Consider the following 115,343-nt stretch of genomic DNA (forward strand, 5'->3'; position numbering starts at 1 on the left):
AAGATTAATTTTTAATGGAGTACCAACAGGAGTCGAAGTTTGCGCTTCAATGATTCATGGTGGCCCCTATCCTGCTTCATCAGATTCTCGTTTTACTGCTGTAGGAATCCATGCGGTTAAACGTTGGGTACGACCATTTAGTTATCAGAACTGGCCAGACGAATTATTGCCTGAAGCATTACAGAATAAAAATCCTTTAAATATTACCAGAACCATAAATGATATTATAACCAACAAACCTATTTAGTTTATGCCAAGAAAAACTTTTTTTTGTGTCGATGCACATACTTGTGGCAACCCAGTGAGAGTGGTTGCTGGAGGCGGTCCGAATTTGGTTGGCAACAACATGAGTGAGAAACGCCAACATTTCTTAAAAGAGTACGATTGGATTCGTAAAGGGCTAATGTTTGAGCCAAGAGGTCATGATATGATGAGCGGAAGCATACTTTATCCTCCTAGTGATCCAAACAATGATTTTGGTATCTTATTTATCGAAACTTCTGGTTGCTTGCCAATGTGTGGTCACGGAACTATTGGAACGATAACAATAGCTATCGAAGAAGGGTTGGTTACACCAAAAATCCCTGGAAAGATAAAAATGGAAGCTCCTGCAGGTTTGGTTCAAATTGAATACCAACAAACTGCTAAAAAAGTAGATTGGGTACGTTTAACCAATGTTAAATCATACCTAGCTGCTGAAGGTCTTACTATAGATTGTCCTGAACTAGGCGAAATAGTTTTTGATGTTGCTTATGGTGGTAATTATTATGCAATTGTAGATCCTCAAACCAATTTCTCAGGAGTGCAGGATTTTACAGCAGGGAAAATTGTACAATACAGTCAAGAAGTTCGTAAACGAATTAACGAAAAGTATCCAAATCTTTTCATTCATCCCGAAAACGATACTATTCGCGATGTAAGCCATATGTTATGGACTGGAACACCTATAGATCCAACGTCATCAGGAAGAAATGCTGTTTTTTATGGAGACAAAGCTATTGATCGTTCACCTTGTGGTACTGGAACATCAGCTAGACTTGCACAACTTCATGCGAAAGGCAAACTAAAGAAAGGCGAAGATTTTGTACACGAAAGTTTTATTGGGAGCAAATTTATAGGAAGAGTCGAAGAAGAAACTACTATTGGAGATATTAAAGCTATTGTTCCAAGCATACAAGGATGGGCAAAAGTATATGGATATAACAATATAATCATTGATGAAGATGAAGACCCGTATGCATTTGGTTTTCAAGTAATTTAATAAAAATATAATCCAAAATAAATCATTGATTCATAGAACATAATTCTTGCCAATGGTTTTTAAATCTATAAATTATAATGAAAAAAGTAAGTATTATTGGTGGAGGAATAATCGGACTATGTTCAGCTTATTATTTAGCAAAAGAAGGATATCAAGTGGTTGTTTTTGATAAGTCGGATATGACAGATGGTTGCTCTTATGGCAATGCAGGAATGATAGTTCCGTCACATATTATTCCGTTGGCACAACCAGGAATGATTACTCAAGGTATAAAATGGATGTTTGATAGTCAAAGTCCTTTTTATGTAAAGCCAAGATTAAGCATGGATTTGGCAAAATGGGGATTACAATTCTATAGACATGCTAATAAGAAACATGTAGAAAAAGCAATGCCTGCACTTTGCAATTTATCTCTTTTTAGTAAAGAATTATATCAAGATTTTATCAAAGAAAGCAACTCTTTCTTTTATGAAAACAAGGGTTTATTAATGCTTTATAAAACAGAGAAAACAGCTGAAGAGATTATACATGAAGGAAAATTAGCAGAGTGTTTTGGCTTAGAAGTAGATTACCTTTCTAAAGATCAGGTAACAAAACTCGAAACAGGGACTCGCACAGATGTCATGGGTGGTGTGCATTATAAGAGCGATGCACATATTTATCCACAAAAATTCATGCAATTTATAAAAGCAGAATTAAGTAGATTGAACGTAACAATTCATAATAGAACTTTGGTTGAAGATTTTGTCATAAAAAATAATACTGTTACTGAAATACTAACCGACATGGGACCTTTTATGACCGATGAAGTTGTTTTGGCAACTGGATCATGGAGTCCAAATATTGCTAAAAAACTAAATCGAGCTATTTCTATTTTACCAGGAAAGGGATACAGCTTTACTTTAAAAGACACAGCCAAAAAGCCTGCTATTCCAGCAATTCTGTGTGAAGGAAAAGTTGCTGTTACTCCTATGAACAATGATATTCGTTTTGGAGGTACAATGGAAATTACTCATACTAACGACACCAAAATTAATCAAAATAGAGTTCAGGGAATTGTTAACAGTATCAATGATTTTTATCCAGATCTAAAAATTGAAATGCCAAAAGAAAAAGAAACATGGTACGGATTTAGACCATGTACCCCTTCAGGAATGCCGATTATTACCCGAGATAAAAGAATAAAAAACTTAACTTTGGCTACTGGGCATGCCATGATGGGATTAAGCTTGGCACCTGCAACTGGTAAAATTGTTTCGGAGATTATTTCTGGAAAAAACACCTCTGTTAATACACAAATGTTTCAATTATAAAATTTATGAGATACGAATCGATTCCTTCTTCTTTATTTATCGAAAACAGAAAACGCTTTTCGAAAAAAATGAATCCAAATAGCTTAGCTATTTTAGTTTCTAATGATGTGATGCCTAATAATGCTGATGATGTGATGGGCTTTGCACAAAACAACGATTTATTCTACTTAACAGGAATCGATCAGGACGAAACTATTTTGGTTCTTTATCCAGATGCTTATAAAGAAGAAAATCGAGCTATTTTATTTGTAAAAGAAGTAAGTGAACATACTAAACTTTGGGATGGTGACTTCTTAACAAAAGAAGAAGTATCCGCTATTTCGGGTATAAAAAACGTAAAATGGGTTCATGAATTCGAAAAAACGTTGCAGCTTTTTGCTTTTGAGGCTGACACCTTTTATTTAGGTCACAACGAACATATTAAAAGGGTTACATCTGAGATGACTACACGCCAAGATCGAATGATACAATGGTGTAAAGAAAAATACCCACTACATCAATACGATCGAGCTGCAAAGATTACAAGAGAATTAAGACCTATAAAATCTGAAGAAGAAATAGAACTTATAAAAAAAGCGGTTGCGATTAGCATTAAAGGTTTCAAAGGGCTACTCACCGCTATTAAACCCAATATAAAAGAATTTGAACTCGAAGCAGAGCTTACGTATGAATTAATAAAAAATGGTGCTACACGCCATGCTTTTAAGCCAATTGTAGCCACTGGAAAAAATGCTTGTGCATTGCATTATAATTCAAATGATTCCGTTTGTAAAGACAACGAAATGGTCTTGGTTGACTTTGGTGTTTGCTATGCCAATTACAATTCAGATACCACCAGATGTGTACCTGTAAATGGTGTCTTTTCGCCACGCCAACGCGAAGTGTATTCATCCGTTTTACATTGTTTGAAAGAAGGTTCAAAATTATTAAAACCAGGTGTTAAGCATAGCGATTATGAAAAACAAATGGCTGATTTAATAGAAGTAGAATTAATTAAACTGGGGCTAATTACCAAGGAAGATATTGCGAATCAAAATCCCGATTCACCTGCTTATAAAAAATATTTTATGCATGGAACAGCACATCATTTAGGATTAGATGTCCATGATTTAGGATTATATTCTCGTGATTTAGAAAAAGGAATGGTTCTTACCTGCGAACCTGGGATTTATATACTAGAAGAAGGAATAGGCTGCCGATTAGAAAATGATTACTTAATTACTGACGATGGAAACATTAATCTCTCTGAAGCATTACCAATAGAGATTGAAGATATAGAAAAACTCATCCAAAAAAAATAGTTTTATACCCTCCTTTGAGACTATTAATTTTAACAGCTACAACAACAACTTTGTAGCTGTTTTTTTTTGTTTAAATTATTCCTTTTCAATTATTCTAGTTATTAAAAATTAGTTTTCATTATCCCTACTCGAACTCAAAACTGTGACTGAAAAATTAACCGCAAAATTCACAAAGACCTACGCAAGGAACGCAAGCTTTTGTTTTTAACTGAATACTGAGACTGAATACTGTGACTAAAAATTTAACCGCAAAGTTCACAAAGAGCTATGCAAAGAACGCAAGCTTTTATTATAAACTGAGACTAAATACAGTTACTAAAAAATTTAACCGCAAAGTTCACAAAGACTTACGCAAGGAACACAAGCTTTTGTTTTAAACTGAACACTGTGACTGAAACCTGAAACTAAATACTGTGACTCAAAACTGAACACTGTGGCTTGAAACTAAAACTGATAAATTGATAAAAAACGTACTAAAATACATTTCGGTAAAAAAATACTTGCAAATATCCAAAACACTGAGGTTTTAAAATAATAATTACTCAAAACAAGATAATATAATCTGAGTTTATGATAATATATTGGCATAAAAAAAGACATAAATGCAAAATATTTGCACTTATTAATAATAAAACCAGTATATGAAATTTAAATTTAATTTTAGAAAAGTTGCGATACTCTTTTTTGTATTTGCAACACAACTAATCCTTGCTCAAGAAAGATTAGTTACAGGAATTGTGACGGATGATACAGGAATGCCCTTACCAGGTGTGAGTGTATTAGTAAAAGGATCCAAAGCAGGAACACAAACAGATTTTGACGGAGCATACAGTATCAATGCTTCTTCTAGTCAGATTCTTACGTTTAGCTACATTGGAATGAAAACGCAAGAACTACCTGCAACTACCAATAAAGTAAATATTAAAATGTCTGGTGGTTCGACAGCACTTAATGAAATTGTAGTTACGGCATTGGGTGTGAAAAGAGAAAAAAAATCGCTTGGTTATGCTACTCAAGAAGTAAAGGGTGAGGATCTAACCAAAGTAAATAGCGGTAACGTAGCCAATTCAATCTCAGGTAAAATTGCTGGTATTGACATTAGAAGAAATAACAACATTGGAGGATCTACAAATGTTATCATTCGCGGAACCACTTCTTTAACCCAAAGTAATCAAGCATTATGGGTTGTTGATGGAGTGCCATTAAACAATGATAACACCAATACTAGTGATCAAAAAAGTGGTGGAAACACTGGAGGATATGATTACGGAAACGCTGCATCGGATATAAATCCAGATGACATTGAATCTATAAACGTTTTAAAAGGTGCTGCGGCATCTGCACTTTATGGCTCTAGAGCTGCTAATGGAGTTATTCTTGTAACTCTAAAAAAGGGAAGCAAATCTAAAGCTGGATTAGGTGTTTCGTTTAATTCAGGAATAACTATTGGTGTTGTAGATAAAAAAACTCTCCCTCAATACCAAAACGAATATGGTAGTGGTTACGGTGACTTTTATGGTACAGTTGATTTAGGAAGTGGTACACATCCTTATGCTGCTACTGATGACGCTTCATGGGGACCAAAATACGATCCTAGCCTATTGGTTTACAACTGGAACTCTTTTTACCCAGAATTGCCTACTTATGGTAAAGCAACTCCATGGGCTCCTGTAAAAAAGAACCCAAATAGCTTTTATAAAAACAGTCTTACTTATACAAACAACATTGCTATATCTTCTAGTAATGATAATGGTGAATTCAGATTTGGTTACACAAACTACAATCAAGCACAAGGAGTTTTACCAAATAGTAGTAACAGAAAAGATAATTTTAATTTTTCTGGGAGTTATAAAATTAGCCCAAAAACTAAAATCTCAGCTTCAGCTAATTACCTAAAAGCATATGCCAAAGGGATGAATGAAACTGGATATGGTGATGGTGGAAATAACTACTTAAGCAGTGTAAGACAATGGTATAATATGAGTGCTGATTTTCAAGATCTTGAAGATGCTTACAATATAACTGGCAAGAATACAACTTGGAGTGTTGGTGGACCGAACGACCTATCAATTCAATTTCATGATAATCCATATTTCCAACGTAACAACAATTATAACTCATTAAACAGAGATCGTTTCTTTGGTAATTTTGCGATAAGCACAGATGTAAACAATTGGCTAAATATTGTTGGAAAAGGGTCTATTGATTTTTATCAACAATTACAAGAAGAGCGTATTGCTGTAGGTTCAAAAAGAACTCCAAATACATTAGGGCAATACTCAAGATTCGACAAAACATTCCGTGAAATCAATTTAGATTTAATCTTAAACTTCAAAAAGGATATAACAGATAACATTAAATTTTACGGACTTGTAGGAGCTAACTCTAGACGATCTACAAATAGTAGTGTTTATTCTCAAACTAATGGTGGTTTAATTGTGCCTGGCAAATACATGTTAAGCAATACGTTAATGCCTATTAATTACCCTAGCGAAGGCTTAGCAACCTTAGGTACGAATAGTATCTATGCTAATGCAACTTTTAATTTTAACGAAACTTATTTTATTGAGGGTTCTTACAGAGTGGATCAATCATCTACTTTACCAACAAAAAATAATACCTATACTTACCCTTCTATCACTGGGACATATATTTTTAGCAATCATATTAAGGCTGATTGGTTATCATTTGGTAAAGTACGTTTAAATTATGCCGAAACTGGAAATGATGCACCATTTGCAGTAATACAAACAACTTATGATAAGAATAATAATTTTGGACCTGATGGAATACGTTTCTCTATAGAGAACAATAAAAGTAACTCAAACTTAAAAAGTGAGCTTACTAAAGGAACTGAGGCTGGTATAGAGCTTAAATTCTTGAAAAATAGAATTGGTTTGGATGTATCATATTACAAAACCAATACTACTAACCAAATCTTATCAATTGAAACACCTACGCAAACTGGGTATACCCGAGCATGGATTAATGGTGGAGATGTTCAAAATAAAGGATTTGAGGTTTCTATAAATGCAATTCCGTTTAAAACTAAAGACTTCTCTTGGGAAACTAGAATTAACTGGGCAGCTAATAAAAATGAAGTTATTGATCTAAATGGTGCCGATAGAATCTCACTTGGATCATTTCAAGGTGTTGGATATGTTGCTGAAGTTGGAAAACCAATTGGACAACTTGTCGGAAGAGGATATAAGTATCTAGATGGAGAAAAAGTAGTAAAAAGCAATGGTAGATATGAAGTTGTAGCCGGAGCAACAATTGGGGACGTAAACCCTGAATGGACTGGTGGTATCAACAACATCTTTAATTACAAAAACCTAACATTCAACTTCCTAATTGACATAAAAAAAGGTGGAGATGTGTATTCTCTTGATCAACAATATGGTCACACAACTGGTATATACCAAAGTACTGTAGGAAATAACCATTTAGGAAACCCTGTTAGAAATTCTATTGCAGACGGAGGAGGAATTATCCTTCCTGGTGTAAAAGCAGACGGTAGCCCTAACACAACAGTTGTTCTTGCAGATTATGATACTTATAATTCAATGCCTCAAGAAAGATACGTTTATGATGCTTCTTATGTAAAATTACGTGAAGTAGGTCTAAGCTATAGATTGCCTTCTAAATACTTAGAAAATACATTTATCAATAGTGTGATTTTTGCTGTAAATGGTAGCAACTTATGGATTATTAGCAAAAACCTTCCTTATGCAGATCCTGAAGCTGGAGCATCATCTGGTAACTTACAAGGGTTTCAAACTGGGGTAATGCCAACTTCAAAAGAGTATAACTTTAATTTAAAAGTTCAATTCTAAAAACATACAAAATGAAAAAATTAAAAATAATATTTTTTGCAAGTGCTTTTGTGCTTTCAGTTGCATCATGCGATGATATCGATAGCTTAAATGAAAATCAAAAGGCATATACAGATGCTTTATCAAATAGTTTAATGACCAATTCGCAAGTAAACTATTCGTATTTCTTGACCAATGCGTCTGTAAATGATAATAATTTTAGAGGATATGCTCAATACTGGAGCACATCGACTTATACTGATGAGGTTAATTACAATCAAGCTAAAAGAAACTTAGGAAACTCACACTCTGTAATATTATACAGAGACGTTTTACAAGATCTGATTGTTGCCAAAAATAAAATAAGCGACCAACAAGCTTTAGGACCTGTAGAGATTGCAGTTAAGAAAAATAAATTAGCGATTCTAGAAGTTCAAATTGTAATGGCTTATCAAACATTGGTAGATCTTTTTGGTAATATCGTTTACTCTGAGGCATTGGATATAACAAATCATCCAACACCAAAATACGATGATGCTAAAACAGTTTATTTTGATTTAGCAACTAGATTAGATGCTGCAATTGCAAACCTAGATAGCAGTTATGATAGTTTTGGATCAGCTGATCTTATCTTTAAAGGAAATGTTGGTAAATGGAAAAAATTAGCCAACAGTGTTAAACTAAAAATGGGATTGCATCTTGCTGATGTTGATGCTGCAAAGGCTCAAGCTATGGTGGAGAGTGCTTACAATTCAGGACTATTCACAAGCAATTCTGACAGCGCATTATTCCAATATTTCAAAACAACAATAGATGAAAATCCGTTATATAACAGTTTGGTAAATGAAAGTCAAATCAACCCTACTGAGTTTTTTGTAAATGAATTAAATGGAAAATCAGATCCAAGAAGAGATATCTTTTTTAATCCAGCTTCAAAAATTGGAGGTGTTTACAAAGGAGCTCCTTATGCACAACTAGTTAGTTATAAAAACTTCTCTAATGTAGGTCCAAAATTAAAAGATAGAACTAACCCTGGGGTAATTTTTGACTATGCAGAAACTAATTTCTTACTTGCCGATGCTGCAAACAGAGGTTTTAATGTAGGTGGTTCTGCTGCTGATTATTATGAAAAAGGAATTCGTTCAAGTATGGATTATTGGGGAGTTGCTCCTGCAGATGCAGATACCTATTTGCTAAGAGCTGATGTTGCTTTTGCTACTGCTTCTGGAACTGATAAACAAAAAATTGCATACCAACTTTGGATTGCATACTACAATCGTGGTTTTGAAGGTTGGACAGAATACAGAAGACTAGACTTCCCGATTTTGGTTGCTCCTACTACTGCTGTTAGCGAAGCAGAAGGAAAAGTACCAGTGAGAAATATATATTCTCTTTTTGATTCAACACTAAATAAAGATAACTACAACGCAGCAGCTACTGCAATTGGTGGTGATAAAATGACAACAAAATTATTCTGGGATAAATTTTAATTTGAATTAGTAACATTTAAATATTTAGCATTCCTTGAATTTAAACAGGCACTTAACGGTGCCTGTTTTTTTTATGTCATATTTTAAACCATGAAACAATCCTTTACTTATTACTTTATCTCAATATTCGCATATTGAGATATATTAATCAAATTATAAGAATAAAAGCACATAATGTAATTTTAAAGTTAATTTATAGATAATTTAACATCATAACAGAATAAAATAGTACAACTAAATAATTTAAGATAAAAATATCTTTGGTTCAACACTAACAAATACCTAAGATTATGAAAACAAAACTATTTTTATTTATGGCTTTCGTTTTCGTTCTAAAAATAAGTGCGCAAGGACTGCCTTGTCGTACTAGTGAAGAGAACGAAAAAATCTACAAGCAAAATCCACACGCATTAAAAGAAAAACAAGACTTTGACGCTTTTAGCAAAAAGTTCAGCGCAGAAAGAAAATCTAAAACATCAAAGAAACTAGAAACATCCTACGTCATTCCAGTTGTGTTTCACATATATGGTGATGTACAAAGCGGAAAAACAGTTACCTACCAAAAAATCGTAAACCACCTTAAAGAACTTAATGACGATTTTGATGGCCGTAATGCCGATTACGCTACAGTTGATCCTTTTTTTCAGGCAAGAAGAGGAACGCTTAAAATTGAATTTAAACTTGCCAAAATTGACCCAAATGGAGGCTGTTCATCAGGAGTTGTATTTCACCCTGCCAAAAATGGATACGGTAATGGTGGTGGATACGATGACCAGATTGCTGCTGATGCTTGGGATAACAAAAAATATATGAATGTTTACATTCAAAATGATTTATATGCCGATGGAACACTGAACAATTCAGGAGTTGCTTGGTATCCGAGTACAGGAATGACGGCTAGTAATACTGCAAGGGTTGTTTTTAATGGAGCTTACTTATATGACAACTCATACAGTAAAGAATTTTCGGCTACATTAACCCATGAGTTTGGGCATTTCTTGAATTTAATACACACTTTTGAAGGTGGTTGTACAGGTACTGATGAGGTAGATGATACTCCGCTTGAAGATGGGAAACACACTTTATCATGTACACAAGGAACAAATTGCAATGGCGATAGAGTAAACAATGAAAACTACATGGGATACAATGGTGCACAAGGATGCTATAAAATGTATACTCAAGGTCAAATTGATCGTATGCTAGCTGCCTTAGAGCATCCTGCTAGAAAAACCCTTTGGCAAGAAAGTAATCTAATTGCAACAGGAGTAAATACTACAGGAGCGCTATTAACCTCAAACTCAAATTTCTTTAAAGAAGCTATTATCAACGATGGTTCATTTGATACTGCTTCTACAATTACGCTCTCTGGAGCCGAAACTTTTGCTCTTTCTACAGGAACAATGGCAGCAGGAACACATTTTACTCATACTTTTCCAGCAGGAATTATTCCAATAATTACCGTTAATTCAAATTCACAATTAACTGTTACTTTGACTGGTAATGCTACAAACCATTTAAAAACCAATAATACCAAAGGTACAATTACATTTTTACCAGCTGCTTTCACTGGAGGAACTGCAAATATGACTTGTACGGCATTGTACTATGACTTTAAATTTGTAGATCCATACGGAATCTACTTTGTCGATATGCCAGATGCAACAGCAAATGCTGCTCTTGCGTGGAAAGCTTTTAAAATAGAAAAAGGTGATGATCCCGCTTTTGGAGCATGGAGATATGCTGCTAATGCGTTAAAAATAGAAACCTATGCAAAGAAACTAGTATGCGAAACTGGAACTAGAAATATTTCATTGCTTGCAGCAAATACACAAGTAGGACCTTCAAGTAATTTTAAAGCTCCAGGAGCATATCCTGACCAATTAGATTTACGCACAACAGCATACAAAGCTTGGGATGGTAAAACTGGATATGTTGGTTTTGACTACTTAATAGATGGCTTAACCTGCTATGGTTGGTTTAAAGTAACTGTTGATGCTGATGGAAATGGGTATACTATTTCTGAATATGCATACAATACACAACCAGGAATGCCTATTACTACAGGGGTAACTGCAAAAGTTGGGGTAACATTATCACCAAGCACATTATATGAATCTGATATTAATGATGGAGCAATTACATCTAATGCAGCGATTACACTGTCTACCAATAATGGAACTTTTACTAAAAGCACTGGAACATTAGCAGTAGGTACTGATTATAGCATTACAGGAATACCAGCAGGTTTGACTGCAATATTAACATTAGAAAACAGCTCTAAAGTTGTAGTAACTTTTACAGGAAAAGCAACCTCACATTTACCTAATAACAATTCTACTGTAATAGTAACTTTCAAAGATGCAGCAATAACCGGTGGAATAGCAATATTAGATAATCCTTCTAAATCTATAAAAATAGAATTTGAAGCCCCTTACGGAATCTATTATGTTGACAATCCTGATTATGAAACTTCTACTGCAACTCAATGGAAATATTTTGACTTGACTATAGGTGACAATACTGAATATGGAGCATGGCAATTTGCAGCCAATGCCTTAAAAATGGAAACCTATGGCAAGAGATTAGTTTGTGAAACAGGAACTAGAAATATTACTAAAATCGCTGCTGGTGCTACAATAGGTGCTTCAAGCAATTTTACAGCTCCTGGGGCATATCCAAATCAATTGGACTTACGTACAGCAACATATAACACTTGGGATAACCAAACAGGTTATGTAGGTTTTGAATATACAAGCCGAGGAAGAACGTGCTACGGATGGATGAGAGTAAAAGCAACAGCAAGTGGTGACGGATATACAGTAACAAACTTTGCTTATAACACTAAACCAAATGAGCCTATAACAACTCCGATTATTAATGCGCCGAGTAATCTAACAGCAACAGTTAATGTTACCGCTCTTGAAGTTGCTTTAACATGGGTTGATAATTCTGATAACGAAACAGGATTTACATTAGAAAGAGCTTTGGGAACAGGCGAATACAGCGTTATTAAAACCTTTGCTTCAAATGTAACTTCATATACAGATACAGGATTAACAAAAGGAAGTGCTTACTCATACAGAATGAGAGCAAACATAAATACTACAAACTCTGATTATTCAAATGTAGCAACTGTAACTATTGAAGATGTAAATCCAAATCCAACTTTGGCAAAACCTATAATTAATGATGGTGATACTGGAATTTATGCTACAGGATTTTATGTAACTTGGGGGTTAATCAATGGAGCTACAAGTTATGATATTCAAGTATACAACGAAACTACAGGATGGGAGGATCAAGGAACATCAACTGTGCATTTCTTATATATAAATAAGCAAGGAACTCAAACAAGTTATAGAGTGAGAATGAGAGCTGTAAATGCTACTGGAACAAGTGATTGGAGTACTCCTAGAGATTTTACACTTCCTGGAGCATTACTAGCACCTACAAACCTTACTGCAACAGCAAACTCAACTACTCTTGAAGTTGAATTAGCATGGACAGACAACTCTGATATTGAAACTGGATTCTCTATAGAAAGAGCTTTAGGAAATGGAACATACAGCGTAATTGCTACTCTTGGCGCTGATGAAACTTCATATACAGATACAGGATTAATAGCAGGTAATACTTATTCTTATCAAATAAGAACAAACAAAGATGCTACCTATTCTTCTTATTCGAATGTAGCAACGGTTACTATCGATAATGCAAATGCACCGTTAGAAATACCTGTATTTTATGATCCATCAAACGGAACTTATACTGAAGGATTTTATGCTACATGGGCATTGATTAACAAAGCAACTAGCTATGAAATACAATTGTATAATGAAACTACTGGATGGGCTACTTTTGGAACATCAACTGCACATTTCTTATATATTATTAAGCAAGGAACAGAAAGAAATTATAGAATAAGAATAAGAGCTGTGTATGCAAATGGCGAAAGTGATTGGAGTGCTCCTATGGATGTTATCCTTCCTCCTACGCTAGGAATTAATGAATCTGAAAAGAATACTAAATCTTTTGCAATTTTCCCTAATCCAGCTTCAGATGTTGTTAATTTCTCTTTTAAAAACATAGATACGACTACTCTAGTAATTACAATATATAATAATACTGGAGCATTAATAGATACTGTTCGTAATACATCTAGCTATAATGTTAAGAATTTACCAACTGGTATTTATTATGTCGTACTTACAGATGGTACGGTTAAACAAAGTAAAAAGTTAGTTATTAAATAAACCCAATTTGTATTTTTAGAATCCCAATTTTAAACAAAACCGCTGAAAGGATATCTTTCAGCGGTTTTTATTTTATAGTAACTTTGCAAAAATACCTTTAAAAATAATATGAGAAAACAATATAACCTACGTCCAAGTAAGGAAGGCTTAAAAGCTTGGGATGTGCATCGTTTGATAGAATTATCTAAAGACTTCCCTGTAAAACATATTTTACTCTCTGAAATTAATGAAGTAAATGAAGCGTACTGGTTTCAAGATCCGAATCAGCTACCTACTTGTGCTGAAATCCTAGAACATATAAAACTTATTCAAGAGGTAGACTTAGAGTACCCTATTATTTTGTGTGCAAATGGACGCTTAATGGATGGTATGCATCGAGTTATGAAAGCATTACAGCTAGGTCATACTGATATTAAAGTAGTACAATTTGAAATCACACCCGAGCCTGATTTTATTGGTATTCCAGCTGATGAATTACCATATTGAGTTTATTCTACAGGTTTTTTGAAATCCTGTAGCTATTAATAATTCCCATAGGAACTCAATATTCAATTTTGATAATAAACCTACAAGGTCAAAGGAAAGGCCTTGTAGGTTTATTTACTTATTTACAATTTAATATCCAAAAGGACTGTCTACGCTATTCATAGGTGTTGTAAACCATTTTGGTCCATTGGCAGTCATATAAAAATGATCCTCATGTCTAATACCGAATTTTCCGGGAATACAAATCATAGGTTCATTACTTACTACCATTCCTTCACGAAGTGCTATCTCACTACCTCTTACTAAATATGGGTATTCATGAATATCCAAACCTGTTCCGTGCCCTACTCTATGTGGCAATCCTGGCAAATTATAATCTGAACTTAATCCTGCTGCAGCCAATGTTACTCTAGCAGCATCATCTACAGAACCACAGCTAGCTCCTATTTGAGCAGCTTCAAAAGCAGCGTGTTGTGTTGCTTTTTCAAGATTCCAAATTGTTTTATATTCTTCAGATGGTGTTCCGTAACTATACGATCTAGTAATATCCGAAATATATCCCTCTAATCGGCAACCTGTATCTATAATAACAGCTCCATTTTCTTTTAAATCCTGAGGCACTGATACTCCATGAGGGTATTGCGTATCATCATCAAACAATACAATACAAAAATACGATCCTGAAGCAATTCCTGCTTTAATATGTGCGTCGTTAATAAAACTTGTAACCTCATTGGCACTAATTCCTGGTCGCAATATCTTAGCTGCTGCACGTTGTACTACCATAGTAATATCTTTAGCTGCTTGTATAATGGCAATTTCATTAACCGATTTATGCATTCGGCAACCCGAAGTAACTGGAAGTGCATTTACAATAGTGTATGTATGATTTGTTTTGGTTACTCCATCAACCAAGAAATAAGGAGCCGACTCGTCTATAGCAATCGTTTCGCCAACTATGTTTTTATTCTTTAATAACTCGCCCATCAACACGTATGGAGACTCATGCTCTTCCCAGCAATTAATTTTACCGTCTAATTGCATGTATTTTTTGAATGTACCTTCTTCAAATTTTGGAACAATATAATCCAACGTTCCGTCATCATACAATAAAGCCCCTACCATTCTCTCAGATGGGTTCCATTTTGTACCTGTAAAATAATAAAGGTTTGTTCCAGCATTTACATACGTTACTTTAACCTTTATTTCTTTCATAAGCGCAACCGCTTTTTTTATTCTGTCTTCATATTCTTCTAACTGGATTGGTTTTACATCCAGTGTCATATTTTCAATTTTTTGTAACTCAATAGCTGCTGTTGAGCCTCCTATTCCAATTGTCATTTTTTATATTTTTAATTATTTAATTTATTTAAAACTGCTAAGTATATTATTTATGCAACGAAAAATTAACTGCTAAGTTCGCAAAGATTTACGCTAAGTTCGCAAAGTTTTTATTGTTTTTAATCTATAGCAGAAATTTAACCGCACTAATTGTTGAGTTACTTAATAAGTCTCTTTGTTCCTTAAGGTGACAAGATTGTGGTTACGTCATGGTCAAAAAATATTCAGTCTCAGTTTCTTAGTCACTCTGAACCTTATAAATCCCTACCTAAGTATAAAACCATTTTTCATTGGATCATTAGGATCAATTATAAAATTGTTTACTCCAGTTACATGAGCTGTCCCTTCTACTTGTGGAATCACCGCCTTAAATGGACCAAAATCTTTTTCCTTGACTAACGAACCTTTAAATGTACTTCCTGTAATACTTTCTATTGTAATTTTCTCATTCAATTTTATGGCATTTCTTGCATTTTCAATAGCAATTCTACCAGAAACTCCCGAACCTGTAGGGGAACGATCGACTTCACCATCAGCAAAAACACATACATTTCTGCTGTGGTTTTCTATTTCCTGAGGTTCATCAATAAAAATAGTTCCATAAAGAAAACTCAAATCATCTTCGTAAGGATGCAAAATTTCTTTATCATGATCCATTACAGCATGTTTTATATCCACACCACTTTGAATGATTGTGCGATAATCAGCATCGGTTAATCCAAAATTTAAATTTGTGTTTTTTCTCAAATCTACATAGGCATAAAATGCTCCTCCATAAGCCAAATCATAAACGATGTTTCCTATTCCGGGAACATTTACCACACGATCTAATCCTACAACAAAGCTAGGCACGCAATGAAATCTCACTCCTGTTACTTCTCCATTTTTAATATTTACATAGGAATGAATGCGACCACATGGAGCGTCTATTTTTAATTCGTTTTCGCCTTCTTTTACAGCAATCCAATTCATTCTTGCTGCAAGAGTGCTTATTGCAATAATAGCATGACCACACATACTGCTATATCCTTCATTGTGCATAAAAAGAATACCGAAATCACCTTCTTCGTCATTTGGCGGAAGCAAAATACATCCATACATATCAGCATGACCGCGAGGTTCAAACATTAATGCGGTTCTTAAATAATCGTAATTTTCTTTTATATCTCTGCGATATTCTAATACACTATTCCCTTTAAGAGCTGGAAAACCCGAAACAATAACACGCAGAGGTTCTCCGCCTGTATGCATATCGATAGTTTTTATTTGCAGCACATCTGATGCTATTTTATAATCTGTATTTGAGCAAATGTTGTTATACGTTTTCGACATTTTTTGGTGATTTTAAATTAAATATTTCATAAAAATAAGCAGCTGCAACAAGGTCTTCTAAGGCATGCCCAACTGATTTAAAAAAGGTAATTTCAGTATCGGCAGTTCTCCCTACTCTATTATTACTGCATAATTCAAATAAATCTGCTTTGATAGATTCTTTAGTAATAATTCCGTTGGTTAGCGGAATCAATATATCTCCGCTTTCTTTTAATCCGCCTTGATAAGTATCTAGAAATACGTTCGATTTTAAGATTGCTTCATCATCAGCCTCACGCATGTCTTTTTTATATGCTCCAACTAGATCTAGATGTTGTCCTGCTTTTAGCCATTTTCCAAAAACAAGGGGTGTTGGCGATAATGTTGCTGAAGAGATAATAGCAACATCAGAAATAACTTCTTCAATAGTCAAAACGACTTCACAAGTAAAAGGAGAATCTTTTAATGCATCACAAACCATTTGTGCCTTTTCTGCGGTTCTTCCCCATACATATACTTGCTTTAGAGGACGTACACTGGCATGCGCCTTAATTAAATTTATTGCCAATGCGCCAGTTCCTATCATTAACATTGACGATGCATCTTTACGAGAAAGATAACTACTAGCCAGTGCTGATGTTGCTGCGGTTCTTTTGCCTGTTAGGGATTTAGCATCTAAAATTGCTTTGATATTCCCTTTATGTCCGTCAAGATAAATGTATGTTCCTTGTATAGAAGGCAAATTATATTTACCATTATTAGGACTTACAGTAACAATTTTTACTCCTAAATCTTTGCCGGGCTGAAATGCAGGCATTAGTAATAATGTTGAATCTTTTTTTTCTTCTGGATTAGAAAAATCATGATGATGTCGAAGTGGGACTTCTATTGATGAGGTCGAAAATCCTTCTCGAAGTCCTTCTATTAGTTTTCTAAAATCACAATTTTCTTCAATGAAATTGTCTGAAATAAGTTGAATAGGTTCCATATGTTTTGTTGAAATTTCACTAAAAATAGAAGATTATTTTTTCAAAATATTATTTCATAAAGAACTAGTTAACATAAGACAATTTAAGGTTAATATAGTACAAAAAACTAGATTTTAAAGCTGAATTTCATACCATTGACTCTACTGTTTTTAGTATAAAATAGATATCTTCATATCGTTTAAGAGCCATTATCAAACATAGAAAAAGCCGTAAACAAAATTGCTTACGGCTTTTTAAAAATTGTGGGATTCAGATAGGATTTTACTAAAAATTGATTGCCCTTTTAGCAGTGATATCTCCTCATACTAATTTTTGTTTTTTATATACTTTTTTACTTTCTGATTGATTTTACCAAACAAAGATTCTCCAAGTTCATTTTTCATTTCAATTTCGATTCTGTCACCAAATTTCATAAAAGGAGTCAAAGGTTTCCCATCTTTTATTGTTTCCAAGCATCTAACTTCTGCAATACAACTAGAACCAGTTGGACTTCCTTGGTTTGCAACCGTACCTGATCCTATAACTGTACCAGCCATTAGAGAACGGGTTTTGGCAGCATGAGAAATTAGTTGTCCAAAATTAAACGTCATATCAGTACCCGCATTTGGAGTTCCTATAACTTCGCCGTTTAATATTGACATTAAAGGCAAATTTAATTTTCCGTCAATAAATTCATTTTTAAGTTCATCTACCGAAACTATAACTGGCGCAAAAGATGTCCAAGGCTTTGATTGATAGAATCCAAACTGCTTAGAAAGCTCATTTGGAATTAAATTTCTTAAAGAAACATCATTTATAATTGTTACAAATTTTATATGATTCAAAGCTTCTGTAGGGCTTACTCCAGCTGGAACATCATCAGTAATTACAGCTACTTCTGATTCAAAATCAATTCCCCATTCTTCATCCTCTATTTCAATATCATCATTCGCACCAATAAAAGCATCTGAGGCTCCCATATACATCAATGGGTCTGTCCAAAATGATTCTGGAAGTTCAGCATTTCTTGCTTTTCTAACAAGTTCAACATGGGTAACATAAGCACTGCCGTCTGCCCAATGATAGGCTCTTGGAATAGGAGCTAAAACACGAACAGTTGTAAAATCAAAAGTATTTTCTGTTAACTTATTTGCATTTAAGAGTTCATAAATATTTTGAAGTTTGCTTGCTGTAGTAGCCCAATTATCGATTGCATTTTGCATTGTGGAAGCAATTTCAGGAACTCGAATGGCTTTTGTTAATTTTTTATTTACAACAACTAATTCTCCATCCCTTGTATTATTATCTATTGATGCTAATTTCATTAATTATTTTTTTAGTTTATTAATATTTAAAAACCACTTGTAAATCAGACAAATACCCAAAATCAAAGCTGTTTTTAGTGTTAAACGAATATAAGAAATAAAAAAATAAATACACAAGGAAACACTTTCAGAAGAATTTCATACCTACGTTTTTTATTTTTTAAGATTGCATTTTTAGCTCCTCGAAAAATCATTAGCTTATATAGTATTTTGTTATTTTTATACTTCTATTTTATCCCAAACTAGTTAAAATAGGTCAATTTTAAGTTAACATAGTATGAATTGATTTCTTTTGAAGGCAGTATTTTTATAAAAAATCTAATTAAAATAATGAAAAAGTTAAAACACACTTTATTACTTCTGGTTGTTTCCTTTATTTCATTTTTGAGTTTTGCTCAAACTGAAACTACCAGTAAAACCGATTTAGAGAATAAATTAGCACAATTGTTCCCTGGTTCCGAAATTACTAAAATGAAAGATCTTGATGGTTTTAAAGAATCATACCAACTGGTTCTTAATGAACCTTTGGATCATAAGAACCCTAAAAAAGGAACTTTCAAGCATTACATTTATTTGTCGCATGTAGATTTTAATAGTCCGATGGTGATTGAAACGGAAGGTTATGCTGCTAGATATACTAAAACCGAATTGAGTACGCTATTAAATGCCAATCAGGTTATTGTAGAATATCGTTTTTATGGAAAATCAAGACCTAATCCAATTCCTTGGGAATATTTAACCAATGATCAGGCAATAGCCGATTACCATGCTATCGTTACTAAATTAAAGCAATTGTATACTGGCAAATGGATTTCTACAGGAATCAGTAAGGGTGGAGAGACAACTTTAATTTACAAATCAAAATACCCAAAAGATGTTGATGTTGCCGTTCCTTACGTAGCGCCATTAATTAATACTCAAGAAGACCCTAGAATACAACAGCACCTTGCGACTGTAGGTAGTGCTGAGTGTCGTGAAAAAATAACTGAATTTCAACGTGCATTACTAGAAAACAGACCTGCTCTTCTTAACGAAATAAAAGGTTATGCTGAACTGAAAAAAATGACTTTTACCGAAGTTTCTATGGATGAAGCATTAGAATATAGCGCATTAGAATTTCCTTTTTCTTTCTGGCAGTGGGGAGGCAAATGCGAAGAGATTCCAAGTAAAAATGCTTCTTCTAAAGAATTGTTTGATTATATGAATAAAATCGTTGGCATTAGCTTTTACAACGATACTACATTTCATGATTTATTGCCTTCTTATTACCAGCACATGAGCGAATTGGGGTATTATGGTTTTGATTTTACTCCTGTAAAAGATTTGATTTCAAATGTAAAAGGCACTTCAAATTCTCGATTTGCACCCAAAGAGGTTCAAATAAGTTACAATCCTAAGTACATTAAAAAAGTTAGAGAATTTGTAGAAAATAAAGGCTCTAAAATACTTTATATATATGGTGGTTATGATACTTGGGGAGCTTGTTCTCCAACACCTAATCCTAAACTTGATGCCTTGAAAATGGTTTTACCCGGAGGAAGTCATGCTACAAGAATTAAAAATTTCCCTAAGCAGGATCAAGAAAAAATAATGAATACACTAACTAATTGGTTGGCTAAATAATATTATAAAATATATTTTCAATGAAAAGAGAAAAGCAATAACTGCTTTTCTCTTTTTTATTTTAGCTCATTGCTATTTGATGAAATCAAACCGGATTGCAATATTGAATTATCTTATGCTGACGTTAATTAATCAATTTTGCATTTTATTTTTTTATGTCTTACTGTCTTTACAAATGATTTTACAAGAGTACTATTCTTTTAACTTATTGTGATTCTGCGTATATCTATACAAGAAATACCGACAAGTCAAATTAAAAATAATCATAATTTTATTAAGTAAATTCAATGAAAAACATTTAATTTTATGTTCTAAAATATATCTTATGAAAAACTACGTATTACTCTTCGTTTCTGTTTTAACGCTATCTTTTAATTCTTGCACAACGATGAAAGACACTACTAAAACTGCCGATCTTTATAATACAACTTGGGAACTAGAATATATTACTGGTCCACGTATTGCTTTTGAAGGTTTATATCCTGATAGAAAACCATTTATTAAATTTGACGAAAGTACAGGTCAAGTTCAAGGAAATGCAGGATGTAATGGCTATAGTGCTCCATATACTTTAAAAGGCAAGAAACTTACTTTTGGAGAACAAGGGCCTGCTACACTAATGTTTTGTGAAGGTGGTGGAGAACAAACGTTTCTACAAACAATCAGAAAAATTGATGCCTATTCTATCGATAAAGATGGTAAGCTTAATTTATTGATGAACGATGTTCCGATGATGAGATTTAAAAAAGTAACTAAATAATTTAGATTGCTTATACTACTGCTAAATTATTCTAGCATATAAAAAATAAAATCCCTCAATACAGAGGGATTTTTTATTGAGAGTAAATACGCTATTCTTTTACTTCTTTGGAGCGTTTTGCATTAACCACAAAGATTTACACAAGGATTTATTGATAACCTGAATACTGCGACTGAATACTACTTAACTTCTTCAAATATAAACTCTGAATCGGTGTAGCTTATGGGCACATCTGGAATAAAACAAGGTATTCCTAGGTAGGTGCTTATTACTCCATTCCCTAAAAACAATTTATTCTCTTTTTTTAATAATGCTATCGGAATTATTTTTAGACCTCCTCCGTATGATAAATAATTATAATCTCCTTTAAACAATGTATCGCCTACAATATCGCCTTTTACACTTCCTGAATCTTTCATAGCCTTTCCATATTTTATTTCATACTGTCCATAAAAACGGTTTTTATTTATTGTTAATGATAAAAGAGCTGTGTCTTTGTTTGCATTTACTGCTTTATAGACGAAATGCTTTTCTTCTTGTTTTTCTTTTGAATTGCAACTGTATATCAATAACAATACTGTGATTATAAATAAAAGTGTTGATTGGCTTGCTATATGCTTTCTTATTATTTCTAAATTCATATCTGGGTTGTGCTATATTTCCTCAAAAATAAGAAATAGCAGGTTAATATTGTAGTATTATTTTTTTAGTAATCAACAAAAATTATAATTCTGATTTTAAACTAAATTAGAATTAAAAGAGTAGCATAGAAACTCTTAGGTAAACAAAAAATCCCTCTGTATTGAGGGATTTGTTTTTAGAATCATACAATCTGTAAAGAATAACATATTGAAAAATAAGCTTCAAAAAACTTAATCATTGTTAATATATAAGTAACCCGCTTTATCTTTAGAAGTTCCGTTAGACACTCTAAACTTTAGTATATAGAAATACGTTCCTGTTGGTAATCCTTCTCCTCTATTTATGGTAACTCTTCCTTCGGATATTCCTCTAAACCAATTACCATTGGCTCCATAATTTGAAGTTTCAAATACTTTAACTCCATAGCGATTGTATATCTCCAATGTATTGTCTGGGAATTTTTCTAATCCAGTAATATTGAAGTAATCATTATATCCATCATCATTAGGTGATACAGCGTTATAAACAACAACATCATCTACGTTTGGTATTTTAACTTTAGCTAGTGTGAAAATTCCTGATTTATCAACTGCAGCTGTAACCGTTTCGTTTTGCGCATCAACAGCCGATGCGTAAAGTTTCCACTTTGATTGTGTATCATCCCATCGCACAATTGCCAAAGAATGATTAGAGTCTGTTTTGGTTAATTCGCTTGGTGTTGTATTACTATTCCAAGTCAATGTTAATGCTACATCAACAGTAGATTGATTGCTTTCTAGTTCCCAATATTCATTGGCGTCTATTAATGCAATATTATCCTCTTTTTGAGCGTGAGGATAAGATACATTTGAATTTTCAAACACATACTTACTCTTAAAAAAATTCTTGATTGAGCTCGTTTGATTTATTGCTGATGGTCTGAAATATCCACCATCTCCTATAGGGAATTGAAACTCTTTACTGCCATTGCGTTCCACATAACCATCAACATAACTATCATTACTTGTATTATTATGGGTTGCATTAGTTTCAAAAACAATTGTTCCTCCTAAATTATTATTGGAAATTATTCCTTCATAAAAATCAGTAACTCCATAGATACTAATTGTAGATGATAATAAAAATGCAGGCTGAATCATTCTGTTTTCAAACTTGACATTATTAAACTCGCTTTGTTCAATACCAGAAATAATCTGAGCAACTGCTGAACCTTTAAAATAGGTTAATCCTGAAGTAGCTTTTGGACTAAAGGTTACTAATCCATCATTATTATAATTGGAATAAACAATAAATTGTCCATCATTAATAAAATCCCCAGTTTGTTTATTATTAAAATCTGCTACTGTTGCAAATTCTGTTCCGGGCAGAATCGATAATTCTCCTGTATTTACAGTTTGTGCGCTAAGTTTACCAATAAAAAGTATTGATAGAATTGCTTTTATATAAATTTTGGTCATCTTTTATTATTTAAAATGTTACCTCAGAATGCAACGAATTACATCCTTAATTTAAACGCTGAGTTATAAAACACCTCAATTATTACATTGATAAAAGAGGTGTTATTTACTTCTATCCTTTATTTAAGGAATCAAATAGCTCGAATTAGTATTTTCCTGTGCATATTTAATTGCCCAAGCCATTGTATTTGCATACAGCAGACTATTATAAACTATAATACCTCCATTATAAACTTTTGATTGAACAAGTCCTGTTGCAGTAATCTTAGCCGGCCAAGTAGTTGTTGATGTATTAGTAGCTGTACCCGCTGTCCATCCTGAATCTCCTATATACATATATCCTAAAGTGTTGTGCTTAAATGAAAATATTCGAGAAGCATTGCCCGTTTGAGTTGATAAAGCTGTTACGTTTGCAGATAGTCCAGTAACATAATAAGAGTTGTTTACATCACTACCCAAACTAAGGTTTTTTATGCTTCCAAAAGGACCATTTAAAAGCGGATCAGAAACATTCAATATTGGATTTGTATAAGTTGTTCCTGTTCCTGAAACTGATGCATTTGAACCAGTTATTGTGTTGATTAAGTTTGTAGTACTTGTAACATCATTTTCTTGAGAGTGAATTAATACTCCTTTTTTATTTTTTACAAAATCATTCAAAATTAAAATTGAGGCTGCATTAGGTCTGTAATTGTATCCTATCACTATAATATCAATATTATTTGTATTGATTAAATTTTTTAATGTGGTACCATCAGCATTAGATCCGTTAACAATCTGCAAGTTTTGTATCTGCACTGTACCTGTAGGTCCAAAATTAGATGTTGAAGCTAATATTGCTCTTGAAGCTTCTGCCGAACCTGCTGTTCCTGGTTGGTACATTCCTGATCCTAACCCTAAAACTTTCATGGTACGGAAAACAAATGCTATGCTTTTATTACAAGTTGTTCCTCCATTAGTACTATTTGCGGTAATTGCATAAGTAAATGAACCTCCTGATGTCGGAGTACCTGTAGCCCTCATTACTACATTCTGTGCTCCTTTTGTAGTAAACGTTCCTGATGCTGAAAAACTGATTCCGTTTACTGTATTTGTATTTATAGTATATGCTCCCACATAACTTACATTTACAGGAACCGTCATTGTATTTGTTCCACTCATGGCTACACCTGGTGCATAAGTTCCGCTTGTAGTAATTCCAGAACAATTTGTTGTATAAGCAACTGGTTGTCCAGCGATAACAACTTTAATTGTACATGTTCCTACCATTCCAGGATCTCCATACACTATAAGATCTGTTGTTCCTCCTGCAATTGGTGTTCCAGAACCTATAAGTGTTACATTTTGCTGTCCTAAGGTAGTTAAATTGATTAACCCTGAAGTAAATGAAATTCCATTTGCTGTACTAGTCCCAATTGCTGTTTGCCCTGTTGCAGTAACATTAATTGGCAATGTTATTGTGTTAGTAGCCATTAATGCTACATCTTGCATATATACTCCACTTTGTGTTATAGCAGTACAATCTGTTGTATAAGCTACTGGTGCTACTGTAATTGGAATACCACTACATGAAGCTCCGCCCACAGTCGTTGCATTAGACGATAAATTAAAATTATTTACACCAGAAGCAATTGGCGTTCCAGTTCCTAACAATTCTATTGTTTGATTACCTGTAGTCGCAAACGTTCCTGTAGCACTAAATGAATAACCGTTCACCATATTTGTTTTCATACTCCAAAAACCAACACTAGTTACATTTACAGTTACTGATAATTTATTTGAAGCTGTTAGTGGAATTCCTATAAAATAAGACCCTTCTGGCGTGACACTTGCACATGATATTGCAAAATCAACATTGGCATTCTCGACAAAAATATGTGGTGCACATGAAACGTCTATTCCATTTAATGCAATAGTTACTACATCTCCTAAACTTCCTACATCATACCCTATATTTGGCGTACCAACTCCTGGCAGGTTCAATACATACGAGCCTGCATTAGGAAAAGTTCCACTAGTATTAAAATAATACCCATTGGCTGTTATTGCCGAAATCGTATAGGTTCCTGGTTGTGTAACAGTTACTGGAATAGTCAAATAATTTGTTAATGTTAAGATTTCACCTTGCTTAAAAGTGCCGTTGGCTTTAATTTGATCACATTGCACAGTAGAAACATTGAATACGGCTGGTGGTGGTGTACCACAGATACTTAACCATACCCCTTGTCCCTTACTCCAATAATCAAAACATCCAGTTGTTGTATTGAAAATCAATAACCCATCAGTTAAATTTGCTGCCGATATCCCATCACGCTGTGCCGTTGTCAATCTTGAAGTCAGCATTCCTTTGTTACTACTCTCTAATTCAAGCAAAGCACCCGGAAAAGCTTTTTCTGCCCCAGCACTTATTGATCCATCTTTTATTTTTGTACTTTCTACCTGAGCAAAAAGAGAACAAAAACTAAGTAAACTGAAGATCATTGTCAGAACAAAATTTTGCATTTTATATATTCCTATTTTCATAATTTTATATTTAAACATTAGAACTATGTTAGCCAAAGGGCTACTATTTAGTACTTATTATTAAATAGCTTATATGCCCCATACTAACTTTTATTCACTTATTTAATTAAATTTTTCTTCTATGATTTTTTCTAAGATTCCTAAACGTTTATTCATTGCGTCTGAAGCTTCTTTTAATTCTTTAATCATTTTATCTTTTGCTTCGATTTCTTCGCTTTGAAATTCATTTATCTTATTTTGTTCTATAATATGCAAGTAAATTTCTTCTGTCTTTTCTAATAACTGTATTGATAGTTCAGACATATTAAATGAGTATCCTTCTTTTGTCTTTTCTAATTCATTAATTGGTGTTATTCCCGGAAGGTGTTTATGCTTTTTAATATATTCTTCTATTTCTGCAAGTTGCTTAAATTTATAATCTGCTTTTATTTCAGAAAATCCTTGGAAATAGTCTTCAAACACATAATCGGCATAGTAGCTATTTACTGTGGTTATTGTACCATTTACTCTCAATTTTTCATTAACTGCACTAGATGGTTTTTTATAACCAATTCCTACCCATCCATTTGTATAGATATCTTCGGTATTTAATGTAGCTCCAACATTAGTTGTTGAACTAAACCAAGGTTCTTTTACAGCTACTCCAAGATCTAATTGTGTTGTTTTTTTGTTTTCATCTGTATAATCTAAAGTTCCTGTTGTCTCATTTACATCAAGAGTTGTTAGCGTTTCCGCTTCACCAACTAAATCAACCATTTTAAACTCTGTAGAATGCCCCTTTTCGTCTTTATAGACTAAAGAATGATCTGCACCATCATAAGCCAATGAAGTTAATGTTTCCACTCCTTTAACTAAAACCGACAAATCGATTGAATTAGGGGTGTTTGTTTCATCTGTATAAGTCAATGTATGTTTATCAAATAATTGCCCATCAACATCTATTTCTTGCGTTATTACATCTGTCAAAGACGTCACTGTTTCTTTTATTGCTTCTGGATTACCTAATGCATTTGTGTAAGTTGCAATTGTATTTCCTACAGTTACAACTGGCAATAGTGTAGTAACGCCATCATCTCCTTTATCTCCTTTTAAAGTGTCTTTATCCTCTTGGGTTAAATCAGCAAAAGTTAATTTATCACCTTTATCACCTTTCAATCCGTCAAGTTGCTCCTGAGTAAAGTCTGTAAATGTAAACGACTTCCCATCTGCTCCTTTTAGACCATCAAGTTCTGTTTGAGTGAAGTCTGAAAATTTAAATGAATCTCCTTTCTCACCTTTCAGTCCGTCAAGTTGCTCCTGAGTAAAGTCTGTAAATGTAAATGACTCCCCATCAGCTCCTTTTAGACCATCAAGCTCTGTTTGAGTAAAATCTGAAAACTTAAATGAGTCTCCTTTTTCGCCTTTTAGACCGTCAAGCTCTGTCTGAGTGAAATCTGTATATTTAAATGAATCTCCTTTTTCACCTTTCAATCCATCAAGTTGCTCCTGAGTAAAGTCAGTAAATGTAAATGACTTCCCATCGGCTCCTTTTAGACCATCAAGCTCTGTTTGAGTAAAATCTGAAAACTTAAATGAGTCTCCTTTTTCACCTTTCAATCCGTCAAGTTGTTCTTGTGTAAAGTCAGTAAATGTGAATGACTTCCCATCTGCTCCTTTTAGACCATCAAGCTCTGTTTGAGTGAAATCTGAAAACTTAAATGAGTCTCCTTTTTCGCCTTTTAGACCGTCAAGCTCTGTCTGAGTGAAATCTGTATATTTAAATGAATCTCCTTTTTCACCTTTCAATCCATCAAGTTGTTCTTGAGTAAAATCAGTAAATGTAAATGACTCTCCATCTGTTCCTTTTTCGCCTTTTTCACCTTTCAATCCGTCAAGTTGCTCCTGAGTAAAATCAGTAAATGTGAATGACTCTCCATTTAATCCTTTTTCGCCTTTCAATCCATCAAGTTGCTCCTGAGTAAAGTCTGTAAATGTAAATGACTTCCCATCTGCTCCTTTTAGACCATCAAGCTCTGCTTGAGTGAAATCTGAAAACTTAAATGAGTCTCCTTTTTCACCTTTCAATCCGTCAAGTTGTTCTTGTGTAAAGTCTGTAAATGTGAATGACTTCCCATCTGCACCTTTTTCACCCTTCAAGCCATCAAGTTGTTCTTGAGTAAAATCAGTAAATGTAAATGACTCTCCATCTAATCCTTTTTCTCCTTTTTCACCCTTTAGTCCGTCAAGTTGTTCTTGAGTAAAGTCTGTAAATGTGAATGACTCACCATTTAATCCTTTTTCTCCTTTTTCACCCTTAAGTCCATCAAGTTGCTCTTGTGTAAAGTCTGTAAATGTGAATGACTCACCATTTAATCCTTTTTCTCCTTTTTCACCCTTAAGTCCATCAAGTTGCTCTTGTGTAAAGTCAGTAAATGTAAATGACTTCCCATCAGCTCCTTTTAAACCGTCAAGTTCTGTTTGAGTGAAGTCTGAAAACTTAAATGAGTCTCCTTTTTCACCTTTCAATCCATCAAGTTGTTCTTGAGTAAAATCAGTAAATGTGAATGACTCTCCATCTATTCCTTTCTCACCTTTTTCACCCTTTAGACCGTCAAGTTGCTCCTGAGTGAAGTCAGTAAATGTGAATGACTCTCCATCTGTTCCTTTCTCTCCTTTTTCACCCTTCAATCCGTCAAGTTGTTCCTGAGTAAAATCTGTAAATGTGAATGACTTCCCATCTGCTCCTTTTAGACCATCAAGCTCTGTTTGAGTGAAGTCTGAAAACTTAAATGAGTCTCCTTTTTCACCTTTTAATCCGTCAAGTTGTTCTTGAGTAAAATCAGTAAATGTGAATGACTCTCCATCTAATCCTTTTTCTCCTTTTTCACCTTTTAAACCGTCAAGTTGTTCTTGAGTAAAATCTGTAAATGTGAATGACTCCCCATCTGTTCCTTTCTCACCTTTTTCCCCCTTTAGTCCATCAAGTTGTTCTTGTGTAAAGTCAGTAAATGTGAATGACTCCCCGTCTGTTCCTTTCTCACCTTTTTCCCCCTTTAGTCCATCAAGTTGTTCTTGAGTGAAATCAGTGAATGTAAATGACTTCCCATCAGCTCCTTTTAAACCGTCAAGCTCTGTTTGAGTGAAGTCTGAAAACTTAAATGAGTCTCCTTTTTCACCTTTCAATCCATCAAGTTGCTCCTGAGTAAAGTCAGTAAATATGAATGACTCTCCATCTAATCCTTTTTCTCCTTTTTCACCCTTAAGTCCATCAAGTTGCTCTTGTGTAAAGTCAGTAAATGTAAATGACTTCCCATCTGCTCCTTTTAAACCATCAAGTTCTGTTTGAGTAAAATCTGAAAACTTAAATGAGTCTCCTTTTTCACCTTTCAATCCATCAAGTTGTTCTTGAGTAAAATCAGTAAATGTGAATGACTCTCCATCTAATCCTTTTTCACCCTTTAGTCCATCAAGTTGCTCTTGTGTAAAGTCAGTAAATGTGAATGACTTCCCATCTGCTCCTTTTAGACCATCAAGCTCTGTTTGAGTGAAATCTGTATATTTAAATGAATCTCCTTTTTCTCCTTTTAAACCGTCAAGTTGTTCTTGAGTAAAATCAGTAAATACGAATGACTCTCCATCTGTTCCTTTCTCACCTTTTTCACCCTTTAGACCGTCAAGTTGTTCTTGAGTAAAATCAGTAAATGTGAATGACTCTCCATCTGTTCCTTTCTCACCTTTTTCTCCTTTTAGTCCATCAAGTTGCTCCTGAGTAAAGTCTGTAAATGAAAATGACTCTCCATCTGCTCCTTTTTCCCCTTTTTCACCCTTTAAACCGTCAAGTTGTTCTTGAGTAAAATCAGTAAATGTGAATGACTCTCCATTTAATCCTTTTTCTCCTTTTTCACCCTTTAGACCATCAAGTTGCTCTTGAGTAAAGTCTGTGAATGAAAATGACTCTCCATCTGTTCCTTTCTCACCTTTTTCACCCTTTAGACCGTCAAGTTGTTCTTGAGTAAAATCAGTAAATGAAAATGACTTTCCATCAGCTCCTTTTAAACCGTCAAGCTCTGTTTGAGTGAAGTCTGAAAACTTAAATGAGTCTCCTTTTTCACCTTTCAATCCGTCAAGTTGTTCCTGAGTAAAATCTGTAAATGTGAATGACTCTCCATTTAATCCTTTTTCTCCTTTTTCACCCTTTAGACCGTCAAGTTGTTCCTGAGTAAAATCTGTAAATGAAAATGACTCTCCGTCTGTTCCTTTTTCTCCTTTTTCACCCTTTAGTCCATCAAGTTGTTCTTGTGTGAAATCAGTAAATGAAAATGACTCTCCATCTGCTCCTTTTTCACCTTTTTCACCCTTTAGTCCGTCAAGTTGTTCTTGAGTAAAATCAGTAAATGTGAATGACTCTCCGTCTGTTCCTTTCTCACCTTTTTCACCCTTTAGTCCGTCAAGTTGCTCCTGAGTGAAGTCAGTAAATGTGAATGACTCTCCATCTAATCCTTTTTCTCCTTTTTCACCTTTTAGTCCGTCAAGTTGTTCTTGAGTAAAATCAGTAAATGAAAATGACTCTCCATCTGTTCCTTTCTCACCTTTTTCACCCTTTAGTCCGTCAAGTTGTTCTTGAGTGAAATCAGTGAATGAAAATGACTCTCCATCTGTTCCTTTCTCACCTTTTTCACCCTTTAGTCCGTCAAGTTGTTCCTGAGTAAAATCTGTAAATGAAAATGACTCTCCATCTGTTCCTTTCTCACCTTTTTCACCCTTTAGTCCGTCAAGTTGTTCTTGGGTAAAATCAGTAAATGAAAATGATTTTCCATCTGCTCCTTTTAGGCCATCAAGCTCGGTCTGAGTGAAATCTGAAAATTTAAACGAATCTCCTTTATCACCTTTTTCCCCCTTTAATCCATCAAGAGTAATAATATGAGTAACTCCCGATGCATCAACGTAAGTAAATTGTTGATTAACTGGATTATAAATAACGTTTCCTGTATTAGTGTTCATCTCACCCGATACAACAATTCTATTCCATTTGTTGTCATACCAGTAGTAGTACCCTGGCTTAACATCGGCAACTGTGATAGTGTTAAAAACTAGTAAACTGTTAATATTACCATTTTTGATAGTAGTTGTATCTGTTGAGCTTGCTAATTTAATTCTAGGAATCAGCATACCCTTATCACTAGCTACAACTTCTAATTGTGAAGATGAGTTAGGCATTGGCGTTCCTATACCTACTTGTGAGTATGCAGAGTAACTACCTAGAACAAAAATTAATGGGAGTAATTTATTCTTCATAAGATCTAATAATTATGAGTTAATCATTTATAAATTATAATTTGTAATTCTATACTTAAACCTAATTTGTAAGTTCGTTTCTTCATTAACAATCCAATTTTGTTTACTTACAACTTGAGTTTAAATTATTAGCAAAATTATAGTCTAGTTCTTACTAAGAACTGCCACATAAACTTTTAAAATCAGCATAAAAAGTTACAAATGACTCGAAACAAAATAAATCATAGCTCTTTAATTAACTCAAAATGCTAAACATCTTAAAAACAGCCTGAAATAGAACTGAAATCAAATAATATTGCATAAAAAAAAGGGCTTGACTTTTACTAAAAGCCAAACCCTTTTTTTACCTAAACCAATCTTTTTTACTTCACTTTTTATTCTTTTATTGCAATAATAAACTCCGAACGTCTGTTTAATTCGTGTTCCGCTTCTGAACATTTTACACCGTTTCTACAGTCATTTATAAGTTGGGATTCTCCGTACCCATCCCCTCTAACTCGATCTCTAGAAATTCCTCCTTCAAGAATAATATAATCCATGGTCGTTTTAGCCCTATTTTTGGACAATCTTAAGTTGTAATCATCCTTACCTCTGCTATCTGTATGCGATTTTACTTCTATTGAAATATTGGGACGGCTCTTAAGAATACTAATTATTTTATCCAGTTCGAGTTTTGACGATTTACGAATCGTATATCCGCCATAATCAAAGTAAATAGGACTTAATTTCAATTTATTTGTAAGATCATCTCCATCTTTCAAAGTAATTACTTTATCATCAACTATAACCGAGAATTCATTAAATAAAGCAATTGGTATTTCTATCTTTTCAGAAATTTTATGTCCATCAACAACTATTCTCTCTACTCCAAATCCTTCTTTTTTAAATTCGAAATTATAATTCTTTAATGGTAACAAATTCAACGAATATTTACCCAATTCATCCGTAAACACTGTTTCAATGCGCTCATTCAAATTATCAAAAATGCTTATTTCAACATTGCGTAATGGCTCTCCTGTTATGCTATCCTTTACTATTCCAAAATAAACAGGCTTAATATCAAAAGGAAAAACAACTGGCTTTGTTTCTAAGAATTTATACAAATCATCATCTCCTTTCTCTCCTTTTCTATTAGATGAGAAAAAACCTCTTTTTGAATCGTTATCTATAACATAAGCAAAATCATCACTTGATGAATTTATAGGTTTCCCGACATTAACAACTGTATAGTTCCCTTCACTATCTTTTGCAGCAGCGAAAATGTCTAATCCTCCTAAACCAGGATGCCCGTCAGAAGAAAAATATAATATTCCGTTACTGTCTACAAAAGGGAATGTTTCTCTCCCATATGTATTTATTTCATCCCCTAAAGGCTCCACTTTATTAGCAAAACCACCTCCTTGTTTCCTGCTTACCACATATAAATCGGTATCGCTCATTTTCTTTTTTCTATTCGAAACAAAATACAATTCATCATTATCTGGGCTTAATGCTGGATGTGCCGATGAGGTTCCTTCCATATTAATGGGGTAAGGAAGTTCTTTTATCTTAACCCATTTATTATTCTCTTTTTGTGCCTGAAAAAGCCTTAGGTCTGCAATTGCCGTTTCGCTTTTTGTTTTATCATTTGGTACCAATCTAGTAAAATACATTGTTCTTCCATCATTTGTTATTATTGGTGTACTCTGATGAAACTTTGTATTGATATCTCCAAGTAATTTTTTCTCATTTTGCAATTTTCCGTCTTCATCAATTTGTGCCGAATATAATTTAAGAAAAGGCTTTTCGTTCCAGCTATGCTTACGCTTGATGAAAAACCCAGAATCTTTGGCAGTAGTATAGATCACCTCTTTGTACTTAGGCAATTTTTCAAAAAGATTGTTTTTTTTATTCCCAATTGAAGCATCAAATGATTTTATTGAATCATTTTTTTTTACATTTTCTCCTTTGCTCTTATTTAGGCCTTTCCATCTTTCGACTTGCCCATTATTATCCTCTTTTTTTCTTTTTTGAGCATTCTCTCTTATAATTCTTGCCTTTTCTTGTTTTTCAAATTGAGCAATTTCAAGAGCTTGTTTAATAGCCTCTTCATTAGGTACGAATGCTATCCCAAAATCTGAAAAAATCGAGTTTGTTCCTGCCTCTCCCAGCTCGTCGTATCTACCCGACTGTTTTTCTATAGCTTTCAGATATTCTTTTTTATCCCATTTTTTTGTTTCATCAACATTTCCAACTCCATTATACTTAGCTTGTATTGCTAGTGGTACTTGTTCATTATTATTTGCTCTAAAGCATACAGCATATCTATGATAATACTCTGGAGCGGTATAAGTACTCCCTTCTATCATTTTTGTATACCATTTTAAAGCATTAGAATAATCAGAATTAAAAAAATAAGTATCACCCAAACGAGCATATACTTCTTTAGATTCATATCCATTTTCAATCAATTGTTCGTATAGCTTTCCTGCTTGCACAAAAGCAAATTCATCGTATTTTTCATTAGCGATTGCCAATTTTTTTTCTAGTTTTTGATCCTGCTTTTGAGAAAAACCGATAGCACTACTAAAACAAAATAGCATAACAAGTACTTTGTGTATTTTTATTCCCATAATTAATTTTAATTAGTTTTATTTAGAAAAATCTTGGTGACATCATTCTATTTTTTGACCTGCTCAATAACTCAAATCTCAAAAAGATTTCATGAGATCCTGAATTATAGTTTGCTAGTTTAGTTGTTTCTGCATCATATGAATACCCTACAAACCAAGAATCTGAAACTTGAAACCCTACAAGACCACTTACCGACGCACTCCAACGATAAGCAACACCTGCAGTAAATTTTTCATTGAATAAAAAATTTGCTGAAATATCTGTTTGCAACGGAGATCCCTGCACAACTTTTGTTAATAAGGAAGGTTTGAATTTTAAATTGTAATCTAAATCAAAAACATAACCTGCCATTAAATAATAATGCATACGATCTTTTACAACATAACTTTCTGACTCATCCTTTGCTGATTTATTAAAATATTTTTTCTCTAACATATTCGGAATAGAAAGTCCGATATAGGATTTACCAGAATGAAGATATACCCCTGCTCCAATATTTGGTGAGAATTTATTATCGATATTATATTGAAACCTAGGATCTGAAGGATCTTGAATATTAAGTTTATTAAAATCAACATTCAACAAGTTAGCTGTTCCTTTTAATCCAAAGGACAGTTTATAAAATGGTGACGTATCAATTGAATATGAAAAATCTACTGATAAATTATTCTCTGTTGAAGGTCCAATACGATCATTAATTACAGAAATTCCTAATCCCATATTTGAACTAATGGGAGTATTAACTGAAACAGTATTGGTCACTGGTGCTCCATCCAGTCCAACCCATTGGGTTCTATGCATTCCGAAAACACTAAGTGTACCTCGCGAACCTGCATAAGCTGGATTTATATTAATTGTGTTATACATATATTGGGTATACTGAGCGTCTTGTTGTCCTAACATAGTACTAGAATAACAACATAATATAACTGCTATAAATAAATTTAATTTTTTCATTTTTATACTATTTATTTAAAATATGCCCAAAATTATGGCTTCAGATTTTTTTGGCACTACCACATAAATTCATAAAATCATCACTAAAAGACATAGTACATAAACAACTGTATATCAGTATTTTTAAATAGTAAATTAATTTAGGATTTACTTTTTGATGGGAAGTTTTCGATTGCAAATTATAAGCATAGAAACTTAGCAATCTAATAGCAATGTATTTATATACATTTAAGCCTTAAAACTAAAAACCCGACTACATTATGCAATCGGGTAAAATCTATATCCAAAAAAAATAGACTCATCAAAAATTAGCTCAAATTGTATTTATTTTGCTTTAAATACTACATTAGGCAAATAGCCATGATACTGTTTAAATACCAATGAAAAATAGGAGGTCTTATTGTACCCTAATTCATAAGCGATGTCGCTAATTAATTTAAATTTTCCGCTTTGCAATAATTCTTTTGCTAGTATTAATTTTTCATTTTTAAAATAAGTCGCTGGACTCATGCCAAATACACTAGCATATAAATTTCTATATTTTGAAATCGACATATGGGCAATTTCAGCTAACACTATAATTCCTGGGAAAGGAACCATCAAATTAGATAATAAATACTTTTGTGTTTTCATGATGGCTGTTAAATCCTTTTCTAAAAACAATCCTACTTTGGGCATATTAGAATTTAGCCTTTCAACAAAATAACCAAAAAGTTTATAAGTGGCACTTTTTAGTAAAAACTCATAATTCATAAGATCCATCTTTTGTTGTTTTAAACTGTGTAACACAACTTTGCTTCTGCTATCTATATGTCCATAATAAAACATTTTTCTCGTTTTATCATCAAAAACATTTTTGAAGTCTTTATCTAAAAATTCATCTTGAAAATACGTTTTTATAAACGATTTGCGAATATACAATCTCAAAGAAAATGATCTTTGTCCAACCTGAGAAACATAAGTGCTTTTATGGTTGCTATCCATAATAGCAAAGCCAAGCTTGGATTTATACCCTATATTATGTTTGACATTGTCTACAAAATGTTTGCTAAAATTATCACTCATATCATAATAAATAATCCAAAAATCCTCCTCAGACGGCATTCGTGTTAAGCGCATGGGTTTGTGTAGCACCAGATCAACAATAAGTATTGATATATCAGGACTAATCTCCATAAAATAACTAGAACCGCTAGCCTTGCTCTCAGGAAAATACATTAATTTATTATTGACTCTTGTACATCCCAACCTATCAGCAAAATCTTGTTGCCATTCAGGTGTTAATGATGTAGTATGTTTAAATTCCGGAATTGTTATATCCATATTCTTTTTAAAATAAACTTTGATATTCCTTTGGAAAAACGCCATACATCTCATTAAATCGTTTTGCTAAATAAGAAACATTCGCATAGTTTAATTTATGAGCCACTTCATTTACTGTAAACTTTCCTGTTTCTAGTAACTCTTTGGCACGATATAATTTATTATTGTAAAAATAGGTTCCTGGATTCACCCCAGAGATTTTGGCAAATAACTTCTTGTATTTTGAAGGGGACATAGAAACTTGTTCTGCCAAAAAAATCACACCAGGAAACGGTCCCTCAATATTACTTTGCAGCATCGCTTTTGAGGTTATAATGCTCTTTATATCAACATTGATTGTTTTGTCTATAATAATTTTTTTATTTCCTAACTGATTCAGATAATTGCCTATTAATCCATAAATAAGACCTTTAAAATAAGTTTCATATAAGGGATTATCATAGGGTGTTTTCCTAAAATCTTTTATTAAAATTAAACTATCAAGACACATACGATCCAAACGGATAATTGTATTTTTTTCAGCATCAAGAATTATATTTGCAATTGGTGCTATTTTGGTTATTTTAGCAAAATACTTTTTTAAAGCTTCCTTATCAAATAGAATACAAATGACAAATATTCGAGTGCCATTTCTAACAATATAATGCATGTCTATTGCACAATCTACAACAGATAAATTAAAATTTAATTTTCCTATCAAAGTTGATTGCTTTTCTATAATGAATTCAACATCCAAATTAGTGAGATAAAAATACAGCCCTATAAAATTGGAGTTTTCATTGTGATATTTTAATAATACCTCTTCTTTATATGTTGTGTCAACCAACATAGCAGTAATGCCATCTTCTATTGGTAAAACAAAATGGGTTCCTTTCCAAATTTCATTATCACCTTTAATAAAATTTCCCTCTATAGAACCTCCTATGGCTTCAGCTAATACATCAATCCAATCCTGTTCTGTATTGTTGTTATGTGCAATTGTTTTCATACTAAAAGTTTAACTTATAATTTCATAATTCTTATTAATAAAAACTCTAAAAAAAAGCTAACCGCTTGCAAAAAACTAGTCCAATTATTTACCAATAATAGGTTGTAGTTATATTGTGTTTTGCATAAATAGCTAGAATTTTTAATAGATAATTTATTTAAGAAATCATTTTCCCTCTACATTCTCTAAAGTATAATCAAGAATTCAACCATGAAGCCCATTTTTCTTTATCCAAAACTTTTTTCAGAATCAGTTTCTCATAAATGCTTCAGGTTTTCATGCTCCTAGTCTGATAAGTCATATTTATATTATCATTTTTTTTAGGATATCTTTGTATGTTAAATGAACATTAACTATATATTATTTATGCTCATTATCTTTTTAATACATATTAATTATTATTACATTTGTTTTCATTTCTACAGATTACTCTTACATATTTTTATTTATAACTAAATCAACGTTTTGTGATTTCTTTTAACAAAAATAGTATTAGAGTATATTACAAAAGTATATCGGACATAGCTCTTTAAACTACCACAGATACTCATAAAATCAACATGAAAAGTTACATGACGCAAAATGAGTTGCCTTGTTTTTAAACCTTTTCAAGCAAAAAAAATCCCGATTACATCATGCAATCGGGAAATAGTATTCATTTCTAAATATGATTTATTCTACTAAGATGCCTTAAGCACAGTATGCGGTAAAACGCCAAAGTAATCTCTAAAAATAGACGAAAAGTAGGTGGTCTTATTATAACCTAATTCATAAGCTACATCACTAATTAATTTAAAATCACCACTTTCTAGTAATTCTTTTGCTAATATTAATTTTTCGTTTTTAAAAAATAAAGCAGGGCTCATTCCAAATATAGTATTATATAAGCTTCTATATTTTGTAGGCGACATATGTGCAATATTTGCTAAGAATTCTATTCCTGGAAATGGAGATGCTAGATTGGACAACAAATACTGTTGACTAAGCATGACCGCATCAATGTCTTTTTCGAAGTGAGTTCCAGTATTAGGCATTTTAGCTTTTAATCTTTCTATTAAATATCCCAATAAAGTAAAAACTGATCCTTTTAATAAAAATTCATAACTAGGATTGTCTATATTTTGCTGCTTTAAACCATGCAATATCACTTTACTTCGACTATCAATATGACCATAAAAGAACATTTTCTTTCTTTCATCATCAAAGATTTCTTCAAAATCCTTCTCAAATTCTGAATCATTAAAAAATGTTTTCATGTATGATTTACGAATAAGCAGTCGTAATGAATAAAACCGTTCTCCTACTGTAGCCAAATAACTACTCGCAATCTTGTTATCTACAATCGCAAAATTTAGTTTTGACTTATACCCTATTTTATGACTTACATCATCTACGATGTGTTTACTAAAACTCTCGCTCAAATCATAATAAACAATCCAAAAATCATCTTCATAAGGCATTCGCATAAAGTGAATCGGTCTATTTAAAACCAAATCAATAATATCAACAGATACATCTGGGAGAATTTCCAAAAAATAACTAGAGCCACTAGCCGTTTCAGGAGGTAAACTCATAACATTATCTACAATTTTAGCATCTAACTCATTAACAAATTTTTGTTGCCATGCAGGTGTTATGGAATAAAAGTGTTTAAACTCGAGGGTTAAATTACTCATGAATATATTTATAATAAATTTTGGTATTCTTTTGGGAAGATCCCGTATTTGCTATTAAATCGCTTTGCTAAATAAGAAATATTTGCATAATTTAATTTATCCGCAACCTCGCTAACTGTATATTGTCCTGTTTCTAATAACTCTTTGGCGCGTTCTATTTTTTTGCCATAAAAGTAACTCCCAGGACTTAATCCAGAAATTTTAGTAAATAGCTTTTTATATTTTGATGGTGACATAGACACTTTTTCTGCCAAAAAATCCACTCCTGGAAATACTTCATCAATAGACTCTAATAACATGACTTTGGAGACAAGAATACTCTTTACATCATCACTCATTACCTTACCAATTATAAATTTTTTAGTCAATAATTGCTCTAGATAATTTCCGATTAAATTATTTATCAATCCTTTAAAATAAAAATTAAACAACGAATTATCATACGTTATTTTCATAAAATCTTTTATTAAAGCAGCACACTCCGTATTCATTCGATCCATCCACACAATAGTATTCTTTTCAGCATCAAAAATATCCTTGGTAATTGCTTTTAATGCTGGAATTTTGTCCATATATCCTCTTAGTAATGTTTTATCTATGTATATACTAATTATATATGTTCTATTATCTTTGTTAATTACATAATTAAAATCTAAAACACAATCCATAATTAATAAATTATAATCTTGCTTGCCTATTAATGTAGCTTCATCATCTAAAATAAAATTAATATCTTGGTTCAAAACATAAAAATAAAACCCTATAAAATGATCCACATCATTTTTAAATTCTAATAATGTGGTATCTTTATAAGTAACATCTCCCATCATGGCAGATCTATTATTATCCCATGGCAAAACATAATGTGTTCCTTCGTATAATTCGTTATTTCCTTTAATAAAATTTCCATCAATAGTACCTCCCAAGGCTTTCGCCAATATATCAATCCATTCTAAATCCGCACCACGTCTAAGAGTTATCACTTTCATAAGAAAAAAATGTTTATTATAAAATTAATAAAAAACGCTCAGAATCACCCCTATAATTTCATTATAATCACTCTAAATACTAGGCTTCAGACAAAATATATGCACTTATTTTTTCATGAGAAACATCCTAAAAAAAGAAGTTAAATTAATTATTTTTTATATTATTTTTCTTTCTATTTATGCAAAATGTTTAGCTTGGCAAATAACAATAAGCAAAAGAAAAATCAATACTTCTCCATCTTTTTAAATTGTGAATATCTATTTCATGAATTGTTGATTTCTTTTTCATTAAAATCTATCTTTGACACCCTTAAAAAAAAATAAATGAGCACAATTTGGTACGAATGCAAAGTAAAATATAGAAAGACAGATGATATTGGAACACAAAAGGTTACAACTGAACCTTATTTGGTAGATGCTTTATCTTATACAGAAGCTGAAACCAGAATTAATGAAGAAATGTCTGCCTATATTAGTGAAGAATTTAAAATCACAAATATAAAAATGGCTAATTATGCCGAAATTCACCCTTTTGAAAATGCAGATCGTTGGTTTAAATCAAAAGTTTCTTTAATGGCGTATGACGAAGAAAGTGGTAAAGAACGTAGATCAAACATGTATATATTAGTTCAAGCCAATGACGTAAAAGAGGCTTATGACAATACAATTGCTATAATGAAAAACACCATGGGTGATTACACTATTCCTGCTATTGCTGAATCTCCTATTATGGATGTTTTCCCTTATTTTAGTGGTGAAGAAGGAGAAATGGAACAATTGGAAAGATTCAATGCTCTTAAGGCTTCAAAACCAGAATTGGTTGCTGCTGGAGAAACAGGAGATGATTTTGTTGGAGCAGAAAGTGAATAATACACTTTAACTTTTATAATCGTTTATGAGAAGAGGACTTTTTTAGTCCTCTTCTTTATTTATATATGGACTTTATAAAATAGAAAAAGCCATTAAACACTTACTCTATTATTTTATCAATACATGTTTGCTCAATACAGTTCCAAGTAGTACCATTATAAAGCTTTAAACAATTACTGATAGTATCGTAAACAAGCATTCCTTCAACTGGGATAGCAATAGTTATTTCTGGTGAAGCAACTTTACTAATTGCAAACCCTTTTTCTTTAGATTCTAAAATTAAAGCTCCGTTTCTTTGATTCACTGCAGGGTGATTTTTACGATCCAGACTAGAAATAATTGTCAAAGAACCTGCTTGCGTACCTATAACAATACCCGGTTTATAACAAACTCCACACGTGTGATCAAGTGTAATAACAATAGAACTAGAAGGAGACACACAGTTGTATTTTTCAGAATAATAATACGCAGTATAAGTTCCGCTAGTAGTAACGGCTGTAGGATCTATAACCACTACTCCTTTCGCATCTTTCCAAACTAAAACTGTTCCAAATGGTTTTGAGGATGTAACAAGACTATTTAAATCTAAAGCCAAATCTTGACAAATTACTCCTTTATTTACTAAAATTGGGGCTTCATCACCCGCTGCACAAGAAAAAATCACTTTATTATTACTAGTATAACTACCTGATGTCGTACCAAAATTCATTGAAATACCGATACCATTATCAATATTAAGTCCAGGGTTTATAGTATTTTTAAAAGTCATCTCACTTCCTAAATTAGCATTTAATAAACCATAGTAAGCAGAAAAATAACCACTCCACGGCACGCCTCCAATATACTCAAAAGCTTCATAGGAAGGTTCTCTTGTTACTCCAACAACCAAATTAGGGGCTGTACCAGATACAAATCCTGGCCCAACATCTTTCCCTTCCAGATAAGAATCCCAACCATGTGCCAATTTCACTTCTTCAGTATTCCCAGATGGTATAGTTATCGAATAATCTATAAAAAAATAATTATCTGGAAGATTATAAACATATTTTACTGTCAAATCATAAGTCAAGCCATTTTTGACAGCAGCGAGTTTGATTTCATTTTTAAAATGACCAAGAGAATATTCTATATGACTTTGTTGTGTACTGCTAACAACCTCTAGCCTCGTTCTAGGTAACGTTGTTAATAATAATGTTCCACCAGTAAAATAAGTATTGCCAACAGAAAGTACGATACCATGTGTACTCCCTGGAACACCATATAGATCTGAAGTACCTTTAACTAAATTGTTGCCCGAACTATATATTTGATTCGAATTTTTCCTTCGGACTTGCATATTTGCAGCACCTGATAAAGTAATTCTAAGTCCATCATCTGCATTTGTCCCACCCGTTTTGTTTATCACTGTTTGGCCATAGAAACTAGCTTTGCAGCTATCCTCATTGTCATTACGAATAAAACGATATAATTGTCCACTTGCTGGGAGTTTATCTATATTAGAGATAAAATTTATAGAAGCGACAGGATTTACACCACTATTATGCAACCATAATTGTTTAGCTTCCACAGTTAAATCAATGCCGTTAAATATACCAATAGAAGCGGCGCTTGTGTTTGTATTTAAATTTGGCTCCTGATTATAGATATATTCTATACTATTGGTTCCTTCATACAACTTAACCTGAAAAGAAATTACAGGCGAAGAAGCATTATAAGCCCACTTCCAGTTTTTCCACTCCGCAGTAAGAACCCTATTTGGTGCTACACCTGTAGTACGATATGAAAAAACTCCACCAACTCCACTTAAATCATCCCATAAAGGAGCTAGTAAAGTCAGGTTATTAGGATATAGTGAGACAATTGAGTTCTCTTCAACAAAAAAAGGAAAATTAAAAGAGATAGTTCCATTTGAACTAGCATAAAAATCATAGTAAATTTCACATCCAAATTGAAAAGAAAAGCCTATGGGTAACTTACCACTCCCAATATTATCAGAACTAAGGGTTGGAACAACTTCTCCCCCTGTAAGATAATTAAAGGTGCTATTCTCGCTTTTAAAAGTATATGGGATACTTGGCTTTTCACGCCCTCCCCCCTGAGGTTGCTGAGCAACAATCTTTACTGGGCACCAAAGTAGCAGTACAAAAATTACTATTTTATAACTATCTAATAAAAAATATCTCATTAAAAAAAAATTATATTAACTACTCCATTTTATCAATTACAAACATTATAATCATATCTTAATTAAGGACAAAGTTAGAAAGACATTTTCCCTCATTACTACCATTTAAAATCATAAAACCAATACAATAAGTCATCTTAAATTAAAAGGTTCTTTATGAAGAAAGTTGTTAAAGAACGTAGCTCAAACATGTACATATTAGTTCAAGCCAATGACAAAAGAGGCTTATGACAATACAATCGCTATAATGAAAAATACCATGGGTGATTACACTATTCCTGCTATTGCTGAATCTTCTATTATGGATGTTTTCTCTTATTTTAGTTGTGAAGAAGGAGAAATGGAACAAATAGAAAAAGCCATTCTTAACAGGAATGGCTTTATTGACTCTCTTTGAAGTCACAGATTGTAAATTTACATTATCAAGTTTTAAATCTTTTATTTATTTCCAAAACGACCATTCATTCCCATTATAAATACACATCACTTTTTTGACGGTATCATAACAAATTGTACCCGCCATAGGTTTAACTATATTTAAATGAGGAGAGCCCACTTTAGGTAATATCAATGCTTTATCGGTAGTTTGCAAAACAAGTACTCCTTTTACTGAACTGCTTAAATCTCCAATAACTGTTCCCCCATCTACTTCTGGAATTCCATTTTGTTCTAACAAATTTACAGCACCAGTATTTATAGATAAATCTATCCAAGTTACACCGTTATAATACATAACTTTTTTTTGAATAGCATTATAAATTAACATGCCTGGAGTTAAAGCAATTCCTGTAGGTAATGTAGTTACCCAAGGTAAAACGATTCCTGAAACACCTCCTGTACCAAAATCTAATATTCCTGAACCTTCTACATTGTGCTTGCCAATTGCCACTTGGGCGTTTGCAGTTAATCCAGCACCAATCGTCAAAATTATAAATAATATGTTTTTCATTTTTCAAGTTGATTATTAATTAAATACTTACTCTATTATTTTATCAATACATGTTTGCTCAATACAGTTCCAAGTAGTACCATTATAAAGCTTTAAACAATTACTGATAGTATCGTAAACAAGCATTCCTTCAACTGGGATAGCAATAGTTATTTCTGGTGAAGCAACTTTACTAATTGCAAACCCTTTTTCTTTAGATTCTAAAATTAAAGCTCCGTTTCTTTGATTCACTGCAGGGTGATTTTTTCGATCCAGACTAGAAATAATTGTCAAAGAACCTGCTTGCGTACCTGTAACAATACCCGGTTTATAACAAACTCCACACGTATGATCAAGTGTAATAACAATAGAACTAGAAGGAGACACACAGTTGTATTTTTCAGAATAATAATACACCGTATAAGTTCCGCTAGTAGTAACGGCTGTAGGATCTATAACCACTACTCCTTTTGCATCTTTCCAAACTAAAACTGTACCAAATGGTTTTGAGGATGTAACAAGACTATTTAAATCTAAAGCCAAACCTTGACAAATTACTCCTTTATTTACTAAAATTGGGGCTTCATTTCCCGCTGCACAAGAAAAAACCACTTTATTATTACTTGTATAACTACCTGATGTTGTACCAAAATTCATTGAAATACCGATACCATTATCAATATTAAGTCCAGGGTTTATAGTGTTTTTAAAAATCATCTCACTTCCTAAATCATCATTTAATAAACCATAGTAAGCAGAAAAATAACCACTCCATGGCACACCTCCAATATACTCAAAAGCTTCATAGGAGGGTTCTCTTGTTACTCCAACAACCAAATTAGGGGCTGTACCAGATACAAATCCTGGCCCAACATCTTTCCCTTCTAGATAAGAATCCCAACCATGTGCCAGTTTAACTTCTTCAGTATTGCCAGATGGTATAGTTATCATATAATCTATAAAAAAATAATTATCTGGAAAATTATAAATATATTTTACTGTCAAATAATAAGTCAAGCCATTTTTGACGGCAGCGAGTTTAATTTCATTTTCAAAATGACCAAGAGGAGATTCTATATGGCTTTGCAGTGTACTACTAACAACCTCTAGTCTATTTTTAGCTAACGTTTCTAATAATGTTCCACCAGCAAAATAAGTATTCCCAACAGAAAGTACGATACCATGTGTACTCCCTGGAACACCGTATGGATCTGAAGTACCTTTAACTAAATTGTTAACAGGATTATATATTTGATTTAAATATTTCCTTCGGATTTGCATATTTGCAGCACCTGATAAGGTAATTTTAAGTCCATCAACTGTATTTGTCCCACCCGTTTTGTTTATTATTGTTTGTCCATAGAAACTAGCTTTACAGTGATCGTCATTGTCATTACGAGTAAATCGATATAATTGTCCATTTGCTGGGCGTTTACTTATATTAGAGATAAAATTTATAGAAGCGACAGGATTCACACCACTATTATTCAACCATAATTGTTTAGCTGGCGCATTAAAATCAATACCATTAAATATACCAATAGAAGCGCTTGAGTTTGTATTTAAACCTAGCTCCTGATTATAGATATATTCTATACTATTGGTTCCTTCATACAACTTAACCTGAAAAGAAATTACAGGCGAAGAAGCATTATAAGCCCACTTCCATTTTTTCCACTCCGCAATAAGAACCCTATTTGGTGCTACACCTGTAGTACGATATGAAAAAACACCACCAATTCCACTTAAATCATCCCATAAAGGAGCTAGCAAAGTCAAATCACTAGGAACTAGCGAGGCAATTGAGTTGTTTTCACGAATAAAAGGAACATTAAAAGAAATTGTTCCATTTGAACTAGCATAAAAATCAGAATAAATTTCACATCCAAATTGAAAAGAGAAACCTATGGGCAACTTATCACTCACACTATCATCAAAACTAAGGGTTGGAACAACTTCTCCCCCAGTAAGGTAATTAAAAGTGCTACTCTCACTTTTAAAACTATATGAGATACTTGGTCCCCCCCACTGTGCTTCCTGAGCAATACTATTTACTGGGCACCAAAATAGCACTACAAAAATTACTATTTTATAACTATCAAATAAAAAATATCTCATTAAAAAAAAATTATATTAACTACTCCATTTTATCAATTACAAACATGTAATCATATTTTAATTAGGGGCAAAGTTAGATATACATTTTTCCCCATTACTACCATTTAAAATCATAAAATAAATACAATAAGTCATCCTAAATTAAAATTATACAGCTAAAGACATTGATTCAAATCAAAAGTCTCTTTATGAAGAAAGTGATAAAAAACGTAGGTTAAACATGTACATATTAGTTCAAGCCAATGATGTAAAAGAGGCTTATGACAATACAATCGTTATAATGGAAAATGCTATGGGTATTTATACTATTCCTGATTTTATTGGAGCTGAAGCTGAGCAATAACTTTGCTTTTATAATCGTTTATAAGAAGAGTGATTTTTTAGTCCTCTTTTTTATTTATCAACACGGACTATTTAAAATAGAAAAGCCATTCCTATTAAGGAATGGCTTTTTTAGATTCATTTTGAAGTCACAGAATGTAAATCTGTGCTACTTAGGTTTACATTAATTTATCAGTTGATTACGTGCCGCTTTCAAACCTGTTATTAATAATATTACTGCCATTAGTAAAAGAAAATACAACGACAAATTCCATGTATTATCAAATTCATATAACTTACCAAAAATAGGTGGCCCAAACGCTGCCAATAGATAACCTACAGATTGCGCCATACCAGATATTCTTGTAGCAGTATGACTATCTCCTGTACGAAGCACAAAAAACATCATTGACAAGCTAAAAGCCAGTCCTGAGGAGATTCCAAATAATATAACAGCAGCATAGATATATTGCAATTGAAACATCATAATAAGCAATACACTAACAAACATTCCTGCTGCAACAATTAGAACCAAAATCTTTTGATTGGAAAGTTTAGATGCGATAATAGGTCCTAAAAAAGTTAAAGGAAGCATTGCCAATTGCATAAAAGACAAAACCCATCCGCTTTCTTCTTTTGGCATACCAAACCCTTGTAATAACATAGGAAGCCAAGTCACAATAGAATAATACATTAGAGACTGTAATCCCATGAAGATACTAATTTGCCATGCTAATGGAGATTTAAAAATATTTATATTGCTTTTTGTAATTTCTGTTTTTTCAACATTTTCTTTACTTTTTAGCACGATTGGGATCCATAACAAGAAGGAAAAAACACCAATCCATATCCATATTCCCAAAGAACCTTTCCAGCCAAGACCACTTAACTTACCAATTGCAATGCTAAAACCAGAAGCAAGAGCTGCTGTTAGATTCATCGATACAGAATAAAAACCGATAACCATTCCAGATTTATCAGGGAACGTTTTCTTTATATATCCTGGCACCAAAACATTACCAATGCATATTGCTATACCTAAAATAGCTGAGCCTATAAATAATGTAGCTACGGTATCTAAAACTCTTATATATAACCCTGCGATTAATAACGCTATAGAAAACAATAAAAACTTCTCTATACTTAGTTTTCTTGATAACTGTCCTACCAAAATTGATAGAAATGCAAATGCCATTAAAGGAATGGTTGTAAGCAATCCAGCTTCGCTATTTGATAGTTGTAGTGAACTACTTATTTCAGTTAGTACAGGCCCAAGGGCTGTAAGTGGTGCACGTAATGTAGAGGCTACAAATATTATTCCTATAAATGGTAGCGCAATCTTAAAGCCAAATTCCGACTTATTTTTCCAGTTATTTTTATGCTTATTCATATGTTATTTTAACTTCTGCAAATTTAAAATGGATATTATAATTAAATTTGCCATATGTTTAATCTAAAACGACAACAAACACACTCTGCCATGGAAAATGAAAAACCAAGTGAATTAGTAGATCGTATTGAAAAAAAAGCCCATGTGTGGTTTGAGGACAATTGGATACATGATACCGAAGAGCACTTTCATGAAAGAGCACAACTTGTTTATGTAGAGAAAGGATTTCAATATTTGCATGTTGAAGGTCGGATTTATCTTTTACCTCAAAATCATGCAGCATGGATTCCCTCTAATCTATCGCACAGGACAACTGCATCTTCGGACAATATAAATCTAAGAACCATTTTTTACTCTATTGGCAAAAAAGATAATTTATATGATAAACTAAAAATATTTTCTGTTCCTCCAGTCCTCCGTGAAATTATCTCTTATTCGGCTAAGTGGAGTAAAATAGAACAATATTCAGTTGCAGAAGAAGCCTTTTTGAATGCCATTTTTGTAGAATTACCAAGCTTCTTTGAAAATGTAATGACTTTAAATATTGCAGTTCCAAATGATGAACGGTTGTTACAAATAAGTAACTTCATTATTGACAATATCGGAGATGACCTGCAAGTTAGTGCAATTGCAGAAAACAATAATATGTCATTACGTTCCCTAGAAAGAGTCTTTAAAAAAGAAACTACAATTACGATTTCAAAGTATATTCAATTGGTACGAATTATTAAAGGCGTTGAATTTTTAACTACTGGTAAATATTCGGTATCACAAGTAGCTTATCTTGTAGGTTACAAAAGCCTACAAGCGTTCAGTTCTAGTTTTTTTCAAATTTTAAATAAAAGACCTAATGAGTTTTTAGGAGTTTAATATAGTGTTAATCAAATTCAAGAAGCTTTTCAAGAACATTTCTCCTATAATCTGATTTAAAAAACAAAAAAACCACTCCTTTTAAGAAGTGGTTTTTCGATTATGATTGCTGTAGTTCAAAATCTGCTCATATTAGTAAAGTTTAATAACCTGTCCATCTACTGGAATGATTACTTTATCAGAGATTCCATTACTCTTGACATATTCGGCAAGTTCTTTACGACTAAGAATACAATGGTTAATTGCCTCCATGTGTACAGCTATTATTGTTGCATTAGGCAAAACTTTGTGTACTCTCGTTACATCTTCTTTCCCCATAATAATTGCTCCAAAGCCATTTACTTGAGCAAAGCCAGTATTCAAGACAACAACATCTGGATTTAACTTTCTCAAATTAGACTCAAAAGAACTCGTCCAGATTGCGTCTCCTACAAAGTAAACTGACTTCTGTCCTGATTCCTTAAAGAAAAAACCTGAAGCCTCACCCATAATGGCTGCCATCTGAGGATTAGCATATAATTCGTCCGATCCATGTTGCGCTTCTGTTTTTTGAAACTTAATATTTTCAAAATGAGATTTATCAGATAAAATGCGGACATCTTTAAAACCAACAGACTTAATTGCTTCGGCATCCTGTTCGTTTTGAGCATAAAGAGGTTTGTCTTTCGGAAGTATCTTTATTGCAACCTCATCCCAATGATCTGGATGTAAATGAGTCACAATAATTGCATCTGGATTTAGAAGGCTTTCTGCTGGAACGGGAAGTTCTACAAGTGGATTGCGCAAATGCGAATTTGCAGTCCCCTCAAACCCTGGATAAGCTCCTTTTTTTGCCAACATTGGATCAATAAGGAATTCTTTGCCAGCATAATTAAATACCAAAGTTGCATTTCTGATTAATTGAATACTTGCCTTTTTATTAGTAGTTGCTTGTCCATAAGAAACTACCATAAATAAACTTACTGCAATACCTAAAAACATTCTTTTCATGTCCATTTTATTTACATAATTAGTATCTACCACCCTACCTCTGGCATGAGATATAGAGCGATAAATTATAATACAAAAGTAAGTATGGGGTTATTTTGAAAAGCTACCAAACAACTATGAAAATATACCATTTTGATAATCCAACATGAATTGACTAGTCGTTATTCCTGTTTGTGCCTTAAAAAAACGCATCATGTGGTTAGGCTCTGAAAAATGAAGCTCATGTGCTATCTCAGTCACTGTTTTACCAGAATGTATAAGATCATTCTTTATTTCAAAAAGAAGTCGCTGTTTTAAAAGATGCGTAGCAGTAACATTAAACTGTTTTTTTACTGCTGCATTTATAGTAATTCTGCTTACTCCTAATAAAAGAACATAATCATCAATCCGTTGTTTTTCTCTGATATGTAGTTCTAATAATTGTTTAAACTGATAAGCATAATTATTCTCTGGTCGATCAAGAGAAAGATTATTTTTAGAAGCATATTCGCGATTGAATTTCTGCAAAACATAATAAATAAGTGAACGAATTATATGAATACTATCAGGTTTGCTATCTATGATTTCAACCTTAATCTCAGTAAGTAAATTACAATATTTTTGAAGATCCTCTTTCTCTATACTAATGTTTAAAGGATAATTCAACTGATAGAAATACAACAACCGATATGAAAAGAGTTTGTCTGAGAAAAAATCATTCAAAAAGTCTTCTTGAAAAACCAGTATGGTAAAATCCAATCCGTCAGCTTCTAAGTTCCATTGTCTTTTCTGAAATGGCGAAATAAAAACAATCGTATTGTCTGTAATATCAATTTTTCTTTGATTTAAAATCACTGATCCTTTAGCCTTTTTAAAAAGTAAAATTTCAAAAAAATCAGTATTGTAAGCATCTGTGTTCAAATAATTTTCTTTTACCTGATCTCCATGCAATACATTAAGAAGCACCTCAACGCCACAGTCTGATTTATTAAATTTGATTGTTTTCAATTTATTGATTTTTAATATTTAAAATTGATATATTTTTATTATCTAAAATTCTAATTATAAAGATTAAATACACTTTTATATAAAGTAATTATTTAAGATAAATTATCATCTCAAAATTAAATAACATACATACTCAACTTGATACCAAAGTAGTCAAAATACATACCATTTTGATAACATAATACCTTTTATATTTTAGTGCTTAGTCTCTGTTATAAGTTTTCAGTCACAGTAATCAATCATAGAGTATTAACTCTCAATATATAATCTGCTAAATCCCCTAAATCTGCGTGCTGAGAAAGTGTTCAGTCACAGTATTGAGTTTAAAATAGAAGCTTGCCTTCCTTGCGTAAATCTTTGCAAACTTTGCGGTTAATACTCCGTTACAAGTCTTCAGTCACAGTGCTTAACAGTAGAGTATTTACTCTCAATAAATAATCTGCTAAATCCCCTAAATCTGCGTGCTAAGAAAGTATTCAGTTTAAAATAAACCGTTGCCTTCCTTGCGTAAATCTTTGCGAACTTTGCGGTTAATACACAGTTACAAGTTTTCAGTTGTAGTTAATACACAGGTTCAATTTTACTTCCTATTTCGTAACCACTTATCTACGGGTTCAATAGCGGTATTAACTATAATTACTAAAAATGTACAGATTAAAGCTTCTGTAAAATAACCCGATGCTGAGATACATCCTATTGCAGCACTACACCATATTGTAGCTGCCGAATTTAATCCATGCACATTAGACCCTTCTCTAAAAATTACTCCTGCCCCAAGAAATCCAACCCCCATAACCACTTGGGCAGTAATACGAGTTACATCAATATTGGGAGCTGTTCCTGCAACTTTGATTGACAACAATACAAATGCTGCTGCTCCTGTTGCTACCAACATATTCGTTTTTAACCCCGTTTCCTTATGATGCCATTGTCTTTCGAAACCAATAATCAATCCTGCAAAAGTTGCAATTACAAGGCGTATTAAAAATTCTTTTGTATCCAAAATAATAACTTTTTTTATTATTAAAACATTCTTTTTTATGAATTTAAAATATTAAACTATTACTTTAAATAAGTCAATTTAAGCGCTTTAAAATCATATCAAACTTAATATTATAAATTACTCAAAATGCAAGGCTTCAATTGGATCTAGTTTTGATGCTTTTAGAGCTGGGTAATACCCAAAAAAGATTCCTGTGATAGCACAAACTAAAAACGAAAGAATAACTGAAGACTCCGAAATTAATGTTGGCCAATGCAAGAAATATTGGATCAACTCAGAAGCCACAATTCCTAAAACTATACCTATCAATCCTCCTGTTAAACTAATTAATATCGCTTCGACTAAAAACTGCAATAAGATATCTCTTCCGTTTGCTCCAATAGACATACGTAATCCTATTTCTTTAGTTCGCTCAGTAACCGAAACATACATGATATTCATAATTCCGATTCCACCTATCAAAAGTGAAATACCCGAAATTGCAGTTAGCAGTACAGTTAATAGCTGACTGGTTGAACTAAACGTATTAATTAATTCTGCCTGCGTTCGTACCGAAAAATCATCTTCATCTTTAGCTTTAAGCCGATGTGCTGTACGCATTATTTGCCCAATCTCATCGGTTGCCAATTGTGTTAAACTCTCATCGGCTGTAGATGCATAAATATTTTGTAGATAAATTGAGTTTGTTATTCTTTTCTGTACAGTTGTAAAGGGAGATATAATAATATCATCTTGATCTTGCCCAAATGCATTTTCCCCCTTAGATTCTAATACTCCAATCACTCTAAAAGGAATCTTATTAAACCTAATGATCTGCCCTATCGGATTTACACCATACGGAAATATATTATCTACTACCGTTTGACCAATAAGACATACCTTATTTGCAGTATGTATATCTGATTCTCGAAAAATGATACCTTCCTTTAATGGCCAGTCTCTAATTTTAAGATAATCAATGCTTACTCCTTGCATTGTAGTTGGCCAGTTAAGTGCACCATTTATTGCCTGTCCCTTGCTTGATACAGCGGGAGAAATAGCGTTTAAATATTTTGTTTCTTTTTTTAATGCATCAACATCACTAAGCGTAAGCGTTTGCACACTGGATATATCCAAACGTGCTCCAGCAGTTACATTACTGTTTGGTCTAATCGTAATCATGTTCGAACCCATACTAGATAATTGATCCTGTATACTTTTCTTAGAACCTTGTCCTATGGCCACCATTGCAATAACTGAAGCCACACCAATAATAATCCCCAGCATTGTCAATAATGCGCGGAGCTTATTGCGGCGTAACGCTTTTAAAGCTATTAGAAAAAGATTAGCTATTTTCATATTTATAATCTTCATCTACACGAAAATCTGCAAGCATTTGTTTGGCAGACTTTATGTTTTGGTTATTAAAATCTTTAATGATTCTTCCGTCACGAAGTGTTACTGTTCTGTTACTAAAAGCAGCTATATCTGGCTCGTGAGTTACAAAGATTATTGTTTTACCTTGTGCATTTAATTCCTGAATTAAAGCCATGATTTCATAGGACGTTCTTGTATCTAGATTCCCTGTAGCTTCATCGGCAAGAATCATTACAGGATCGTTTACTAATGCTCTCGCAATAGCAACACGTTGTTGTTGTCCTCCTGAAAGTTGATTCGGAAAGTGATCTAGCCTATCTGCTAGTTTTACTGCTTCTAGTGCATGAATAGCTCTTTCTCTTCTTTCTTTTGTAGATACTTTTGAATTATATAATAATGGAAGTTCAACGTTTTCTATAGCTGAAGTGCGCGCCAAAAGATTGTATGACTGAAAGATAAAACCAATCTTGGTATTCCTCAATGCAGCCAATTCATTTTTAGAAAGTGATTTTACGTTTACCTCGTCCAACAAATAATTCCCATCCGAAGGTTTATCCAAGCATCCCAGAATATTAAGCAAGGTCGTTTTTCCAGAACCACTACTTCCCATAATAGTGACAAACTCTCCTTCCATAACATCAAAAGACACTCCTTTTAAGGCTCTAACTGTCTCAGATCCCATGGTGAATTCTCTTTTTAAGTCTTGTATTTCTAGAATCTTTTTACCCATCACAATTAATTTTGTGTTTTGAATGCTCTTATCTTTTCCCTGATCCACCGCCACCACGTTTTGGTATAAACGGACTTTGTTCTGTTCCTTTAGAATTTTTAACTTGCTTTAATGCATTTACTCCAGTGATAATTTCGTCTTGCTCAGTAATTCCTTTTAATACCTGAACATTAACATCATCATCTAGTCCTATTTTTATATGTATTGGCAATAACGAATCACCTACCTTTTTCCATACAATAGCTTTCTTATGATCGGTGCTATCTTTTTGGAACTTGTTAGCAGGCTCGTTTTTATTTTTATAGTTCCCTTTACCTTTCTTATCCTTAATGCTTCCTAAAAACAGTTTTCTAATCTTAAATTGCTTCCCTAATGTAGAATCTGGCTGAAAGGCAATTGCTTTTGCCGAAATAAGCAATGCATTTTTAACTTCCTTGGTATAAATAATAATATTTGCAGTCATTCCAGGCTTTAACTTTAAGGCATCATTACTAGCATTAATAATAGTAGTATAAGTAACTACATTTGAAGAAATAGCTGGTTGCAGGCGCACCTCGATTACAGTTCCATCAAAGACATCATCTGGGAAAGCATCAACCGTAAAAGTTGCTTTTTCTCCTACTTTAACATTCCCTACATCTGCCTCATCAACTGATGCCTGAACTTGCATTTTGGTAAGATCTTTGGCGATACTAAATAATGTTGGCGTATTTAAACTTGCAGCTACTGTTTGTCCCTCACTTACTTTCCTAGACAGAACAGTGCCATCAATAGGAGATGAAATATTAGTAAAGGAAAGATTCCTCTGTGCTGATTTTAATTGTGCAGTAACGCTATTTACATTATCTCTTGCAACTTCATATTGATTTTTGGCAGCTTCAAAATCGGCTCTACTAATTCCCCCAGCCTTATATAATTCAGTTTGTCTATTATAATTGGATGATTGGTAACTCAGATTACTCTTTGCTAATTGCAAATTGGCTGTTATCTGCTCTACTTGTGCAAGAAACAACGATTGGTCAATTTGTGCCAGCAATTGCCCTTTTTTCACTACCGAATTAAAATCTACAAATACCTTTTGTATTGTACCCGAAACCTGTGTTCCTACAGCTACAGTATCTACAGGTTGAATTTTTCCTGTAGCGGTTACACTGGTTGCTATATCTCCATAATGAGGTTTTTCGGTAATCAGTTCTACAGTATTACCTTCTTTATGAAAAATAAAGTATCCTATACATCCTATAAGCAACAACCCAATGATGATAATGATTATTAATTTACTCTTTTTCATTTTTGCACTTTTTATAGTTTGATTGGATCTCCTCTATAGAAATCATATATTTTTAAACTCACTACAGCATTAAATTTTGCCTGAATAAAATTCTGCAATGCCTGAACATATAAATTCTTCTCCAAGAGATAATCTACGGTATTAATTCCACCCAGTCTTAATTGTTCATTTGCTATTCGATAATTCTCAGTATTCGCTTCAAGCTGTTCGTTAGCAGCAGCAAACTGTGATTGGGCATTAAGAACATTTATATACGCTTGTTCTACTTTTTGAGAAAGTACTGTTTCAGTATTCGTAAGATCTAATTTAGATTGGTCTATGGCTATTTTAGATTTTTCGACGCTCGTCCTTGCTATCCGATTATTAAATACCGGAATAGTCAATGAAAGCCCTACACGCTGGTAAAAATTATTATCTAATTGTGATCCAAATGATGTACTCTGATTATCTGAATATCCCGAAGCCAATGTACCACTAGCGCTAAGCGTTGGTTTAAAACTAGCTTTGGACTTTAATAACTCCAAATCAGCTGCTTCTTTTCCTAATAAACTACTTTTAACTTCAGGTCTTTGCTCTAATGCTATTTTTTGAGCTTCATCTAAGTTTACCACAGGTAAAGTAGTAGCTAGATTTTCTGGTTTCTGAATATTTAAATTATATCCTGACGGAAGTTGTAGCAACTGCTTTAATGTTAATATATTTTGACGTTCACTATTCTGAGAAACAACCAAATTATAGTTATCTGTTGCTAATTGTGCTTTTAGTAAAACAAAGTCTTTCTTAGCAATACTACCTGCATTGTATTTTAACTCGCCTAATGTAAGTTGTGCTTTTGAGGTTGCTACAATTTCATTTAAATACACACTATTTTCTTTAGCCAAAAGAATAGTTAAATAGGCCTGCGTAATTAGTATTGTGATATCATTCTGAGCAGCATCAGCATTAAATTGTGCCGATTTTATAAATAATTCTTTCTGTTTAATGTCATTATTCAGATATCCTCCATTGTATAAAACCATAGATGATCCCAAAGAATAATTACCTGCAAAACTAGACTGGGTTTGAAAACCTCCAACCACTAAATCTGCATTTTTTGAATTAGTAAAAGTCTGTGATGCATTACCCAAAAGATTAGGATACTTAGCTGCTTTGGATAACAATAAATCTTGTTCTGTAGATTTAGTTGTTAACCGTAATGTATTAATTTGAATGTTCTGTTGCTTAGAATAAGCAATACATTGTTCAAGATTCCATACTGTAGGCAATGGATTAGATTCAATTGTTTGTGCTGAACTACGTACACCATGAATTATCAAAATCGCCATTAAAGTATTTATCATAAATGACCTCATACTTGTAGTTATTTTAAATTAAAAAAATAAAATGTAACCTGAGTCTTAGATAATAAAAATTGCTTTGAGCCTATTATGGATTTGACTAAAAAAGGGGATTTGGTACATTATTCATAGTAACATTGTCCAAAACGATTAATCACATCAAATATAACGATTATTTTAACAATTTTACCGAAACAAAATCATTATAATCATAATTAAAATATAAATTAATCAATACACACTCGCTACTCATACCCTTTCATTAGGTGATAAATAAAAAATGATCAATTTAAGATGTGAGTGCTAAATGAAGATACAAATGCTAAGGCAATAAATTTAAATTGTCAAGCAAGATTTGATATTTCCTTCCAATAGGTAAAACTTCGGCATTACTCATCGTCAAAGTTTTAGACGTTAGCGTTCGTATTGCATGTTTGTTTACTATAAACGATCGATGTATTTGTATAAAGTTTACATTATCAATCTCTTTTGCAATACTAGAAAGCGATCCATATATGATAATGGGGATATCTAACTTATTGCTATATAGTTTCATGTAGTTGCCTAGACTTTCTATATAAATGATCTCTTTTAAAAGTATAGTTGCCATTTGACCATTTATACGATAAGAAAGCACTCCATCTTGATAACTGTTTTTTTCTTTTAAGCTTTTACCAGAAAAATAGGCTTTTGCTTTATTAACTGCTTTACTAAATTTTTCAATAGAGATAGGCTTCAGCAAATAATCGATAGCATCGTTTTCATAAGCGGAGAGAGCAAAATCAGAATAGGCTGTAGTTACAATAGTAAGCGGGCGATTGGGCTGCAATTCCATTAACTCTACACCAGATATAACTGGCATATTAATATCCAGAAAGATAATATCATAGATGTTTTCATTGAGCATTTTTAAGGCCTCCATACCACTAAAGGCACTTCCTGAATGTTCTAGATCATCATATTTTGCAATATGTGAAGCTAAAGCTTTGTGAGCAGGCGTCTCATCATCTATTATAAGGCAGCGGTAGGTAAATCCCATATTTTTAATTTTATACTAAATAAATCTCCCTCTTTCACATATTTAAGTTCATGTTTTAATCCATAAACTTCAAGTCGTCTTTTAAGGTTTTCAATTCCAATACCAGTACTTGAAAGCCTAGAGCCCTCCATCAAAAAATTATTCTTTATCGAAAATGATAATTTTCCGCACTTAACACTTACATCAAGAATTATATATGGTGTAGTTGTTTCTCCCGAAAATTTAATAGCATTTTCTACTAATGGCAAAAAGAACAATGGCGATATTTCAATACCTTCAAAATGACCTTCATAATTTTGTGTAATCGAAAGACGCTCATTTCGAAAAGCATAATACTCTATATATTTTTTAATAAACTCCACTTCTTCAACAAGCAACACAAAATCTTTTTTTGTCGCTTCTATTTGATAGCGAAGCATATCCGAAAGGTTCAATATTCTATCCGGAAGTCTTTCTGGCGCAACCAATGATTCTCCATAAAGATTATTCATTGCATTGAGCAAAAAATGAGGATTGAGCTGTTGTTTTAAAAAAGAAAGCTCCGATTCGTAATTAATAAGATCCCTATTCGATTGAGAAATTTTTTGAACAATCCACAAATGAAGAAAATAAATTCCCGTTCCGTTGCAAACCAATGAAAATACAGACAACGTTTTTAGTCTACCAAGGTCTGCATATATAAAATACCTAGACAATATAAAGTAAAAACAAACCCAATAAGCAATAAAGAGCACAGCGAAGATTTTATACTTTTTTTCTAAAAAAAATGGCTTAATCAAAAAGGTATTGCTACATAATATTCCAAGATACATTGGGAAATACCCCAAGCAGATTTTCTTAAAAAGATAAAACCAACCCAGTTTTTGCTCACTAAACTCATCGTACACACAAACAAAAATAATTGCTATGGCAAAAATATTTATAATGATGTTTCTTAGGAAGACGTTTTGATAGATTTTAAAAAATTTCATGAATGCAAAATTAGCTTAATATTTAATTTATAAGCTTTTATAATACCAAAATTATACAAACGCCATTAGTATAAATCATGCGCCATTAGTATAATTGTTCTATTATAATAAGAAGCTACTCCCTACATTTGTTTCCGGTTTTTGTAACCTGACATCATGACTTTACTATCTTTTATACCTAAAACTATGAAACTAATAATTGTATACATAACACTATTACTATTGACTTCGTTACAAGCCATAAGTCAAGAAGAAGATCCTACAATGAAAGGCTTCATTAAAGGCGTAAAGAGAAACTTCCCGATTACTCGTACTTTCGACTTGCAATATGATCAATTTGGACCTACAAATTATAATTCTAAACTCTTAGGACAAGAGGATGAAAAAGGAAGATTTGACAACCACAACAGGTTAAAAATAGCAGTAAACTTACCTTTATATAAATCTAAATCACAGCGATTTGTTTTAACGAACACCTTCTTATATAAATATGAATCATATGGATTTGGTGATATTTATAATTTTAAGTCCAATACAACTCATTCAAGACCTACAAAAGATTTTCATTATTTTGCAGAAGCATTGAGTGCAACCTATGTGTCTTCCCTATTTAACAAGCCTATAATTTATAACGCTACTATGATAGTAGATGGAAACGAAGATAATGTACAGCGAATTAAAGGCTTCGTTACGGCAAGCTTAGTTCTTAAGAAAACAGCAAATACTACTATCACAGCTGGGCTTTTGGTAATTGCCGATCCGTCATCAATAGTTCCTATCGCGCCTTTGTTTACCTATAACCATCAGTTTGTTAACTCTAAATGGGAAGTTGGTATAATCCTTCCAAAAAGCATCCTTTTTAGAAGAGAATTACTAGAAAATGGGCGTATTTCGTTTGGTACTGAATTTGATTCCGAAAATTTTTACTTAAATATAAAAGAGTCCCAATTAAAAGGAGTCTATGAAGTGAATTCTCTTGAGCTAAAATCTGGCATAACCTATGAATATCACTTGGATAGAAAAATCATAGGCACATTTAAAACAGGAATAAACAATATTTTAAGCACCCGTGTTACAGAACGAGGAGAACGTACCGACAAATATATTTACGAAAACAAACAAGATGCTCAAGCTTATTTTAGACTTGGTTTATCATACAATCCATTTTAGAAAAAATATATTTTCCCAAATAAAAATGCACCAATAAAAAAGAAATCATGATCGAAATTTTTAAAACAAATGTTCAAAACGAAAGCGACACTACTATCATTATAAAAAGCATTCAAGAATATTTTCATGATCATCAAATAAATTTTGATTTGGAAGATTGTGACAAAATACTGCGAATTGAAGCTAATCAAATAGAATCTTGCAAAATCATAGAACTTCTTAATATCCTTAATTTTGATTGCATCAAACTAGATTAAAAAATTATACGCAAAAAAAAAGAACCGCCTATTTATAGACGGTTCTTTTTTTAAAAAACAATTTGCAGTCTCAGTTTACAATTTGCAGTCTCAGTTTACAGTTTGCAGTCTCAGTTTACAGTAAACATTTCACTTCTCACAGTTTACATTTTTCATCTCACTTCTCACTTTTCACTTTTCACAAATAACCTCTCACACATCTACAAACTAAAGCTCATTCTTCCAAAGTAGTAAGCTCCAGTTGTTCCCATTTGTACAGGAGCATATTTAAACACACCATAATAGCTGTTTTCATAAATTTGTCTGTCTGGAAAAACATCCAATAGGTTATTAGCTCCTAAAGCAATCTGGATTTTTGGAGTTATTTTATAAGCAACAGTTAAATCTGTAACTACTTTTCCGTTATGTTTTTGAATTCCTCCAAATGGGAATCCATCACGAATTACTTCTCCAAAATAGGTGTTTCTCAATAAAAAGTTCCATTTACTTAAACTATAATTTATTGCAAAAGTTCCTTTGTGTTTTGGAGTATTTGTTTCAATCAAACTTCTTTCTTGTGGTCCGTAATAAACATCTTCTTGGCCTTCAAACAAAGCTGGAACATTGTTTAAATGCTTGTCTACTTTGTTGTCATTATAGTTATACAATAGCGAAAGATTCATTTTCCCTTCTCCAACATTCATATCATAGTCAATAACTAAATCAAGTCCGTTTGTAGTTGTATTGATTGCATTAGTAAAGAAACGTCCTGTTTGAGCCCCGTAAACAGCAAACAAATCACGTAGTTCTGGAACTGGTTCTCCAAAGGCATCATTACCTAAATTTCCAGTTAAGATAATTCTGTTATCAATCCTGATATGATAATAATCGGCAGTAATATTCAATTTCTTTATTGGAGAAAAAACAACTCCAAAACTGTAATTTCTAGAAGTTTCTTCCTTTAATTTTGGAATCCCTAGTTGCTTCGCTACATCGCTATCATTTCTAAAAATTCCAGAATTTAAAATTTTTCCATCAACAGCATCAGTTGCAATGTTGTTAAAGTATTGTTGGTGTAAAGATGGTGCTCTAAATCCAGTACTTATTGCTCCACGAACAAAAAGGTTATCTAAAATTTTATATCTAGCAGATAATTTTCCGTTTAAAGTATTTCCAAAATCTGTAAAATCTTCATAACGCCCCGCAACACCAATTAATAATTTTTCAGTAACATCAGCTTCTAAATCTACATAAGCCCCTACACTACTTCTATTTTCATTTACAGCATTCAAAGGAGAAAACCCAGGGAATGATTGTGATCCTCCATCGATATAAGAAGCTTCTTCGCCAGCAACAATTTTATATTTTTCAAAACGATATTCTCCTCCAAAAGCAACACTCAAACCATGAAAAACATCTTTATACAATCTTGTAACATCTGCATTTACTGTGTTTTGTAAAAAAGAGTGATTTCCTGCTTCAAAATCAGTTGGACTATTAGCTCCTAATGAAACGTTATTGGTATTAGAAACATCATAAACAAATTTATTCTCACCGATAGTATTACTCAAATCCAATTTCCATTCACCAAACTTAAATTTAAATCCTACTGAAGAAGAAAGATCGGTTACAACTGAATTTAATTCAGGTTGAAATCCGAATGGAAAAATAGAAAACACAACATTCTCCGTTTCACTTGGCAAACGTCTAAAACCATAACCAGTACCATTTCTGTGACTTATTCCTCCTGAAGCATAAAACTCTATTTGATCGTTTAACGGAATTGATGCATTAAAGAATCCTTGAATATTTTTGATTTTAGCATCTCCAATCTGGAAATTAAAATCATCACGCTTTAATCCATTTTGTGCTAATAAATTATCATCTATCTGACGTGCTTGTGCAGGATCAGCAGCAAAATCATAAGCAAAATTGTTATCGTAAGCCGATTGATCAAAAATAATCAAGTTGTTATTTTGAGAACGATTCGTTTTCTGACGATTATTAAATTCAGCCGTCAAATTAATAAAACCACCTTTATTTCCAATTTTGGCTCCATAGTTCAAGTTCAAATTTGTAGTTTGACCATCATTTCTAGAGGTACTTCCATAAGTTACATTGGCATCTAAACCTGCATTATCTTTCAAAACTAAATTGATAACACCAGCAATAGCATCCGATCCGTATTGTGCAGCAGCACCATCTCGTAAAACCTCAATACGCTTAATTGCCGAAGCTGGAATTGCACTTAAATCTGTTCCTACAGATCCGTTTCCAACAGTATTTTGATAGTTAACTAATGATGTTGTATGTCTTCTTTTTCCATTAATTAAAACCAAAACCTGATCTGGTCCTAACCCTCTTAACGAAGCAGGATCAATATGCTCTGTACCATCCGATGATGATTGTCGACTTGAATTAAAAGAAGGAATTAAATAGGTTAAAATATCGTTTGTAGTTGTTTGTGGTGTTGTATTTCTAATTTTAGCCAAATTTACTACATCAACAGGAACAGCTGTTTCTAGTTTACTCTTCTTAGGATTTCTACTTCCAACAACTACAATTTCATCTAGACTGTTATTCTCTAAAACCAGTTGAATTTCTATACTATTTCCTCTTACAACGACCTCTTTTGTTTGATATCCAAATAATGAAACTATAAAAGTTGGACTAATTGCTGCTGATGTTACTCTAAAATTCCCTAAAGCATCACTTGTAGCACTTACATGAGTTCCTTTGATCAGAATAGTAACAAATTCTAATGGACTTCCATTTTCACTAGTAATGGTTCCTTTTATGTCTTGACTTTGCGCAAAAAACAAGGTACTCGATAAAGTGAGAATTGCTGTAATTAAGATTCTTAAATTTTTTTTCATTTCTGGTTATTTTAATACATTGTAAATTATTCATTTAGATAAATGAAATGGCTTGTTAAATATTTTGTTAATCTTAACAAAGTGCAAATGTAAATCTTAAAAGTTAAACTTTACTTATCCAATAGAGTTTATGTGTTTAAAAAAGATAAAATCTAATTTTAATGAAATATCTTTGTGGAAATTTTTAAAAATAGAAAAATGAAATTACGATTATTACTTTTTTTGTGTGCTATTACTTTTAATGGGTTTTCTCAAAATAATGTATTAGTTTTTCAATCTGATTTTGGTTTGAAAGATGGAGCTGTATCTGCCATGAAAGGGGTAGCGATAGGTGTTTCTACCGACTTAAAAATATTTGATGTAACGCATGAAATTCCAGCATTTAATATTTGGGAAGCAGCTTATCGTTTATCACAAACAGCACAATATTACCCTACAGGAACAGTATTTGTTTCAGTTTGTGATCCGGGAGTAGGAACAGCTAGACACTCTGTTGTTTTACTTACTAAATCTGGTCATTATTTTGTAACTCCTGATAATGGTACTTTGACTTTAGTTGCTGAACAATTAGGAATTCAAGAAATCCGCGAAATCGACGAAGTAAAAAACCGTCGTCAGAACTCAAATGAGTCCTATACTTTTCATGGTCGTGATGTCTATGCTTATACAGGTGCACGTTTAGCATCAAAAACAATTACATTCGATCAAGTTGGGCCAAAATTACCAAATGAGGTTGTAAAAATTGAATATCAGAAACCCGTTTTCGAAAAAGGAATTATCAAAGGCGGAATACCGATTTTAGATATTCAATACGGAAATGTTTGGACCAATATTGACAAAAAAACATTTGCAAATTTAGATTTGAAAGCAGGAGATTTTGTGAAAATTCAAATTTTTAATGGAACTAAAAAAGTGTATGATGGAAAACTAAAACTAGTACATACTTTTGGAGAAGTTGAAATCGGTACTGATGTATGTTACTTTAATAGCCTTTTGAATTTCTCATTGGCAGTAAATCAAGGAAGTTTTTCAGAAAAACATAAAATTTATAGCGGAGCTAATTGGAGTATTTTAATCAATAAATAGTTTCATCATCCAGTATAAATAAAAAAGGTGTTCATTAAATGAACACCTTTTTTTAGTTTACAAAACCTTAGTTTTTAAGTGAAGCCATATCGATTACAAAACGATATTTTATATCTCCTTTTAATAATCTTTCGTAAGCATTATTAACGTCGTTTACACCTATCAATTCAATATCGGCAACAATATTGTGCTTAGCGCAAAAATCAAGCATTTCTTGAGTTTCTGCAATTCCACCAATAAGCGAACCAGAGAAACTTCTTCTACCAAGTATTAGGCTAAATGATGTTACAGGAAGTGGATCCATAGGAGCACCAACCAATGTAAGTGTTCCATCTACTCTAAGTAGATTTAAATACGCATCAATATCATGTTGAGCCGATACGCAATCTAAAATAAAATGCAGACTTTTTGCATATTTAGCCATTTGTTCAGCATCTGTAGATAGTACTACTTCATCTGCTCCCAATCGTTTTGCATCCTCAGTTTTAGACAATGAAGTCGTAAAAACTATTACATGAGCTCCCATTGCTTTTGCAATTTTGATTCCCATATGACCTAAACCACCAATACCTACAATACCAACTCTTTGCCCAGGTCCTACTTTCCAGTGTTTTAATGGAGAATACGTAGTAATACCAGCACATAGTAAAGGTGCAACTCCAGCTAAATCTAATTTATCAGAAATATGAAGTACAAAACTTTCGTCTACAACAACACTCTCAGAATATCCACCAAAAGTTTGCCCTCCAAGGTGTGGATCTGGAGAGTTAAATGTCATTGTATTTCCCGGCTCACAAAACTGCTCTAAACCATCTTTACAATGCTCACACTCTCTACAAGAATCAACCATACAACCTACTCCAGCTAAATCGCCTACTTTGAAGTTTTTTACATGATCTCCTACTTTGGTTACGCGACCCACAATTTCATGTCCTGGAACTATTGGATAAATTGTACCATGCCATTCGTTTCTAGCAGAATGAAGATCAGAATGACAAATTCCGCAATATAAAATATCAATCTCCACATCATGTGCAGTTACTGCTCTACGCTTTATATCTAATGTTTTTAACGGTGCTTCGGCAGCTTCTGTACCAAATGCCTTTATGTTTTTTGCTTCCATATTTTTAAAAAGTTATTTGTTTAAAATGTTATTTGTTTCAAGTGTTCAGTCTCAGTCTTTAGTCTTTAGTCTCAGTTTACAGTATTCATACAGTAAAAAAAAAAACAATCTGTTCAATTCGCTAAATCTGCGTGCTAATTTTCAGTATTCAGTCTCAGTATTTATAAGTAGAGAAAAAACAATCTGCTTAATCCGCTAAATCTGCGTGCAAATTTTCAATATTCAGTTTACAGTTTACATTATTCATAAGTAGAGAAAAAATAATCTGCTAAATCCGCTAAATCTGCGTGCTAATTTTCAGAATCCAGTCACAGTGTTCAGTACTGCGACTACAAACTGAGCGTCACAACTGTAAACTATAAACTGCGACTGTAATCTCTTTTCACTTCTCCCTCTTAGTTTTCAATCTCTTAGAACCTTAGCTACTCAGCACCTTTGAACCTTTATTATTCAGTAAAACTGTTATATTCCTCATCAGTTACTTGTTCCATCCAAATTCCTAGACCCTTATCTATTTCAGTTATAATTGCTATATGCGAAAATCGACTTGTAGGTGTGGCACCATACCAATGCTCAACTTCTGGCAAAATGGTCAGAACTTCTCCTTTATGAACCAATCGTATTGGCGTACCTCGCTCCTGAAAATAACCAACACCCTCTGTTGCAACAAGCAATTGCAAACCTGTATTTGTGTGCCAATTATTTCTCGATCCAGGCTCAAAAGAAACCTCTTTTATGGTAGTATTACGTGGCTGAATATCGCTAGTACTCTTTTTAAAAGAAACTTCGCCAATAGCATATTTGTTAGGAACGATTCCTTCTTCTATGGTAGTTGTATAATGTGTTGGCATAAATAGTTATTTATTGTAGTTTGATTTATTATTTAATGGCTAACCAATAAAAATCACAACAATCTTAAATACAGCAATTTACAACAATATTTTATCATCACATGATTGAGATAAAAAATTATGGATTACTTTTTATAAAATTATTTTTAAATTAATGTTGGCTACAAACAACACATATAAACTTTAGGACTATTTAAAGCTATTGTATTGTTCATCAGTTACTCTTTCTAACCAATCGACAATGCCCTTTTGAGTATTAGTACTAATCGCTATATGAGTAAATTCACTATCAGGGGATGCGCCATGCCAATGTTTAACATCGGGTAAAACAGAAACAACATCGCCTATATTAAGTAATTGGATAGGTTTTCCTTCTTCTTGGTAATAACCTACTCCGTGTGTAACAATAAGTATTTGACCTCCGGGATGTGTGTGCCAATTATTTCTGGCTCTGGGTTCAAAAACTACATTTCCTACAACAGTATTTAAAGTTCTGTCATCTGGAACGAGTAGTTTTACCCAAGCATTACCTGTAAAATAATCGGCTGAAGCTGGATCTCCTTTTAGAAAAATAGTATTATCTGATTCATTTTGTTCTGTTTTCATAATTATTCTGTTTTATACATCAGTACAAACTAAATTAAAGAAGCGGTCAATACTATAAATACAAACCTTGCTATTTAGCCAATAATCTGACATTGATTAATACTAATTATTCCAGTACAAATTTACTTTGGTAAAGACTTTTTAAAATAACAATTATCAAACAAAAAATTAAGAATATGAAACAATTTACATCCTTAAAGTTTTAGGTACAGTTCCGGTTAGCCTTTTAAAGTAATTATTAAAATAACTCGGATATTCAAATCCAAGTGAAAACCCTATATCGGCAATACTCCAATCAGTATGCTGCAAAAGAGCTTTTGCTTCACTAATAATTCTTTCACTGATATGAGTAGTAGTCGATTTACCAGTAATTTCCTTTACCGAACGATTAAGGTGATTGACGTGCACTGCAAGATTTTGAGCATAGTCTTGTGGTGTTTTTAGCTTAAGTGGCTGATCCTTGGTCTCTATCGGAAACTGTCTTTCTAAAAGTTCGAGAAAAAGTGTAGTAATTCGAGAAGAAGCATTCTTATGTTTAAAGAAATTTTCTGAAGGTTGCATTTTTAATGATTCATGAATAATCAGGTTGATATAATTTCGAATTAAATCGTCTTTAAAAATGTAATCTGTATCTTGTTCCGATATCATTTTTATAAACATCGAAGTTATAAATTCCTCTTGTACAGGAGTCAAAGAGAATATAGGAGTTCCTCCAATCTTAAACAAAGGGGATTCATGAAGACTATCTGAACGATAATTAACCTTTAAAAAATCTTCGGTGAAAACACAGGCATATCCGCTATAAATAGGTGAAATAATTTCCCAAGAGTATGGAATATGTGGATTTCCAAAGAATAATATTGTACCATCAGTTTCAATACCTCTATCAGCATAATGAATGAGACTTTTACTAGTATTAATACAAATCTTGTAAAAATCCCTACGGTTATAAGTTGGTACAGCATTAACACCACTATTCACTTCATATACTTTAAAGCCTTTTAGTTTTAAGTCATTGGTATTAAAATCTGAAGCTTGAGAAACAATATGATTATCCATGAGGCAAAGTTAAGAAAATCAAACATAAATTAAATAAGAAATAATTATGAAATTACAGTAACTAACGCTATCTTAGTCGCAAACCCATACATCACATATTATCTACCCCATAATTACTGATTTGCAAGAATCATCGTAAATACAACAACTATATTTTTTTATTGAATCGAAAATATACAGCTAATAAAAATGATTTTCAAACAACTCCGATTAAACATTGATATTGAAGATAGTACATTTAATGAACTATACTCAACCCGCATACAAAGACTTTCAGAACGGCATTGGACTCCAGTTGAGATAGCCAAAGCAGCTGCTGATTATCTTGTAGACAAACCCAATAAAAAAGTACTGGATATAGGTGCTGGTGCAGGAAAATTTTGCTTAGTAGGCGCTGCTTCTACAAGGGGAATGTTTTATGGTGTTGAACAAAGAGAGTCACTTATAAAAGTATCTAAAAAAATAGCCGAAAAGCATAATGTAAAAAACGTTGAATTCATTCATTCGAATATCAACCAGATTTCCTTTTCAGATTATGATGCATTTTATTTCTATAACTCCTTTTACGAAAATATTGATATTACATGTCCAATAGACAAAATTATACTTCCTGAAAAAGAATTGTTTCATTCATATTCTAATTATGTTAGAGAACAGTTGTCAAAAACGCCCAAAGGAACAAGACTAGTTACCTATTGGAGTACTTGGGAAGAAATCCCAGAAAGTTTTGATTTAGAAGAATCTGCTTGTGATGGAATATTGAATTTCTGGAAAAAAAAGGTATAGCTATACTAAAAAAAACTGCCCTGAAATAATTCATAGGCAGTTTAATTGCTCTTTCAAGCTGTCAAAATTTAATAAAAAACAAAAATAATCTAAAGCGTTTTTTCTAACGTCTCTAGTACTTCCTTCCAATTATTCACTCTTAAATGATGTGTTTGATTTATATTGTGGAATGCCGTAAACATAATAGGTTTACCCATGCAATAATCTAAATTCTTACTGTGATCATCAATCATATAATCAGTATTGATGATTCTTTTACTTCCGCATAAAATAATATTCTCCCATTTGATAAAAGGAAAATGTTCTCCAAGCCAATCTATTTTTTCAGGAAGTGACATAGGAAACTCTGTAGCAGCAGAAACGATAAAGATTTCAAAATTTTCTTGTAACTGACGTAAAGCATCTACAGCATTTGGCATTACAGGTAATGTTCTGAAAAAATTTTCAGAATTTAAAATCCCTCGTAAAATTTCTCTTCCTTGAAAAGCTTCATCTTCACTTAATCCTTGAATGCTTTCTCTTGAAATAGTTGTTCCACATTCTTTATTGTAATATTTAATCAAGCTAGCCTCTATATCAGCAAGCACGCCATCCATATCGACAGCAATAGTTTTCTTTTTCATTGCAATTTATTTTGCTACAAATCTACGCAAATATTGCAATATATTGCAATATTTTATTATTTTTGCAATATAAATTTGCAACACATGAAAAAAGAGGAACGTCAAAATGTAATTTTAGAATACTTATCAAAAGAGCATAGAGTAACTTTATTCGAGCTTAGTGAGTATTTAAATGTTTCTGAAGACACTGTAAGAAGAGATGTAAAGGAGCTTTCTGATCAAGGGCTATTAAAGGCTGTTCGTGGAGGTGCAGTAGCCCCATCTCCTATTCCATTACATTTTAGAAATAGAGAAAAACATGACCTTGAAAGCAAAAGAATTATTGCCGAAAAAGCAATTTCATATCTAAAAGATGGTCAAGTAGTATTTATCGATGGCGGAACAACCTCTTTGGCATTAGTTGCAAGTTTTCCCTATGATTTAAAAATTACGGTAATAACAAATAGTTTTCCTGTAGCTGTATTGATAGAAGACTTACCCAATATCGATTTGATATTTGCTGGTGGAAAAATGTGTAAAACATCGTTTGCAACAGCTAGCATAGAAACCATTGATTTCTTTAGAAATTTTAGAGCAGATGTTTGTCTTTTAGGAGTTTGTAGTATGCACCATGAGCGCGGAGTAACTGGAATCATATACGATGATTCACAGATTAAAAAGAACATGATTCAAAATTCAAATACGGTTATTGCATTAAGTTCAATTGAAAAAATTGGAACTGCCGAAGCCTATTTTGTTTGTCCCATCAAAGATATTAATATCTTGGTAACCAATATTTCTCCCGAAGAAGATGTTTTAAAAGTGTACAAAGAGGCGGGTATTACAATTGTTTAATATTTTTTTTTAAGCGTATATTAATTAAGAACTATTTCTTGTTATCTGTTTCAAACGAAGTTCACTGAACGCTGTTGAAAATAAATGCAAAGTGAAGTAATCTTTTCCTTTTTAAAGAAAAAAAACAAAAGAATTTCTATTTCTATAAGAGCAACTTACATAAGGACATAGTCACATGACTATGTCCTTTTATATTTATATACATAACATTATAGAAAAATATAAATGATTATATGATTTGTTGTGATATCTGCCTTTTTATTACACTTTCTACAACTTCATTAATGCGTTTTTGTCTGGTTTCCTGTCGTTTGGCAAGGACAATCCAACTTAACATTATTTTTCTTGTCGACTTACTAAGACTTAGGAAATAGTCTTTTGAATCTTTGTGCTTTTTGAACACTTTTTCTAAATCTTCCGGTATTATCAGTTCTTCTACTTCGTCCAAAACTGTCCAAGAACCATTCTTTTTTGCTACTTCAACACTTTCAAAACCCGCTTTTGTCATTCTTTTGCTATCAATGAGTAATTGAATTTTCTCTTTGTTGATTTTTGACCAGATACTTTTAGGTTTACGTTTGCTAAAATATTGAATAAACGAAGAATCGTCAACCTTTTTTTTTGTGCTATCAATCCAACCGAAGCAAAGTGCTTCATCAACAGCTTCACTCCAACTGATTGAAGGAAGCTTAGACTTTTTTGTGTAATAAACAAGCCATACAGAGTGTTTAGACTGGTAGTTATTTTCCAACCATTGTCTCCATTCTGTTCGGCTTTGAGGACAATATGTTTCTACTTCCTTAGCCATTCTATTGTTCTAACCATTTTAAAATTGCTTGGGTAGTTTCTTCTGGTTTTTCTTGTTGAATCCAATGACCACAATCCAGTCGTACAATATCCAAATTATGAACAATATTTTTTAAGTTTTCACTCTCAGGAATCGTATCCTGTTCACCATATATCATAAGAGTCGGCTGATAAATGACTGGGGTAACATCCGCCATTAAATGCCAGTTTCTATCCATATTTCTATACCAATTTATACTTCCTGTAAAACCTGTTAATTCAAAGGCAGAAACAAATACAGATAGTTCACTTTCTTCCATTAAAGGTTCCCACAATGGATTTTCTGCTTGTGCAAGATTTATCATCAGCATTCCAGGCTCCGGTGGTGTAATAGGTACATTTTTACGGAATATATTACGTAGGAATTGGGTAGCATTTTCATTCATTATAGCATCTGCCACACCTGGTTGTCTATTGAAGTGAACAAAATAGAAGTCTCCTCCAAATATTGCTTCCATAAACTCAATCCATGGTATTTCACCTCGCTCTTGATAAGGTAAAGCCAAGTTTATTATTTTACTTACTCTTTCTGGATGCAATAGTGCCAGATTCCAAACGACATTTGCTCCCCAATCATGACCAACAAAAATGGCATCTTCATATCCAAAGTGATCCAGTAATGCTACTAAATCACCAGTCAGGTGTACAATATCATATTGAGTTACTTCGATTGGACTCGATGAGTTACCATAACCTCTTTGATTTGGAATAATGACATGATAACCAGCTGTAACAAGTGCTGATACCTGATGACGCCAAGAAAAAGCATGTTCAGGGAAACCATGACAGAGTACAATGGGCTTTCCTATATTCTGTTTACCTGCTTCAAAAACTTCTAGTTCTACATCGTTGATTGAGATGAGAGTAGGTTGAGGAAAATTGGTTGAGTTAATTTCGTTTATCATTTTTATTCTTTTAAAGATTACTTAATAATGCGAAATTATACCTACCTAGTGACAACCCTATGTCAAGGGTTAAAAAAAAAATTAATGATATGTTTCGAAATACTCTTGTAAGTATCGCCGTTAGTCGCGATAGTCGCTTTGTATCGTTTTCGTTGTCATTCATCCTTCAAATAATGTATATTTTAATTGCAAAAATAAGAATTATATATCCCAACCAACACCATCACACTTTACATCAGTCATTGCATTTCATAAATTCAAAATGATGATTCAAACTTATCATTAAGTACAACCAGTCCTTTGGTAACTAATACATATTCAATACTATTTAATTCACTTATATAGTTGATTCGAGTAAATAAAGAATCATTAAAATCATCAGAGGTACAAAATTATTTTTTAAAAAAAAGTGCTGATATTAAATAAAACCACCATTATAAATGATAGTTTTTATTTAACAGTAATTGATTCAAATCTGTAATAAAATATGCCGATATATCTTCTACATCAGCTAGAAAACTTATTCTTACAAAGAACTTGAAGCCAATATATTTCTCAAAATAAAAAAACCTCCTAAGATTTTGCTCTTAAGAGGTTTTTAAAATTATAATCGTTTATTTATTCTCTAAAGAGTTCAATCTTTTGCTTTGTTCTTCAACAACTTTACTTTGTTCTTCAACAACTTTTATTAATTGTTTAATATCCTTTTGCTGCTCTATAGCATGCAAAGTAAGTTCTTCTATTTTCTTAAGCAAGTTCATATTCATTTCTGCCAGCATCAAGCCATTCTTTTCTATTTCTTGAGCCGAAGGTATTTCTGGTAAGTGCTTGTTTTCTTTGATATACTTTTCAACCTCTTGCAGTGGTTTTAATTTGTAATCATTTGCAAAAACATAATCTGGTACTTTACCTGCATCAATGGTAACTTTCACTTCTTGAGCATGGATATTTCCAGCAACAGTAAGTTTTGAATCTGGACTTCCTGTTCCAATACCTACATTACCATCAAGCCCTCTCAGATAAAAAATATTATCTCTATAGCCTCTTCCTGTGTGTGCACCTAATTTCACATAACCTGTAGCACCATCAAATCCCATATCTATAGATGCAACACCACCACTATTTATACTTGAGTTATGAACCCCATCATTTGTGATGTCTAATTTTTTCACATATAGGCTTTCAGCAGAAACTCTACCTTGAACATCCAATTTATAATTAGGAACTATTGTACCAATACCAACATTACCATTAGCATCAATACGCATTTGTTCTATATTATTATTAGTATTAAAAGCTATACTACCTCCAACGCTAGAATTACCTCTAAAAAAATTAATTGAGCTATTCACAATACTATAAAAACTATGCTCAATCGAAAAAGATTTTGCAATTAAACCTGAAGTACTATGTCCCCTCACTCCTAAAAAAGTTCCCTCACCAACATCATTACCTTCTGGCAAACGACCGAATACTGTACCTAAAACACCATTTTGAATATTAGTTGCAACATCTAATACTGCTCTTGGAGAATTTGTTCCTAAACCTACATTTCCATCAATACCTCTCATATAAAGGATATTATCCCTAAAACCATTTCCTGTATGAGTGCCAAATTTTACAAATCCAGTACTTCCATCAAATCCCATATTCATATTGGCAACATATCCACTATTAAAATTTGTATTATGCACTCCATCATTACTGATTACAAAACTCCCTACTGGAAGATTGTGTTGGGCAAAATTAATTTGACAAACAAAAAAAACAATTATTAACAACCTTACTTTCATGACTTTACTTTATTTCAATTTATATTATCTTTTTTCTAATTATGTTTGATTGCTCGTTAGGTTTTAATTACAATCATATTAAAGTATCATTTACTTCATTTCCTAGACAAAAATAGATTTATTACATAAACAACAAACTATTTGTAAGATTAAATCTGTATATTTTTGACAAAAGAAATTAGCTATATTTATAGTCATTGATGCCATTTCATATCAAACATAACTCTAACCCAATCCTATTAAAATATCTAAATTTAAAACATAAAAAAACCTCTTGAGAGTAAAATCTTAAGAGGTTTATAATTCTAATCGCTTATTTGTTTTCTAAAGAATTTAATCTTTTACTTTGTTCTTCAACAACTTTAATTAATTGCTTAATATCCTTTTGTTGCTCTATAGTATGCAACGTAAGTTCTTCAATTTTCTTAAGCAAGTTCATATTCATTTCTGCCAACATCAAGCCATTATTTTCTATTTCTTTAGCTGAAGGTATTTCTGGTAAGTGATTGTTTTCTTTGATATACTTTTCAACCTCTTGCAGTGGTTTTAATTTGTAATCATTTGCAAAAACATAATCTGGTACTTTACCTGCATTAATAGTTACTTTCACTTCTTGCGCATGAATATTACCAGCAACAGTAAGTTTTGAATCTGGACTTACAGTTCCTATACCTACGTTGCCATTTACAATATAATTGTTACCATTTCCGCTTATTTTTAAATTACCCGAAGATTCAATATCACTTTTAGAATCTAGAAGATAACGCCAGCTTTCCCAAGTATTTTGTGCATAAAATGCACTTCTATAAAGGATTCTACCTCCATTCCACGTATTATCAAAATAAAGATGAGAAACAAGGTGACCATGCTGTCCATATAATTCTAATAAAGATCCATATTCTGATGGTGCATTTATCCCATGATAATTATCCCATAAACGAATAGACATAGGATTAACACCAACTCTAGGAGGACTATTGAAATCTTTTTGATCATTATTCCAATTTAAACTTTTTGAGCCTAAATTACCATCAAAGGTTTGACTATAAGAAAAAGAAGAAAATAGTATCATAAAAGACAGTAATGTTTTTTTCATTTGTTTGTTGATTTTAATTTTTAAGTAATAAATTATTTACAAGGTTTTAAATGTATAATTTTTAACCTTAGAAAACCAATTCAAGAAAAGGAAATTCTTATATTTAATACACTTTTAAAACATAAAAAAACCTCCTAAGATTTTACTCTCAAGAGGTTTTTTAACTACAAATAACCAATTTTATTTCCAGCCACCACCTAAATCTTTATAGACATAGACTGCAGCATTAAGTTGCTCTTTCTTTGTGTCAATCAATTCAAGTTTAGCTTCTAGTGCATCACGTTGTGTCATTAGAACTTCAAAGTAATCAATTCTTGCTGACTTAAATAAGTCATTAGAAACATCAATTGATTTATTCAAAGCAGCTACTTGTTGCGATTTTAAATCATATCCTTTTTGAAGATTCTCAATTTTAGAAAGCTGATTTGATACTTCTAAATAAGCATTTAAAACCGTACGATCGTAATTATACAATGCTTGAAGTTGTCTTGCATTGGCACTACTGAACTCCGCTTTTATTGCATTTCTGTTAATTAATGGCGCAGCCAAATCTCCTGCTAAAGAATACAGCAATGATTCAGGCATAGTAAACAAATACGTTGGCTTAAATGCTTGTACACCTATCGCTGCCGAAATATCAAGTGACGGATAAAATTCGGCACGAGCTACTTTTACATCAAGTTTTGCTGCCACTAATTCTAACTCAGCCTGTTTTACATCAGGACGATTAGTTAGTAATTGTGATGGAATTCCAGAATTAACTGATGCTGGTAACAAGGCTAAAAAGTCTGTATTGTCTCTTTTAATTTCCTGTGGATAACGAGCTAGTAAAAAGTTGATCTTATTCTCTGCTTCTTTTATTTGCTGCAGAATATCAAACTCTTTACTTTTTGAAGCCATAACTTCAGCTTGGAATTTCTGAACTCCTAATTCCGTTGCTCTAGCAGCTTGCTTTTGAATTTTTACAATTTCTAAAGCATTTGTTTGCAACTTAATAGTCTGTTTTACAATATCCAACTGACTGTCTAAAGCTAACAATTCGTAATACGAATCAGCAACCTCGGCAATTAAATTTGTGATTACAAAGTTTTTACCTTCTACAGTAGCCAAATACCTGCTCACAGCTGCCTTTTTAGAATTACGTAGCTTTTTCCAGATATCCACTTCCCAGTTTGCATAAGCAGCAATAGTAAAATCACCTAGCGGATCGGGTGTTTCTTTACCAGGTTTAATCTCAGTAGTAGCATCACCAGCACCTTGACTAGTATATCGCCCTACTTTCTCTACTCCTGCTCCTGCACGTACACCCACTGAAGGCAACAATGCTCCTTTTCTAACACGAATATCGTTTTTAGCAATTTCGATTTCTTGTAAAGTGATGTTTAATTCCTGATTGTTTTTTAATGCAGTATCAATTAAAGCAACAAGGTTCTGGTCTTTAAAATAATTGCTCCACTTAATATTCGACATATTTGTCGAGTCCTTAGTACTGCCAAATGACTCTGGAATAGGGTTCTTTGGAGTTTCTGCTACTGTTTGTGGTGCTTTACAACTTACTACAGCAAGACAAAGCCCAAAAACAATACTATATTTATATAATTTGATTTTATACATGATTGTTGTCAATTTCTTCTGTTAATGGATTTTCTTCTTCATGTTTTACTAGTTTGTGTTTTTCAGCGATTCTAGCGAAAATATAATACAATCCCGGAATAACAAATACACCACAAATAGTCCCAATAAGCATACCTCCAGCTGCTGCTGTACCAATAGTTCTGTTACCAATTTTACCTGGACCAGTAGCAAAAGCTAACGGAAGCAATCCTGCAATAAAGGCAAATGAAGTCATCAAAATTGGACGGAAACGAGCTTTAGAACCTTCCAATGCAGATTCAAAAACCGATCTACCCGCTGCATGCCTTTGTATCGCAAACTCCACAATTAATACCGCATTTTTACCCAATAAACCAATAAGCATTACCATAGCAACCTGAGCATAGATATTATTCTCTAACCCAGTTAATTTTAATAAAAGGAATGCTCCAAAAATACCTGCTGGTAAAGACAGAATTACAGATAATGGTAAAATAAAACTCTCGTATTGTGCTGCTAGTACTAGATACACAAACCCTAAACAGATAAGGAAAACCCAAATTGCTTGATTTCCTTGAGCAACCTCGTCGGCAGAAATACCTGCCCAGTCGATATCATATCCTCTAGGCAATTTTTCAGCTGCAACTTCTTGAATCACCTTAATAGCTGTACCACTACTATATCCCGGAGCGGCACCACCACTAATTTCAGTAGAGTTATACATATTATGTCTTGTGATTTCTGAAAGACCATATACTTTCTCTAATTTCATAAAAGCAGAAAAAGGAACCATTTCATCATGATTGTTTTTCACATATAGCTTTAAGATATCATCTGGTTGTGCACGATACTCAGGAGCTGCCTGAACAATTACTTTATAATTAATTCCGTATTTGATAAAACTAATCTCATAGTTACTTCCAACAAGTGTCGACAATGTATTCATCGCATTCTCGATAGAAATTCCTTTTTGTTGTGCCAAATCATTATCAACTTTCATCATATATTGAGGAAAACTAGCACTAAAGAAACTAAATACGTTAGATAACTCCGGACGCTTGTTTAGTTCTTTTACAAATTCAGTATTAACAGCTTCCATTTTCTTGAAATCTCCCGAACCTGTTTTATCTAACAAACGAAGTTCAAATCCTCCTGCTGCTCCATATCCCGGTACTGCTGGGGGTTGGAAAAACTCAATGTTTGCACCTGGAATATCTTTAGATTTTTCTTCCAATTCTATCATAACCTCTTGAACTGATTGTTTTCTATCATTCCAATCTTTAAGGTTAATCAAACATGTTCCTGCATTAGATCCTGTACCTTCGGTCAAAATTTCATAACCCGCTAATGACGAAACTGATTTTACTCCATCTATTGTTTCTGCAATTTTTTGCAATTTCTCAGCAATATTATTGGTTCTTTCTAATGATGATCCGGGAGGTGTTTGAATAATAGCATAAAACATACCTTGATCCTCATTTGGAATAAATCCAGAAGGAACAGTGCTGCTAATCAACCATGTTCCTGCACAAAAACCTAAAAGCGCAATAATAGTAACGGCTCTTCTATTTACAATTTTCTCTAATACGTTTTGGTATTTACCTTGTGCTAGATTAAACTTGTTATTAAAACCATCTATAAATCTATTTACTGGTGTTTTCTTTTTAGGTTTACCATGATTGTTTTTTAACATCATCGCACAAAGTGCTGGTGTCAAAGTCAATGCAACAATACCTGAAAGTATAATAGCTGTTGCCATCGTAATCGAAAACTGTCTGTAAAAAACTCCTACAGGACCTGACATGAAGGCAACTGGAATAAATACCGCAGCCATCAAGAATGTAATAGCGATAATTGCACCTGCAATCTCATGCATTGCTTTTTTGGTAGCTTTAAATGGTGAAAGATGTTCTTCTTCCATCTTGGCGTGAACCGCCTCAATAACCACAATGGCATCATCGACGACGACTCCAATAGCCAGAACCAAAGCAAATAATGTAATTAAGTTGAGCGAAATATCAAAAAATTGCATGAACACAAACGTTCCTACCAATGATACTGGAACTGCAATTGCTGGAATAATCGTAGAACGCCAATCACCCAAGAAAAGAAACACAACTAATCCTACCAAGATAAAAGCTTCAATCAAAGTGTGGATTACTTTCTCTATAGAAGCATCCAAGAATTTAGAAACGTCATACGAGATTTCATAATCCATTCCTTTTGGAAACTTTTTCTTAATAGTTTCTAATTTGGCTTTTACATCCTCAATAACTTGATTTGCATTACTTCCAAATGATTGTTTTAATACGATAGCTGCTGATGGTCTTCCATTTAAATTAGAATAAATATCATACATTGAACTACCAAATTCTACTTTAGCAACATCTCTCAATCGCAAAAGTTCTCCATTGCTATTTGATCTTACTACTATATTTTCATATTGTTCCTTCGTTGTAAAACGTCCAGAATACTTCAATACATACTCAAATGCTTGTGAACGTTTACCAGAACTTTCCCCAGTTTTACCAGGTGAAGCCTCCAAACTTTGACTTGATAATGCTTCCATTACTTCATCAGCCGATATTTTATAAGCCAACATACGATCCGGTTTCAACCAAATACGCATTGCATATTCACGTGTTCCTAAAATATCTCCAGATCCAATACCATTAACCCTTTTAAGCTCAGATAATACATTGATATCTGCATAATTGTATAAAAACTTCATGTCGGTATTCTTATCCGTACTATAAAGATTCACATACATTAACATACTAGGAACTTCACGAGTAATTTTTACTCCTTCCCTTACTACTAATGGAGGTAATTTATTAGTAACCGAAGCTACACGATTTTGAACATTAATTGCTGCTTGATTAGGGTCGGTACCCAAGTTAAATACAACCTGAATACTCGCTTCCCCATCATTTCCAGCATCTGAAGTCATATATTTCATTCCAGGAACTCCATTTAAAGCTCTTTCCAAAGGAATAACAACAGATTTAATCATCAATTCTCCATTAGATCCAGGGTAATCTGCTGTAACATTTACCATGGGAGGAGAAATGGAAGGGAATTGGGTAATAGGTAAATTTAGAACCGACAATACCCCCAAAAAGACAATTATCAGCGATATTACTATCGACAGTACAGGTCTTTGAATAAATTTATTAAACATTTTATATTTTTTTAATGATTAAGCTAAATTGATTTTAAGTGTTATCAGTTATTGTGAACTTGTGAAATGTTGATTGTGAAATGTAAAATGAGAAATGTAAAATGAATACTGCCCACTGTTTACTTCTAACTTTTCACTAATCACTTTTTGCACACCTGATAACTTTAACTTACTCTGCTTTTAAGCGTAAACTATTCAATACCACTTTAGGAGATTGAAACTCATATTTAATTTTGTCATTCTCTTTTACTTTCTGAACCCCTTCAAGTAAAATTTTATCATTTTCAGTCAATCCACTACTAATCACATATAAATCAGGAATTTCACCTGTTATAGTGATCTCTCTTGAGCTTACTTTATTGTTTTTGTCTATAATGAAAACATACTTTTTATCCTGAATTTCATAAGTTGCTTTTTGTGGAATCACAATAGCATTTTTAAGAGGCACTAACATCTGAACTTGTCCTGTTTCACCATTTCTAAGTAGCTTACCTGAGTTAGGAAATCTTGCTCTAAAAGCGATATTTCCTGTTTCGTTGTTAAACTCACTTTCGATTAATTCAACATTTCCTTTCTCCTTAAAAACTTGTCCATCAGCTAAAAGCAAACTAACTTTAGTTTCTGCACGATCTTTTACATCTGTTTGATATTGCAAATATTCTGGTTCTGATACATTGAAATAAGCAAACATCTGACTGTTGTCTGAAAGACTTGTCAATAGCTCCCCTTCATCAATAAGACTTCCTAATTTTAGCGGAATGCGATCGATAGTTCCGTCAAATGGAGCTCTAATTTCTGTGAATGATAAATGAAGTTTTGCCAATGCAACTTCTGCTTTTGCTGCTTGGACTTTAGATAACGCAACTGCTTGCTCGTTCTTTGAAACAATATCTTTATCTGCTAGTACTTTAGTATTCTGAAATTCTATTTCAGCCGATTTTTGTTCTGCTTGAGCTTTAAGTAACTCTGCTTCATACATTTTAGGCTGAATTCTAAACAATACCTGTCCTGCTTTTACAAATTGACCTTCATCAACATAAATGTTTTGCAGGAATCCTTTTTCTTGTGCACGGATTTCAATGTTTCGTACAGATTTTATCTGCGAAACATATTGCTTGGTAAACGAAGTGTCGATTTTTACAGGATTGGTCACAGTAAATTTTTCGGCTTCTTCTTTTTCTTCTTTTTTAGCTGTACAACTAGTTAGGTACAACAAGGCAATAACGCCCGTTAACACGACTATTCTCTTCATGGTATAAAAATGGTAATTAAGCGATTGAATGCTTGGAATGCAAGGATTCCTTTAGATGTGAAAAAAACATCAGTAGCCATAGTTATGCATGAACAGTCATACAAGAAGATGTAAGTTTAATATACAACCACAAGATATGCATCATTACACTTTAGGTAACCGATGTATCTTGTTTATCAGATTCTTAATACTCGTTGAGTAATATAAATAGGATTGGTTTGGCCACAAAATGGCGTGAAGATTTTAAAATTCTTTTGACAATGGTTTAAAAGTGATTGACAAGAGATTGTCAAATACCAATTATCTAATAAGCTATAATTTCCAGCGAAAAGTTTATCTGAAATTTCATCTTTAACATCACCACCCAGATGCTCTTCATCGATATCAATATCAGCATCCTCAATTAAAGAGTTACCTGAATCTTGATTCGTAAATTTTACTCGGTGTTTTTTCTCTAGACTATGAGAGGATGAATCAGATTTTTGATGTGTACCTGCATTAAGATACTGACCCCCGCCTAGCAGAAGCAATCCTAAATACACAAATAACACAATCAGTTTTCTCATTTGGCGTCAAAAGTAAACAAAGTATTGAAACAAAAAAAGAAATTTCACTAGGCTTTAACAAGTAAATGTCACCGAAAACGTTTTCTACTGGTTATTAAATTGTTACGAGCAACAATTCTTATATCATTTTCTTAAATTAAGTATATTATTCCCAATTTTTTAGAAATATTATATCCTATTAAATACTACATAATTTTAGGTAACGTAAAAGGTATCAATCTTTAAACGCATTTTATAATATAATTTGGCTAAAAAAAATATTACAATAACTTTAACTTGGATTATTATTTAGAATTAAAATAATTAATAATTTAGTAAGCAAATAAAAAATACCCATTAACTGAATCCAAACATATCGAAGTACAAAGCCGTTTTAGCCAATATAAACTAGCTATAGATGACATTAAATAAAAGCAATACAAAATCTAATTTTAGTCAATTTCTTATCAAAGTAGAAAAATTCAGAAAAAAATGTAGCTGGAACTACAAATATGCTTTAGGTAAATGGGATTTTATGACAGAGGAAAAGACCAGATATGAAAAGATAATTGAATTCATCAAAGCTACCCATATCGATAAACCAAGAATACTAGACTTAGGCTGTGGATATGGAGCCTTAAATTCTTATTTAAAAGAATCCGATTATTCTACCATAACAGGTGTAGACTTATCTGCTACAGCAATTTGTAGAGCCAAAAAACAAAATTTTATAAACTCTTCTTTTATAACTGCTGATCTCAATCAATATAACACCAACGAACAATACGATATTGTCATTTTTAACGAAGTTCTTTATTATCTGGAAGATCAGGAAAATATTGTCTCTAGATTTGTTAAAGATACAGACAGTAGTTATTTGATAATTTCTCTATTTAAAAATTCAGATAATGTTATGGAAGCAGTACCTAATGAATATGTATTATTAAAGACAGAACTCGTAAAACAATCTAATGAAATCTTCTGGCATATCTACCTTTATAAAATTAAAACTAAAATCCAAAGTCTTATTTTATTCCTTCATGCAGATGTCAACGATTTAGCTCTATTCTTCTAGGTTTACTTGGGAAAAAGCTGGGTACTCTATTAACAATAGTATTAGGGAGATTATTAAATTGGTTAATCCCCTCACCATGAGCAACTACAAAAAGATTATTTTATATTTAAAAAATATGACTATAATCATACTTTCAAAAAAAAGTTGCTCTTAAATTTGTGGTTTCAAGAAATAGAATGAAATCCCTCGCTTACATCTTTTTAATAGCCATAATTATAAGACCCCTATTTCCTATATTGGATTACATGGTTAATTATAATTATATAGCGACTGAACTTTGTGAGAACAAAAGTCAGCCAGAATTGGATTGTAAAGGAAAATGTTATTTAAAAAAAGAATTGGGTAAAGCATCCGAAAATGATTCTTCTCCATCAACTGAGAAAAAAAACGCCCCAACTGGAATTGATTTATTATTCATTGAAAAAATTGACTCTTTTAATTTTAACCTTGTAATTGAGTCAATCTTAAAAAAGGATATTCTACCTAAGAATCTTTACACCCATTTCAATATAACCTTAGTATTTCATCCGCCCAACCTTCAGTATTAATTTTTCGAAATCTTTATTAATTGTCTTCTCGGTCTCACAACCGACAAGCATTTTATTATCCATTCTTAATTTAATACTTATGAAAAATTTTAAATATTTATCTATCTTGCTTTTGGCAATTGCCTTTTATTCATGTTCTTCTGACAGTGATTCAGTATCAGAAAACCCTATTGATGAAACCTCTGGACTTGTCAAAATTCAAGAGCTATCTAATGACAATCATATCATTGAACTTTATTCAGAAACTGGTAAACTAACCCAAGGTTACAATCAAATTTCCTTAAGAATAAAAGACAAAACAACCGACAAATATATTACCAATGCTTCCCTTAATTGGATGCCAATAATGAATATGGCAACCATGAAACATTCTTGTCCTAAATCTTTAATCGAAAAGGTTTCTGGTAAACAAACACTATATGAGGGTACTATTGTTTTTCAAATGGCGCAAAATACCTCTGAATTTTGGGAACTAAAAATTAATTATACCATTAATGCTATTGATTACACTACTACAGCTAAGATAAATGTACCTGCTTCTGAAAAACGTACTGTAAGCTCTTTCACTGGAAGTGATGGCGCAAGATATATCTTGGCTTACATCAGTCCCAAAAACCCAAAAGTTGCTATAAACAACATGACTGTAGGACTATATAAAATGCAAGATATGATGACGTTTACAGCAGTCGATAATTTTAAAGTAAAAATCGATCCGCGAATGCCAAGTATGGGCAATCACAGCTCTCCTAACAATACCGATTTAATACAATCAACTACAGGAGGATTGTATAACGGAAAACTATCCTTGACAATGACTGGATATTGGAAAATTAACCTACAGCTTTTAAATGCATCTGGCGAGAAGCTAAAAGGAGAAGAAGTTACTCAAGAAAATTCAGCAAGCAGTCTTTTTCTCGAGATTGAATTTTAATCATTTTTAGTAGTAACAAGAAAGGACCAAGTGAAATCACTTGGTTCTCATTATTCATAATATTATGAAAACTATAGCAACAATTCTGTTAGCAACATTTTCAAGTATTTGTTTTGCGCAGAAAGAAGTAAAAGATAGTATTTCTCCAATTGATCTCAGTGAAATTATTGTCATTTGCAAAAAGACACCAGCGCACCTTAAACAACCAAAATCACTTGCGACAGTTGAGGAATACTTACAACAATCATCAAAGGTAAATATGATAAGAAGAGGCGGATATGCCTTAGAACCGATCATTAATAGTATGGCTACTGAGCGTACTGTGGTTACAATTGATGGCATGCGAATTTTTGGAGCCTGTACCGATAAAATGGACCCTGTAACGTCATATGTTGAAATATCAAATCTATCTGAAGCGACTATAGCTTCTGGTCAGCAAGGGAGCTGTCACGGGCCTACCATTGGAGGAACAATTGATTTGAAACGAAACAATCTTATACAAAAAGAATTAGGGTGGAATACCGTATTAAAGACAGGTTACGAAACCAACAACCAGCATAAAATCATCGGTACATCAATAGGTTACAATCACAGTTCATTTTATTTCAATACCGATTTTACGTATCGCGATGCCGAAAACTACAAAGCAGGAAATCATGAAGAAATCAATTTTTCGCAATTTACTAAATACAATTTATCAGCCACAGCAGGTTTTTATTTGGGCAAAAAAAGTTTAATTGAAGGTTCTATAATTTATGATAAAGCTACAGATGTAGGCTATCCAGCTTTGCCAATGGATGTTTCTTTAGCAAAAGCCACAATAACGGCTTTGCGTTATAGCTTCACTCCTGTTTCTGGCTATTTTACTAATTGGGAAACCAAAGTATATTTTAATACAATCACACACAGAATGGATGATACCAAAAGACCAAGTGTTCCTATTCATATGGATATGCCTGGTTGGTCAGATACTTACGGATACTATTCTAAGTTGAAAGGAAAATTTAAAAATCATCATTTTATGGCTAACCTCAATGGGTTTTATAATAAATCGATTGCCGAGATGACGATGTATCCCAATAATCCCAAAGAAAACGCTATGTTTATGTATACTTGGCCCGATATACGAACATTGTATAACGGAGTTTATCTAGAAGATGCAATACAAATTTCTCAAAATGCTACTGTTAAAATTTCCTCTACTATCGGAATCCATTCTAATAAAGTCGCTGATGAATTTGGTTTACAAAGCCTTCAGATTTTTTATCCCGAAATGAAAGAAACAAAAAATCGTATTTTAAAAAGTTTAGCTGGAAATTATATTTTACACTATGACAAATTTGAATACGGTTTAGGTTTAGCCTATGGCGAAAGAGCTCCGTCTGTTTCTGAAGGTTATGGTTATTATTTGTACAATAGCAATGACTTTTATGATTATATCGGAAATCCAAATCTAGAAAATGAAAAATCTTTTGAAGCTAATCTCTCTTTTGGATATAAAACGGGAAAATTCACTTCAACCCTAACTTCTTCTTTTTTTCATATTCAGGATTATATCGTTGGGAAAATCAATACAGACATACATCCTATGACTATTGGAGCTTCAGGAGTAAAAGTATATAATGCTTTAGATTATGCCACCATTTTTAATACTGATTTGAATTTGGAATATAAAATAACCGAAAACTGGAACTTTAAAACACTCTTGGTTTATAGCTACGGAAAAGATAATGAAAGTAACAAGCTACCATTCATAAGTCCGTTGCGTTATTCTGGAAACATACAATTTAAAAAAGAAAACTTTAATCTAGGATTTGGTGCATCTGGAAATCTTGCTCAAACAAAATTTGCAGCTGTTTATGGTGAGTCAAAAACTCCTGCTTATGTAATTTTTAATTTTAATTCTGGCTATACATTTGCCTTGAATAAAAACAAAATGAATGTCCAAGCTGGGGTCGAAAATATCTTTGATACTTATTACAGTACATTTTCTGATTGGAATAAAATCCCACGCCAAGGAAGAAATTTTTTTATAAATGTTTCTTATGCCTTGTTCTAATAAGCTACACTATTACTAGCTTATAAAGTAGAGTTTATCATTTCGAGGAACGAGAAATCACATAAGTGATACAATTAATATCAATGGAATATCTCGTTCCTAAAAATGATAATATTATAAAAAGTTAGTTATTAATTCCAACCTCCGCCAAGGGCACGATACAAATTCACAACTGCATGCAGTTTCTGACTTTGATCATCAATTCCTCTTAATTGTGCATTAAGCAAGTTTTGTTCGGCTGTTAATACATCTGTATAGTTAGTAGTAGAATTGTTCAATAATTCTTTATTAAACTCTACTGCTTTTACTAATGCCTCTAGTTGTCTTTTTCTTTTTTCCTCTTTTAAGGCTGCATTATCATATCTAGAAAGTGCATTCGATACTTCTTCACTTGCCTTTAACATCGACAATTCAAAATTATACAACGCTTCTTTTTGCAATGACAATGCGGTAGCCAATCTAGCTTTATTGATTCCTTTATTAAAAATAGGTTGTGTCAAACCTCCCGCAATATTACCAAAAAGACTCCCGTTTGTAAACCAATCCTTTAATCCGAAACTAGAAAAACCCGCTGCTCCACTAATAGTCAAAGCTGGATAGAAATAGGCTCTTGCTACATTACTTTCTTCAAATGCAGTTCTAAAATTATATTCTGCCTGTTGTACATCTGGTCTATTAGCAAGGAGTTGCATCGGAACTCCAATTTTAAGATCATACACTAACTTTTGCTGTTCAAGAGTGCTTCTGTTAATCTTAGTTGGTGATATGGCAAGAAGTACACATAAGGCATGTTCTGTTTCGATAATCTTTTGCTCTATATCTGGAATCGCTAATTCAGCTTCGTAAAAGTTAGCCTCACTTTGTACCACAGCGACTCCATTGATAATAGAATTTTCAAAAAGAACCTTAATTGTTTCTGCATCTTTCTCTCTATTTTTGGCTGTCATTTTAAGTACTTTGAGTTGTTCATCAAGCAGTAACAATTCATAATACGAATTGGCAATATTTGCAATTAACTGTGTTTGAACAGCACGTTTAGCTGCATCTGTAGCCAATAAGTTAGCTACTGCACTTTTTTTGGCACTATTTAATTTACCCCAAACGTCTATTTCCCATCCAGCAGAAATTCCCAAATCATATTGAGTAGATTGGTCAAAAAGCCCAAATCCTTGCGGAAAAGCAAGTCTTGATTCTTTTACTGACACATTTCCGTTTACTGAAGGTAGAAAAGCTGCTTTACTCAGTTTAAGATTAACAGCTGACTGATTGATTCGTTCTACAGCAATCTTTAAATCTAGATTTGCAGCCAATCCGTCAGAAATAAGTTGTTGTAATGCCGCATCTGTAAATAGCTCCGACCATTTCATCATACCAATAGTAGTACTATCGGTGCTTTTGGACTCTCGATAATTTACTGAAGTTGCTGGTTTAGCATAAGGTTTCGTGATTTTACACGAGCTCCATATACTTGCAACAAGCAATACAATGAGTATCGATTTATAATTGTATGTGTTCATTATGATATGTTTGTATTGTTATTTTTTTAAAATAAAAGTGTATCTTTTTTAGTTTTCAATCTTAATTTTCAGTCTCAGTCGCAATGTTATCTTGAACGGAGTCGAAGAACAGTCATGGTGTTCAATTTCTAAAAACCTTAGCCTCTCAGAACCTTAGAGGCTAAGTACCTTTATAACTTTGAGCCTTTGTTACTAAATAAATCTAAATTGTTCTTGGTTCATGTATCGGTTCTTTTATTCCTCCAATTTTTTCTTGTAAAGTCTGAAATATGATAAATAGAATAGGAATTACAAAAACACCGAATACGGTACCAATCAGCATCCCACCAACAGCAGCTGTACCAATTGATCTATTACTTAAAGCTCCTGCTCCTGTAGCAATCATCAACGGAATCAATCCAAAAATAAAAGCAAAAGAGGTCATTAAAATAGGTCTCAATCTGGCTCTTGCTCCAAATATAGCCGACTGAACTAAGCTTCTTCCGCTTAAGCGATGCAATAGCGCAAACTCTACAATTAGAATTGCATTTTTAGCCAAAAGACCAATCAACATAATTAAACTTATCTGAAGGAAAATATTGTTATCAACTCCAAAAAGGTTCGCAAATATAAATGCACCTGCAAGCCCTATGGGTAATGATAACAATACCGAAAACGGTAAAATATAACTCTTATACTGAGCACTCAACAAGAAGTAAATGAATAGTAAACAAAGCCCGAAGATTAATGTAGTTTGGCTTCCGCTAGAGAGTTCTTCTTTAGTTAATCCTGAGAACTGATACGTATATCCTCTATCTAATGTTTTTGCTGCAACTTCTTCGATTGCCTTAATCGCATCTCCTGAACTATAACCTGCATTTGGCGCACCAGTAACCGTAGTAGAAGTAAATAGATTAAAACGATTTAAAAATTCTGGACCCTCCTTCTTTTTCAATGTTACAAATTCCGAAATTGGAGCCATTAAGCCATTATCAGTTCTAACAAAAATTTTATTGACATCACTTTCCTTTGCTCTATAATCAGGATGCGATTGCAACATCACTCTATACTGTTTACCAAATCTATTAATATCAGAAGCATAGATTCCACCAAAATACCCTTGAAGTGTATTAAGTACTGCATTTACACTTACGCCAGCATCTTTACATTTAGCTACATTCACATTAACTTCTAATTCTGGAAACCCAATATTAAACGGACTTGTAGCATACATAATCTCTGGTCGCTTATTGATTTCGGTCATAAACTTTTTGATGTTTTCATCAAATTTTTGATAGCTACCTCCCGTTTTATCTTGCAATTGCACTTCAAATCCATTGCTATTTCCAAATCCCTGCAAAGTTGGAGCTGCAAAGAATATAATACTTGCTCCTTTTATATGAGCTGTTTTTGCAAACAACTGACCAACAATTGAATTAACATCTTGTGTTTTGCCTTTTCTTTCATTCCATGGCTTCAGTCTAATAAACAATGCCCCATAAGAACCTCCATTTCCATGAATTAAATCCATCCCTGAAAGTGTAGACGAAAGTTCTATTTCAGGAATACTTCTCGCAATACTATCTATTTCTTTTGTAATTTCTTCAGTACGTTCTAGTGTAGAAGATGGTGGTAAAACCACGTTTCCAAAAATGGCTCCCCCATCATCATTAGGCACAAAACCTGTTGGCGTATTTTTCATAAGTACATAAAACACAATTCCAAAGATTGCTATTGCTACTAATGAAATCCATTTTCTACGAATTAAAAATCGAACAGCTCCAACATATTTAGTGGTAACAGCTTCAAAAGCAACATTAAAACTAGCATAAAACTTAGGTAAAAATCCTTTAGGGTGATTTGTTTTTTCAGGATCGTGAGGTTTTAATAAAATAGCACAAAGTGCTGGACTTAAAGTCAATGCATTAACTGCAGAAATTAAAATGGCTACTGCCAGTGTCAAACCAAATTGCTTGTAAAATACTCCAGCCGATCCTGTAATAAACGTAACCGGAATAAATACTGCCGACATAATTAAGGTAATCGATATTATCGCTCCTGAAATCTCACTCATGGCATGAATGGTAGCTTTCTTGGCCGATTTTGCCCCTTGATCTAATTTGGCGTGAACAGCTTCAACAACAACAATCGCGTCATCGACAACAATACCAATAGCAAGAACCAAAGCGAAAAGAGTCAATAAATTAATAGTAAAACCGAATAACTTTAAGAAAAAGAAAGTACCAATAATCGATACAGGAACTGCAATTGCAGGTATTAATGTAGATCTAAAATCCTGTAAAAAGATAAATACAACGATAAAAACCAAAATGAAAGCTTCAATAATAGTATAAACTACTTTCTCAATTGATGCGTCCAAAAAGTCATTGGCATTCAGGAATGTATGATACTCCAATCCCGGAGGAAAATCCTTGGATGCTTTTTTTAGTATGTCCTCACAAGCAATAATAAGCTCTCTAGCGTTTGAACCTGAAATTTGGCTTATTGCTCCACCCGAAGAAACATTTCCTTGTGTAATTAGAGAAGTACTATAATCTAAAGCTCCAAATTCAATCTCTGCAACATCTTTTAGACGCAATAAACTACCTTGTTTACCGCTTCTCAAGACAATGTTTTCAAAAGCTGCAGGATCTTCTAGCCTTCCAGTAAACTTTAATGCATATTGAACTGACTCTCTACTGTTCTCTCCTATTTTCCCTGGAGCAGCTTCGATATTTTGCTCTCGTAATGCAGTGATAATATCATCAGGAACCAAACCTTGAGTAGCCATTGCATCTGGTTTTAACCAAATACGCATAGAATATTCCTGACTCGTATAAATTTCAGTTCCCCCTACACCCTCAACACGTTTCATCTCAGGCATAATATTTATTCTCAAATAATTATCAAGGAATTTTTCATCATACTTTCCGTCTTTACTGTATAACAAAAAACTAAAAGCAGTACTACTTAATTGCTTACTGGTTGTAATTCCTGATTTAATAACCTCATTAGGCAACAAACTCGTAGCCTTTGTAACTCTGTTCTGAACATTCACAGCAGCCATATCGGGATTTGTACCCTGTTTAAAGAATATTGTTATCGTTGCACTACCATTGCTACTAGCAGTAGAAGTCATATAACTCATATTCTCAACTCCGTTTATTTGCTCTTCCAGAGGTATAATCACACTTTTCAATACTACATCTGCACTTGCCCCTTGATATGATGCCGTTACAACAACTGTAGGTGGAGCAATTTCAGGATATTGAGATATAGGCAATGAAGCCAATCCTAGCAATCCCAAAATCACTATTATTATCGATATTACAGTAGATAATACCGGGTTTTCTATAAATTTTCTAAACATGATTTTTTATTTTTTTGCTAAAGCAACTATTGGCGTAATTTTCTCTCCATCTCTTAAATTCCCTATTCCATCAGTAACAATACTAACTCCAGATTTTACACCTTCACTTACTACATACTCTTTTTCAGTTGCTGTATTTCTAATTTTTATTTCGGTGTTACGTACTACATTTTGAGCATCTATTGCAAAAACGAAAAAGCGTCCTTGCAATTCAAATACTGCTTTTTTAGGAACAAGAATTGCATCTTCAAACTGTGTTGGGATAATAATCGTAGCACTTGCACCACTCCAAAGTTTAGCATCTGGATTTGGAAAAACTGCCTTAAAATTAGCAGCGCCTGTGCTTGCATTTAAGACACCACTTAAAGTCTGTATTTTTCCTTTTTGTGGGTATATTTCACCATCGGCAGTCTGTAAAGAAACCTCAGGCATATTCTTAAATTTATCCTTTAGTTTATTTCCTGAATATTGACTTAAAAAGGAATTTAGCTGCTGCTGACTTAGCGAAAAATAAGCATATACTTGTCTTGTATTTGCAACTGTTGTTAAGGGGTCAGGTGCCGTGCTACTCACCAAACTACCTATTTTAAAAGGCAAACTCCCCACCACACCATTAATCGGACTCACTATATTGGTAAAGGCAAGCTTTGACTTAGCCGCTGATAAATCAGCATTGGCCTGACTTAATTCAGCTCTTTTAACCCTTTCTATATTTTTAGCAGACGTTAATTCATAGGTATTTATAATTTTCTTTTCCGCAAGAGCCGCTGTTCTTTTTGTTTGAATAACTGCTGTTTCTAAGCTGGCTTCAGCTGCCAAAACTGCTGCTCTCTTATTGTTTACTTCTTGCAAATAACTATTGGCATCTATTTTAAATAAAGGTTGTCCTTTGGTTACAACCGAGCCTTCTTCTACATAAACTTGCTCAATATATCCATCTATTTTAGAGCGTATTTCAACCGTTTGCTCCCCTTCTAAAGTGGTTGGATATTCAACAGAAACATTCGCTCTTTGAGCCTTTAACTTAAGTGTTGGATATTCTTTTGGAGTTTCTACTTGTTCCGTTTTTTTAGTATCACATGAAACTATTGAGAGTGTTCCTATAAACAGGATTGCTATTGTTTTTTTCATTGTAGGCTTATTTTCTTTTATAAATCATTAAAGGAGAACCTGCTTCTCCCCACATTAAGGTTTGTACATATTTAATTAATTGGCTAGTCGCCAATACAAGAATTTCTTCTGGTATAGATGAATTTGCTTTTAAAACGACTTTTTGACCTATGAAAGCCGAAAACTCAATCTTTCTTATTCTTTCCATCCATAAAAGACTTTCATGATTTCCTGTTGTTGAATACACTACTATTGATGTATAAGGAGCCAACAATGAACTAATTAATACATAAGCCCAAAGCGGAACTATAGCATCATTTGAACAACAGATAATAACATCTTTCCCTTTAAATTGACTCCAATCTATCTTTGCCATTTCTAATCGAAATGTTTTTTCCTGCAATAGAAAATCTTCTATAAGAAACGGTACGATATCAAATACTAAAAAATCATTCCCATTGGGTTTATAAGTCCGTAAATCAAAAGTTTGTATTCCTGAAGCATCTATTTTATTTATTATTTCCATATTCTGATTATTAAAAAATTGAATTATTATTGAATTTAAATTTTGAGGTTTGCTACTTTTTAGACATAGGTATCCCCTGCCCAATTTGAATACTATTCAAACTCGTTGAGCACGTTGTGAAAACACTTTAATCTTTAATTAAAGTTCTTTCAGATTTCTAAAATCTATAGTGAAGAATATATACTATTTGCTAATTTTCATTAGCACGTTCCAGTACGGAACAATATATACAGGTAAATCAATCATATCATACGAACTAATGGGAAGTTCTTGTAATTCTAATAACATAATCTATAATTTTACGTTAATTAATTCTGTAACTAACAATGTTGATTGAAATTAGGGGTAATAATATCTTTCAATCAGCTTTGATAAGTTATGCAAAATTAATAATTTTGCATAATAAAACAACTAAATACTTGTTTTATTAATTTATGACTACAAATAAGATATTAATGCTGCTCAAAATGCGAGGTCCTCTTACGGCCCTTGAGATTGCGTATGAGCTTAAGATAACAAAAGAAGGTGTTAGACAACAGCTACTTAAACTTGTTGAAGATGGTTATATTCATCCACAAGAAGAGTCTAAAGGTGTGGGAAGACCTCAAAAAATGTTTAGCCTTACTCCAAATGGAAACTCAAAATTTCCAGATACTCATGCTGAATTAACTCTTAAACTAATAAACATTATTAACACTCTGGGTGAAAATACCCTACAAACCGTTATAGATGTTTATGAGGAAACTGGTAAAAAGAAGTACCATGAAGAGATTGATACTATTGATAATCTCGAACAAAAGATTAAAAAACTTGTCGAAATAAGAACGAGAGAAGGTTATATGGCCGAATACTCAAAGAATGACAAAGGCTATCTTTTGGTTGAAAATCATTGTCCTATTTGTGCTGCTGCAACAATTTGCCAAGGTTTCTGCGCCTCTGAATTAAATACATTTAAATCTGTATTAGGAAAAGAAATCATAATCAATCGCATTAGCCATATAATTGCTGGTGACAGAAGATGTGCATATCAGATTAATGCTAATTAAGATTTAGTGTTCCGTTTGCAGTCACAGTTTTCAGTATTCAGTATTCAGTCGCAGTTTACAGTTTCACATCTTACATTCACATCTCACACCAAACATCTCACACCAAACATCTCCCACAAATTATTCGAGTTGATTTAAGAGATATAGATAAGGAGGAAAAGAATGATGCATCATTATATCCTTTGTATTGTTTGGGAAAGTTTCATAATATTTTGCATCATTCGGATTTGGATATAGAACAATTGTATTTCCGGTTCTCACATAATTATTACTATTATAAAACGGAGGTGGTACAAACTCAGGCAAAAACTCTTTAACTCTTTTTGCTACTTCTTTCCCCAATAATTTTTGATACGTTTTAACGGTTTTACGCGATGGATCAGTTAATTTTCCGTAAACCATATTTAAAAACATTCGCTTAAAAAAAGTCTGTTTCTTAATCGTTTCTTCAACTAATGGAATTGGACTTACTATAGGTAAATCCTCAGTCATTTCAACTGAAAAAGGCGTTTGAGGTACCCAATCCACTGCACTCACAACATTAAAAGCCCAACCATTTTGTGTTTTACGTTCATAATCATAAGCAAAATATAAATTTCCAGGTTTTGGTGCTGCACTACTATACGTTTTAAAACGAATATCGGCAGGCAAAAGCCCTTTACTTTGCAAACTATAAAAATGAGCCGTGAGCAAATAACTTATGCCTCCCCCTTGGCTATGCCCCATAATTATGAAGTTCTTAATCCCTGAATTATAACAAGAATCTATCTTCGGAAGCATTTCTTTAGAAATAAAAGCAGTACTTAATAAATAGCCTGTATGAACTGCAGCATCTTTATTGGTAGATAGTTCATATTGGAAGGTATCTGAATTTGAAATCTTTAATTCACCTTTGGCCGGCGTCATTGCAGCATAAAGGTTAGCAAGCCAGCTCACTCCTTTTTCAGTAGTACCTCTTGTGCATAAAACAGCTGTGTTTTCATCTTTTAGCCACAATTCCCAAAGATTATCAAGTCCAATTGGCTTGCTTCGATATACTAATTTAGAGTGCTCAGGTTGAGGAATTAGTTTCGCTTTTTCAGGAGATTCTGTCGATTGAGTAGCAATATATATTAATTCTCTATATTCAGCTTTGTCAAATCCAGGTTTTAAGTCTTGTGCAATACTATTCGAAAATGATAACAGAAAAAAGCTTCCTACTACTAATGATTTTAGAAATTTCATAGTGTTTGAATATTAATTGATTAATACTAGTTCATTCTGATATACCTTGAAATCAATTCTATAATCTAGATTACATAGACTAATAATTTAAAAAGATACACTAGAGACTATTTAATATTTAATTGTAAACTAATCTTACAATAAATATAATCAATTATTTAAGCAGTGCGACACAATTATAATTACATAGCTAGTTAAATAAACTTAATTGCACGCGAAGCATTTACTATTTATTAATTCAAAAAACCATATAATCGGTATGAAAACAAAAGCACTCCGATAACAACAAAAAACCACCAATACTTTTTTATAGAGGTATAATTTTCATTATCTGAATTTCTAATTGCTAATCCCATAACAATACTTACTAAAGGCAAAACGAATCTTATTATTTGTTGTATTTCCATTTTTAATTCTAACTAATTGTATTTTTAAAAATCCATTTTCTACTTAAACCAAAAATAACTGTATAGCTATTAAAGTTGTAGAGATTGATCTGTATTTCAAATACAAATATTGATACTATTTATTCTATTTTACGAATATATGTATTTTATTTTTTAAAGCATGCAAACTTAAAGCCAACCTAAAAAAAGGATATTGATAAAAGAAAATCTTACCAAAAAAGATTCCTTTTATATAAAAATATTTTTTTACTTTTGATAAATACACTCAACATCATGTCAAATCTATACCAAAGCCAAAAAATAATTATTCGCGAATTTTTAATTGAGGAACAACAAACATTTTTAAACTTATTTAAAGACGATCAAGTTACTCAATATCTACCCGAAGCTTCACCGGAGAGATATGTAGAAATGTTTAATGAACTACTTGAAAATTACAAAACGGGAAAACTTAGCCGATGGGCTATCTTTGATACAACAAATGATAATTTTATAGGAATGTGTGTTGCACGTGTTTTTGTACACAACTCTAATCAATTGGAAATTGGATATGTACTTAGCAAAGAATATTGGGGTAAAGGTATCGCTACAGAAGTTTGCAAAGCTATAACTCAATATTGTTTTACAAATACTGATACAAACGAGGTAGTTGCTATAACCGATCTTGATAACAACTCATCACAAAATGTATTGCGAAAAGCAGGATTTGAGCAATTGGCTGATTTAAATTTAACAGGGAGAAATGAAGACGTAGCTTTTTTTTTAATTAAAAGACCGCTACTTTAATACAAAGAAAAAGTTTTATGATTAAATTAATTAATCTTCCTCAGCAGGAATCATTAATTTCCCCCAATCATTTAGCATCCATAAAATAGTAACCAATTTTTCTCCTAATTCTGTGAGTGAATACTCTACTCTTGGCGGAAGCTCATTAAAAGAAACTTTGGTCAAAATTCCGTCTTGCTCCATTTCTTTTAACTGCTGATTCAAAACTCTACGGTCTACTTTTGCAATTCCACGCAAAAATTCGCTTGGGCGTTTTTTTCCCTCATTTATTTGCCAAACAATAGGAACTTTCCATTTTCCACTAATAGAATTAACAGCTACCTCTAATGGGCAAACTTTATTTTCTGGGCTTTTTTCCTTTGTTTTCATAATAGTGACTTTTTTATCCCTATGTGCTAATAATATGCCTTATTGCACATGTAGATAATGTTTTGAATCTTTGCAAAATTAATAAAATAATGGACATTTCTCTTAGCTGAAATAACATGAATGCTTACTAATACAAATTCCATTGAAGAACTGATAAATTATTATGGCAGAAATAAAACGTAAAGGTTCACGCTCTACAAAGGACATACCTATCGGCATTTTAGAAAAACTTAATAAAGGAGAAATTGAAACTGCTAATCTAGTAGAATGGCTAGCTATTGATCAAAAACTATTACTCAAAAATTTTCTTTTACAAAATGATCGTTCTAAGTATCTTGAATCAATCATTACAAATATTGATGCTCTAAAAAAACAAACAGTCAATACTATAAATGAATCTATTGGAACTAGTCTTTTTAGATTAGCCAAACTAGAAAAGGATACTGAACTTTTTACAATACTTTCAACTCATAAATCTGACTTAGTAAGATGCTGGGCAACCTATACTATTGGAAAAAATGAAGAGCTATCAATTAATGAGATGTTAGACCAAATTCAACCCTTTTCTGCTGACAAACATTTTGGTGTTAGAGAAATTTGCTGGCTGGCTGTAAGACCAACTATAACTAAAAACTTAGCTGAAGCCCTAACTATTTTATCTGAATGGACAAAACACTCCGATGAGAATATAAGACGATTTGCAAGTGAAGCCACAAGACCAAGAGGAGTTTGGTGCGAACATCTCGAAGTATTAAAACAAAATCCAAAACTAGGCTTAGTTATTTTAGAACCTCTAAAATCTGATAGTACAAAATATGTACAAGATAGCGTTGGTAACTGGCTAAATGATGCCAGCAAAACTAACCCTGAGTTTGTTATAGAAACTTGCAAAAAGTGGAAAGAAATTAGCCCCACAAAAGAAACAGCTTATATCATTAAAAAGGCTCTCCGAACTATCGAAAAATAATCATTTGCCTATATTTTTTATAGTGTAACAGAATAGTTAAAAATAAATTACCAACAAGTAAAAAATACATACATTAGCATTAAACAACGTAATTCGTAAATAATGCTAGACGTTATCAAAAAACTAAAATTTAAGGACAACGGAACTGTACTTAATGCTCCAGAAGGTATAAAAGAAGCCTTCATTGAATTCGGTATGAAAACTGCTTTTGATAAAAAAACGAAGAGTACAAACACACTGATTTTTATCAATAATAACGATGAGTTTTTAAATTTTCTTAGACATGATTTAGAAAATATTGAATCTGATAGTGTGTTATGGTTTGCTTATCCAAAAGGAACTTCAAAAATTAAAACCGACATAAATAGAGATACAATTCATGTAACTGGAAAAGAATTTGGATTAAAAACTGTAACTGCAATTTCTATAAACGAAACTTGGAGTGCATTGCGTTTTAGACCCATTGATAAGGTTGGAACTTAATTTTATCTATTCAAAGACAAAATTTAATATGTATTACAATGTTATTTTTTGCTTTAAACCCATAGAAACACTCATTTAAATCAATGCTTCTATGGGTTATTTAGTTACTGGCAGTCTGTTTGAAAGTAAGGTGCCAAAATATCCTCAAAATTATACAGTCCAATATCTTTGTTTTCTATGTTTTCGGCTACAAAGACAATGCCTGTTCCAAATGCTTCCCTCGAAATCGATTCGTGAATAAGCCGCACCGTTTGATATGGAAATCCAAATATTACTTCATGTTTTCCTACGATACCTCCTGCCCTAACTGAATTTATATTTTCTTTTTCAACATCTAGAGCTTCTGCAATTTTAATAGCTGTACCTGAAGTTCCTTGCTTTAGTTTAAAATGTTCTTCATTTACTTCAATATCTACCCAAGGAGCTATTTTCTTCAAAAATTTGGCTGCAAATAATAAATAATTTACTCCCAAAGTAATATTTGGAGACCAAAACACTGTTGTTTTAATGGCTAATTCTTTTAAAAGCTTTAACTCTTTCTCTGTATAATGAGATATAGCCGATATAATTTTAATTCCTCTTTGAGCTGCAATTTCTCCATAAGTATGAATACCCAAACTTGAAGAAAAATCAATTATAATATCTACTGGATGTTTATCTAAAAGCTCTTTCATTGTTGTTTTAGAACTTGAATATATTAATCCTGGCTCTTCCGATGGAACTCCAAAAAATTCTGGAACTGATCGATGCTCTAGTACAGTACTTTGTCTTAAAACCCATTCTAAACAAAAAATCTTATTTTCTAGTAACACAGAAGCTACTGATTTTCCTGTTTTCCCAAATCCTATTAATCCTATTTTCATATCTTTTTATTTAAATGATTCACAATTTATTTCGCATGTAATTTTTTTAATTTTACGACTAAACAAACTGATAATTAATACTATTTAAGTAAAAATAGGGTAAAAAAACAAAATAAGGAAGCTTTCGCTTCCTTATTCTTAATAGAGAACTCTTTTATAGAACACTTGAATTATGAAAAAAAGCAAGTGCAAGTGAGTAGTAAAACGTTATTTGTTTGAAAAAATTATGACTCCATTTTATAATGAACATTTGATTGTTCTCTTAAAACAGCAGCACTTTTTTCAGGAGTTAAATCTCGTTGTGACTCTCCTAACATTTCGTATCCAACCATGAATTTCTTAACAGAAGCTGATCGTAACAAAGGTGGATAAAAATGCATATGAAAATGCCATTCTGGGTGTTCATTCCCATCTGTAGGCGCTTGGTGAATTCCAGATGAATAAGGGAAAGATGTACCAAAAATATTATCGTATTTTGTGGTTAGCTGCTTCAAAATTGTAGCAAATGAAACTGCTTCTTCAGCAGTAAAATCTGTTATCCTTCCAAAAACTCTCTTACTTATAATCATAGTCTCATACGGCCATACAGCCCAAAATGGAACCAAAGCTACAAAGTGATCGTTTTCAATAACAATTCGGCTTTCTTTTTTTAATTCAGCTTTTAGATAATCTTCTAAAAGTGTGTTTTCGTATTTATCGAAATAGTTCTTTAAACTAGTTTGTGTTTTTTCTACCTGAGTAGGTAATGATGATTGTGCCCAAATTTGTCCATGCGGGTGAGGATTACTACATCCCATAACGCTTCCTTTATTTTCAAAAATCTGAACATAATTTATGTATTTAATTGCACCTAAATCAGTATATTCTTTTTGCCACGTTTTAATAATATTTTCAATGTCCTTAATCTCCATTTCTGGCAATGTAAGGTCATGTCTAGGCGAAAAACAAACTACTCGTGATATTCCTCTTTCTGGTTTAGCTAAGAAAAAAGTATATTTAATATCTTCTTCATATATAATTTCATCTTGCTTCATAGCAGCAAAATCATTGTCGAAAACAAAACTACCTTCATATTTAGGATTGTTTATTCCGTTTGCTCTCACATTCTCTGGACACAAATAACAAGTTGAATCGTATTTTGGCAATGGCTCTGTAACAACGAGCTCATTTTGTCCTTGCCAAGGGCGTTTTTCTCTATGGGGCGAAACTAGAACCCATTCGTTGAGTAATGGATTATACCTTCTGTGGGGATCTTCATTAATGTTAAAGTTTCTCATTTATTTATCTAAGGTGTAAAGTGATGTTCCGTTTCCTATTTTTACGTCGTAAAATTTTAATTCAATCCCAAATATATCTAAATAAAGGGATGAAAACTTATTTTTTACCTCAATTTCTTGTCCTTTTTTAATTAAATTGATGGTGCAACCCCCAAAACCTCCCCCCATTAATCTAGAGCCTATTATGGCGTCATCCTCTTTTGCAGTTGCAACAAGCATATCTAATTCTTCACAACTTACCTCATATTCATTAGATAAGCCATTGTGAGTTTCAAATAGTAGCTGTCCTAATAGCTCAATATCGCCTTTATCAAGAGCATCACAAGCTTGTGCGACCCTACTAATTTCTTTTACAACATAATGTACCCTTTTAAAAACAGTTTCATCCATTTTATCTCGGATACTCAATAATTGATTTTCTGTACAATCTCTAAAACTTTTTATTTCAGGAAAGTTCTTTTTAATTATCGACAGCCCTTTTTCACATTCTTCCCGACGTGTATTATACTCCGATGTAAATAGCGAATGTTTTACGTTACTATCAAATAATACCAAGGCATAATCATTAAAATTTGCCTCATGGTATTCAAATTCCAACGTTTTACAGTCTAATTTGAGAACTTTATTTTCAAGGCCATGAACACTTGAAAATTGGTCCATAATACCACAATTAATCCCTACCCAGTGCTCTGCTTTTTGCCCTAATAATGCAATATCAACCTTTTTTATAGCAAGCTCAAAAAGTGCTTTTATTCCATAAATCATTCCACATTCTAATGCTGCCGAAGATGATAATCCTGAACCAACCGGAATGTTGCTACTAAAAACGCAATTAAAACCTTCTAAAGAAAATCCGTTATCTTGTAATTGTTTTACAACACCCAAAATATAATTTGTCCACACAACGTCACTCAATTGAATTTCTTTTGTTAAATCAAATTCAAATTCATCATTTAAGTCTATTGCGTATACTTTTGCTTTTTGGGAATTGTTTTTTTCTAAAGCAAAACAAATAACCTTATCGATAGCTGCTGGCAAAACATATCCATCATTGTAATCAATATGTTCACCTATTATATTAATTCTTCCTGGTGAAAGAACAATTTTTTGCGGTTCGTTCCCAAATTTTTCTTTAAAAAAACGAGTTGTATTCTGGATTAAAATATCATTCATTATTATTTATTGATTAGTATCATTTATTGGTTAATTGTTACAGATTTTTAAGCATCTATAAAATTCAATAACAAAAAGCTTAAAACAAAAGCTAAAATATTAATTATTTGCAATTTATAGAAAATCAAAAATAAATACTTATATAAAAAAATCCTACTAGTACCTACTGGTTTAAAAAAATAAAAATAAATTCTTTGAAATTATGGCATTATCGTGACAAGGAAATACTATTTTTTTATATCTAAAACATGCGGAAATACCAGCAAACATGGGGCAAAAGCCTGAATCGAAAAATAACAAAATTATAAAGAAATATTCCTTTGAAATAATTTTAAGTTCCTCATTATATTAAGTAACTGGTATAGTTTATACAGTATGGAGTCAACAAATTGGTTGGTGCAAAGACAGTTTATCCCCATCCAGAAAGCAAATAAAAAAAGCAAAATCCAATTGGATTTTGCTTTTCTTGTTTTATTAAAATGAGATACTAATTATAATCTAGCTTTATATTCGTCAAAACTATATGGTCCTGCGCCAAAAAATGAGATCATTAATGCAGCACCAATAATGGATAAGTTTCTCATAAAAGTCATAAGAACAAATTGATAACGAACTGGATCTTCGATATTCCAAAAATCATGCATAAAAATTGTTACTGGTAAAAGAATTAGAATTATTAACCATGCCCCCCATTTGGCCATAAATCCAGTTAAGATACTTAATCCTCCCAGTAATTCAAAAATCCCAACCAAGGGAACTAATATATAAGAAGATGGTATTCCTTTTGTTGTCGCTTCATAAATATAGTAATCTGAAAAGTTTGCGATTGAAGAATACATAAAAATTGCACTAAATAAGATTCTACCGATTAAAGGGATATAATTCATAGTAAAAAGTATTAATTAAATTGATAATTTTTTATTTTATAATAAATCTTTAGAATAATAGGAATCATTAAATTTAGTGAATAAAAATTAAAAAACTGCAATCTCTGCATATCCAAATAACTACAATATATTAATAGTACAACAAACCATTACGCATCATAAAAAAATAAGGGCTGCCTCATAATTGAGACAACCCTTATTAAAAAAACTAAATGTAATCAAATTAGGAGTCATCGAACTTAGAATTAACTAATTTCAATTACTCGCGGAGCTTTATTTTCCTTTGCTTCTTCTTTTTTAGGAATAACAAGGTGCAAAAGTCCGTTATCATAATGCGCTTTTATATTTTCTTCATCAACAACGTTGTTTGGTAATTCAAAACTTCGTTGGAATGATTGATAACTAAATTCTCGACGAGTGAAATTATCTTCAACTGTTTCTTTTTCATCTTTTTTACTTGATGATATTGTCAATAAATTATCGTCAAGAGTAACTTTAAAATCATTTTTATCCATTCCTGGTGCAGCAAGTTCTACTTCAAAATTTTCGGCATTTTCTTTGATATTTATTGATGGTACTGTTGTACTTGTAGCCGAAAAATTGCTGTTTTCCCAGTTAAAAAGTTCACGACCAAAAATATCATCTAATAATAATGATGGGAATGATTGTGAATTGTTTCCGTTTTTTCTGATACTTAACATGATGATTTAGTTTTTAATAGTTATACAATAATTTAATAATCATTAAAAATTTCATTCAACACTTGGGATATAACAAAATAAATACCAAATCATAAAAACCTGTTTTTTCTCATAAATAAATGAATTATTGACATAAAAACACAAAAATCAAAGAATTAAAGATGTCAAAATGACATATTCGTGTATTTTTACGTATATTGAAATTATGCTAAATCATTTAAAATCAAGCAAAATTATCCACTCCTAAAATTTAGAACCAGTCTAACCACCTAACGTGACACTTTGCGATTTTTTAATATTAATTTTATTAATTGAATTATAAAATTATCACCATGAGTACTATTGAAAATGAAGCCGTGTTAAGGAAGGGTCTCTCTGCAATAGACAATAAAATAAATAAACTTAATGATGAAAAAATTAAGTTATTATTTGATGCAATGGGCTTAGATAAGCGCAAAGATATTCCGAAAGATTATTTGCAGTGGGAAACAATACTCATTATTGTCCCAAACCGACAAGTATCACATGAGCTAAAATCATATAAATATTCGATATCTCGAATCACCTTTGCTACAAACATTTACGCAAAAGAAATACATATTTTCGACTTTAATGATTGGAAAAAAGCTTTTGGCAATAAGACTCATTTACAAGTAAAAAATGCTTTAAAAGATAGTTTTGGTGGGGTTCAAAAAACTCAAGAAGAATACACCAAAACCCTCCCAGAAAAATAATTAGTGTTATGGAAATGGAACAGCATTATATAAACAGGAGTGGTTGGGTTCGGGCAGCTGTGCTTGGTGCTAATGATGGTATTTTATCAACTACTAGTTTAGCTATTGGTATTGCTGCTGCAAGTAGTACTCGAGAACCCATTATTTTGGCAACTCTTGCTGGTTTGGTAGCTGGTGCTTTATCTATGGCTGCTGGCGAATATGTTTCAGTAAGTTCCCAATCTGATATTGAAACTGCTGATCTCGAAAGAGAGCGTATAGCATTAGAAACCATGCCTGAACTAGAACTATTAGAGCTATCTGATATCTATGAAAAAAGAGGACTATCCCCTGAACTTGCTAGAGAAGTAGCCACACAATTAACAGCTCATAACGCATTAGAATCACATGCTAGAGATGAATTGGGTATCAACGAAATTACCCAAGCAAGACCACTGCAAGCCGCTTTTGCTTCGGCGGCATCATTCATCGTAGGTGGAATTCTACCTCTACTTGTTTCTATTTTTGCTCCGCTTAAAGATATTGTTATATCACAATATGCTTTTGCCATAATCTTTCTTGCCCTTTCTGGTGCCTTAGCTGCCAAAGTTGGAGGTTCTAACACCATCAAAGCTATAGTAAGAATTTCTATTTGGGGTACTTTTGCAATGGGCGTATCTGCATTGGTAGGTTACATTTTTGGAGTAAATATATAAATGTAAAATATTGGATGTAAGATGTGGGATATGTTTGTGCAAACTTAACTTAACCCTTTTTGTTCGTAGGGAAATAATTTTCTTTTAGAATAACCTCAAGAGGAATATGATGAGTGTTCTCAACAGGTTCATGCAATACTATTTTTTTATACAAATAATTAATTCCCATATACCCCTGCTCTTCTGGTCTTTGATTAATTAAAAAATCAATCATTCCACTATTTAAATATTCAATATTATCATCTAGTAAATCATATCCAACAATACGAATTCCTGTAATATTTTTTTCTTTCAGAAACTTAGCCACAATATGAGCTCTAGAATTGGTTATAAAAACGTTATTAATACCCGAAAAAATAGCTTCATTCAATTCATTCATTCCAGAATTTTTGATTGTAACTTCCGAAAAATTAAAATTTAAAAGCTCTTTATGATCCTTAAAAAAAGAATAAAATCCATAAATACGCTGCAAATAAACCGAAGTGTTTTCTATTTCTCTAGCAATATTAAAAATAAGCACTTCTCTTTGATCCTTTTCGGCAAAACTAATTAATCTACCTGCCAAATAACCACTCTGAAAAGCATCTTGACCAACATAAGCATGTTCCTTATCGCTAGCAATTTTAGAGTCAATCATAACAATCGGAATGTCTTTATTTTCATATTTGCTAAGAAAACAAACAGATTCCTCATAGAAAATTGGAGCAAATAATAATCCATCACAATCAAACTCTAATACTTTCTTCAACGTTTTCTTAAAAGAAGTGGTATTAAGATTATAAAAGAAATAATCCAAAACTACTCCAAATTTACCAAACTCTAAAGCGGCTCTTTCTATTCCTGCAATTTGGCTCTTCCAATAATCTGAATTATCGTATTTAGGTAAAAAAACAGCAAAATGAAATTTTTTATTCAATGTAAGGGTACTCGCCAAAACATTTCGTTCGTATCCGTATTCCTTAATTATAGCATTTACTTTATCCACATTAACCTTGGCAACTTGCCCACGATTATGGATTATCCTATCAACAGTTCCCGTTGATACATTGGCCAGTTCTGCTATTTTTTTAATTGTTATAATGCTAATTGTCTTTAAGTTAAAACTCTTTTACAAAATGTAAAAATATTATTTTTTTACTGAAGACAACTTATTTTCGCTAACTTTATATACATATTTACAATAACCATATGCGTACATGTAAAATTACAATAGGTCAAAAAAATATATTTTTTAGCGAAATACCACACTGGCTTTCGCTACCATTCCAATCAAACTACATAAACCGGATCCATTTGAAGCACATTATATAAAATAGCAAACAAAACAATTCGTTATAACTATCAAAATCAACAATACTAAATCTTAAAAATGATAATAGATTCATTAAATAATGCTTCAAAATACTACAGTTTACACCCAAATTTCAAAAGAGCATTTGACTACGTAAACAAAAATAATATAAACAATCTAACCGAAGGAACATACGAAATTGGAACTGGCTTAAAAGCAATAGTTATTATAGGCGAAGGCACCTCTAAGCAAAAAAGCATCAAAGGTTTTGAATGTCATGATGAAAATATCGACATACAAATTTCAATAAAAGGCCCCGAAACTTTTGCTTGGAAGCCTAGAGAAAAATGCAATAACCCAAACGGAGACTATAGCAAAGAGAAAGATGTACGTTTTTTTCATGATGCTCCTGATATGTTTTTTCAATTACATGAAAAACAGTTCGCTATTTTATATCCCGAAGATGTTCACGCCGCAATGATTGGTGATGGAATGTTGAAAAAAATTGTAATCAAAGTTAAAATATAAATAGTATGGATAACATTCAGAATACAATAGACACAATAACAAGACAGGGAATTCTTCCGCTTTACTTCAACACGGATGAGATCATTAGTTTAGCCATTCTAAGAGCACTCTATAAAGCAGGAATAAAAGCGGTAGAATATACCAATAGAGGTCCTGAAGCAGTAGCAAATTTCAAAAAAATGGTAGCTATTAGAGATATAGAAGTGCCCGGAATGCTATTAGGAATTGGAACCATAAAAAACATTGAGCAAGCAAAAGAATATTACACTATTGGGGCTGATTTTTTTATAAGCCCCGGTTTCGTTCCCGAAGTTGCCCAATTTTTACAAAGCAAAAAAGTACTTTATTGTCCCGGATGCATGACACCTACAGAAATTATAACTGCTGAGAATGCTGGAATTAAATTTATAAAACTTTTTCCGGGAAACATTCTAACGCCCAAATTCATGAGTAACATTAAAGACCTATTCCCTTCACTATGTTTTATGACAACTGGCGGTGTTGATACCACACACACTAGCATTCAGAGCTGGTTTTCTGCAGGAGTTTCAGCAGTTGGATTGGGAAGTAAACTCATTACTAAAGAACGTACAGACAACGGAGATTACGATGGTATAGAGAACGAAACTAGAAAGGTTTTGCAAATGATTGAGATCATTCAAAACAATCATTTAAAACACTATAAGTCGTATTAAAAAAGAAAAAGAATAATATGATTTCTCTTCAATATTTTCTTACTTTGTGTAAACTATTATAACCATTATGACTATGAAAAACTTTAATTTACTTTTAATTATCTTATTGACAGCATTTTCAGTTAATGCACAAGATGTTAATTTCGCACCATTGGATACAAGTCCAGTTGACATTAGCTATTATCCAAATAAAGCAGTTAAATCTAAAAAAACAGATAGCCCATCTGCTCTCATCAAGGTTGTCTATTCAAGACCCTCAGCAAAAGGGCGTGCCATTTTTGGAGAGCTAATACCGTTTGGTAAAGTTTGGCGTGTTGGGGCTAACGAAAACACAGAAATCAAATTTTACAAACCTGTTACAATCGGGGGTGTAAACATTCTTCCTGGAACTTATAGTTTGTTTGCCATTCCTGAAAAAGACAAATGGACCGTTATTATCAATAGCGAAATAGATTTATGGGGTGCATATGCTTATGATGAAAGTAAAGATATTGTTAGAGTAATTGTTCCAATTAAAACAGTATCTACTCCAATTGAAGCTTTATCAATTGCTTTTACCAACAAAGGTTCAGTAGCCAATCTAGTAATTGGTTGGGATAAAACAACTGTTGAAGTTCCGATAACTATTAAATAATTAATACAGTCTGGGAAGTGAAATGTAGTTTGTAAAAAAATAAAAATTTAATTTTTCATGTTTTACATTTCACTTCTCACATTATACATTTTCCGAACATCCTTTGGATTAAGCCCAGTTTGTTTTTTTAGAAATTTATTAAAATGACTTACATCCGAAAATCCAAACTCATTACTTATTTCCTTCATTAAAACAGCACTGTGTTTCAGACGATTTTCAATCAATTTATACTTATAATCATCAATATATTTTTTAATAGAGCCACCCGTTTGTCGCTTAAACAAACTACTTAAATGATTGGGAGCCATATTAAAATGAGTTGATAAAACCATCAGATTCAAATTAGTTGGCACACGAATCTCCTTGTGTATATAATTCATAATCCCAACAAGCAAGCCTTCATTCAAAATTGCATTAGTACCTAAAGACTGAAAAGCATTTTTCTTGATTACCGCAAATACACTACGTATTAGATACAGAAGGACTTCGTGAGAACCATTCTTACTCCCTCCATCCCATTCGCTAACAATCAGCCGCATAAGATGATTTATTTTGTCTAACTCTTGGGCAGAGTCAACCAGTTTCCCATCCTGAGTATTACTTATACCAAGCAATTGATCTAAGACTTTATTCCATTCATTTTTAGCAGTATCAGATGATGTTCCGTCAAGATAACGATTGTTAAATTTTAATACACTAAACTCCGTTTCTTTATCTATTATAAAAAGATGGTAGTCTGATGGACATAACAAAAAAATGCAAGGGCCTTTATACGTCACTTCACCTCCATTTAGCTGATGCAATCCATTACCTGAGTGAATAAAAACAAGCTCAAAATGATTGTGATTATGAACCGGAAACGGCCATGTTTCGGTTGTAAAATGCCGAATAAATAAAGGAGTATGCTGAATAAACCGTTCCACTAATTGTTGTTTTTTTTACAAAAATAGAGTTTAAATGTACAATTTTTAGTTTTAAGAGTACGATAGCTTTGCAAAAAAAGTTTATGACAAAAACAAGTTTCAAGCTAGCAGTGATTCCACTTATGGCGGTATCAGCAGGTGTAATCGTTGCCAATATATATTATAACCAACCCATACTTCAAGCAATTGCTTTATCGCTTAAAGTAACCGAAACGCAAATTGGAAAAATTTCGATGCTGTCTCAGTTAGGATATGGACTAGGAATGTTCTTTTTGCTTCCTCTTGGAGATAAAGTCAATCGAAAAAATCTTATCCTATTATTATGCGGTTTATTGGTACTCACTTTGTTTTTTATAACACTAACATCGTCATTAACGGCATTATATATTCTAAGCTTTTTTGTTGGTCTATTCTCAACACCTGCACAAATTATACTGCCTATGGCTGCAACTTTGGGTAAAGAAAATAGAGGTAAAAATGTAGGCGTAGTCTTTAGCGGAATCTTGGTTGGAATATTAGGAGCACGTGTCATTAGCGGTTTTATAACAGAACTGCTTGGATGGCGTTATGTTTTTGGGATATCTGGAATAATGGTACTTGCCGTTACACTTATGCTAAAGCTGTACTTACCAGAAGTGCCTTCAAAATTTAAAGGCAGCTATTTTCATCTTATCAAATCAACTTTGGCACTCATCCCAAAATATCCAGTTTTAAGACAAACAGCGCTTTTAGGTTCATTCACATTTGGTGTGTTTTGCTCCTTTTGGACAACACTTACTTTTCATCTTAGCAGTCCACCTTTAAATTATCATACAGGAATAATAGGACTCTTTGGTTTAATTGCTATCGGTGGTGCATTGGTTGCTCCATATTTTGGCAAAATAGCTGATAAAGGCAATGTAAGAAGCTCGTTAATCACAACTGTTTCTATGATTATAGGAAGCATTATACTCCTAAAATTATTCCCGTATTCTATTCCTGTTTTAATACTTAGTGTTTTCTTTTTAGATATTGGTGTACAAGCAACCCAAATTACTAATTTTACACGTATATATAGTTTACACGAAGAAGCACATAGTAGACTAAATACCATATACATGACAACCTATTTTATTGGTGCTGCAATTGGTACTTACTTCGGACTTTTGAGTTGGAAATTAGGAAAATGGGATATGGCAACATGGCAAATGCTTTTATGGAGTAGTATTGCATTAATAATAGTAATTTTTTCAAACAAACGTAAAGCATGAAGAACATAGCAATAATTAGTGATATACATGGCAATTTACCAGCACTAAAAACAGTTCTAGAAGATATAAAACAAAGAAATGTAGATCAAATATATTGCTTAGGGGATTTAGTCGATTTTGCACCTTGGCACAATGAAGTTATAGAACAAATTAAAGAATTAGAAATCCCTTGCTTAATGGGCAACCATGACGAGCGTATTGCTTTTGATTATGAAGTAACCCCATTACCAAAACACAATCCAGAGGAAAGAGAAGCGCGTACTAACGGGATAAATTATACAAAGCAAAGTATAAAACCTGAAAATAAAGAATTCTTAAAAACACTTCCCGAAAGGTTTACCCTAAACTTTATAGTTTCAGGGAAAAACACAAAAGTTCTATTAGTACACGCCAGCACCAGAAGCAACGATGAATATATTTACGAAAATCATGACCTAGCAGATATTCAATCGATGCTTGCTCATGAAAAAGCTGACATCATTATTATGGGACACACCCACAAACCATACGTAAGACATGTAGAAGCTACTGAAAATTCTCCCGCTGGAACCTTAATAAATTGTGGTTCTGTAGGTCGTTCCAGAGAAAACAATCCATTGGCAACATATTTAATATTACATATTAATGGAGAAGAAATTGTTCCTGAAATTATCAAACTAAGGTATCCGATAGAAGAAGTAATAAGAGCAATAGAAGAAAGTCCTATTCCGAATTTTTATTCTGAATTTCTAAAAAAAGACATAACAGTATAATTCAATTATTTAACTTCCAAATCATACTTGGCGTAAATAAAAAAGGTATCAAAAAGTCATAATTTTATAGAAATGTCATTCGTTTTAAAATCAATGCTATTCTATCTAAAAAGGGCCTTTATAAATCACATCCAACAGCTATATTTTATATATAAACAACAAAATCATTTAAATAAATATTATATTGCGATACAAATCAACACAATATGATGGGTTTAAAAAACAGTAGTAAAAAAACAAAAGCCGCATTTATACTGGCAATTGTAATGTTAATTATAATACTAAGTACCTTTAACACACTACGAAACGCCGAAACCACCAACGAAAACATCAATGCAATTTATAAAGATCGTTTAGTAGTTTCGACCTATATTTTTCATTATGCTAATGAATTAAACCTTGTAAAAGCAAGTGCTGTCAAAAACAATAATGACACCGAAAAAGCCGATGCAATTATTACATCTATTCATAATATAAAGGCAATAAACTTATTATACCATAAAACAGTTTTAACTCCCAAAGAGAAAGAAGATTTTGGAGTTTTTATTGCTATCTGTGACAAAATAAACAAGCAAGCACAAAAAAAGCAATGGCAAGAAGTTGAAAAACTGGCAGATCAAGCATTAGTTACTTTAGAATCCCTTTCTAAAATTCAGGTAGACGAAGCCAAATTACAATTAGAAAATGCTAATAAAACATATAATCAGTACAATATGCTGGCACAACTAGAAATTGCCCTTTTAATAGTTTTGGGTATTGCCATAATCTATTTGTTACTAACCAAAAGACACAAACGCGTCATTAAAATTCCCGAAGGACCTAGTCTTAATTAGTCAAAAAACGCGTTACTTAAACTTTTTAAGCCCGTGAATGCAAAAAATAAAACTTGCATTCACGGGTTTTCTTTATGTTTTATGACCTCCTACTTCATCAAATTTAAATATTAAATCAAAAAAATCCATTTCATGATTTAAATCATGAAATAAAATTTGGTTCAACAATATCTTTACAAAGTAAAATCCCATAATTATATTTTAAATAATTAAGATTTAAAATGTTATAAGAACAATTGTAGTAAAAATTAAGGAATAATTTTCTTCTAGATCGAATACAATATTTTTAAAATTGTAAAAAACTGTCGTTGCCCCCCATCAAAGCAAGGCAATTTATAAAATACGTTTTCGGTTTGGAAGTTTTTTATTTCAAAATTCAGTTAAAAAAGTAAATAAGATAATTTAGATATTCTGCACATGTAGTTTAAGAATATCGATAAAAATAAATACATGGATAAATCATTTTTAATTTCTGAAATAAATCGTTTAAAACAAGAAAAAAATGCGGTTATCCTCGCTCATTATTATCAAGAAAAAGACATACAAGATATTGCCGATTTTGTAGGTGATAGTCTTGAATTATCAAAAAAGGCAGCTACTACAGATGCAGCTACAATCGTTTTTGCAGGAGTATATTTCATGGCAGAAACAGCCAAAATTATCAACCCAAATAAAAAAGTACTCTTACCAGATCTCACTGCAGGATGTTCTTTGGCAGATGGATGCTCCCCTACTAATTTTAAGAAATTAAAAGAGTTATTCCCAAAACATGTAGTAGTTACCTATATCAATTCTTCGGCAGAAATAAAAGCGATGAGTGATTGGGTATGCACTTCCTCCAATGCAAAAAAAATTATAGAAGCAATTCCAAAAGAACAAGAGATAATTTTTGCTCCTGATAAAAATTTAGGGATGTATCTAAAAAAAGAAACAAATCGCGATTTATTACTTTGGGATGGTTCATGCATTGTTCATGAGGCATTTTCACTCGATAAATTAATCGAAATATACAATACAAACCCGACCGCAAAAATTGTTGCCCATCCAGAATCAGAAAGGCATATTCTGGAAACAGCACATTATATTGGGTCAACATCCGGAATGCTCAATTTTATCAAGAATGATCCAGCTACAACTTTTATTGTAGCAACAGAAGCAGGAATCCTACACCAACTTGCGAAAGACGCACCGCAAAAAATAATTATTCCGGCTCCATCACACGAAGATAATACCTGCGCATGCAGCGAATGTGCTTTTATGAAAGTCAACACTTTAGAAAAGCTTTATTTATGTCTGAAAAATGAAAGTCCAGAAATTAGCATCAATGAAGAATTACGAGTAGAAGCTATAAAGCCTATAAACAGAATGCTCAATATGCCTTAAATATCTAAATTAATCAAAATGAAGAAAGCAGATATACTTATAATTGGTTCAGGAATAGCAGGTTTATTTTTTGCCATAAAAACAGCAAAAAAACGCCCCGATTTGTCTATCACAATAATGACAAAAGAAAAAGCTCAAAACTCCAATACGCAAATGGCACAAGGAGGCATTGCCGTAGTTACTGATCAAATTGGCGATAGTTTTGAACAACACATTCAAGATACCATACAATCTGGCGGAGGGCTTTGTGATGAAGAAATTGTAAAAATGGTAATCAATCAAGCACCAGAGCGATTAAAAGAGCTTATTGATATTGGTGTTTCTTTTGATAAAGAGAAATCAGGAATATGGAATTTAGGCTTAGAAGGTGGACATTCGCAACATCGAATCTTGCATCATAAAGATGTATCTGGAGCAGAAATTGAAAAGAAATTAATCGATAACATAAATCAACTCTCTAATATTACACTATTAGAAAACCATTTGGTTATTGATATAAATACTAAAAAAAACAAAGGCAATCCGTATAGTACAGGAGCTTTTTATTGTGACAAAATCAATAATCGAATAAAATACATACAAGCTAAAACTATAGTTTTGAGCACTGGAGGATGTGGACAGCTATTTAAGAATACTACAAATCCAGAAATTGCAACAGGAGATGGAATTGCAATAGCATCAAGGGCAGGCGCCTTAATAAAAGACATACAATACATCCAATTTCATCCCACAGCACTATATGAAGGAGATAAAAATCCATTCTTTTTAATTTCAGAAGCAGTAAGAGGTTTTGGAGCACATATCGTTAATGAAGACAAAAAACGTTTTATATTCAAATATGATACTCGTGGGGAATTAGCAACTAGAGATATTGTTTCACAAGCAATAAGCGAAGAACTAGAAACATCAGGAAAACAGCATGTTTATTTAGATTGTCGTCATTTGGATTTTGAAGCGTTTTATTCTCATTTTCCATCCATTACAGATTATTGTCAGACAATCGGATTAAACCCAAAAATAGACCTAATTCCTATTGTTCCAGTAGCACATTATCAATGTGGCGGTATCAATGTCAATAAAAATTCAGAAACAAACATAAAAAACCTGTATGCTATAGGCGAATGTTCCAGAACAGGATTACATGGCAAAAATAGGCTGGCTTCAAACTCATTATTAGAGGCTTTAGTCTTCTCACACCAAGCTTCAGAACATATTGAGAGTACTATCGATGACGTATCTTTTTCATCAAAAAACCTCATGTTAGATTTCGATGAGCCTTTAATTAATATGCACTCAAATAATTTTGTAGAACTTAAAAAAGAACTACAAACATTGATGACTACATTTTACAATAATAAAGATGCCGATTTTAGAAAAATACTAGACAAAATAGAATCGATGAAAATGAAAACTGTCACATTATTATTCGAAAAACAAAAGATTACAACACAGCTAGTGGAATTTACAAATATGATTACAGTAGCCAAAATTGTTATAGAAGACAATATGCAGCAGCATTTCAAAAAAAGTCCATCATATTAAATATGATTTGCAAAAATCCCACTGAATACAAAGAAATATAGATGTAAGGTAAAACCATCTTTTTAGACTTTACAATTTATATTATAAAATTTTGCCCCCAATAGAAACTTAACCACCACAAAAAAAGCCACTTGTAAATTTCACAAGTGGCTTTTTTCTTTTAAAACTATACAGTCTCAGTGTTCAGTTCTCAGTGTTCAGTCACAGTTGTCAGTTACAGTGCCCAATCTTTGAGGTTTTAAATAAAAATTAAACACATCAGTAAAAACATCAAAACAAATAGAGTATTCACTCGAAATGAAAAATCCTCTAAATCTGCTAAATCTGCGTGCTAAAAAACAGTTCTCAGTCTCTGAAGTTTTAAATAAAAATTAAACACATCAGTAAAAAACATCAAAACAAATAGAGTATTTACTCACAATGAAAAATCCCCAAAATCTGCTAAATCTGCGTGCTAAAAAACAGTTCTCAGTTTCAGTCACAGTACTCAGTCACAGCTCTCAGTTGCAGTTTCCTGTTTCATATCTCACTTCTAACATTTCACATCTCCCCCCCCTACACTTCACTTTTCACAGCCACAGCCGCAGCTTTCTCTTTAGATTTAACCAATTTATTCACCCTCCAAACAAAGAATATAGTACAAAGAGATATAACCGAAATAACATAACCTAGAATATCATAGTTTTCTAATGGAGAAGTCTTGGTTTCTTGGTGTACAATCAATCCGGCGCAAACAGCTGCAATACCACCAGCAATTTGTTGCATAGAAGAAGTAATCGACATATAAGCACCACGATCTTGCATTTCAGGAATACCAGTATTAAGAGTTGTTGCTGGAACCATACGGCTCATGATACCCATAAACATAATCATAGTAAGCCCAACGATTTGCCATAAAGGAACAGCATCAAGATTAGTATAAATTAATATTATGATAATTGAGAGTACAGACCCACCTGTAAATAACCAAAACTTACTAATCTTATCACTTAATTTACCTACTATAGGCATTATAAAAAGTACTGAAAGTCCAGTGTAAAAGAAAACCATTGGTAAGTCTAATTGACTTATTTTGATGTTATTTACTAGGAAAGCACTACCAAAAGGCTGCAACATAAATCCACCTATTGACAAAAACGCAATAGCCAGAAAACCAACTTGATAATCCTTATTACTTAAAGTATGCCATAAATGCAGAAATGGGCTTTTATCCGACTGTAATTCAAGGTGTTTTACTACGGGTTTCATTATGATTACAATTGTAACAAGTATAAGAATTCCTAAACCTGCAATCATTAAAAATGACGAATGCCAACCCCAGTGATTTGCAAAAAAAAGTCCCAGCGGAATTCCTAAAATTTGGCTAGATGCAAATGCCATTTGGATAAAACCCATCACACGACCACGCTGATGAATCACAAATAAATCGGTTACAATCGCTAATGATACAGAACCAATAACACCACCAAAAAGACCAGTTACAATTCTAGCAGCAAGCAATAAAGTATAATTGGTTGCTAGAGCACAAAAAACTGTTCCAATAATAAATCCAGTGTAAAAGAAAATCAATAATTTTTTTCGGTCAAATTTATCAGCAAAACCTGCTGCAAGTAGTCCCGATATACCTGCACTAAATGCATAAGCCGAAACAGTCAATCCAAAATTGGCTGTAGTCATATCGAGTTTTTTCATTAATATATCCCCAAGTGGAGAAATAACCATAAAATCGAGAATTACTGTAAATTGTAAAAGCGCCAATAAAACGATAATATATTTTTGATAAGGAGAAAAGGGAGGAGTTTCTATTTTTGTTTTTTCCATTTGCTTTGTTGTATTTTTAATTTAATTCTTGACACTCATGGCCAAGATTGTTTATAATATTGATAATCATATCGACAGTAAGATATTCCGAAACAACGCGTAACACGCAATCTATATCCTCGGTATCAATACTCCATTGCAGAATATCTGCATGATTACTCAGTGTTTTGCTTACAGTACAATTAGCACATAATTGCTGTATATTGGTTTTGAAAATAAAAATTTTGTCTAAATCAGTTTCCATAGTAGTGTTTATGGTTTTAATGCTCTTATTGAGGCCTGAAAAGCTTCTTTCATCATTTCTTGAGTAAGTTTGAAAGGCTTCCCTCCCAAGCTTTTTCCTTCATTATGAAAATTTAGTAAGGTATACAAAGGACCGTAGGCAATGCTCCAAAAAACTTCAAATTGCATTTCAATCAGTTCTT

Annotated in this window: 93 protein-coding genes and 2 pseudogenes (2 of these 95 cut by a window edge); 37 read left to right on the forward strand and 58 right to left on the reverse strand. The window is 32.6% G+C overall.

What is annotated here, in order from left to right; all coding sequences use genetic code 11:
- The 8 genes from LNQ49_RS01465 to LNQ49_RS01500 form a co-directional block, all read left to right on the forward strand.
- Positions 1 to 247, forward strand: the 3' end of a protein-coding gene (locus LNQ49_RS01465) for an aldehyde dehydrogenase (NADP(+)) (protein WP_229987008.1). Its footprint begins 1,337 nt before the window's first position; only the last 247 of its 1,584 coding nucleotides appear in the window; the start codon falls outside the window, past its left edge; it ends in the stop codon at positions 245 to 247.
- A 3-nt stretch (positions 248 to 250) separates the two neighbouring features.
- A complete protein-coding gene (locus LNQ49_RS01470) occupies positions 251 to 1,261 on the forward strand; it encodes a 4-hydroxyproline epimerase (RefSeq protein ID WP_229987009.1) in 1,011 nt (336 codons plus the stop codon).
- 77 nt (positions 1,262 to 1,338) lie between these two features.
- Complete coding sequence (locus LNQ49_RS01475) at positions 1,339 to 2,574, forward strand: NAD(P)/FAD-dependent oxidoreductase (protein ID WP_229987010.1); 1,236 nt, start codon at positions 1,339 to 1,341, stop codon at positions 2,572 to 2,574.
- A 5-nt stretch (positions 2,575 to 2,579) separates the two neighbouring features.
- A complete protein-coding gene (locus tag LNQ49_RS01480; RefSeq protein ID WP_229987011.1) occupies positions 2,580 to 3,875 on the forward strand; it encodes an aminopeptidase P family protein in 1,296 nt (431 codons plus the stop codon).
- Positions 3,876 to 4,516: 641 nt separating this feature from the next.
- Positions 4,517 to 7,711, forward strand: a complete 3,195-nt coding sequence (locus tag LNQ49_RS01485) for a SusC/RagA family TonB-linked outer membrane protein (RefSeq protein WP_229987012.1) — start codon at positions 4,517 to 4,519, stop codon at positions 7,709 to 7,711.
- 11 nt (positions 7,712 to 7,722) lie between these two features.
- Complete coding sequence (locus LNQ49_RS01490) at positions 7,723 to 9,180, forward strand: SusD/RagB family nutrient-binding outer membrane lipoprotein (protein ID WP_229987013.1); 1,458 nt, start codon at positions 7,723 to 7,725, stop codon at positions 9,178 to 9,180.
- 290 nt (positions 9,181 to 9,470) lie between these two features.
- Positions 9,471 to 13,436 carry a M43 family zinc metalloprotease gene (locus LNQ49_RS01495; protein WP_229987014.1) on the forward strand — a complete coding sequence of 1,322 codons (3,966 nt, stop codon included), beginning with the start codon at positions 9,471 to 9,473 and terminating at the stop codon, positions 13,434 to 13,436.
- 108 nt (positions 13,437 to 13,544) lie between these two features.
- On the forward strand, positions 13,545 to 13,922 hold the full coding sequence (locus LNQ49_RS01500) for a hypothetical protein (protein WP_229987015.1): 378 nt from the start codon (positions 13,545 to 13,547) through the stop codon (positions 13,920 to 13,922).
- A 129-nt stretch (positions 13,923 to 14,051) separates the two neighbouring features.
- Here LNQ49_RS01500 and LNQ49_RS01505 read toward each other — a convergent pair whose 3' ends face one another.
- The 4 genes from LNQ49_RS01505 to LNQ49_RS01520 all read right to left on the reverse strand — a co-directional run bounded on the left by LNQ49_RS01505 (position 14,052) and on the right by LNQ49_RS01520 (position 18,867).
- Positions 14,052 to 15,263 carry a M24 family metallopeptidase gene (locus LNQ49_RS01505; protein ID WP_229987016.1) on the reverse strand — a complete coding sequence of 404 codons (1,212 nt, stop codon included), beginning with the start codon at positions 15,261 to 15,263 and terminating at the stop codon, positions 14,052 to 14,054.
- A gap of 264 nt (positions 15,264 to 15,527) precedes the next feature.
- Positions 15,528 to 16,595: a proline racemase family protein gene (locus LNQ49_RS01510; RefSeq protein WP_229987017.1), complete on the reverse strand. Its 1,068-nt coding sequence runs from the start codon at positions 16,593 to 16,595 to the stop codon at positions 15,528 to 15,530.
- Entirely contained in the window at positions 16,579 to 17,562 is a 984-nt protein-coding gene (gene lhpI / locus LNQ49_RS01515) for a bifunctional Delta(1)-pyrroline-2-carboxylate/Delta(1)-piperideine-2-carboxylate reductase (RefSeq protein WP_229987018.1), read from the reverse strand. Before lhpI ends, LNQ49_RS01510 begins: the two co-directional genes overlap by 17 nt.
- A 306-nt stretch (positions 17,563 to 17,868) precedes the next feature.
- Complete coding sequence (locus tag LNQ49_RS01520; protein ID WP_229987019.1) at positions 17,869 to 18,867, reverse strand: fumarylacetoacetate hydrolase family protein; 999 nt, start codon at positions 18,865 to 18,867, stop codon at positions 17,869 to 17,871.
- A 330-nt stretch (positions 18,868 to 19,197) separates the two neighbouring features.
- Between LNQ49_RS01520 and LNQ49_RS01525 the strand changes: the two genes are divergently transcribed.
- The gene (locus LNQ49_RS01525; protein ID WP_229987020.1) at positions 19,198 to 20,490 is read left to right on the forward strand and encodes a S28 family serine protease; all 1,293 of its coding nucleotides are present in this window, start codon (positions 19,198 to 19,200) and stop codon (positions 20,488 to 20,490) included.
- A gap of 325 nt (positions 20,491 to 20,815) precedes the next feature.
- Positions 20,816 to 21,250: an META domain-containing protein gene (locus LNQ49_RS01530; RefSeq protein WP_229987021.1), complete on the forward strand. Its 435-nt coding sequence runs from the start codon at positions 20,816 to 20,818 to the stop codon at positions 21,248 to 21,250.
- A 179-nt stretch (positions 21,251 to 21,429) separates the two neighbouring features.
- On the opposite strand, the gene LNQ49_RS01535 is transcribed toward LNQ49_RS01530, so the two are convergent.
- The 10 genes from LNQ49_RS01535 to LNQ49_RS01580 form a co-directional block, all read right to left on the reverse strand.
- A complete protein-coding gene (locus LNQ49_RS01535) occupies positions 21,430 to 21,891 on the reverse strand; it encodes a hypothetical protein (protein WP_229987022.1) in 462 nt (153 codons plus the stop codon).
- A 231-nt stretch (positions 21,892 to 22,122) separates the two neighbouring features.
- Positions 22,123 to 23,349 (reverse strand): T9SS type B sorting domain-containing protein, encoded by a 1,227-nt coding sequence (locus tag LNQ49_RS01540; RefSeq protein WP_229987023.1) that lies wholly within the window; start codon positions 23,347 to 23,349, stop codon positions 22,123 to 22,125.
- 123 nt (positions 23,350 to 23,472) lie between these two features.
- Positions 23,473 to 25,872, reverse strand: a complete 2,400-nt coding sequence (locus LNQ49_RS01545) for a hypothetical protein (RefSeq protein ID WP_229987024.1) — start codon at positions 25,870 to 25,872, stop codon at positions 23,473 to 23,475.
- A 102-nt stretch (positions 25,873 to 25,974) separates the two neighbouring features.
- Positions 25,975 to 31,146 carry a collagen-like domain-containing protein gene (locus tag LNQ49_RS01550; RefSeq protein ID WP_229987025.1) on the reverse strand — a complete coding sequence of 1,724 codons (5,172 nt, stop codon included), beginning with the start codon at positions 31,144 to 31,146 and terminating at the stop codon, positions 25,975 to 25,977.
- A 374-nt stretch (positions 31,147 to 31,520) separates the two neighbouring features.
- Entirely contained in the window at positions 31,521 to 33,758 is a 2,238-nt protein-coding gene (locus tag LNQ49_RS01555; protein ID WP_229987026.1) for an OmpA family protein, read from the reverse strand.
- Between the two features lie 22 nt (positions 33,759 to 33,780).
- Complete coding sequence (locus LNQ49_RS01560) at positions 33,781 to 34,716, reverse strand: PorP/SprF family type IX secretion system membrane protein (RefSeq protein ID WP_229987027.1); 936 nt, start codon at positions 34,714 to 34,716, stop codon at positions 33,781 to 33,783.
- Positions 34,717 to 35,040: 324 nt separating this feature from the next.
- On the reverse strand, positions 35,041 to 36,039 hold the full coding sequence (locus tag LNQ49_RS01565) for an AraC family transcriptional regulator (protein ID WP_229987028.1): 999 nt from the start codon (positions 36,037 to 36,039) through the stop codon (positions 35,041 to 35,043).
- 7 nt (positions 36,040 to 36,046) lie between these two features.
- Positions 36,047 to 37,027, reverse strand: coding sequence for a helix-turn-helix transcriptional regulator (locus LNQ49_RS01570; RefSeq protein ID WP_229987029.1), 981 nt, complete (start codon positions 37,025 to 37,027; stop codon positions 36,047 to 36,049).
- 680 nt (positions 37,028 to 37,707) lie between these two features.
- Positions 37,708 to 38,703 (reverse strand): helix-turn-helix transcriptional regulator, encoded by a 996-nt coding sequence (locus LNQ49_RS01575; protein WP_229987030.1) that lies wholly within the window; start codon positions 38,701 to 38,703, stop codon positions 37,708 to 37,710.
- Between the two features lie 8 nt (positions 38,704 to 38,711).
- Positions 38,712 to 39,692, reverse strand: a complete 981-nt coding sequence (locus LNQ49_RS01580) for a helix-turn-helix transcriptional regulator (RefSeq protein WP_229987031.1) — start codon at positions 39,690 to 39,692, stop codon at positions 38,712 to 38,714.
- A gap of 324 nt (positions 39,693 to 40,016) precedes the next feature.
- Between LNQ49_RS01580 and LNQ49_RS01585 the strand changes: the two genes are divergently transcribed.
- The gene (locus LNQ49_RS01585; protein ID WP_229987032.1) at positions 40,017 to 40,562 is read left to right on the forward strand and encodes a DUF4494 domain-containing protein; all 546 of its coding nucleotides are present in this window, start codon (positions 40,017 to 40,019) and stop codon (positions 40,560 to 40,562) included.
- 100 nt (positions 40,563 to 40,662) lie between these two features.
- Here LNQ49_RS01585 and LNQ49_RS01590 read toward each other — a convergent pair whose 3' ends face one another.
- Positions 40,663 to 42,747 (reverse strand): hypothetical protein, encoded by a 2,085-nt coding sequence (locus tag LNQ49_RS01590; protein WP_229987033.1) that lies wholly within the window; start codon positions 42,745 to 42,747, stop codon positions 40,663 to 40,665.
- 171 nt (positions 42,748 to 42,918) lie between these two features.
- Here LNQ49_RS01590 and LNQ49_RS01595 point away from each other — a divergent pair.
- Positions 42,919 to 43,144 (forward strand): annotated as a pseudogene (locus LNQ49_RS01595) (DUF4494 family protein); the annotation flags it as partial.
- A gap of 45 nt (positions 43,145 to 43,189) precedes the next feature.
- On the opposite strand, the gene LNQ49_RS01600 reads toward LNQ49_RS01595, so the two are convergent.
- Together LNQ49_RS01600 and LNQ49_RS01605 are read right to left on the reverse strand one after the other, a co-directional pair.
- Positions 43,190 to 43,696 carry a hypothetical protein gene (locus LNQ49_RS01600; protein WP_229987034.1) on the reverse strand — a complete coding sequence of 169 codons (507 nt, stop codon included), beginning with the start codon at positions 43,694 to 43,696 and terminating at the stop codon, positions 43,190 to 43,192.
- Positions 43,697 to 43,723: 27 nt separating this feature from the next.
- Positions 43,724 to 45,793: a hypothetical protein gene (locus tag LNQ49_RS01605; protein WP_229987035.1), complete on the reverse strand. Its 2,070-nt coding sequence runs from the start codon at positions 45,791 to 45,793 to the stop codon at positions 43,724 to 43,726.
- A 190-nt stretch (positions 45,794 to 45,983) separates the two neighbouring features.
- On the opposite strand from LNQ49_RS01605, the pseudogene LNQ49_RS23270 reads away from it, so the two are divergent.
- Positions 45,984 to 46,106: pseudogene (locus tag LNQ49_RS23270) on the forward strand (DUF4494 family protein); the annotation flags it as partial.
- Between the two features lie 192 nt (positions 46,107 to 46,298).
- On the opposite strand, the gene LNQ49_RS01615 reads toward LNQ49_RS23270, so the two are convergent.
- A complete protein-coding gene (locus LNQ49_RS01615) occupies positions 46,299 to 47,504 on the reverse strand; it encodes a CynX/NimT family MFS transporter (RefSeq protein WP_229987036.1) in 1,206 nt (401 codons plus the stop codon).
- 90 nt (positions 47,505 to 47,594) lie between these two features.
- On the opposite strand from LNQ49_RS01615, the gene LNQ49_RS01620 reads away from it, so the two are divergent.
- On the forward strand, positions 47,595 to 48,374 hold the full coding sequence (locus tag LNQ49_RS01620; protein WP_229987037.1) for a helix-turn-helix domain-containing protein: 780 nt from the start codon (positions 47,595 to 47,597) through the stop codon (positions 48,372 to 48,374).
- 132 nt (positions 48,375 to 48,506) lie between these two features.
- Here the strand turns inward: LNQ49_RS01620 and LNQ49_RS01625 are convergent, their stop codons facing one another.
- The 9 genes from LNQ49_RS01625 to LNQ49_RS01665 all read right to left on the reverse strand — a co-directional run bounded on the left by LNQ49_RS01625 (position 48,507) and on the right by LNQ49_RS01665 (position 57,598).
- Positions 48,507 to 49,364 (reverse strand): MBL fold metallo-hydrolase, encoded by an 858-nt coding sequence (locus tag LNQ49_RS01625; RefSeq protein WP_229987038.1) that lies wholly within the window; start codon positions 49,362 to 49,364, stop codon positions 48,507 to 48,509.
- A gap of 114 nt (positions 49,365 to 49,478) precedes the next feature.
- Complete coding sequence (locus LNQ49_RS01630; protein WP_229987039.1) at positions 49,479 to 50,351, reverse strand: AraC family transcriptional regulator; 873 nt, start codon at positions 50,349 to 50,351, stop codon at positions 49,479 to 49,481.
- Between the two features lie 580 nt (positions 50,352 to 50,931).
- Positions 50,932 to 51,354 carry an MgtC/SapB family protein gene (locus tag LNQ49_RS01635; RefSeq protein WP_229987040.1) on the reverse strand — a complete coding sequence of 141 codons (423 nt, stop codon included), beginning with the start codon at positions 51,352 to 51,354 and terminating at the stop codon, positions 50,932 to 50,934.
- 117 nt (positions 51,355 to 51,471) lie between these two features.
- Complete coding sequence (locus LNQ49_RS01640) at positions 51,472 to 52,692, reverse strand: ABC transporter permease (protein ID WP_229987041.1); 1,221 nt, start codon at positions 52,690 to 52,692, stop codon at positions 51,472 to 51,474.
- Positions 52,679 to 53,440: an ABC transporter ATP-binding protein gene (locus tag LNQ49_RS01645; RefSeq protein WP_229991309.1), complete on the reverse strand. Its 762-nt coding sequence runs from the start codon at positions 53,438 to 53,440 to the stop codon at positions 52,679 to 52,681. Before LNQ49_RS01645 ends, LNQ49_RS01640 begins: the two co-directional genes overlap by 14 nt.
- A gap of 28 nt (positions 53,441 to 53,468) precedes the next feature.
- Positions 53,469 to 54,731, reverse strand: coding sequence for an efflux RND transporter periplasmic adaptor subunit (locus LNQ49_RS01650; RefSeq protein ID WP_229987042.1), 1,263 nt, complete (start codon positions 54,729 to 54,731; stop codon positions 53,469 to 53,471).
- 11 nt (positions 54,732 to 54,742) lie between these two features.
- Complete coding sequence (locus LNQ49_RS01655; protein WP_229987043.1) at positions 54,743 to 56,083, reverse strand: TolC family protein; 1,341 nt, start codon at positions 56,081 to 56,083, stop codon at positions 54,743 to 54,745.
- Between the two features lie 307 nt (positions 56,084 to 56,390).
- Complete coding sequence (locus LNQ49_RS01660; protein WP_229987044.1) at positions 56,391 to 57,107, reverse strand: LytR/AlgR family response regulator transcription factor; 717 nt, start codon at positions 57,105 to 57,107, stop codon at positions 56,391 to 56,393.
- The gene (locus tag LNQ49_RS01665; protein ID WP_229987045.1) at positions 57,080 to 57,598 is read right to left on the reverse strand and encodes a histidine kinase; all 519 of its coding nucleotides are present in this window, start codon (positions 57,596 to 57,598) and stop codon (positions 57,080 to 57,082) included. Before LNQ49_RS01665 ends, LNQ49_RS01660 begins: the two co-directional genes overlap by 28 nt.
- Before the next feature lie 666 nt (positions 57,599 to 58,264).
- Here LNQ49_RS01665 and LNQ49_RS01670 point away from each other — a divergent pair.
- Entirely contained in the window at positions 58,265 to 59,248 is a 984-nt protein-coding gene (locus LNQ49_RS01670) for a hypothetical protein (RefSeq protein ID WP_229987046.1), read from the forward strand.
- Positions 59,249 to 59,295: 47 nt separating this feature from the next.
- A complete protein-coding gene (locus tag LNQ49_RS01675; RefSeq protein ID WP_229987047.1) occupies positions 59,296 to 59,505 on the forward strand; it encodes a hypothetical protein in 210 nt (69 codons plus the stop codon).
- A 200-nt stretch (positions 59,506 to 59,705) separates the two neighbouring features.
- On the opposite strand, the gene LNQ49_RS01680 is transcribed toward LNQ49_RS01675, so the two are convergent.
- Positions 59,706 to 62,360, reverse strand: coding sequence for a TonB-dependent receptor (locus tag LNQ49_RS01680; protein WP_229987048.1), 2,655 nt, complete (start codon positions 62,358 to 62,360; stop codon positions 59,706 to 59,708).
- Positions 62,361 to 62,558: 198 nt separating this feature from the next.
- Here LNQ49_RS01680 and LNQ49_RS01685 point away from each other — a divergent pair, with 198 nt between their 5' ends.
- Positions 62,559 to 63,446, forward strand: coding sequence for an SAM hydrolase/SAM-dependent halogenase family protein (locus LNQ49_RS01685; RefSeq protein WP_229987049.1), 888 nt, complete (start codon positions 62,559 to 62,561; stop codon positions 63,444 to 63,446).
- 67 nt (positions 63,447 to 63,513) lie between these two features.
- Here the strand turns inward: LNQ49_RS01685 and LNQ49_RS01690 are convergent, their stop codons facing one another.
- The 4 genes from LNQ49_RS01690 to LNQ49_RS01705 form a co-directional block, all read right to left on the reverse strand.
- Positions 63,514 to 64,569, reverse strand: coding sequence for an NAD(P)-dependent alcohol dehydrogenase (locus tag LNQ49_RS01690; protein ID WP_229987050.1), 1,056 nt, complete (start codon positions 64,567 to 64,569; stop codon positions 63,514 to 63,516).
- A 446-nt stretch (positions 64,570 to 65,015) separates the two neighbouring features.
- Positions 65,016 to 65,420 (reverse strand): cupin domain-containing protein, encoded by a 405-nt coding sequence (locus LNQ49_RS01695; protein WP_229987051.1) that lies wholly within the window; start codon positions 65,418 to 65,420, stop codon positions 65,016 to 65,018.
- A 189-nt stretch (positions 65,421 to 65,609) separates the two neighbouring features.
- On the reverse strand, positions 65,610 to 66,026 hold the full coding sequence (locus LNQ49_RS01700; protein ID WP_229987052.1) for a (R)-mandelonitrile lyase: 417 nt from the start codon (positions 66,024 to 66,026) through the stop codon (positions 65,610 to 65,612).
- Between the two features lie 186 nt (positions 66,027 to 66,212).
- Complete coding sequence (locus LNQ49_RS01705; protein WP_229987053.1) at positions 66,213 to 67,085, reverse strand: helix-turn-helix domain-containing protein; 873 nt, start codon at positions 67,083 to 67,085, stop codon at positions 66,213 to 66,215.
- A gap of 189 nt (positions 67,086 to 67,274) precedes the next feature.
- Between LNQ49_RS01705 and LNQ49_RS01710 the strand changes: the two genes are divergently transcribed.
- Entirely contained in the window at positions 67,275 to 67,871 is a 597-nt protein-coding gene (locus LNQ49_RS01710; protein ID WP_229987054.1) for a methyltransferase domain-containing protein, read from the forward strand.
- Between the two features lie 89 nt (positions 67,872 to 67,960).
- Here LNQ49_RS01710 and LNQ49_RS01715 read toward each other — a convergent pair whose 3' ends face one another.
- Positions 67,961 to 68,494 (reverse strand): 5' nucleotidase, NT5C type, encoded by a 534-nt coding sequence (locus LNQ49_RS01715; RefSeq protein WP_229987055.1) that lies wholly within the window; start codon positions 68,492 to 68,494, stop codon positions 67,961 to 67,963.
- Between the two features lie 84 nt (positions 68,495 to 68,578).
- Here LNQ49_RS01715 and LNQ49_RS01720 point away from each other — a divergent pair, with 84 nt between their 5' ends.
- The gene (locus LNQ49_RS01720; protein ID WP_229987056.1) at positions 68,579 to 69,328 is read left to right on the forward strand and encodes a DeoR/GlpR family DNA-binding transcription regulator; all 750 of its coding nucleotides are present in this window, start codon (positions 68,579 to 68,581) and stop codon (positions 69,326 to 69,328) included.
- 229 nt (positions 69,329 to 69,557) lie between these two features.
- Here LNQ49_RS01720 and LNQ49_RS01725 read toward each other — a convergent pair whose 3' ends face one another.
- The 8 genes from LNQ49_RS01725 to LNQ49_RS01760 form a co-directional block, all read right to left on the reverse strand.
- Positions 69,558 to 70,136, reverse strand: coding sequence for a YdeI/OmpD-associated family protein (locus LNQ49_RS01725; RefSeq protein ID WP_229987057.1), 579 nt, complete (start codon positions 70,134 to 70,136; stop codon positions 69,558 to 69,560).
- Position 70,137: 1 nt separating this feature from the next.
- Entirely contained in the window at positions 70,138 to 71,079 is a 942-nt protein-coding gene (locus tag LNQ49_RS01730) for an alpha/beta fold hydrolase (protein WP_229987058.1), read from the reverse strand.
- 614 nt (positions 71,080 to 71,693) lie between these two features.
- Positions 71,694 to 72,872 carry a tail fiber protein gene (locus tag LNQ49_RS01735; RefSeq protein WP_229987059.1) on the reverse strand — a complete coding sequence of 393 codons (1,179 nt, stop codon included), beginning with the start codon at positions 72,870 to 72,872 and terminating at the stop codon, positions 71,694 to 71,696.
- Positions 72,873 to 73,185: 313 nt separating this feature from the next.
- Positions 73,186 to 73,968: a tail fiber protein gene (locus LNQ49_RS01740; protein WP_229987060.1), complete on the reverse strand. Its 783-nt coding sequence runs from the start codon at positions 73,966 to 73,968 to the stop codon at positions 73,186 to 73,188.
- A 180-nt stretch (positions 73,969 to 74,148) separates the two neighbouring features.
- Positions 74,149 to 75,582 (reverse strand): TolC family protein, encoded by a 1,434-nt coding sequence (locus LNQ49_RS01745; RefSeq protein WP_229987061.1) that lies wholly within the window; start codon positions 75,580 to 75,582, stop codon positions 74,149 to 74,151.
- Positions 75,575 to 78,742, reverse strand: a complete 3,168-nt coding sequence (locus tag LNQ49_RS01750) for an efflux RND transporter permease subunit (protein WP_229987062.1) — start codon at positions 78,740 to 78,742, stop codon at positions 75,575 to 75,577. Before LNQ49_RS01750 ends, LNQ49_RS01745 begins: the two co-directional genes overlap by 8 nt.
- Positions 78,743 to 78,911: 169 nt before the next feature.
- Entirely contained in the window at positions 78,912 to 79,994 is a 1,083-nt protein-coding gene (locus LNQ49_RS01755; RefSeq protein WP_229987063.1) for an efflux RND transporter periplasmic adaptor subunit, read from the reverse strand.
- A gap of 176 nt (positions 79,995 to 80,170) precedes the next feature.
- The gene (locus LNQ49_RS01760) at positions 80,171 to 80,560 is read right to left on the reverse strand and encodes a hypothetical protein (protein WP_229987064.1); all 390 of its coding nucleotides are present in this window, start codon (positions 80,558 to 80,560) and stop codon (positions 80,171 to 80,173) included.
- Between the two features lie 397 nt (positions 80,561 to 80,957).
- Here LNQ49_RS01760 and LNQ49_RS01765 point away from each other — a divergent pair, with 397 nt between their 5' ends.
- The 4 genes from LNQ49_RS01765 to LNQ49_RS01780 all read left to right on the forward strand — a co-directional run bounded on the left by LNQ49_RS01765 (position 80,958) and on the right by LNQ49_RS01780 (position 85,152).
- Positions 80,958 to 81,614: a class I SAM-dependent methyltransferase gene (locus LNQ49_RS01765; RefSeq protein WP_229987065.1), complete on the forward strand. Its 657-nt coding sequence runs from the start codon at positions 80,958 to 80,960 to the stop codon at positions 81,612 to 81,614.
- 245 nt (positions 81,615 to 81,859) lie between these two features.
- On the forward strand, positions 81,860 to 82,162 hold the full coding sequence (locus tag LNQ49_RS01770) for a hypothetical protein (RefSeq protein ID WP_229987066.1): 303 nt from the start codon (positions 81,860 to 81,862) through the stop codon (positions 82,160 to 82,162).
- A 79-nt stretch (positions 82,163 to 82,241) separates the two neighbouring features.
- On the forward strand, positions 82,242 to 83,093 hold the full coding sequence (locus tag LNQ49_RS01775) for a hypothetical protein (RefSeq protein WP_229987067.1): 852 nt from the start codon (positions 82,242 to 82,244) through the stop codon (positions 83,091 to 83,093).
- Between the two features lie 64 nt (positions 83,094 to 83,157).
- A complete protein-coding gene (locus LNQ49_RS01780; RefSeq protein ID WP_229987068.1) occupies positions 83,158 to 85,152 on the forward strand; it encodes a TonB-copper family protein in 1,995 nt (664 codons plus the stop codon).
- A gap of 131 nt (positions 85,153 to 85,283) precedes the next feature.
- Here the strand turns inward: LNQ49_RS01780 and LNQ49_RS01785 are convergent, their stop codons facing one another.
- From LNQ49_RS01785 to LNQ49_RS01800, 4 genes are all read right to left on the reverse strand, one after another.
- Positions 85,284 to 86,669, reverse strand: coding sequence for an efflux transporter outer membrane subunit (locus tag LNQ49_RS01785; protein WP_229987069.1), 1,386 nt, complete (start codon positions 86,667 to 86,669; stop codon positions 85,284 to 85,286).
- A gap of 202 nt (positions 86,670 to 86,871) precedes the next feature.
- Positions 86,872 to 90,018 (reverse strand): efflux RND transporter permease subunit, encoded by a 3,147-nt coding sequence (locus LNQ49_RS01790; protein ID WP_229987070.1) that lies wholly within the window; start codon positions 90,016 to 90,018, stop codon positions 86,872 to 86,874.
- Between the two features lie 6 nt (positions 90,019 to 90,024).
- On the reverse strand, positions 90,025 to 91,149 hold the full coding sequence (locus LNQ49_RS01795) for an efflux RND transporter periplasmic adaptor subunit (RefSeq protein WP_229987071.1): 1,125 nt from the start codon (positions 91,147 to 91,149) through the stop codon (positions 90,025 to 90,027).
- A gap of 7 nt (positions 91,150 to 91,156) precedes the next feature.
- A complete protein-coding gene (locus LNQ49_RS01800; RefSeq protein ID WP_229987072.1) occupies positions 91,157 to 91,654 on the reverse strand; it encodes a DUF2480 family protein in 498 nt (165 codons plus the stop codon).
- Between the two features lie 455 nt (positions 91,655 to 92,109).
- On the opposite strand from LNQ49_RS01800, the gene LNQ49_RS01805 reads away from it, so the two are divergent.
- Positions 92,110 to 92,700, forward strand: a complete 591-nt coding sequence (locus LNQ49_RS01805; RefSeq protein ID WP_229987073.1) for a helix-turn-helix transcriptional regulator — start codon at positions 92,110 to 92,112, stop codon at positions 92,698 to 92,700.
- A gap of 120 nt (positions 92,701 to 92,820) precedes the next feature.
- Here LNQ49_RS01805 and LNQ49_RS01810 read toward each other — a convergent pair whose 3' ends face one another.
- Entirely contained in the window at positions 92,821 to 93,924 is a 1,104-nt protein-coding gene (locus LNQ49_RS01810; RefSeq protein ID WP_229987074.1) for a lipase family protein, read from the reverse strand.
- A 233-nt stretch (positions 93,925 to 94,157) separates the two neighbouring features.
- A complete protein-coding gene (locus tag LNQ49_RS01815) occupies positions 94,158 to 94,331 on the reverse strand; it encodes a hypothetical protein (protein WP_229987075.1) in 174 nt (57 codons plus the stop codon).
- Positions 94,332 to 94,604: 273 nt separating this feature from the next.
- Here LNQ49_RS01815 and LNQ49_RS01820 point away from each other — a divergent pair, with 273 nt between their 5' ends.
- Positions 94,605 to 95,117 carry a GNAT family N-acetyltransferase gene (locus LNQ49_RS01820; RefSeq protein WP_229987076.1) on the forward strand — a complete coding sequence of 171 codons (513 nt, stop codon included), beginning with the start codon at positions 94,605 to 94,607 and terminating at the stop codon, positions 95,115 to 95,117.
- 30 nt (positions 95,118 to 95,147) lie between these two features.
- Here the strand turns inward: LNQ49_RS01820 and LNQ49_RS01825 are convergent, their stop codons facing one another.
- Positions 95,148 to 95,486, reverse strand: a complete 339-nt coding sequence (locus LNQ49_RS01825; protein WP_229987077.1) for a winged helix-turn-helix transcriptional regulator — start codon at positions 95,484 to 95,486, stop codon at positions 95,148 to 95,150.
- Between the two features lie 163 nt (positions 95,487 to 95,649).
- On the opposite strand from LNQ49_RS01825, the gene LNQ49_RS01830 reads away from it, so the two are divergent.
- Positions 95,650 to 96,453, forward strand: coding sequence for a DNA alkylation repair protein (locus tag LNQ49_RS01830; RefSeq protein WP_229987078.1), 804 nt, complete (start codon positions 95,650 to 95,652; stop codon positions 96,451 to 96,453).
- A gap of 102 nt (positions 96,454 to 96,555) precedes the next feature.
- Entirely contained in the window at positions 96,556 to 96,936 is a 381-nt protein-coding gene (locus LNQ49_RS01835) for a hypothetical protein (protein WP_229987079.1), read from the forward strand.
- A gap of 104 nt (positions 96,937 to 97,040) precedes the next feature.
- Here LNQ49_RS01835 and LNQ49_RS01840 read toward each other — a convergent pair whose 3' ends face one another.
- The 5 genes from LNQ49_RS01840 to LNQ49_RS01860 form a co-directional block, all read right to left on the reverse strand.
- Positions 97,041 to 97,799: a dihydrodipicolinate reductase C-terminal domain-containing protein gene (locus LNQ49_RS01840; RefSeq protein WP_229987080.1), complete on the reverse strand. Its 759-nt coding sequence runs from the start codon at positions 97,797 to 97,799 to the stop codon at positions 97,041 to 97,043.
- Positions 97,800 to 98,023: 224 nt separating this feature from the next.
- A complete protein-coding gene (locus LNQ49_RS01845; RefSeq protein WP_229987081.1) occupies positions 98,024 to 99,076 on the reverse strand; it encodes a UDP-glucose--hexose-1-phosphate uridylyltransferase in 1,053 nt (350 codons plus the stop codon).
- Entirely contained in the window at positions 99,077 to 100,249 is a 1,173-nt protein-coding gene (gene galK / locus LNQ49_RS01850; RefSeq protein ID WP_229987082.1) for a galactokinase, read from the reverse strand. It lies immediately after the preceding gene.
- Positions 100,250 to 100,740: 491 nt separating this feature from the next.
- Positions 100,741 to 101,136, reverse strand: a complete 396-nt coding sequence (locus LNQ49_RS01855; protein WP_229987083.1) for a DoxX family protein — start codon at positions 101,134 to 101,136, stop codon at positions 100,741 to 100,743.
- A gap of 245 nt (positions 101,137 to 101,381) precedes the next feature.
- Positions 101,382 to 101,837 (reverse strand): Hsp20/alpha crystallin family protein, encoded by a 456-nt coding sequence (locus tag LNQ49_RS01860; protein WP_229987084.1) that lies wholly within the window; start codon positions 101,835 to 101,837, stop codon positions 101,382 to 101,384.
- A gap of 332 nt (positions 101,838 to 102,169) precedes the next feature.
- On the opposite strand from LNQ49_RS01860, the gene LNQ49_RS01865 reads away from it, so the two are divergent.
- The gene (locus tag LNQ49_RS01865; RefSeq protein WP_229987085.1) at positions 102,170 to 102,571 is read left to right on the forward strand and encodes a hypothetical protein; all 402 of its coding nucleotides are present in this window, start codon (positions 102,170 to 102,172) and stop codon (positions 102,569 to 102,571) included.
- A gap of 8 nt (positions 102,572 to 102,579) precedes the next feature.
- Positions 102,580 to 103,266 carry a VIT1/CCC1 transporter family protein gene (locus LNQ49_RS01870; protein ID WP_229987086.1) on the forward strand — a complete coding sequence of 229 codons (687 nt, stop codon included), beginning with the start codon at positions 102,580 to 102,582 and terminating at the stop codon, positions 103,264 to 103,266.
- 49 nt (positions 103,267 to 103,315) lie between these two features.
- Here LNQ49_RS01870 and LNQ49_RS01875 read toward each other — a convergent pair whose 3' ends face one another.
- Complete coding sequence (locus LNQ49_RS01875) at positions 103,316 to 104,353, reverse strand: substrate-binding domain-containing protein (protein WP_346432481.1); 1,038 nt, start codon at positions 104,351 to 104,353, stop codon at positions 103,316 to 103,318.
- Between the two features lie 282 nt (positions 104,354 to 104,635).
- Between LNQ49_RS01875 and LNQ49_RS01880 the strand changes: the two genes are divergently transcribed.
- From LNQ49_RS01880 to LNQ49_RS01890, 3 genes are all read left to right on the forward strand, one after another.
- A complete protein-coding gene (locus LNQ49_RS01880) occupies positions 104,636 to 105,085 on the forward strand; it encodes a NanQ anomerase/TabA/YiaL family protein (RefSeq protein WP_229987087.1) in 450 nt (149 codons plus the stop codon).
- A 5-nt stretch (positions 105,086 to 105,090) separates the two neighbouring features.
- Complete coding sequence (locus tag LNQ49_RS01885) at positions 105,091 to 105,780, forward strand: beta/alpha barrel domain-containing protein (RefSeq protein WP_229987088.1); 690 nt, start codon at positions 105,091 to 105,093, stop codon at positions 105,778 to 105,780.
- Positions 105,781 to 105,853: 73 nt separating this feature from the next.
- Entirely contained in the window at positions 105,854 to 106,414 is a 561-nt protein-coding gene (locus tag LNQ49_RS01890) for a DUF2911 domain-containing protein (protein WP_229987089.1), read from the forward strand.
- A gap of 62 nt (positions 106,415 to 106,476) precedes the next feature.
- Here the strand turns inward: LNQ49_RS01890 and LNQ49_RS23290 are convergent, their stop codons facing one another.
- Complete coding sequence (locus LNQ49_RS23290) at positions 106,477 to 107,337, reverse strand: AraC family transcriptional regulator (protein WP_229987090.1); 861 nt, start codon at positions 107,335 to 107,337, stop codon at positions 106,477 to 106,479.
- Between the two features lie 83 nt (positions 107,338 to 107,420).
- On the opposite strand from LNQ49_RS23290, the gene LNQ49_RS01900 reads away from it, so the two are divergent.
- The 5 genes from LNQ49_RS01900 (at position 107,421) to nadB (ending at position 113,097) form a co-directional block, all read left to right on the forward strand.
- Positions 107,421 to 108,587 carry an MFS transporter gene (locus tag LNQ49_RS01900; RefSeq protein ID WP_229987091.1) on the forward strand — a complete coding sequence of 389 codons (1,167 nt, stop codon included), beginning with the start codon at positions 107,421 to 107,423 and terminating at the stop codon, positions 108,585 to 108,587.
- Positions 108,584 to 109,339, forward strand: coding sequence for a metallophosphoesterase family protein (locus LNQ49_RS01905; protein ID WP_229987092.1), 756 nt, complete (start codon positions 108,584 to 108,586; stop codon positions 109,337 to 109,339). The genes LNQ49_RS01900 and LNQ49_RS01905 overlap by 4 nt, the downstream gene beginning before the upstream one ends.
- A gap of 206 nt (positions 109,340 to 109,545) precedes the next feature.
- Entirely contained in the window at positions 109,546 to 110,172 is a 627-nt protein-coding gene (locus tag LNQ49_RS01910) for an MCP four helix bundle domain-containing protein (RefSeq protein WP_229987093.1), read from the forward strand.
- A gap of 450 nt (positions 110,173 to 110,622) precedes the next feature.
- Complete coding sequence (gene nadA / locus LNQ49_RS01915; protein WP_229987094.1) at positions 110,623 to 111,555, forward strand: quinolinate synthase NadA; 933 nt, start codon at positions 110,623 to 110,625, stop codon at positions 111,553 to 111,555.
- A gap of 18 nt (positions 111,556 to 111,573) precedes the next feature.
- Positions 111,574 to 113,097 (forward strand): L-aspartate oxidase, encoded by a 1,524-nt coding sequence (gene nadB, locus LNQ49_RS01920; protein WP_229987095.1) that lies wholly within the window; start codon positions 111,574 to 111,576, stop codon positions 113,095 to 113,097.
- A 555-nt stretch (positions 113,098 to 113,652) separates the two neighbouring features.
- On the opposite strand, the gene LNQ49_RS01925 is transcribed toward nadB, so the two are convergent.
- The 3 genes in view from LNQ49_RS01925 to LNQ49_RS01935 are tightly spaced (at most 16 nt apart) and all read right to left on the reverse strand, a layout consistent with a single transcriptional unit that may run on beyond the window.
- Positions 113,653 to 114,918, reverse strand: a complete 1,266-nt coding sequence (locus LNQ49_RS01925; RefSeq protein WP_229987096.1) for an MFS transporter — start codon at positions 114,916 to 114,918, stop codon at positions 113,653 to 113,655.
- Between the two features lie 16 nt (positions 114,919 to 114,934).
- A complete protein-coding gene (locus LNQ49_RS01930; RefSeq protein WP_229987097.1) occupies positions 114,935 to 115,162 on the reverse strand; it encodes a hypothetical protein in 228 nt (75 codons plus the stop codon).
- Between the two features lie 8 nt (positions 115,163 to 115,170).
- A protein-coding gene (locus tag LNQ49_RS01935) for a TetR/AcrR family transcriptional regulator (protein WP_229987098.1) crosses the window boundary here: on the reverse strand, positions 115,171 to 115,343 show its final stretch. Its footprint extends 424 nt past the window's final position; only the last 173 of its 597 coding nucleotides appear in the window; its start codon lies off the right edge, out of view; the stop codon is at positions 115,171 to 115,173.

Source organism: Flavobacterium pisciphilum (assembly GCF_020905345.1).
GTDB classification, from domain to species: Bacteria; Bacteroidota; Bacteroidia; order Flavobacteriales; family Flavobacteriaceae; genus Flavobacterium; species Flavobacterium pisciphilum.

Coding starts and splice junctions, on each gene's coding strand:
- LNQ49_RS01470 (WP_229987009.1), top strand. CDS start 251: ATGCCAAGAAAAACTTTTTTTTGTGTCGATGCACATACTTGTGGCAAC.
- LNQ49_RS01475 (WP_229987010.1), top strand. CDS start 1,339: ATGAAAAAAGTAAGTATTATTGGTGGAGGAATAATCGGACTATGTTCA.
- LNQ49_RS01480 (WP_229987011.1), top strand. CDS start 2,580: ATGAGATACGAATCGATTCCTTCTTCTTTATTTATCGAAAACAGAAAA.
- LNQ49_RS01485 (WP_229987012.1), top strand. CDS start 4,517: ATGAAATTTAAATTTAATTTTAGAAAAGTTGCGATACTCTTTTTTGTA.
- LNQ49_RS01490 (WP_229987013.1), top strand. CDS start 7,723: ATGAAAAAATTAAAAATAATATTTTTTGCAAGTGCTTTTGTGCTTTCA.
- LNQ49_RS01495 (WP_229987014.1), top strand. CDS start 9,471: ATGAAAACAAAACTATTTTTATTTATGGCTTTCGTTTTCGTTCTAAAA.
- LNQ49_RS01500 (WP_229987015.1), top strand. CDS start 13,545: ATGAGAAAACAATATAACCTACGTCCAAGTAAGGAAGGCTTAAAAGCT.
- LNQ49_RS01505 (WP_229987016.1), bottom strand. CDS start 15,263: ATGACAATTGGAATAGGAGGCTCAACAGCAGCTATTGAGTTACAAAAA.
- LNQ49_RS01510 (WP_229987017.1), bottom strand. CDS start 16,595: ATGTCGAAAACGTATAACAACATTTGCTCAAATACAGATTATAAAATA.
- lhpI (WP_229987018.1), bottom strand. CDS start 17,562: ATGGAACCTATTCAACTTATTTCAGACAATTTCATTGAAGAAAATTGT.
- LNQ49_RS01520 (WP_229987019.1), bottom strand. CDS start 18,867: ATGAAATTAGCATCAATAGATAATAATACAAGGGATGGAGAATTAGTT.
- LNQ49_RS01525 (WP_229987020.1), top strand. CDS start 19,198: ATGAAAAAGTTAAAACACACTTTATTACTTCTGGTTGTTTCCTTTATT.
- LNQ49_RS01530 (WP_229987021.1), top strand. CDS start 20,816: ATGAAAAACTACGTATTACTCTTCGTTTCTGTTTTAACGCTATCTTTT.
- LNQ49_RS01535 (WP_229987022.1), bottom strand. CDS start 21,891: ATGAATTTAGAAATAATAAGAAAGCATATAGCAAGCCAATCAACACTT.
- LNQ49_RS01540 (WP_229987023.1), bottom strand. CDS start 23,349: ATGACCAAAATTTATATAAAAGCAATTCTATCAATACTTTTTATTGGT.
- LNQ49_RS01545 (WP_229987024.1), bottom strand. CDS start 25,872: ATGAAAATAGGAATATATAAAATGCAAAATTTTGTTCTGACAATGATC.
- LNQ49_RS01550 (WP_229987025.1), bottom strand. CDS start 31,146: ATGAAGAATAAATTACTCCCATTAATTTTTGTTCTAGGTAGTTACTCT.
- LNQ49_RS01555 (WP_229987026.1), bottom strand. CDS start 33,758: ATGGGAATAAAAATACACAAAGTACTTGTTATGCTATTTTGTTTTAGT.
- LNQ49_RS01560 (WP_229987027.1), bottom strand. CDS start 34,716: ATGAAAAAATTAAATTTATTTATAGCAGTTATATTATGTTGTTATTCT.
- LNQ49_RS01565 (WP_229987028.1), bottom strand. CDS start 36,039: ATGGATATAACAATTCCGGAATTTAAACATACTACATCATTAACACCT.
- LNQ49_RS01570 (WP_229987029.1), bottom strand. CDS start 37,027: ATGAAAACAATTGCACATAACAACAATACAGAACAGGATTGGATTGAT.
- LNQ49_RS01575 (WP_229987030.1), bottom strand. CDS start 38,703: ATGAGTAATTTAACCCTCGAGTTTAAACACTTTTATTCCATAACACCT.
- LNQ49_RS01580 (WP_229987031.1), bottom strand. CDS start 39,692: ATGAAAGTGATAACTCTTAGACGTGGTGCGGATTTAGAATGGATTGAT.
- LNQ49_RS01585 (WP_229987032.1), top strand. CDS start 40,017: ATGAGCACAATTTGGTACGAATGCAAAGTAAAATATAGAAAGACAGAT.
- LNQ49_RS01590 (WP_229987033.1), bottom strand. CDS start 42,747: ATGAGATATTTTTTATTAGATAGTTATAAAATAGTAATTTTTGTACTG.
- LNQ49_RS01600 (WP_229987034.1), bottom strand. CDS start 43,696: ATGAAAAACATATTATTTATAATTTTGACGATTGGTGCTGGATTAACT.
- LNQ49_RS01605 (WP_229987035.1), bottom strand. CDS start 45,793: ATGAGATATTTTTTATTTGATAGTTATAAAATAGTAATTTTTGTAGTG.
- LNQ49_RS01615 (WP_229987036.1), bottom strand. CDS start 47,504: ATGAATAAGCATAAAAATAACTGGAAAAATAAGTCGGAATTTGGCTTT.
- LNQ49_RS01620 (WP_229987037.1), top strand. CDS start 47,595: ATGGAAAATGAAAAACCAAGTGAATTAGTAGATCGTATTGAAAAAAAA.
- LNQ49_RS01625 (WP_229987038.1), bottom strand. CDS start 49,364: ATGAAAAGAATGTTTTTAGGTATTGCAGTAAGTTTATTTATGGTAGTT.
- LNQ49_RS01640 (WP_229987041.1), bottom strand. CDS start 52,692: ATGAAAATAGCTAATCTTTTTCTAATAGCTTTAAAAGCGTTACGCCGC.
- LNQ49_RS01645 (WP_229991309.1), bottom strand. CDS start 53,440: ATGGGTAAAAAGATTCTAGAAATACAAGACTTAAAAAGAGAATTCACC.
- LNQ49_RS01650 (WP_229987042.1), bottom strand. CDS start 54,731: ATGAAAAAGAGTAAATTAATAATCATTATCATCATTGGGTTGTTGCTT.
- LNQ49_RS01655 (WP_229987043.1), bottom strand. CDS start 56,083: ATGAGGTCATTTATGATAAATACTTTAATGGCGATTTTGATAATTCAT.
- LNQ49_RS01660 (WP_229987044.1), bottom strand. CDS start 57,107: ATGGGATTTACCTACCGCTGCCTTATAATAGATGATGAGACGCCTGCT.
- LNQ49_RS01665 (WP_229987045.1), bottom strand. CDS start 57,598: ATGAATAATCTTTATGGAGAATCATTGGTTGCGCCAGAAAGACTTCCG.
- LNQ49_RS01670 (WP_229987046.1), top strand. CDS start 58,265: ATGAAACTAATAATTGTATACATAACACTATTACTATTGACTTCGTTA.
- LNQ49_RS01675 (WP_229987047.1), top strand. CDS start 59,296: ATGATCGAAATTTTTAAAACAAATGTTCAAAACGAAAGCGACACTACT.
- LNQ49_RS01680 (WP_229987048.1), bottom strand. CDS start 62,360: ATGAAAAAAAATTTAAGAATCTTAATTACAGCAATTCTCACTTTATCG.
- LNQ49_RS01685 (WP_229987049.1), top strand. CDS start 62,559: ATGAAATTACGATTATTACTTTTTTTGTGTGCTATTACTTTTAATGGG.
- LNQ49_RS01690 (WP_229987050.1), bottom strand. CDS start 64,569: ATGGAAGCAAAAAACATAAAGGCATTTGGTACAGAAGCTGCCGAAGCA.
- LNQ49_RS01695 (WP_229987051.1), bottom strand. CDS start 65,420: ATGCCAACACATTATACAACTACCATAGAAGAAGGAATCGTTCCTAAC.
- LNQ49_RS01700 (WP_229987052.1), bottom strand. CDS start 66,026: ATGAAAACAGAACAAAATGAATCAGATAATACTATTTTTCTAAAAGGA.
- LNQ49_RS01705 (WP_229987053.1), bottom strand. CDS start 67,085: ATGGATAATCATATTGTTTCTCAAGCTTCAGATTTTAATACCAATGAC.
- LNQ49_RS01710 (WP_229987054.1), top strand. CDS start 67,275: ATGATTTTCAAACAACTCCGATTAAACATTGATATTGAAGATAGTACA.
- LNQ49_RS01715 (WP_229987055.1), bottom strand. CDS start 68,494: ATGAAAAAGAAAACTATTGCTGTCGATATGGATGGCGTGCTTGCTGAT.
- LNQ49_RS01720 (WP_229987056.1), top strand. CDS start 68,579: ATGAAAAAAGAGGAACGTCAAAATGTAATTTTAGAATACTTATCAAAA.
- LNQ49_RS01725 (WP_229987057.1), bottom strand. CDS start 70,136: ATGGCTAAGGAAGTAGAAACATATTGTCCTCAAAGCCGAACAGAATGG.
- LNQ49_RS01730 (WP_229987058.1), bottom strand. CDS start 71,079: ATGATAAACGAAATTAACTCAACCAATTTTCCTCAACCTACTCTCATC.
- LNQ49_RS01735 (WP_229987059.1), bottom strand. CDS start 72,872: ATGAAAGTAAGGTTGTTAATAATTGTTTTTTTTGTTTGTCAAATTAAT.
- LNQ49_RS01740 (WP_229987060.1), bottom strand. CDS start 73,968: ATGAAAAAAACATTACTGTCTTTTATGATACTATTTTCTTCTTTTTCT.
- LNQ49_RS01745 (WP_229987061.1), bottom strand. CDS start 75,582: ATGTATAAAATCAAATTATATAAATATAGTATTGTTTTTGGGCTTTGT.
- LNQ49_RS01750 (WP_229987062.1), bottom strand. CDS start 78,742: ATGTTTAATAAATTTATTCAAAGACCTGTACTGTCGATAGTAATATCG.
- LNQ49_RS01755 (WP_229987063.1), bottom strand. CDS start 79,994: ATGAAGAGAATAGTCGTGTTAACGGGCGTTATTGCCTTGTTGTACCTA.
- LNQ49_RS01760 (WP_229987064.1), bottom strand. CDS start 80,560: ATGAGAAAACTGATTGTGTTATTTGTGTATTTAGGATTGCTTCTGCTA.
- LNQ49_RS01765 (WP_229987065.1), top strand. CDS start 80,958: ATGACATTAAATAAAAGCAATACAAAATCTAATTTTAGTCAATTTCTT.
- LNQ49_RS01770 (WP_229987066.1), top strand. CDS start 81,860: ATGGTTAATTATAATTATATAGCGACTGAACTTTGTGAGAACAAAAGT.
- LNQ49_RS01775 (WP_229987067.1), top strand. CDS start 82,242: ATGAAAAATTTTAAATATTTATCTATCTTGCTTTTGGCAATTGCCTTT.
- LNQ49_RS01780 (WP_229987068.1), top strand. CDS start 83,158: ATGAAAACTATAGCAACAATTCTGTTAGCAACATTTTCAAGTATTTGT.
- LNQ49_RS01785 (WP_229987069.1), bottom strand. CDS start 86,669: ATGAACACATACAATTATAAATCGATACTCATTGTATTGCTTGTTGCA.
- LNQ49_RS01790 (WP_229987070.1), bottom strand. CDS start 90,018: ATGTTTAGAAAATTTATAGAAAACCCGGTATTATCTACTGTAATATCG.
- LNQ49_RS01795 (WP_229987071.1), bottom strand. CDS start 91,149: ATGAAAAAAACAATAGCAATCCTGTTTATAGGAACACTCTCAATAGTT.
- LNQ49_RS01800 (WP_229987072.1), bottom strand. CDS start 91,654: ATGGAAATAATAAATAAAATAGATGCTTCAGGAATACAAACTTTTGAT.
- LNQ49_RS01805 (WP_229987073.1), top strand. CDS start 92,110: ATGCTGCTCAAAATGCGAGGTCCTCTTACGGCCCTTGAGATTGCGTAT.
- LNQ49_RS01810 (WP_229987074.1), bottom strand. CDS start 93,924: ATGAAATTTCTAAAATCATTAGTAGTAGGAAGCTTTTTTCTGTTATCA.
- LNQ49_RS01815 (WP_229987075.1), bottom strand. CDS start 94,331: ATGGAAATACAACAAATAATAAGATTCGTTTTGCCTTTAGTAAGTATT.
- LNQ49_RS01820 (WP_229987076.1), top strand. CDS start 94,605: ATGTCAAATCTATACCAAAGCCAAAAAATAATTATTCGCGAATTTTTA.
- LNQ49_RS01825 (WP_229987077.1), bottom strand. CDS start 95,486: ATGAAAACAAAGGAAAAAAGCCCAGAAAATAAAGTTTGCCCATTAGAG.
- LNQ49_RS01830 (WP_229987078.1), top strand. CDS start 95,650: ATGGCAGAAATAAAACGTAAAGGTTCACGCTCTACAAAGGACATACCT.
- LNQ49_RS01835 (WP_229987079.1), top strand. CDS start 96,556: ATGCTAGACGTTATCAAAAAACTAAAATTTAAGGACAACGGAACTGTA.
- LNQ49_RS01840 (WP_229987080.1), bottom strand. CDS start 97,799: ATGAAAATAGGATTAATAGGATTTGGGAAAACAGGAAAATCAGTAGCT.
- LNQ49_RS01845 (WP_229987081.1), bottom strand. CDS start 99,076: ATGAGAAACTTTAACATTAATGAAGATCCCCACAGAAGGTATAATCCA.
- galK (WP_229987082.1), bottom strand. CDS start 100,249: ATGAATGATATTTTAATCCAGAATACAACTCGTTTTTTTAAAGAAAAA.
- LNQ49_RS01855 (WP_229987083.1), bottom strand. CDS start 101,136: ATGAATTATATCCCTTTAATCGGTAGAATCTTATTTAGTGCAATTTTT.
- LNQ49_RS01860 (WP_229987084.1), bottom strand. CDS start 101,837: ATGTTAAGTATCAGAAAAAACGGAAACAATTCACAATCATTCCCATCA.
- LNQ49_RS01865 (WP_229987085.1), top strand. CDS start 102,170: ATGAGTACTATTGAAAATGAAGCCGTGTTAAGGAAGGGTCTCTCTGCA.
- LNQ49_RS01870 (WP_229987086.1), top strand. CDS start 102,580: ATGGAAATGGAACAGCATTATATAAACAGGAGTGGTTGGGTTCGGGCA.
- LNQ49_RS01880 (WP_229987087.1), top strand. CDS start 104,636: ATGATAATAGATTCATTAAATAATGCTTCAAAATACTACAGTTTACAC.
- LNQ49_RS01885 (WP_229987088.1), top strand. CDS start 105,091: ATGGATAACATTCAGAATACAATAGACACAATAACAAGACAGGGAATT.
- LNQ49_RS01890 (WP_229987089.1), top strand. CDS start 105,854: ATGAAAAACTTTAATTTACTTTTAATTATCTTATTGACAGCATTTTCA.
- LNQ49_RS01900 (WP_229987091.1), top strand. CDS start 107,421: ATGACAAAAACAAGTTTCAAGCTAGCAGTGATTCCACTTATGGCGGTA.
- LNQ49_RS01905 (WP_229987092.1), top strand. CDS start 108,584: ATGAAGAACATAGCAATAATTAGTGATATACATGGCAATTTACCAGCA.
- LNQ49_RS01910 (WP_229987093.1), top strand. CDS start 109,546: ATGATGGGTTTAAAAAACAGTAGTAAAAAAACAAAAGCCGCATTTATA.
- nadA (WP_229987094.1), top strand. CDS start 110,623: ATGGATAAATCATTTTTAATTTCTGAAATAAATCGTTTAAAACAAGAA.
- nadB (WP_229987095.1), top strand. CDS start 111,574: ATGAAGAAAGCAGATATACTTATAATTGGTTCAGGAATAGCAGGTTTA.
- LNQ49_RS01925 (WP_229987096.1), bottom strand. CDS start 114,918: ATGGAAAAAACAAAAATAGAAACTCCTCCCTTTTCTCCTTATCAAAAA.
- LNQ49_RS01930 (WP_229987097.1), bottom strand. CDS start 115,162: ATGGAAACTGATTTAGACAAAATTTTTATTTTCAAAACCAATATACAG.